General features: G+C 40.5%; 101 protein-coding genes, 2 tRNA genes, 1 other RNA gene and 2 pseudogenes. 27 read left to right on the forward strand and 79 right to left on the reverse strand.

What is annotated here, in order from left to right; translation table 11 throughout:
* Positions 1-96 precede the first annotated feature (96 nt).
* Both I3259_RS00005 and I3259_RS00010 read right to left on the reverse strand, forming a co-directional pair.
* Positions 97-732, reverse strand: coding sequence for a DUF2057 domain-containing protein (locus tag I3259_RS00005; RefSeq protein ID WP_238027746.1), 636 nt, complete (start codon positions 730-732; stop codon positions 97-99).
* A 130-nt stretch (positions 733-862) separates the two neighbouring features.
* Positions 863-1,813 (reverse strand): porin, encoded by a 951-nt coding sequence (locus I3259_RS00010; RefSeq protein ID WP_238027747.1) that lies wholly within the window; start codon positions 1,811-1,813, stop codon positions 863-865.
* 690 nt (positions 1,814-2,503) lie between these two features.
* Between I3259_RS00010 and dinG the strand changes: the two genes are divergently transcribed.
* The 6 genes from dinG (at position 2,504) to I3259_RS00040 (ending at position 8,745) form a co-directional block, all read left to right on the forward strand.
* Positions 2,504-4,582: an ATP-dependent DNA helicase DinG gene (gene dinG, locus I3259_RS00015; protein ID WP_238027748.1), complete on the forward strand. Its 2,079-nt coding sequence runs from the start codon at positions 2,504-2,506 to the stop codon at positions 4,580-4,582.
* A gap of 20 nt (positions 4,583-4,602) precedes the next feature.
* A complete protein-coding gene (locus I3259_RS00020; protein ID WP_238027749.1) occupies positions 4,603-5,376 on the forward strand; it encodes a TSUP family transporter in 774 nt (257 codons plus the stop codon).
* Between the two features lie 26 nt (positions 5,377-5,402).
* Positions 5,403-5,954 carry a primosomal replication protein gene (locus I3259_RS00025; RefSeq protein ID WP_238027750.1) on the forward strand — a complete coding sequence of 184 codons (552 nt, stop codon included), beginning with the start codon at positions 5,403-5,405 and terminating at the stop codon, positions 5,952-5,954.
* Positions 5,955-5,956: 2 nt separating this feature from the next.
* Positions 5,957-6,865, forward strand: coding sequence for a histone deacetylase (locus I3259_RS00030; protein ID WP_238027751.1), 909 nt, complete (start codon positions 5,957-5,959; stop codon positions 6,863-6,865).
* Positions 6,866-6,880: 15 nt separating this feature from the next.
* A complete protein-coding gene (rsmS, locus tag I3259_RS00035; protein ID WP_238027752.1) occupies positions 6,881-7,039 on the forward strand; it encodes a pleiotropic regulatory protein RsmS in 159 nt (52 codons plus the stop codon).
* Between the two features lie 158 nt (positions 7,040-7,197).
* Positions 7,198-8,745 carry an EAL domain-containing protein gene (locus tag I3259_RS00040; RefSeq protein ID WP_238027753.1) on the forward strand — a complete coding sequence of 516 codons (1,548 nt, stop codon included), beginning with the start codon at positions 7,198-7,200 and terminating at the stop codon, positions 8,743-8,745.
* A 94-nt stretch (positions 8,746-8,839) separates the two neighbouring features.
* Here I3259_RS00040 and I3259_RS00045 read toward each other — a convergent pair whose 3' ends face one another.
* From I3259_RS00045 to I3259_RS00055, 3 genes are all read right to left on the reverse strand, one after another.
* Positions 8,840-9,328 (reverse strand): hypothetical protein, encoded by a 489-nt coding sequence (locus tag I3259_RS00045; protein WP_238027754.1) that lies wholly within the window; start codon positions 9,326-9,328, stop codon positions 8,840-8,842.
* A gap of 544 nt (positions 9,329-9,872) precedes the next feature.
* Positions 9,873-9,969, reverse strand: an RNA gene (gene ffs / locus I3259_RS00050) — signal recognition particle sRNA small type.
* A gap of 161 nt (positions 9,970-10,130) precedes the next feature.
* Positions 10,131-10,865, reverse strand: coding sequence for a hypothetical protein (locus I3259_RS00055; RefSeq protein WP_238027755.1), 735 nt, complete (start codon positions 10,863-10,865; stop codon positions 10,131-10,133).
* Between the two features lie 68 nt (positions 10,866-10,933).
* Between I3259_RS00055 and I3259_RS00060 the strand changes: the two genes are divergently transcribed.
* Positions 10,934-11,245: an MGMT family protein gene (locus tag I3259_RS00060; protein WP_238027756.1), complete on the forward strand. Its 312-nt coding sequence runs from the start codon at positions 10,934-10,936 to the stop codon at positions 11,243-11,245.
* Between the two features lie 79 nt (positions 11,246-11,324).
* On the opposite strand, the gene I3259_RS00065 is transcribed toward I3259_RS00060, so the two are convergent.
* Entirely contained in the window at positions 11,325-11,747 is a 423-nt protein-coding gene (locus I3259_RS00065) for a YbaY family lipoprotein (protein WP_238027757.1), read from the reverse strand.
* A gap of 125 nt (positions 11,748-11,872) precedes the next feature.
* Here I3259_RS00065 and tesB point away from each other — a divergent pair, with 125 nt between their 5' ends.
* Complete coding sequence (tesB, locus tag I3259_RS00070) at positions 11,873-12,730, forward strand: acyl-CoA thioesterase II (RefSeq protein ID WP_238027758.1); 858 nt, start codon at positions 11,873-11,875, stop codon at positions 12,728-12,730.
* A 73-nt stretch (positions 12,731-12,803) separates the two neighbouring features.
* Here the strand turns inward: tesB and I3259_RS00075 are convergent, their stop codons facing one another.
* Complete coding sequence (locus tag I3259_RS00075) at positions 12,804-13,265, reverse strand: Lrp/AsnC family transcriptional regulator (RefSeq protein WP_107205535.1); 462 nt, start codon at positions 13,263-13,265, stop codon at positions 12,804-12,806.
* 161 nt (positions 13,266-13,426) lie between these two features.
* Between I3259_RS00075 and I3259_RS00080 the strand changes: the two genes are divergently transcribed.
* Together I3259_RS00080 and queC are read left to right on the forward strand one after the other, a co-directional pair.
* Entirely contained in the window at positions 13,427-14,497 is a 1,071-nt protein-coding gene (locus tag I3259_RS00080) for a PLP-dependent cysteine synthase family protein (RefSeq protein ID WP_238027759.1), read from the forward strand.
* 303 nt (positions 14,498-14,800) lie between these two features.
* A complete protein-coding gene (queC, locus tag I3259_RS00085) occupies positions 14,801-15,496 on the forward strand; it encodes a 7-cyano-7-deazaguanine synthase QueC (protein ID WP_045151047.1) in 696 nt (231 codons plus the stop codon).
* A 91-nt stretch (positions 15,497-15,587) separates the two neighbouring features.
* Here queC and prmB read toward each other — a convergent pair whose 3' ends face one another.
* Complete coding sequence (gene prmB, locus I3259_RS00090) at positions 15,588-16,520, reverse strand: 50S ribosomal protein L3 N(5)-glutamine methyltransferase (protein ID WP_238027760.1); 933 nt, start codon at positions 16,518-16,520, stop codon at positions 15,588-15,590.
* A 53-nt stretch (positions 16,521-16,573) separates the two neighbouring features.
* On the opposite strand from prmB, the gene smrB reads away from it, so the two are divergent.
* Positions 16,574-17,104 (forward strand): endonuclease SmrB, encoded by a 531-nt coding sequence (gene smrB / locus I3259_RS00095; RefSeq protein ID WP_238027761.1) that lies wholly within the window; start codon positions 16,574-16,576, stop codon positions 17,102-17,104.
* Positions 17,105-17,161: 57 nt separating this feature from the next.
* Here smrB and I3259_RS00100 read toward each other — a convergent pair whose 3' ends face one another.
* Positions 17,162-17,524, reverse strand: a complete 363-nt coding sequence (locus I3259_RS00100) for a hypothetical protein (protein WP_238027762.1) — start codon at positions 17,522-17,524, stop codon at positions 17,162-17,164.
* A 33-nt stretch (positions 17,525-17,557) separates the two neighbouring features.
* Positions 17,558-18,028, reverse strand: a complete 471-nt coding sequence (gene sixA / locus I3259_RS00105) for a phosphohistidine phosphatase SixA (protein WP_238027763.1) — start codon at positions 18,026-18,028, stop codon at positions 17,558-17,560.
* 337 nt (positions 18,029-18,365) lie between these two features.
* Here sixA and I3259_RS00110 point away from each other — a divergent pair, with 337 nt between their 5' ends.
* A complete protein-coding gene (locus I3259_RS00110; RefSeq protein ID WP_238027764.1) occupies positions 18,366-21,131 on the forward strand; it encodes an insulinase family protein in 2,766 nt (921 codons plus the stop codon).
* Positions 21,132-21,332: 201 nt separating this feature from the next.
* Entirely contained in the window at positions 21,333-21,614 is a 282-nt protein-coding gene (locus tag I3259_RS00115; RefSeq protein WP_238027765.1) for a hypothetical protein, read from the forward strand.
* A gap of 44 nt (positions 21,615-21,658) precedes the next feature.
* Here I3259_RS00115 and fadJ read toward each other — a convergent pair whose 3' ends face one another.
* Positions 21,659-23,779, reverse strand: a complete 2,121-nt coding sequence (gene fadJ, locus I3259_RS00120; RefSeq protein WP_238027766.1) for a fatty acid oxidation complex subunit alpha FadJ — start codon at positions 23,777-23,779, stop codon at positions 21,659-21,661.
* Complete coding sequence (gene fadI, locus I3259_RS00125) at positions 23,779-25,089, reverse strand: acetyl-CoA C-acyltransferase FadI (protein ID WP_238027767.1); 1,311 nt, start codon at positions 25,087-25,089, stop codon at positions 23,779-23,781. Before fadI ends, fadJ begins: the two co-directional genes overlap by 1 nt.
* A 605-nt stretch (positions 25,090-25,694) precedes the next feature.
* On the opposite strand from fadI, the gene I3259_RS00130 reads away from it, so the two are divergent.
* The 5 genes from I3259_RS00130 (at position 25,695) to I3259_RS00150 (ending at position 31,581) form a co-directional block, all read left to right on the forward strand.
* The gene (locus I3259_RS00130) at positions 25,695-26,258 is read left to right on the forward strand and encodes a sigma-70 family RNA polymerase sigma factor (RefSeq protein WP_238027768.1); all 564 of its coding nucleotides are present in this window, start codon (positions 25,695-25,697) and stop codon (positions 26,256-26,258) included.
* On the forward strand, positions 26,251-26,967 hold the full coding sequence (locus I3259_RS00135; RefSeq protein ID WP_238027769.1) for a DUF3379 family protein: 717 nt from the start codon (positions 26,251-26,253) through the stop codon (positions 26,965-26,967). Before I3259_RS00130 ends, I3259_RS00135 begins: the two co-directional genes overlap by 8 nt.
* Before the next feature lie 265 nt (positions 26,968-27,232).
* The gene (locus I3259_RS00140; RefSeq protein WP_238027770.1) at positions 27,233-28,468 is read left to right on the forward strand and encodes an outer membrane protein transport protein; all 1,236 of its coding nucleotides are present in this window, start codon (positions 27,233-27,235) and stop codon (positions 28,466-28,468) included.
* Between the two features lie 353 nt (positions 28,469-28,821).
* Positions 28,822-30,162 carry an outer membrane protein transport protein gene (locus I3259_RS00145; protein ID WP_238027879.1) on the forward strand — a complete coding sequence of 447 codons (1,341 nt, stop codon included), beginning with the start codon at positions 28,822-28,824 and terminating at the stop codon, positions 30,160-30,162.
* 405 nt (positions 30,163-30,567) lie between these two features.
* On the forward strand, positions 30,568-31,581 hold the full coding sequence (locus tag I3259_RS00150; protein WP_238027771.1) for a trypsin-like serine protease: 1,014 nt from the start codon (positions 30,568-30,570) through the stop codon (positions 31,579-31,581).
* 122 nt (positions 31,582-31,703) lie between these two features.
* Here the strand turns inward: I3259_RS00150 and I3259_RS00155 are convergent, their stop codons facing one another.
* The 10 genes from I3259_RS00155 to ccmA form a co-directional block, all read right to left on the reverse strand.
* Positions 31,704-32,510, reverse strand: a complete 807-nt coding sequence (locus I3259_RS00155; RefSeq protein WP_238027772.1) for an MlaA family lipoprotein — start codon at positions 32,508-32,510, stop codon at positions 31,704-31,706.
* A 68-nt stretch (positions 32,511-32,578) separates the two neighbouring features.
* The gene (ccmI, locus tag I3259_RS00160) at positions 32,579-33,874 is read right to left on the reverse strand and encodes a c-type cytochrome biogenesis protein CcmI (protein ID WP_238027773.1); all 1,296 of its coding nucleotides are present in this window, start codon (positions 33,872-33,874) and stop codon (positions 32,579-32,581) included.
* Positions 33,871-34,386, reverse strand: coding sequence for a cytochrome c-type biogenesis protein (locus I3259_RS00165; RefSeq protein ID WP_238027774.1), 516 nt, complete (start codon positions 34,384-34,386; stop codon positions 33,871-33,873). The genes ccmI and I3259_RS00165 overlap by 4 nt, the downstream gene beginning before the upstream one ends.
* Positions 34,386-34,940, reverse strand: coding sequence for a DsbE family thiol:disulfide interchange protein (locus I3259_RS00170; RefSeq protein ID WP_238027775.1), 555 nt, complete (start codon positions 34,938-34,940; stop codon positions 34,386-34,388). Before I3259_RS00170 ends, I3259_RS00165 begins: the two co-directional genes overlap by 1 nt.
* Positions 34,933-36,915 carry a heme lyase CcmF/NrfE family subunit gene (locus I3259_RS00175; RefSeq protein ID WP_238027776.1) on the reverse strand — a complete coding sequence of 661 codons (1,983 nt, stop codon included), beginning with the start codon at positions 36,913-36,915 and terminating at the stop codon, positions 34,933-34,935. The genes I3259_RS00170 and I3259_RS00175 overlap by 8 nt, the downstream gene beginning before the upstream one ends.
* Complete coding sequence (gene ccmE, locus I3259_RS00180; protein WP_238027777.1) at positions 36,912-37,397, reverse strand: cytochrome c maturation protein CcmE; 486 nt, start codon at positions 37,395-37,397, stop codon at positions 36,912-36,914. Before ccmE ends, I3259_RS00175 begins: the two co-directional genes overlap by 4 nt.
* Positions 37,394-37,600, reverse strand: a complete 207-nt coding sequence (gene ccmD / locus I3259_RS00185; RefSeq protein ID WP_238027778.1) for a heme exporter protein CcmD — start codon at positions 37,598-37,600, stop codon at positions 37,394-37,396. Before ccmD ends, ccmE begins: the two co-directional genes overlap by 4 nt.
* 7 nt (positions 37,601-37,607) lie before the next feature.
* A complete protein-coding gene (locus I3259_RS00190) occupies positions 37,608-38,339 on the reverse strand; it encodes a heme ABC transporter permease (protein ID WP_105060692.1) in 732 nt (243 codons plus the stop codon).
* Positions 38,340-38,492: 153 nt separating this feature from the next.
* Positions 38,493-39,161, reverse strand: a complete 669-nt coding sequence (gene ccmB / locus I3259_RS00195) for a heme exporter protein CcmB (RefSeq protein ID WP_238027779.1) — start codon at positions 39,159-39,161, stop codon at positions 38,493-38,495.
* Positions 39,162-39,166: 5 nt separating this feature from the next.
* Entirely contained in the window at positions 39,167-39,817 is a 651-nt protein-coding gene (gene ccmA, locus I3259_RS00200) for a cytochrome c biogenesis heme-transporting ATPase CcmA (protein ID WP_238027780.1), read from the reverse strand.
* Between the two features lie 115 nt (positions 39,818-39,932).
* Here ccmA and I3259_RS00205 point away from each other — a divergent pair, with 115 nt between their 5' ends.
* On the forward strand, positions 39,933-40,793 hold the full coding sequence (locus I3259_RS00205; RefSeq protein ID WP_238027781.1) for a hypothetical protein: 861 nt from the start codon (positions 39,933-39,935) through the stop codon (positions 40,791-40,793).
* Between the two features lie 3 nt (positions 40,794-40,796).
* Positions 40,797-41,105: an EscU/YscU/HrcU family type III secretion system export apparatus switch protein gene (locus I3259_RS00210; protein WP_238027782.1), complete on the forward strand. Its 309-nt coding sequence runs from the start codon at positions 40,797-40,799 to the stop codon at positions 41,103-41,105.
* Between the two features lie 3 nt (positions 41,106-41,108).
* On the opposite strand, the gene I3259_RS00215 is transcribed toward I3259_RS00210, so the two are convergent.
* From I3259_RS00215 to flgK, 38 genes and pseudogenes are all read right to left on the reverse strand, one after another.
* A complete protein-coding gene (locus I3259_RS00215; protein ID WP_005370338.1) occupies positions 41,109-41,543 on the reverse strand; it encodes a DUF2802 domain-containing protein in 435 nt (144 codons plus the stop codon).
* Positions 41,543-42,037 carry a chemotaxis protein CheW gene (locus I3259_RS00220; RefSeq protein WP_105060696.1) on the reverse strand — a complete coding sequence of 165 codons (495 nt, stop codon included), beginning with the start codon at positions 42,035-42,037 and terminating at the stop codon, positions 41,543-41,545. The genes I3259_RS00215 and I3259_RS00220 overlap by 1 nt, the downstream gene beginning before the upstream one ends.
* 24 nt (positions 42,038-42,061) lie before the next feature.
* Complete coding sequence (locus tag I3259_RS00225; protein ID WP_238027783.1) at positions 42,062-43,012, reverse strand: chemotaxis protein CheW; 951 nt, start codon at positions 43,010-43,012, stop codon at positions 42,062-42,064.
* Positions 43,005-43,781, reverse strand: coding sequence for a ParA family protein (locus I3259_RS00230; RefSeq protein ID WP_105060698.1), 777 nt, complete (start codon positions 43,779-43,781; stop codon positions 43,005-43,007). The genes I3259_RS00225 and I3259_RS00230 overlap by 8 nt, the downstream gene beginning before the upstream one ends.
* A gap of 10 nt (positions 43,782-43,791) precedes the next feature.
* Positions 43,792-44,958: a chemotaxis response regulator protein-glutamate methylesterase gene (locus I3259_RS00235; RefSeq protein WP_238027784.1), complete on the reverse strand. Its 1,167-nt coding sequence runs from the start codon at positions 44,956-44,958 to the stop codon at positions 43,792-43,794.
* A gap of 76 nt (positions 44,959-45,034) precedes the next feature.
* Positions 45,035-47,281 (reverse strand): chemotaxis protein CheA, encoded by a 2,247-nt coding sequence (locus I3259_RS00240; RefSeq protein WP_238027785.1) that lies wholly within the window; start codon positions 47,279-47,281, stop codon positions 45,035-45,037.
* Positions 47,282-47,290: 9 nt separating this feature from the next.
* On the reverse strand, positions 47,291-48,010 hold the full coding sequence (locus I3259_RS00245) for a protein phosphatase CheZ (protein WP_238027786.1): 720 nt from the start codon (positions 48,008-48,010) through the stop codon (positions 47,291-47,293).
* Between the two features lie 48 nt (positions 48,011-48,058).
* Positions 48,059-48,430, reverse strand: coding sequence for a chemotaxis response regulator CheY (gene cheY, locus I3259_RS00250; protein WP_005370326.1), 372 nt, complete (start codon positions 48,428-48,430; stop codon positions 48,059-48,061).
* A 64-nt stretch (positions 48,431-48,494) separates the two neighbouring features.
* Entirely contained in the window at positions 48,495-49,217 is a 723-nt protein-coding gene (locus tag I3259_RS00255; protein WP_346015660.1) for an RNA polymerase sigma factor FliA, read from the reverse strand.
* Positions 49,210-50,100 carry a MinD/ParA family protein gene (locus I3259_RS00260; protein ID WP_238027787.1) on the reverse strand — a complete coding sequence of 297 codons (891 nt, stop codon included), beginning with the start codon at positions 50,098-50,100 and terminating at the stop codon, positions 49,210-49,212. The genes I3259_RS00255 and I3259_RS00260 overlap by 8 nt, the downstream gene beginning before the upstream one ends.
* The gene (gene flhF, locus I3259_RS00265; protein ID WP_238027788.1) at positions 50,093-51,769 is read right to left on the reverse strand and encodes a flagellar biosynthesis protein FlhF; all 1,677 of its coding nucleotides are present in this window, start codon (positions 51,767-51,769) and stop codon (positions 50,093-50,095) included. The genes I3259_RS00260 and flhF overlap by 8 nt, the downstream gene beginning before the upstream one ends.
* An 81-nt stretch (positions 51,770-51,850) precedes the next feature.
* Positions 51,851-53,947, reverse strand: a complete 2,097-nt coding sequence (gene flhA / locus I3259_RS00270) for a flagellar biosynthesis protein FlhA (RefSeq protein ID WP_238027789.1) — start codon at positions 53,945-53,947, stop codon at positions 51,851-51,853.
* Between the two features lie 352 nt (positions 53,948-54,299).
* Positions 54,300-55,430, reverse strand: a complete 1,131-nt coding sequence (flhB, locus tag I3259_RS00275) for a flagellar biosynthesis protein FlhB (RefSeq protein WP_238027790.1) — start codon at positions 55,428-55,430, stop codon at positions 54,300-54,302.
* 23 nt (positions 55,431-55,453) lie between these two features.
* Positions 55,454-56,236: a flagellar biosynthetic protein FliR gene (fliR, locus tag I3259_RS00280; protein WP_238027791.1), complete on the reverse strand. Its 783-nt coding sequence runs from the start codon at positions 56,234-56,236 to the stop codon at positions 55,454-55,456.
* Positions 56,237-56,256: 20 nt separating this feature from the next.
* Complete coding sequence (fliQ, locus tag I3259_RS00285; RefSeq protein WP_005370314.1) at positions 56,257-56,526, reverse strand: flagellar biosynthesis protein FliQ; 270 nt, start codon at positions 56,524-56,526, stop codon at positions 56,257-56,259.
* A 33-nt stretch (positions 56,527-56,559) separates the two neighbouring features.
* Positions 56,560-57,408: a flagellar type III secretion system pore protein FliP gene (gene fliP / locus I3259_RS00290; protein WP_238027792.1), complete on the reverse strand. Its 849-nt coding sequence runs from the start codon at positions 57,406-57,408 to the stop codon at positions 56,560-56,562.
* Positions 57,395-57,844: a flagellar biosynthetic protein FliO gene (gene fliO / locus I3259_RS00295; RefSeq protein ID WP_238027793.1), complete on the reverse strand. Its 450-nt coding sequence runs from the start codon at positions 57,842-57,844 to the stop codon at positions 57,395-57,397. The genes fliP and fliO overlap by 14 nt, the downstream gene beginning before the upstream one ends.
* 8 nt (positions 57,845-57,852) lie before the next feature.
* Complete coding sequence (fliN, locus tag I3259_RS00300) at positions 57,853-58,242, reverse strand: flagellar motor switch protein FliN (RefSeq protein ID WP_238027794.1); 390 nt, start codon at positions 58,240-58,242, stop codon at positions 57,853-57,855.
* A gap of 16 nt (positions 58,243-58,258) precedes the next feature.
* Entirely contained in the window at positions 58,259-59,308 is a 1,050-nt protein-coding gene (gene fliM, locus I3259_RS00305) for a flagellar motor switch protein FliM (RefSeq protein WP_238027795.1), read from the reverse strand.
* Positions 59,309-59,315: 7 nt separating this feature from the next.
* A complete protein-coding gene (gene fliL / locus I3259_RS00310) occupies positions 59,316-59,798 on the reverse strand; it encodes a flagellar basal body-associated protein FliL (protein ID WP_238027796.1) in 483 nt (160 codons plus the stop codon).
* A gap of 53 nt (positions 59,799-59,851) precedes the next feature.
* The gene (locus I3259_RS00315) at positions 59,852-61,282 is read right to left on the reverse strand and encodes a flagellar hook-length control protein FliK (protein WP_238027797.1); all 1,431 of its coding nucleotides are present in this window, start codon (positions 61,280-61,282) and stop codon (positions 59,852-59,854) included.
* Positions 61,283-61,402: 120 nt separating this feature from the next.
* Positions 61,403-61,843 carry a flagellar export protein FliJ gene (fliJ, locus tag I3259_RS00320; protein ID WP_238027798.1) on the reverse strand — a complete coding sequence of 147 codons (441 nt, stop codon included), beginning with the start codon at positions 61,841-61,843 and terminating at the stop codon, positions 61,403-61,405.
* A gap of 31 nt (positions 61,844-61,874) precedes the next feature.
* Positions 61,875-63,197, reverse strand: a complete 1,323-nt coding sequence (gene fliI / locus I3259_RS00325; RefSeq protein ID WP_005370306.1) for a flagellar protein export ATPase FliI — start codon at positions 63,195-63,197, stop codon at positions 61,875-61,877.
* Positions 63,194-63,997 (reverse strand): flagellar assembly protein FliH, encoded by an 804-nt coding sequence (fliH, locus tag I3259_RS00330; protein WP_238027799.1) that lies wholly within the window; start codon positions 63,995-63,997, stop codon positions 63,194-63,196. The genes fliI and fliH overlap by 4 nt, the downstream gene beginning before the upstream one ends.
* 35 nt (positions 63,998-64,032) lie before the next feature.
* Positions 64,033-65,076 carry a flagellar motor switch protein FliG gene (fliG, locus tag I3259_RS00335; protein ID WP_238027800.1) on the reverse strand — a complete coding sequence of 348 codons (1,044 nt, stop codon included), beginning with the start codon at positions 65,074-65,076 and terminating at the stop codon, positions 64,033-64,035.
* Positions 65,069-66,817: a flagellar basal-body MS-ring/collar protein FliF gene (gene fliF / locus I3259_RS00340; RefSeq protein WP_238027801.1), complete on the reverse strand. Its 1,749-nt coding sequence runs from the start codon at positions 66,815-66,817 to the stop codon at positions 65,069-65,071. Before fliF ends, fliG begins: the two co-directional genes overlap by 8 nt.
* A gap of 61 nt (positions 66,818-66,878) precedes the next feature.
* Positions 66,879-67,190, reverse strand: a complete 312-nt coding sequence (fliE, locus tag I3259_RS00345; protein WP_238027802.1) for a flagellar hook-basal body complex protein FliE — start codon at positions 67,188-67,190, stop codon at positions 66,879-66,881.
* Between the two features lie 52 nt (positions 67,191-67,242).
* Positions 67,243-68,622: a sigma-54 dependent transcriptional regulator gene (locus I3259_RS00350; protein ID WP_238027803.1), complete on the reverse strand. Its 1,380-nt coding sequence runs from the start codon at positions 68,620-68,622 to the stop codon at positions 67,243-67,245.
* Positions 68,623-68,659: 37 nt separating this feature from the next.
* Complete coding sequence (locus I3259_RS00355; RefSeq protein WP_238027804.1) at positions 68,660-69,700, reverse strand: ATP-binding protein; 1,041 nt, start codon at positions 69,698-69,700, stop codon at positions 68,660-68,662.
* A gap of 343 nt (positions 69,701-70,043) precedes the next feature.
* Positions 70,044-71,489: a sigma-54 dependent transcriptional regulator gene (locus I3259_RS00360; protein WP_238027805.1), complete on the reverse strand. Its 1,446-nt coding sequence runs from the start codon at positions 71,487-71,489 to the stop codon at positions 70,044-70,046.
* A 274-nt stretch (positions 71,490-71,763) separates the two neighbouring features.
* Complete coding sequence (gene fliS, locus I3259_RS00365; protein WP_238027806.1) at positions 71,764-72,165, reverse strand: flagellar export chaperone FliS; 402 nt, start codon at positions 72,163-72,165, stop codon at positions 71,764-71,766.
* A gap of 52 nt (positions 72,166-72,217) precedes the next feature.
* Positions 72,218-72,517 carry a flagellar biosynthesis protein FliS gene (locus I3259_RS00370; protein WP_238027807.1) on the reverse strand — a complete coding sequence of 100 codons (300 nt, stop codon included), beginning with the start codon at positions 72,515-72,517 and terminating at the stop codon, positions 72,218-72,220.
* 8 nt (positions 72,518-72,525) lie between these two features.
* Entirely contained in the window at positions 72,526-73,968 is a 1,443-nt protein-coding gene (fliD, locus tag I3259_RS00375) for a flagellar filament capping protein FliD (RefSeq protein ID WP_238027808.1), read from the reverse strand.
* Between the two features lie 12 nt (positions 73,969-73,980).
* Entirely contained in the window at positions 73,981-74,412 is a 432-nt protein-coding gene (locus tag I3259_RS00380; RefSeq protein ID WP_238027809.1) for a flagellar protein FlaG, read from the reverse strand.
* 75 nt (positions 74,413-74,487) lie between these two features.
* Positions 74,488-74,787: pseudogene (locus I3259_RS20180) on the reverse strand (flagellin); the annotation flags it as partial.
* A gap of 1,158 nt (positions 74,788-75,945) precedes the next feature.
* Positions 75,946-76,440 (reverse strand): annotated as a pseudogene (locus I3259_RS00390) (flagellin); the annotation flags it as partial.
* A gap of 277 nt (positions 76,441-76,717) precedes the next feature.
* Positions 76,718-77,953, reverse strand: a complete 1,236-nt coding sequence (gene flgL / locus I3259_RS00395) for a flagellar hook-associated protein FlgL (RefSeq protein WP_238027810.1) — start codon at positions 77,951-77,953, stop codon at positions 76,718-76,720.
* Between the two features lie 13 nt (positions 77,954-77,966).
* Positions 77,967-80,303, reverse strand: coding sequence for a flagellar hook-associated protein FlgK (gene flgK / locus I3259_RS00400; RefSeq protein ID WP_238027811.1), 2,337 nt, complete (start codon positions 80,301-80,303; stop codon positions 77,967-77,969).
* A gap of 235 nt (positions 80,304-80,538) precedes the next feature.
* On the opposite strand from flgK, the gene I3259_RS00405 reads away from it, so the two are divergent.
* The gene (locus I3259_RS00405; protein WP_238027812.1) at positions 80,539-80,727 is read left to right on the forward strand and encodes a flagellar hook protein; all 189 of its coding nucleotides are present in this window, start codon (positions 80,539-80,541) and stop codon (positions 80,725-80,727) included.
* A 97-nt stretch (positions 80,728-80,824) separates the two neighbouring features.
* Here I3259_RS00405 and flgJ read toward each other — a convergent pair whose 3' ends face one another.
* From flgJ to I3259_RS00460, 11 genes are all read right to left on the reverse strand, one after another.
* Positions 80,825-81,811, reverse strand: coding sequence for a flagellar assembly peptidoglycan hydrolase FlgJ (gene flgJ, locus I3259_RS00410; protein ID WP_238027813.1), 987 nt, complete (start codon positions 81,809-81,811; stop codon positions 80,825-80,827).
* A 42-nt stretch (positions 81,812-81,853) separates the two neighbouring features.
* Complete coding sequence (locus I3259_RS00415) at positions 81,854-82,945, reverse strand: flagellar basal body P-ring protein FlgI (protein ID WP_238027814.1); 1,092 nt, start codon at positions 82,943-82,945, stop codon at positions 81,854-81,856.
* A 46-nt stretch (positions 82,946-82,991) separates the two neighbouring features.
* On the reverse strand, positions 82,992-83,762 hold the full coding sequence (gene flgH / locus I3259_RS00420; RefSeq protein ID WP_198038456.1) for a flagellar basal body L-ring protein FlgH: 771 nt from the start codon (positions 83,760-83,762) through the stop codon (positions 82,992-82,994).
* Positions 83,763-83,817: 55 nt separating this feature from the next.
* A complete protein-coding gene (gene flgG, locus I3259_RS00425; protein ID WP_238027815.1) occupies positions 83,818-84,606 on the reverse strand; it encodes a flagellar basal-body rod protein FlgG in 789 nt (262 codons plus the stop codon).
* A 16-nt stretch (positions 84,607-84,622) separates the two neighbouring features.
* Complete coding sequence (gene flgF / locus I3259_RS00430; protein ID WP_238027816.1) at positions 84,623-85,372, reverse strand: flagellar basal-body rod protein FlgF; 750 nt, start codon at positions 85,370-85,372, stop codon at positions 84,623-84,625.
* A 175-nt stretch (positions 85,373-85,547) separates the two neighbouring features.
* Positions 85,548-87,008, reverse strand: coding sequence for a flagellar hook protein FlgE (gene flgE / locus I3259_RS00435; RefSeq protein ID WP_238027817.1), 1,461 nt, complete (start codon positions 87,006-87,008; stop codon positions 85,548-85,550).
* A 6-nt stretch (positions 87,009-87,014) separates the two neighbouring features.
* Positions 87,015-87,740: a flagellar hook assembly protein FlgD gene (gene flgD / locus I3259_RS00440; protein WP_006646758.1), complete on the reverse strand. Its 726-nt coding sequence runs from the start codon at positions 87,738-87,740 to the stop codon at positions 87,015-87,017.
* Positions 87,741-87,757: 17 nt separating this feature from the next.
* Positions 87,758-88,174 carry a flagellar basal body rod protein FlgC gene (flgC, locus tag I3259_RS00445; RefSeq protein ID WP_238027818.1) on the reverse strand — a complete coding sequence of 139 codons (417 nt, stop codon included), beginning with the start codon at positions 88,172-88,174 and terminating at the stop codon, positions 87,758-87,760.
* A gap of 2 nt (positions 88,175-88,176) precedes the next feature.
* Entirely contained in the window at positions 88,177-88,572 is a 396-nt protein-coding gene (flgB, locus tag I3259_RS00450; RefSeq protein ID WP_238027819.1) for a flagellar basal body rod protein FlgB, read from the reverse strand.
* Between the two features lie 152 nt (positions 88,573-88,724).
* Entirely contained in the window at positions 88,725-89,552 is an 828-nt protein-coding gene (locus I3259_RS00455) for a protein-glutamate O-methyltransferase (protein ID WP_238027820.1), read from the reverse strand.
* 73 nt (positions 89,553-89,625) lie between these two features.
* Complete coding sequence (locus I3259_RS00460; RefSeq protein WP_238027821.1) at positions 89,626-90,555, reverse strand: chemotaxis protein CheV; 930 nt, start codon at positions 90,553-90,555, stop codon at positions 89,626-89,628.
* 151 nt (positions 90,556-90,706) lie between these two features.
* Here I3259_RS00460 and flgA point away from each other — a divergent pair, with 151 nt between their 5' ends.
* The 3 genes from flgA (at position 90,707) to flgN (ending at position 92,310) form a co-directional block, all read left to right on the forward strand.
* A complete protein-coding gene (flgA, locus tag I3259_RS00465; protein WP_238027822.1) occupies positions 90,707-91,414 on the forward strand; it encodes a flagellar basal body P-ring formation chaperone FlgA in 708 nt (235 codons plus the stop codon).
* Between the two features lie 120 nt (positions 91,415-91,534).
* On the forward strand, positions 91,535-91,846 hold the full coding sequence (flgM, locus tag I3259_RS00470) for a flagellar biosynthesis anti-sigma factor FlgM (RefSeq protein WP_105060722.1): 312 nt from the start codon (positions 91,535-91,537) through the stop codon (positions 91,844-91,846).
* 35 nt (positions 91,847-91,881) lie between these two features.
* The gene (flgN, locus tag I3259_RS00475) at positions 91,882-92,310 is read left to right on the forward strand and encodes a flagellar export chaperone FlgN (protein ID WP_238027823.1); all 429 of its coding nucleotides are present in this window, start codon (positions 91,882-91,884) and stop codon (positions 92,308-92,310) included.
* A 3-nt stretch (positions 92,311-92,313) separates the two neighbouring features.
* On the opposite strand, the gene I3259_RS00480 is transcribed toward flgN, so the two are convergent.
* A complete protein-coding gene (locus tag I3259_RS00480; RefSeq protein ID WP_107294141.1) occupies positions 92,314-92,775 on the reverse strand; it encodes an LPP20 family lipoprotein in 462 nt (153 codons plus the stop codon).
* A 10-nt stretch (positions 92,776-92,785) separates the two neighbouring features.
* A complete protein-coding gene (locus I3259_RS00485; protein WP_238027824.1) occupies positions 92,786-93,421 on the reverse strand; it encodes a FlgO family outer membrane protein in 636 nt (211 codons plus the stop codon).
* Between the two features lie 144 nt (positions 93,422-93,565).
* Here I3259_RS00485 and I3259_RS00490 point away from each other — a divergent pair, with 144 nt between their 5' ends.
* From I3259_RS00490 to I3259_RS00500, 3 genes are all read left to right on the forward strand, one after another.
* A complete protein-coding gene (locus tag I3259_RS00490) occupies positions 93,566-94,702 on the forward strand; it encodes a flagella assembly protein FlgT (RefSeq protein ID WP_238027825.1) in 1,137 nt (378 codons plus the stop codon).
* Positions 94,703-94,748: 46 nt separating this feature from the next.
* Positions 94,749-94,825: transfer RNA gene (locus I3259_RS00495), tRNA-Arg, on the forward strand.
* Positions 94,826-95,193: 368 nt separating this feature from the next.
* A complete protein-coding gene (locus I3259_RS00500) occupies positions 95,194-95,733 on the forward strand; it encodes a hypothetical protein (protein WP_238027826.1) in 540 nt (179 codons plus the stop codon).
* A 103-nt stretch (positions 95,734-95,836) separates the two neighbouring features.
* Here I3259_RS00500 and I3259_RS00505 read toward each other — a convergent pair.
* The 6 genes from I3259_RS00505 to zipA all read right to left on the reverse strand — a co-directional run.
* A tRNA-Ala gene (locus tag I3259_RS00505) sits at positions 95,837-95,912 on the reverse strand.
* 140 nt (positions 95,913-96,052) lie between these two features.
* Positions 96,053-97,477 carry a glutamate--tRNA ligase gene (gltX, locus tag I3259_RS00510; RefSeq protein ID WP_105060729.1) on the reverse strand — a complete coding sequence of 475 codons (1,425 nt, stop codon included), beginning with the start codon at positions 97,475-97,477 and terminating at the stop codon, positions 96,053-96,055.
* Positions 97,478-97,623: 146 nt separating this feature from the next.
* Positions 97,624-97,842, reverse strand: coding sequence for a hypothetical protein (locus I3259_RS00515; RefSeq protein WP_238027827.1), 219 nt, complete (start codon positions 97,840-97,842; stop codon positions 97,624-97,626).
* A 143-nt stretch (positions 97,843-97,985) separates the two neighbouring features.
* On the reverse strand, positions 97,986-99,386 hold the full coding sequence (locus I3259_RS00520; protein ID WP_238027828.1) for an OprD family outer membrane porin: 1,401 nt from the start codon (positions 99,384-99,386) through the stop codon (positions 97,986-97,988).
* A 540-nt stretch (positions 99,387-99,926) separates the two neighbouring features.
* Positions 99,927-101,939, reverse strand: a complete 2,013-nt coding sequence (ligA, locus tag I3259_RS00525) for an NAD-dependent DNA ligase LigA (protein WP_238027829.1) — start codon at positions 101,937-101,939, stop codon at positions 99,927-99,929.
* 144 nt (positions 101,940-102,083) lie between these two features.
* Positions 102,084-102,561: cell division protein ZipA (gene zipA / locus I3259_RS00530; protein WP_238027830.1), on the reverse strand; the 478-nt coding region annotated here is incomplete at its 5' end.

The following is a 102,561-nucleotide window of genomic DNA, read 5'->3' on the forward strand; positions in this document are numbered from 1 at the left end:
GGATATGAGCTAGCTAAGTCTCTTGAACACAATGACTTGTGATCAAGAGACAGGCGAATATCGCTGCCTTTTGCTTTTTATTGAAATAACCAACGCTTAACTAAAGTCGTGCTCGGCCATCCAAATTTTAAATGTTTTTTTCTCTTCCTGTGATGCCTTGCTATACCACAACTTTAATTGTGTTAACGCATCGCCTGTAATTTGAACTTTTCCTGTTTTATCATCAACTTCAACTACGGTTTTCTGTAAATCAACCAGGGTGCCATTTTCAATGATAATGCCATTCTTTTTATTGTATTCAGCTACAAGTGCAGGAATATCACTGTAGGCACCTAAGCCATCACCAATCAATTCAACAGCAGATAATGTTGTGGAGCCTGTCGCAGTTTCAAGTGTCCACTGAGGATCACGTGCAAAGTATGCTTTCGCTTGTGATTCTGTCGTTAAACGTGGCAAGGTGATTTCCGCATCTTGCGAGGTCATATTGACATCAAAAAGATATGGACGCGTTGTATAAATGACTTTCTTTGAGCCTCGCTTTACTTCACCATCAAAACGAACAACTACTTGGTGTTCACCTTCAGATAATTCAACACTTTCAGCATGAGAAAAACGACCTGATTTTACTTCCTTACCATCGACAACCAACAGCTCAAGATTATTACCTACCGATAGTGTTGCCGCATTAACAGCACCAGAAAATAATGCTGCGAACAATAAGATTTTCTTCATTATATATCCCTACTAATACGCCTTAAGCCATGTCGATAATGATCACAAACCATAATCGTTATAGAAACGACTTAATTAAATAATAAAAAAAGCCGCCAAAGCGGCGGCTTCTTAACAGTTAATTCTACAATTAGAACTTAACTTCTAGACCTGCAGTGTAGTTTAGGTCGTAATCGTAAGCGTGGTGGTTAGCTTCTAACCAACCTAGCTCTGCGTAAACTTTAACGTTGCTGTGTAGTTGTTGAGTTACGTTAGCGTATACGTTGTCGAAATCAACTTTAGCATGGTTCGCAGTAAGTAGATCATCAGTGATGTGGTTGTAACCTAGAGCAAACGTTGTTTTATCTAGAGTGTAAGAACCCGCTAGAGAAAGTTGCGTTGCTTTACCTTGAATATTATCAACTTCACCTTGACCATAAGAAGCAGCAAGAACTAGAGAGTTAAGTGCGTATTCTGCTTCTAGGTTCCAAATTTGCTCACCAGCTGCATAATCGATGTAGTAAACACGCGCATCAAGACCAGCCACACGGAAACCTAAACGACCATCAGTGATTGAATTATCTTTAGCTGAGTCATCAAACTTATGAGAAATACCAGCGTAGAACATACCGTTATCGTATGTGTACTTAGCGATATTATCGAAGTTAGTTAAAGCATCTAAAGTATTTTTATTAGCTTGAGATAGACCGATACCAGCTTCGTAGTCCATGCCAATACCAACATCATCAAATACTAAGTACTGACGACCGAAAGTTAATTGACCGAAATCGCCATTAAACCCTGCGTATAGCTCGTAGTTCTTAACACGGCTACCATCTGTATCGCCATCTTCGTTCTCGTACTCAAAGCTAATTTTAGCTAGTGCATTTAATTGTTGAGAAATCGCTACAGAAGTGTCGAATGAAAGATCACCATCATCAAGACGGATATCACCTTTAGAACCTTTATCGTAACCGTGGTGGTATTGAACTTCAGCAGCACCAGATAGGTCTACTTTAACACCGTTTGCGTCGTATAGGTTGATGCCTGCGTTTGCTGAACCTGCTGCAACTACAGCAAGAGCTAAAAGAGTCTTTTTCATGATAAATCCACTGCCTTTCTTATTAATGGAGAACCTTTCCTGGCACTCCTGTTTATATTCTCCTTGTTACACAACAGTTCTAAAACATAAAAAACTAAAATAACAAGGAGTTAGTGTTCGTGGTTCGCATCCTGACAGAAGTTCAATATTTTTGTCAAATTTCATAAAATAAACATAAAAAAACATAAAACGATTTTAATTTTCAATCAGTTACCGTTACAAAACACAAATAACAAACACTCTCAAAAGGCATTTTTTCTTTTATTTAAACCATTAAAAAGTGTAAATAAACAGAATAAAAAACTAAAAAACTAACAATAAAATAGACATTAAAGCCATTTAAACTTTAAAAAACATTATGGATGGACGATCGTTGCCAGTCGTCATTTCTGATATTTAATATTGCAGATATCTATTCGTAATCGTGATCCAAAGCACAATACAACTATTATTTATTTCCGTTTATCACTCCAATCACTCAGATAAATTCCCAACAATCAACTTTCCTGTAATTCCACATTTAATACTTTATTAAGTGGTTATCTTTGTTTCTTAAATATCAGCACATAGATAAACACATCATTTATGCACAGCTCATCACCCTGAATTTTATCTCACTCCACGTTATTCACTTTGAACACTGATACTTCATGCTACAATGCCGTCCCCTGCCATTATGAAATTTCAGCCATGTTACACAGCCAAGTAAAAACCGATATCAAGCAGTGCTATGAGAATTTAGGAAAACAGCTAGATAACTTTATTCCACGTCGCGCACAAAACTATTTGGTGTCAGAAATAGCAAAAACGCTGGCTGGGGAATACCACAAAAAAAATCGAATGTTAGTGGCTGAGGCTGGTACAGGGATCGGTAAATCTTTAGCCTATTTACTTGGTGGTATCCCTTTCGCGTTATTCAATAATAAAAAGCTATTGATCTCGACTGCGACCGTTGCGCTGCAAGAACAGCTAATCAACAAAGATCTCCCGTTGTTTAATCAAATTTTTCCGAAAGAATTCAGTTTTATTCTCGCCAAAGGGCGTCAACGCTATTGCTGTAACCATAAGTTAGAAGCGTGCTGTTCACCTGATGGTGATCCTCAACTCGCTATGTGGGAAGAAAAACCGAAAAAATCTGATCTCGATCTACTAAAGCGAATGCTAAAGGCAACCGAGCAAAAGAAATGGGATGGCGACAGAGACAGTTGGCCGACAACGATTCCCGATCGTGTTTGGATGCAAATCATGGCGGATAAACATAGCTGTCATGCCGGTATGCCTAAACATCGTACATGCCCTTTTGCTAAAGCACGTGAGCACTTAGATAAAGCAGATGTTATTGTGGCAAACCATGCTCTGTTAATGGCAGATATTGAGCTTGGTGGTGGTGTAATTTTACCTGAACCAGAACAAACCATTTATGTGATTGATGAAGCTCACCACCTGCCACAAGTCGCACGCGATTTCTCATCTGCCGCTGCGAGTTTGAAAGGCGCGGCTAGTTGGCTTGAAAAACTCAATCAAAGTGTAAGTAAATACGCAGAGCTCGCTGACTATCAAAAAGCTAATCGCTTTCAGAATGCAATACAAGATAACATCCAGCACTTAATCCCAACATTAAGTCAGATTGCCAACAATATTGATCCCGCTATTTTTAATAAAGATGGCGTGTATCGTTTTGAGCATGGTGAATTACCACAATGGTTAGAAGAAGAAGCGAAAGGCTGTAAAGAAGCCAGTAAAAAGGTCATGCAATCATTGGGTAAGATCCAAGATTTAATCTCCGAGCGTACGAAAGAAAACGAAATTATTCCTCGATTAGGTGAGCAAGCACTTACTGAAGTCGGTTTTTATCTACAACGCGTGGAAAACCTTGAAAAAGTCTGGACACTGATGGCGCAACCAAACAATAAAAAAGGCGCTCCGTTAGCTCGTTGGATAGAAAAAAGTCCTGAACGAGAAAATGACTATATTATTGAAGTTTCACCGCTTGAAGTCGGTTATCGGTTAGATCAGCTACTTTGGAGTCGCGCTGCAGGATCTATTTTAGTTTCAGCAACCTTACGTGCTTTAAACCAATTTAATTTCTTCTGTCGTCAAGCTGGCGTTTCAGAATCCGATGGAACACGCTTTTTAGCGCTCGCATCTCCATTTGATTATCAAAACAATGCCCGTCTAGTGATCCCCTCGTTAAAAATGGAGCCACAAGCAGAAGCATTCACTGACTTATTAATTGAGATATTACCCGAATATCTTGAAGGTGAAACCGCAAGTTTGGTGTTGTTCTCTTCTTATTGGCAAATGAATAAAGTTGCCGATGCGTTACGTCCGCTTGCGAAAAAGAACAAATGGGAATTATTAGTTCAAGGCGAAGAATCGCGTAATGAAACACTAAGAAAACATAAAGAAAACTGTAAGAACGGTAAACCTAGTATCTTATTTGGTACAGGAAGTTTTTCAGAAGGTCTTGATTTACCTGGTGATTTACTAACAAACTTAATTATTACCAAAATTCCGTTTGCAGTACCTACATCACCAGTCGAAGAAGCCCACGCGGAATACATTGAAAGCCGAGGCGGAAATCCCTTCTTACAAATTTCAGTACCAGAAGCCAGTAAAAAGCTGATTCAATCCGTCGGTCGCTTACTGCGAAAAGAAGAAGACTCTGGTAGAGTAGTAATCTTAGACCGTCGAATTATTACCCGTCGATACGGAAAATCATTATTAGACTCTCTGCCTCCTTTTAAACGGGTTATTGAATATAACTAAATGAATAAAAAGAATAATTAATGATTGAGATGATAGAACCGAGTACCTTACTGATACTCGGTATTATTGCCCTCGCAGCTGGCTTTATCGATGCGGTTGCAGGCGGTGGTGGAATGCTCACCGTTCCTGCTTTGCTTTCATTAGGACTACCGCCACATATTGCGCTAGGTACAAATAAACTCGCAGCCAGCTTTGCTTCAGCAACAGCCGCTTGGACCTATTACAAAAAAAACCTATTCTCACCACGTTTTTGGCTTGCTTCCTTTATTGCTACGTTTATTGGTGCGATAACGGGCACCTTAATTATTAATCTGATCAGCAGCGAATGGTTGGAAAAAGGCTTACCTCTGCTTATTTTTGCCGTTGCTATTTATACCATTTGGCATCCGCAGCCAAAAGAAGAGCAATACGTATTACCACCTATTACTCCAATGCTGAAACTTAAGCAATGGCTACAAGGTACAAGTATTGGTTTTTATGATGGCATTGCAGGTCCTGGAACCGGTGCTTTTTGGACGGTATCAAGCATGATTCTATATCGGTTAGACATGCTACGTGCATGTGGCCTTGCTAAAGCAATGAATTTCACCAGTAACATTACTTCATTAGTTACTTTCATTGTTTTAGGGCAAGTCAATTTTGCACTAGGTTTAACGATGGGGATATGTTTAATGCTCGGTGCTTACATTGGCGCTCATTCTGCCATCCGTTTTGGTGCTAAATTTATTCGCCCCGTGTTTGTCACTGTAGTTTTGATCCTTGCAATCAAACTGGCTTGGCAAGCTTGGTTTTAACTTAGCTTGCAATACAAGGTTTCTCTATGATTGATTTATCTCGTCTTATTTCACTGATTGAACAATTAAAGCAACAAGCAGCAGAGGTTGATCGCAAACGTGGTGAATCATTTAAACCACTGTTTGATGAAACGCTTTTTAAAACAAGAAGTAAACTGCTCACACCTTGTGTTAATGAAGTTCACAATGAACTACAACTACTACAACGAGAACAGCAAGCTGGGCGTTTACTACCAGCAAGAACTCAGCACCTTTGCGAACGTATTGTTAGCCAAATTCAAGCCATTCAACGTGAATTAGCCACGCTAAACATTCGTAAGAAAGAACCAAAAAATCAAGCGGCATGGCGCAGACCTATCAATGAGATCTATCAGGATCTTAATCAACATAAAGATTGGGAACGTCGCTTAAAAGCCATGCTACGTGATAAAGAGTTATTAATGACTCGTTGTGCTTCACAGTTTGAGCAACAACAACTACAAAAAGAAATTCTTGCGCTTGAAGGTAGGATAAGTCGCTGCCAAGCCGCCTTAATAAAAATAGAAACTGATATCAGTAACAGAGAGAGAAAAGGCTAATAATGCTGCCTCTGATTTACCATTCACAATATTCAGCTCTGACCTTACCAGAAAAACACCGCTATCCGATTAATAAATATCGGTTGCTATACGAGGCTATTTTTCACTCAGAATTACAACCTAATGTGAGTATTCACCAACCCAGTAAAGCAAGTATCGAAACAATCAAAAGCCTCCATGATACTGATTATGTTGATGCTTTACTTTACAATCGCCTTCCTGCGGCAAAAATGCGACGTATAGGATTTCCTTGGAGTGAAGCATTAATTACTCGAACTCTATTTTCAACGGGGGGAACACAACTCACTGTCGATTTAGCACTTGAGCATGGTATCGCCATTCATTTAAGTGGCGGTTATCATCACGCCCACTATGATTTTGGTAGCGGTTTTTGTTTATTTAATGACTTAGCCATCGCTGCTAAACATGCTTTGTCCTACCCTCATATAGACAAGGTCATGATTATCGATTGTGATGTCCATCATGGTGACGGTACGGCCACCTTACTTGCCAACGAGCCTGACGTTATTACTTTTTCTGTTCATTGTGATAAAAACTTCCCAGCGCGCAAGCCCAATTCAGATTTTGATCTGGCTTTAGAAAGAGAGACGTCAACAAGCGATTACCTTGCAGCGCTACAAGGTGTTTTACCATTAGCACTTGCTCTACATCAACCTGATCTAGTAATTTACGATGCAGGTGTAGATATCCACCAGCACGATGAATTGGGATACTTTAACGTATCAAAAGATGGTTTATATCATCGAGATCACTATATTTTATCGCAATGCCAAACTCAAAATATCCCAGTAGCCGCAGTCATTGGCGGTGGATATAGAAAAAATCATCAAGATTTAGTCGAGCTACACTTACAACTTATCCATGCCGCATTAGCAGTTCATCACGAGTAGTTATAAAGAGAAATTATGTCTGATAACCAAACCACAAATACATTAGAAAATGCACCAGAAGAAATCAAACTTGCCGTCGATTTAATTTATTTACTAGAAAGTAATGAAATAGCCCCTAATATTGTACTTGCAGCATTAGAAATTGTTCGTAAAGATTTTGAGAGTAAAATATAACCGTTTGGATCTTAATGAATTGCTGGATTGATAAAAAATACAAATCATAACAACAAGCATCTTTTATCGACTTTAATTAATATTCCTAATGGGAATAGTATACTATAACGTATTACTCATTTTTAATCGTTATATTAAGGTATTCAGCAAATTTTATTATGTCTTTTACTGTCAAAAAAATGTTTCAATTAGCCCTTTTGGCTCTTTTAATTGCTACTCCAATTACATTTACATACTTAAATGTAAGATGTGATAATTTAAGCAAAGACATTGCACTTGCACTGAATAAAAATTTAAATAAACTAACTTATAACGTTTTACATCTACCAGAAAATCAAACTGATGCGAAAAGCATGAGTGATTTAGTCACACTCGTACTTTCCTCACGCTCACTACGCAGCGTTGCATACTTTCAAAATAACAATTATATCTATTCAGACCGCAATGCCGATCTGCACGGCACTATTTCCCCAAGCCTTATTGAAAGATTAAAAAAAGAAAAATTACCATTACTTTATCGCAAACGAAGCTCATTAAATAAAATCGATGAACTGCATCTTGTGGTTAAGGGCCGCAAGGGGTTTTATCAGTTATTTATCAATGCTCGTTATATGGATGACTGGTTAACAAATGCTGATGAATATTTACGTGGTTATGTTGTAACAGAAAACAATAATATACTGATTAATAATAAAAAAGACTTCCTATTTCATAAGTCCTACCATTCCGCTCAATTTCCTTTTACTGTGATTGTAGGTGCAAAACCCTCTCAAGTATTATTAGGCATTGGCTCATTATCTGCTTTTATTTTTATTTTAAGTATGATCATCATTCTTATTGCTAATTATATTCAAACAAAGAACTTTTCATTTAGAAAAGATATAGATAGAGCAATAAAAAATAATGAATTCATTCCTTATTATCAACCTATCGTCTGTAATAAAACCCATCAAATTATGGGGGCTGAATTATTGTGCCGTTGGTCCTATCGCCATAAACAATTAATTTCGCCTAATCAATTTATTACAAAGGTTGAATCAAATGGCCAAATAAAACCGATTACTTTACAGCTATTAAAGCAACTATCTGTTGATAAGCCACTAATATCTCAAGGTAATAACGACTTTTATGTTTCAATTAACGTCACCTTGTCTATGCTCAGCGATCCTATTTTTGTTAATGACGTTATAGCTTTAATAAAACGTAACTCAACATTACAGAATGGTTTAGTGTTCGAAATGACAGAAAGAGAAAATACAACCAATGCATTTATCAAGTTAGATAAGATCATGCAACGTTTTCGTGACTTAGGCGTTCGTTGGGCACTTGATGATTTCGGTACGGGCTATTCAAGTCTATCAAGTCTAAAAGAACTTAATTTTGATATTATTAAGATAGATAAGCTATTTGTAAATTCAGCTGATACAGATGCTATTACCAGTTCAATACTGAACAACATCGCCTCGCTCGGCAAAGAGCTACAGTGTAAATTAGTCGCTGAAGGTGTTGAAACAGAAACACAACTCAATAAATTAAAATCACTATCTGTCGATTATACACAAGGTTTCTATTTTAGCCCTCCAACAACACAAAATGGCTTTACATCATTCCAAAAAGAACATGACCATAAGCGATTATTAACGAACAAAAAGATCAATCAAAGATACGTTTCTTTAAAGTATCACGGCCCTATCATGGATACGTAAACACTGAGAATTGTTCATATTGACTATTGTTGTAACTCTAAACAATAAAAAAGGGCTGATTATCATCAGCCCTTAGAATATATATTTGTATCAATTAGATACCAGCACGCTTTAACAAGCCAGCCATTAATGCAGAGCTCGATTTAACTTGCTTAGATTTGTTTTTAAACTCTTTTGCCAATGATGTATCTTTAATTTCATTAGCAATATAAATCATAGAGTTATACATATCTTTCGGTGTTTTAACACGATCTTTATCGTTTAAAGGCTTCAACAACGTTACAACGTCTGCACCTTTCATTTTATTTTCAGTCGTGTACGCAAGCATTGACTCTAGTAGCTTATCCATATCTACCATAAATTCAGAGTTTTCAATGCCCTGCTTTTTCATTTCTTTCAGGTTTTTCTTACGTACCTGCTTAATCACAAATGCAGGTTGGTTAATTTTCTTATAACCATAAATACCGGCAATGATTAGTAAAACCACGCCACCTGCTACATAACCCCACACTGAACCTGAAGACTCAGCAACCGGCTGAGCGACAGCAGCAATATTTGCAACAGACTCTGGTACATCAGACATATTTGTAACCTTTTACTTTAGGAATTCGGAATGCGGCGAGACAGTATCACCAACTCGGTAAACAACAATGTGTTTTATGAAAATTCAATTCAAATAGAGTGACCGAGTTCAAATATGGGGCCATTCTGCCGTTTTCACTAACAAAAATAAAGCATTAATCGCACACTTTTTAACCACATTTTGTTAACTAGTTGTCTCACCACAAAAAGTTCGCGCTATTATCTCATGCTATTCGTTATTTGCTATGAATAATTATAGTCAATTACACATTACCTATTATTTTGTGATCCTATTTACACCTAATGTTATATCGGCATAAGATTTATGATTATAGATTGGTCAATTTATCATCAACCCTGCATAGCAAGCCTCTTTCGCTTAATACGCCGTTGTTGAAATAAATAGAAATCGCAAGGAAAGGAGCTAAATACAAAACAGGAATTTATTAATAACTATACAAATAGTATTCAGTACATGATGTATCTAAGGTAATTAATTGAAAGTATTACAGATAGGAAAACAGGAATTGCAGATGGGTGGAAGCCCCCACCAGCCACATCCCGGCACACACATCGCCTGCTGCGGTTGCTCCCTTCCGGGCCTGGCCGAGTTCACAAGTTAGTGTTGCGGGAGGACCAATGGGGGCCTCCATAGATTCTTTGTCTCTTGCGAGAACGGAAAGGATTATCTATTAAGCGCATCGATATTGCAAGCCGTTATATAACAACAATCGTTTAAGTGTGCGTTATTTATCCAAACACTAAGATATTGAAAATAAAACCATCACCTTCATTCTTTTAACTTACTCTTCTTCCTCGGGATCTTCTAATAGTGACTCACCAAGCAAGCCTCCGCCAAGTACAAGTAACCAAGACACTAATATTGGGTTAGCAACATCAAATTGCGGCATGATAACAAGCGTAGCAAAGCCTACAGCTGGTAATACACATGCTAATTTGGGGATCCACTCATCAAGATGTAGTTTATTTAAAGACTGAAGTGCCGCAATAATACCGGTTACACATAAAGACAATAATGCGGCGTGCTCCATACCACCACCCCATAAAGGGATCACCAGAATAATAGGCCACCATGTATTCCCTTCTATTGGTCGCCAACTTCTTGCAGCAAACCAAATAATTGTAATACCAATAATTTGAATGACAGTCGCACCAATTGAACCTGGAAGTTTACCTTCTGCTTGTAATGCCATTAACCCAGCATTCATCGCTAATACAATTGAAATCATCAATGAGCCTAGCTGCCAACATCCCTTCGGTGAGGTGCAAATCATCAAAATGGGTAACATCATAAATAAACTTACAGACAACGCGACAGGCTGTTCAGGCAACACATAACCAAATGCCCCTAACCCGATTAATAATAACCATGCAGCAACCCCACCTTGAGGTAACAACCATAATGCAGGGATAGCAAGCGCAAGAATAGGTAACTCCCCTTGACTGTGCGCTAAGGCATTTACCCCTAATACGGTTAATAATAGAGTGACAGTGATCAGCATTGTTTTATACAACATGGCAACACCTCCTTGCGTTATCCTGTTGTTTAAGAAAAGATAGGATTTTTCCATCTCTAATTATAAATATGGACGATTTTTCTCACCAAATCTATAGCCAAGTGTATCAAATACCTGTTGGTAAAATATCGACTTATGGCGATATTGCTAAATTTTCAGGGTTTCCTGGCTATGCACGGCAAGTCGGCCGCTTACTCGCTAACCTTCCCCAAAATTCAACGTTACCTTGGCATCGTGTTATTAATAGCCAAGGAAAAATTTCATTATGTGATGACGGTAGAGTTCGTCAAATAGAAGCGTTGCGTAATGAAGGCATTTTAGTGACAGAACAAGGACGAGTAAGCCTTAAAGCATATCGTTGGGATGGGTACCCTGAATAACAAAATGCCCGACCATCTTATTTCAATGAAAAGAAATAGAGTAAATCGGGCATTGCTAATCTTGTATAAAACGGTTGGCTTACACTTTCACCAATGGAATATCTAGGTGTGTCGTTTTTAACGGTTCAATACTCAAATCTGCTGTTGATTGATTACTGAATAACACTTCATCATTGATTTCAATCTTAGCAATAACACGATATAAGGTATCTGGCTTTAATTTACTTTTCACATAATTCAACGTGAAAGAAACAGGTGGCTGTTCACCTTCAGCTAAAAATGAATGTTGGCTGATAACTTTACTCGTATCATGATCGGCTTGAGTAGACTGTTCAACCAATGACACAATAATGCGTGCATTATTCGGTAACACCACACGCTCACGATAACTCACAGTGCCACTTAATGTTCCAACATCACTGTCGGTCGGCATGAAGTTAGTACAAGCGGTGATCACAAGCGCTGCAATCAAAACCCCAAACCATGCAAAAGAATTTTTCATATTCTTCTCTATTAATCCCTAATCTATATTGCTATAAAGCTCAAATATAATAAAACCAATCCAATCTCTATTTGAACTTGATTTCCCTAAATCATACTGATAGTAACATAATTAACGGTGTTTAGATGAGTAAAGAACTGAATGAACTTCTCAATCTTCTACAATTAGAACAACTTGAACTTGATCTTTTCAGAGGTCAAAGTGAAAACCTTGGCCTACCGCAAGTATATGGTGGCCAAGTGATTGGTCAGTCATTATCTGCAGCTAAGCAAACGGTAGAAAAAGAACGCTACTTACACTCCTTTCATAGCTACTTTTTACGTCCAGGTAATCCTGAAAAACCTATCATTTATGATGTGGAAAAATTACGTGATGGTAAAAGCTTTAGTACTCGTCGTGTAAAAGCGATCCAAAATGGCGAGCCTATTTTTTTCTTAACGGCTTCTTACCAAGCAAATGAAGAAGGATTTAATCACCAATCAGCAATGCCCAATGTAGCTGGACCTGAAGGTTTTGCGTCTGAAACTCAACTTGTTGATGCCATTGCGCAATATTTACCTCCCAAAATAGTGGAAACCTTTGGTAAAAAACGTCCAGTTGAAGTTCGTCCAGTAACTGTTATTAATCCCTTAAAACCAACAGTTGCAGAGCCTAAACAATATTTATGGATTAAAGCTAATGGCACTATGCCAGAAGATCTGAATATTCATCACTATCTATTGGCTTATGCATCTGATTGGGGCTTTCTTGTAACATCACTGCACCCACATGGCGTAACATTATTTAGTCCGAATATGCAAGTCGCAACAATTGATCATTCAATGTGGTTTCACCGCCCATTCAAAATGGATGAATGGCTGCTTTATGCTATTGATAGCCCTTCAGCAAGTGGTTCTCGCGGTCTTGTTCGTGGTGAGATTTATAACCAAGAAGGTGAACTCGTCGCATCGGCAGTACAAGAAGGATTGATCCGTCAACGATAAACTTATCGGCTGAATGTTAACGCAATCAAGGCAGCCACTAGTAATAAATAGTAGCTGCCTTGATTATATAGCCTTAGACCGGTAATGCCGTTGTGTATTTAAGGGGCTCCATTGCAAATGTCGATGTTACATTCGTTAGCCCCTCAATGCTGTTCACTAATTTCTTATAAAACAGATCAAAAGCCTGCATATCTGCAACTTGTACTTTCATCATGTAATCATAATCACCCGCCATACGGTAGAATTCCATTACCTCTGGGAACTCTTCAACCGTATGAACAAAACCGTTATACCACTCTTTAGAATGATTACTGGTTTTAATCTGCACAAATGCTATAAAAGATAATCCAAGTTTTGCAGCATCTAATAGCGCAACACGTTGACGTAATATGCCGTCTTCTTCTAAACGCTTTAGCCTTTTCCAGCATGGCGTGGTCGTTAAATTAACGGCTTCTGCTAATTCAGATAACGCCAACGTTGCGTCTTGTTGTAACAAACGCAGCAATGTTCTATCTACAGCATCTAAACTTGACATCCCGTACCACCAATAAGCAATTAAATAGAAATATTTTCTAAATTTTATCGTTTTATTGCAAAACAAAGCAAAGACTTTTCCCTGTAACTTGGTAATATACTTGTTAAGCAATCAACATAAAGACAACAACAATAATAAAATCAATACAGTGGAGTCACGCTATGACACAACAACTAAACAATCAATGGGTTAATAACGCCATTCGTAAAATTGATGCCGATTACCAACGCTCAGCAGATACCCACTTAATTAAATTAGAGTTACCTAGCTTAGACGGTATTGATATTTATCTTAAAGATGAAAGCACACATCCGACAGGAAGCTTAAAACACCGTCTTGCTCGTTCGTTATTCCTATATGCTTTATGTAACGGTTGGATTAAAGAAGGTACACCGATCATTGAATCCTCATCAGGTAGTACCGCAGTTTCTGAAGCATATTTTGCACGTTTACTTGGTTTGCCATTTATTGCTGTCGTACCACGTAAAACAGCGTGTAAAAAAATAGAACAAATTAAGTTTTATGGTGGTAGCGCCCATTTTGTTGATTCTCCTGCTGCGATTTATGACGAATCTCGCCGTTTAGCAAAAGAGTTAAATGGTCATTATATGGATCAATTCACCTATGCTGAGCGTGCTACCGACTGGCGTGGTAATAACAATATTGCGAACAGTATTTTTGACCAAATGAAGTTAGAGCGCTTCCCTATCCCAAGTTGGATTGTAATGAGCCCTGGTACTGGTGGTACATCAGCAACAATTGGTCGTTATATTCGTTACCAAATGCAACCAACACAACTGTGTGTTGTTGATCCAGAGAACTCAGTGTTCCACGATTTCTTTACGCATCGAGATAATACGATCACAGGCAACACAGGTAGCCGTATTGAAGGTATTGGTCGCCCTCGAGTTGAACCAAGCTTTATTCCTGATGTGATCAATGAAATGCGTAAGATCCCAGATGCGGCAAGTGTTGCAACTATTCACTGGTTAGAAAAAATTATCGGTCGAAAAGCGGGAGCATCTACAGGTACTAATTTATTTGGTGTATTACAAATTGCCGCAGAAATGAAGCAACGAGGTGAAACAGGCTCAATTGTTACACTACTTTGTGACAGTGGTGAACGTTACCTTGACACCTACTACAATCCAGAATGGATTACAGAAAATATTGGTGATTTATCTACCTATACCAAACAATTAGAACAACTAGAAAAACAGGGACAATGGTAAATCCCTAACTCAATAAATCTTTAATCGAACAACCCCCTGGGGAGGTTAGCCACAGCGCCTCCCCCTCCTTTTTAAACTTTGTGTCTGTGTGCGTTGAACGTTGATAAACCAAGTACTTGCCTTAGCTTGAAATATCTTTAAACGTGATACGCTATTTTTGCCGCACTTTTATGTGCGGCTTTTTTTCGTCGATGCCATCTAAAACTTTGCACAGACCAACAGCTGAGTTAGCATAGATAAACGTTCTAAAGAATGTTTATCTACCGACTGTTTCTCGGTAATTTTTCAAAAAGGATCACTTAAATGTCAAAAGCAGTTGTTGTTTTCAGTGGCGGTCAAGATTCAACTACGTGCCTTATTCAAGCTCTGGCACATTACGATGAAGTTCACTGCATTACTTTTGATTATGGTCAACGCCATAAACTAGAGATTGAAGTGGCTGAAGCTATTGCCAAAGATCTTGGCGTAACAGCGCATAAAGTAATGGATGTCGGTTTATTAAATGAATTAGCGATTAGTTCATTAACGCGTGACAATATTGCTGTTTCTCATGAATTACAAGAAAACGGGTTACCAAATTCCTTTGTTCCTGGTCGTAATATCCTATTTTTAACATTGGCTGGTATTTACGCCTACCAAATTGGTGCGGAAACCGTTATTACTGGTGTATGTGAAACCGACTTTTCTGGCTACCCTGATTGCCGTGATGAATTTGTTAAGTCATTAAACCAATCTTTAGTGCTTGGTATGGATCGTCCATTAACGATTGCAACGCCATTAATGTGGCTCAACAAAGCTGAAACATGGGCATTAGCAGATCAATACCAAAAACTAGACTACGTTCGTGAAAAAACACTGACTTGCTATAACGGTATTATTGGTGACGGTTGTGGTGATTGTCCATCTTGTGATTTGCGTCGAGCAGGACTTAATGATTACTTAGATCACAAAGCCACTGTGATGAACGCTCTGAAAGAAAAGCAAGCGCAGCAAGCATAATAACCACTGAGTGACATATAAAAACGGCATGATGATACTGAGAAAGTAACCACCATGCCGTTTTTCTTAATCGTGTTTAACTGCGCTTTAATTAATCGCGAAAAGCGGCAAAATCATCGGCACAATCAACAAGCTGATCACGTGTTAACATAAACACACCGTGACCACCATTTTCAAACTCTAACCATGTGAATGGAATATGCGGATATTGATCTTCCATGTGGATCATGGAGTTACCCACTTCACAGATCAAGAAGCCGTCATCTTTTAGATAATCAGGTGCATTCGCTAAAATACAACGCACTAAATCTAAACCATCAAACCCTGCCGCAAGACCAAGTTCAGGCTCATGACGGAACTCATCAGGTAGACTATCCATATCTTCTTGATCCACATACGGTGGATTAGACACGATAAAGTCATACTTATCTTTTGGAACATCACGAAGCAAATCAGAACGAAGTGGGATCACTTGTTGCTCTAAACCGTGATCAGCGATATTCTGCTCTGCAACAGCCAGCGCCTCAGGTGAAATATCAACGATATCCACTTCCGCTTCTGGGAACATGTGTGCACACGCAATACCAATACAACCACTACCCGTACATAAATCCATGATACGTGTAGGCTCTTGGCTTAAAAGTGGTTCAAAACGGTTTTCAATCAATTCGCCAATCGGAGAACGTGGAATAAGAACACGCTCATCAACGAAGAATTCCATACCACAGAAATAAGCAATATTAGTGAGGTATGATACAGGTGTGCGATCATCGATACGGCGAATAACGCGCTCAACAATACGCTGACGCTCACTACGAGTTAAACGAGAATCTCGAACTTCAGGTGGAACATCTAACGGTAAATACAATGTAGGAAGAACAAGCTGAACCGCTTCATCCCACGCATTATCGGTACCGTGACCATAAAATAGACCTGCGGCATTGAAACGACTTACCGTCCAACGTAACATGTCTTGCAATGTATGAAGTTCGTTGACAGCTTCGTCGACAAAAATCTTATCCAAAATAGCCTCCGAAAAACGCGACATTACCGCTATATAGTTGTTGGAATTTCATTATGAGTAAAAAAGATCCAAACTTTGATGAAGAGATTGCTCTCTTCAAAGATGCGATAAAAGGCGTAAAAAAGTTTTCGCATGATACCATAATCACGCCACGCAAACAGACTTCAAAAGCTGATAAAGCAAAAGTCATGGGCAAAGAAAGTCAAAACCATGAATTTTATTTCTCAGATGAGTTTGAGCCTCATCTTAATGAAAATGGCCCAGTACAATATGCGCGCGATGGTGTCTCTAAGTATGAAGTAAAAAAATTACGTCGTGGCGTTTATGTACCTGACATTTACTTAGATATGCACGGAATGACACAACAAGAAGCCAAGCGAGAACTCGCCGCTATGATTGCAGCGTGTATTAAAGAAAATGTGTCTTGTGCGTGTGTGATGCACGGTATCGGAAAGCATATTTTGAAACAAAAAGCGCCGATGTGGTTGGCTCAACATCCGGATGTACTCGCTTTTCACCAAGCTCCGCTTGAATTTGGTGGTAATGGCGCATTATTAGTGCTTATCGAAATACCTGAAAGATAAATGAACATCGAGTAAGCAAGATTTATATCGCAATATCACTTACTCGGTTGTTCTATTTTAATAGCTTGGTTTTACTATATGTCCAACCTTCACTACTTTACCGTGATTAAATAGCGTCACTTCTCCCGTGGCGCATATTTTTAAACGTCGTTTAATCACTGTTTCATCGTAAAAGTATTCACAGTCATCATTTCGTGCACTATCAATACGGGCAAAAATACGAATAGGCCCTTCACCAATCGCATTGGAATAATTAGCAAAAGTCAGTGTGCTACCTGTACTCGATACATGCATGCCTTCTTTTCGTCCATCCGACCACTTGATCATTCCATTTGCTGAAATACGTATTGGCTCAGCCGTCGGCGCGCACCCCATTAACAATATCGAAGTAAGAAAAGAAATAAACGAAACTTTCATCATAACTAACACTTACCTATTGTTTTCAAAACCATATTATTGCGGTACGTTTTGCCAAATAAATTCTGCTCGGTCCATTTCAGGATCATAATCAATCGCAGCAATGGCTGAAGTGCTAAACATTGGGGGCTGTATACCGGCCACCAACTCTGAAGTTAAATATCCCACAAGAGGCAAATGTGAAACCAACAGCACCGATTGTGGTTTCTCAACCCCGATCATTGCTTTTACATACTCGACTACCGTTGCAGCATCGCCATAAGGGGTGATCTCATCACTCACTTGAACATTTGCAACACCCGATAATACGCTTTCCATACATTGCCATGTTTGTTGTGCGCGTAAATACGTACTCACTAGCACAGTATCTAATGGTTGATCTAGTTGCTGGGCTAGCATTTCCGCCATCTGTTTTGATTGGCGTGAACCGCGCTCTGTTAACGGGCGCTCTGCATCACTTGCAGCAAAATTTTCAGCTTCACCGTGACGCATAATATAAATTCGCATAAGTTTCCGTTTCTCTTCGTTAAACAGGTCGTTCAATCAGTCATAATCATGAGGCTATTTTATTACTATTTGACATGCTAATGCATTTTTTTCAACGTATCTCTTTTCATGCTAGCAACTCCCTTTCATATCGCATACTCCTTACGCAAATTTGATAACGAATCCGTGACAAGGTTAGCCAACCTGAACAATTCATTTCTTAAAACAGGATTAAGCCTTGACGTTAGGTTTTCATATCACATTCATAACTCAGTAAATAAAGTTAACTATCAGTTTGCCAGTCTGTGTATTGGAGGTCATAATTGATCCAATTCTCCTTTAAAAATAGGCTCTTCCTGTGCATATAAGCCCAAATGATCACAAGCAGTATCGCTATCTTACTTTAGCGAATGAGCTACGCGTATTGCTCGTTCATGATGCTGAAGCGCCTCGCTCTGCTGCTGCCTTATCCGTCGAAATTGGTCATTTTGACGATCCTGTTGATCGTCAAGGTATGGCGCACTTTCTCGAACATATGCTGTTTTTAGGTACTGAAAAATATCCACGTGTTGGAGAATTTCAAACCTTTATCAATCGTAGTGGCGGCAGTAACAATGCATGGACAGGAACAGAAAACACAACATTTTTCTTTGAAGTCAGCCCCCATGCTTTTAAAGAAGGATTAGATCGTTTTGGGCAGTTTTTCACTGCACCATTATTTAATGAAGAAGCCGTTGATAAAGAAAGACAAGCCGTTGATTCTGAATATAAATTAAAAATAAAAGATGATGTTCGTCGCCTTTATCAAGTACAAAAAGAAACCATTAATCAAGAGCACCCTTTTGCTAAATTTTCAGTCGGTGATCTTACGACACTAGACGATCGTGATGGCAAATCCGTACGTGATGATTTATTAGCTTTTTATCATCAACATTACTCTGCGGATGTGATGGGCTTAGTCTTATTAGGCCCCCAGTCATTAGATGAATTAGAACAATTCACGAATGACTTTTTTAGCCATATTCCAAAAACAGATGTGGTAAAAACACCGCTTACTACGGCGTTTGTGACCGAAAAAGAACAACAACAATTTATTCAAATTGAACCAATAAAAGAGCTACGAAAGTTAACGCTGTCATTTTCGCTACCATGTGTTGATGAATTTTATACCGCTAAACCTTTATCTTATATTGCCCATTTACTAGGCAATGAAGGTCAAGGTAGTTTGATGTCAGTTCTCAAAAAACGAGGCTTTATTAATACGTTAACCGCCGGTGGTGGTGTTAGCGGCAGTAACTTCAGAGAATTTACCGTAGGTTTGAATTTAACACCGAAAGGTCAAGATCACATTGACGAGATAGTCACTAGCGTTTTTCAGTGTCTTAAACTCATTAAGCTACATGGCTTAGCTCAATGGCGACAACAAGAGAAGAAAGCAGTTCTTGAAATGGCTTTCCGATATCAAGAAAAAAGCCGTCCATTAGATACTGTCAGTTATTTGGTTTTAAATCTGTTGCATTATAAACCGGAAGATATCATCTACGGTGATTATATGATGGAGCAATACGATCAAACGCTAATTGAGCAGATCTTAGATTATCTTGAGCCGACCAATATGCGTTTAACACTGGTCGCTCAAGGTGGTCATTATGATCGTACCGCGCAATGGTATGACACGCCTTACTCAGTAACACCGTTTACTACAAAGCAAAAAGCATTATGGCAAAATATCGAACTGGATCCTGAGTTAACATTACCAGAACGCAATATTTATCTTTGCGATAACTTTGAGCCTTTACCGCTTGAAGCCGGTTCTGAATTAGCTCCCCAGTTAATTCAAGATCTACCGGGGTTTCGTTTATGGCACAAACAAGAACATGATTTCCGTGTTCCTAAAGGGGTAGTTTATGTTGCCATTGATAGCCCGCATGCAGTGAGTTCACCACGTAATATTGTGAAAACTCGCCTATGTGTTGAAATGCTCTTAGAAGCCATTAATGAGAACGCTTATCCCGCTGAAATAGCGGGCATGTCTTATAATCTTTATGCTCATCAAGGGGGAGTAACGCTTCAACTATCAGGCTTTAGTGAAAAACAGCCTTTACTTATGAAACTGATACTTGAACGCTTTGCTGGACGCACGTTTGATAAAGATCGTTTTACCAATATTAAAGCACAAATGTTACGTAATTGGCGAAATGCAGCTGAAGATAAACCCATTTCACAATTGTTTAATCAGCTAACAGGATTACTGCAACCCAATAATCCGCCCTACCCTGTCATGATCGAAGCGTTAGAATCAATTGAGTTAAATGAGCTACCGAGCTTTGTTGATGAAATGTTTGCAGAGCTTCATATTGATACCTTTGTGTATGGTAATTGGCTAAAAAAAGATGCGTTAGCACTCGCTGAAATGTTAAAAGATGCATTTCGAGTGACTGACCAACTTTATGGTGAATCACAACGCCCGCTGGTACATTTAGACAATGCAGGCACATTAACGTATGAGTTAGATTGTAATCATGAAGATTCTGCAATCTTAATGTATTACCAATCTCAGGAAACCACACCAGAGCAAATTGCAATTTATACGTTAGCTAATCATTTAATGTCGACCACGTTCTTCCATGAACTACGAACGAAACAACAACTGGGTTATATGGTAGGAACAGCCAACCTCCCATTAAATCGTCACCCTGGATTGATTTTATATATTCAATCACCGGTTGCTGATCCAAGTTATTTATTAGAAGCCATTGATGATTTCACCAATGCTTTTGCTCTCGTGTTACTAGAATTGAATGAAGCGCAATGGCAAGACAGTAAACAAGGGTTAATTGCACAAATTTCAGAGCCAGATACTAATTTACGATCTCGTGCTCAACGCTTTTGGGTAAGCATCGGTAATAAAGATGAAACTTTCCAACAACGTCAACGTGTTGTTGATGCGCTTAAACAATTAGATCGTGTTGATATGATCAAATTTATTGTTGATACCATAAAGCCAAGAACCGCAAATAGGTTGGTCATGTACTATAAAGGCAACGCACATAGTGATTCCGAACCTTTAGAAATAGGTCAACCTATTGAATCAGTAGAAGAATTTCAACGCCAAGCTTATTAATAGTAAAGCCACCAAGGCTGTATAAAAATTAAGATCGTTGCCTAAATAACAAGCCGTATTTACAAATAAATGTTAAATATGGCTTTTTTCGCCAATTTTCATTAGCTATTTATTATATTTTCCCGCCATACTCATAATAAGATTAAACAACAATATAAAGCTATGCATTTGATTGCTATGCGTTTATTAAGAGCATTTACCGTGAAAAAATATTGTCCTCATTGCCAAACGGCAATTGACACTCCAGCAATGTCTGCCTATGACGAACATTTCAATTGTCCGCACTGCGGTACAGCATTAATGCATGATGAAAAAGATATTTTTATTTACGCTATGGTATTTATTGTTGCGATCAGTGTACCGCTTATTTTACTTTTTAATGTAAACAGCTTTATTGCCATTGCTATTGCTTTAATCAGCTACCGTATACTTCGTCCTCGTCTTTTTGAACCACGATTTCGCATTAAACATTTTGTTGAATAAAAAACCGATGGCCTAAGCACATCGGTTTTTATGATCTTTCTTTGCTAATAAAAGGTTTTTTCTTCTTTAGCCATATCAAGTAATCGCTCACACGGTTTAAAACGATCACCATACCTATCTGTGTACTCATTAAGCATATCAACAATACGTGTGATGCCGATATGATCCATATAACGGAATGGACCACCTAAAAACGGTGGAAAACCGATACCAAAGATAGCACCGATATCACCATCTCTTGCCGAACGGATAACCCCCTCATCTAAACATCGAGCAGCTTCATTCAGCATCATCAAGCTACAACGGACTGCTATTTCAGTTTCAGATTCTTTAATCTTTGGTTCCAGCTCAAGCAGCTTATAAACCGACTTATCGACTTCTTTTTTCTTGGTATTATAACGATAAAAACCTTTACCGCTTTTACGTCCCTTGCGATCATCCTTCAGCAATAAATCAAACACATCTGGCGCTTCAAACCGCTCACCGAGTTCAGCGAGTAAAATAGGGCTTATCTTAGCTCCGATATCAACACCAACTTCATCCAGTAGTGTAATTGGCCCAACAGGGAAGCCAAAGTTAAGTAAAGCAGTATCAATGTGTTCAATCGGCTCACCGCTCAGTAGTACGCGTGCCGCTTCATTCATGTAGGGAGCTAATATACGATTAACGTAGAAGCCTGCTTTATCGCCGACCACTATCGGAGTTTTGCCTTGTTTTTTCGCCAAGGCTACAACCGTTGCAATCGTCTCTTCTGACGTTGCACTCCCCGTTTCCGTGCCTTGATGTGGAATAACTTCAACCAATGGCATTTTTTCAACAGGGCTAAAATAGTGAAGGCCTACAACATTTTCTGGTCGCTCTGCTGACTGAGCAATTTGGTTGATCGGCAATGAGGATGTATTAGTGGCAAATATTGTGGTGGATTTAGCGTGCTCTTCAACATCTTTTACCATTTGATGTTTGAGTGCTAAATCTTCAAATACGGCTTCAATCACTACATCAGCCTGATTAAAACCAGTAAAATCAGTCCCGCCAGTGATAGTTAACATTTGTTTTTGTAATGTGGCTTTCGAGATAATTTTACGCTTACGCTTTTTATCAAGTAGCTTGAAATTATACGCTAACGCATTCTGGATACCATCATTACTGATATCTTTGATCCGTACCGGATAACCCGCTTTCGTTGCTGTAACATGGCTAATACCACCGCCCATTAAACCGCCACCCAATACAGCGACTCGTTCAACAGTTAATGGCTCAGCCTCTGAACCCGTTTCTTTTTTCATTGCTGTTGTGGCAAAAAAGATACTACGAAGCGCGGCGGATTCCGGTGACATCACCAATTCACCAAATACTTTAGCCTCTTGTTCTAACCCTTTTTCCATCCCATGCTGTAAGCCATATTTCACAACTTCTAAAATGGCATCAACAGCAGGATAATTACCACGTGTTTTCTCATGTGCTTTTTTAGCCGCTTGATCAAACACAACAGAGCGACCTAATGGATTTCCGCCCAATGCCCAGTTTTGCATGGATGATTTACGGCTAGGTTTTGGCAATAATGCCACTTGCTCAGCAACATTTAATAAAATACTTTCAGGGACAACTTGATCGATCACCCCTAACTTCACCGCTTTTTTCGCACGTAATTGTTTACCCGATAAAATCATATCAAGCGCATTAGCCACGCCAATCAAACGAGGTAAACGCTGTGTACCTCCAGAGCCAGGGAGTAACCCCAACTGTACTTCTGGTAAACCTAATCGCGTTTTATCATCATCACTACAAACTCGGCTATGACAAGCAAGAGCAAGCTCTAAGCCGCCCCCTAAACATGGGCCGTGAATTGCAGCTACAACATGAAAAGGCAGTTGCTCTAACTGTGAAAATAATAACTGTCCTTTTTCGGCTAATGCTTGCGCCTCTAGTGCTGTTTCACAGGCGGCTAACATGCGAATATCAGCACCAGCAACAAAATTATCAGGCTTACCTGAATAGACAACAAGCCCTTTAACATCAGAACGTGTGTTAAGCTCCGCAAGTACAGCAGTAATTTGTTCTGAAAACTCAGCTTGTAAGGTGTTCATTTTCTCGTTTGGCACATCTATTTTCAGCCAAGCAACACCATTATCACTGTACGATAAACTAAATGCAGATTGTGTCATTATTCAGCCTCCAAAATCATTGCCGCACCTAAACCACCAGCTGCACACGCAGTATTTAATGCAAAACCACCACCGCGACGTTTTAACTCACGCAAAGTTTGAGTAATCATACGTGCGCCTGTTGCTGCAAATGGATGCCCATACGCCAATGAGCCACCTAACACATTGAATTTATCCATATCCACTTCACCAATCGCATCAATACGGCCTAACTTCTCACGCGCAAACTTGGTAGAAGCAAACATTTTTAAATTTGCTAATGTTTGGGCAGCAAAAGCTTCATGCATATCAATCAAGGTAAGATCGGATAAATTTAAACCTGCACGTTCCAGTGCAACAGGTGTCGCATAAGAAGGTCCCATCAGCATATCGCTTTCAACCCCTATGGCGGAAAACGCGTAGGAACGAATATACCCTAATGGTGTTAGTCCTAATTCCTTAGCTCGTCCTTCTCGCATCATCAGTATTGCGGCTGCGCCATCCGTTAATGGCGTCGCATTGGCCGCTGTGACTGAACCATATTTACGATCAAAGGCTGGTCGTAATTTGGCATAAGATTCAAGGGTAGATTCTTCACGGATATTGTTATCTTTATCTATCCACTGACGATAAGGTTGTGGGAATGCCGTCATGACTTCATCGCGTATCAAACCATCTCGCCATGCTTGTGCCGCTAATGTATGTGAACGGTGAGCCAGTGCATCTTGATCTTCACGGCTAATACCATGTGTTTTTGCCATCTGCTCTGCGGTTTGTCCCATGCTCAATCCTGTTGAATATTCAGCAACGGCAGGCGGCACAGGCATTAAATCTTTCATACTAAGCGAACTCAATAACTTCAGGCGTTTAGACATGGTCTTCGCCTTGCTGAGTGCAAGTAAAGTGGCAGCCATTTTTTTACTTACGCCAATAGGTAACACCGATGATGAATCAGCACCACCAGCAATACCAATATCGATAGTGCCTGAAATAATACTTTCGGCTACATTCGCTGCGGCTTGAAAACTCGTGGCACAGGCACGGGTAACACTGTAAGCGTCAGTGTGAATATTCATACCAGTACCGAGGACGATCTCACGAGCGATATTTGGCGCTTCTGGCATTTGTACCACTTGCCCAAACACCACTTGATCAATGAGCATCGGATCAAAATCAAGCGTTTGTAGCATATCATTGACAACCAACTTTCCGAGATCCAAAGCAGGAACACCATCGAAAGCGGTAGCTTGACGAGCGAATGGAGTACGTAAACCGCTAACAACGGCAATACGTTCCCCTTGACGAGTCGTAAGATTTTGGAGACGTGTCATCGCAACTCCTTTTGATAATTTGGCTTACATTAAGCCGTTCGGCACACCGTGCACTAGAGGTCAGACCTCACAATTGTAATCCAAATGTTATCAAATTCAATCAGGTGTTTAAATTTAGCGGGACAATTGTCGAAGATTGTGATCTATCCTCTCAGTTTTAAAACGATATTAAATGATAAAATGCAGATAATTAGAGAGACAGTAGGAAAAGATATAACACTAGAGAAAAATAATGAAAAATAGGCAAAAAAAAACCACACCTAATAAGGTATGGTCATAATTCACGCGGAAAGCAATCTGCGTAACGAATAAGTCAATCAACATAAAGCTAATTGCAAATCAGGAAAACCTGATAGGAGAAAGTAAAGTCAGCCTTCAAAAGGAAGTTGTCATCTTGCTCAACAGATAGCACTACAATAGCCGGTTTTGCAACCCACCATCTCGCTATCAGATGACGCAGTCACTATAACGCGCTGCTGGAATCAAATTTTGAACCAGATCAATTTTAGTGCGAATTCACGGCTTAATTATAAAAAAGAAACGTAAACACCTTATGGATCTCTCTATTCATAAGGCTTTTAGTAAGGATAACGGCGGGTATTGCCATGCTCAAAAATTTTTTTGGTAAGAAAAAACATGATCCCTCGGTCTCTTTAGATATGGACAAACAAAGAAGATACGAAGCCCTTGTTAGGGCTTGGCATCGGGATCTCTACCGTTATGCATATTGGTTGTGCCACGATCAGCATATTGCTGAAGACCTGGTACAAGAGACATGCTTACGCGCATGGCGCTCCCTTGATAGCCTACAAGATGATAAAGCCGCTAAAGCATGGTTAATCACCATACTTAGGCGTGAAAACGCACGTCGGTTTGAAAAAAAGCAATTTGATCTGGTTGATATTGATGATCACGCCATCGCAGACTCAACACCAAGTGTTGAAATGAATACAGAGCAACATATGCTCCAACGTTTAATCATGAAGTTAGCACCGGAGTATAGAGAACCACTCATTTTACAAGTCATGGCTGGCTTTAATGGTGATGAAATTGCCGAGATCCTTGAACTAAACCGAAATACGGTGATGACTCGTTTATTTCGAGCCCGTAATCAATTAAAAGAGCAACTTGAAAATAAAGAGTCAAAAAGGGGGAATCAGAATGGATGAACTAGAATTTAGACGGAGATTATTAGCTGATCCACATGATAATGATCCCAAAGTGACGGCATGTAAACATCAATCTATCGCGAATAAAAAATTTGCCGATGAATTACAACAGCTTGATATGCAATTAGAGCAAGCAATGAAAGTCGATGTACCCGATGATCTAGCTGATAAGATTTTATTTCATCAAGCAGGAGAAGAAACAAGCAAGAAAGGAGTCCAGAGCTATTGGTCTTATGGCCTCGCAGCCTCTGTTGCTTTTGCTATTGGTTTGTTTTTTGGGCAAATGAATTTTTTACCGAACCAACAACTGCCAATCAATAGTCTTGCTAATGTCGCGCTTGAACATGTTTCTTATGAAGCACAATTTGTCGATAACATTGATGAAAAAGCAACGTTGCAACAAGTAAATGCCAAACTGCAATCTTTTGGAACGGAAATGAAAGATTTACCTGGGCACATTTATTATGTGAACTATTGTGGCTTTGATGGAAAACGCTCATTACATATGGTGATGGATTCACCGCAAGGTAAAGTCACGGTATTTGTCGTTCCAGCTCCAAGTCATACCATTTCTAACTCAACAGACAATAACAATGAAAGTTTAGTCGTACCGATCAGAGAGGCAAGTTTGATTATTGTTGGCGATAAGGGTCAAAACTTAATGCCCGTTGCGAGTAAAATCAAAAACGACCTCAGTTGGGAAATCTAATTTTCCTACCAATTTTTTAGCCCTTCTTATAACGGCAACAAACACTATGTTGCCGTTTTTTCATGTCTGACATTTGTCGTTAAAACAACCTCAAATAACGATATTTGATACCAAAATCACTATAAATTTCGTTAAAACGTATTTTTACTTAGACATAACACTGGTCAGATTTGATCAAGTCAGTACACCCCCTACAATCGTCGCAAATTAGCCAATATAGGCTAATAAAAAACAATAATATATATAATTAGGAATTATTCTAAGCATGAATAAGAAGCAAATTTTTACACGCTCAGTGATTACTGCTGCTATCGCCTTAGCTTCATCACAATCTATGGCAGCGGGCTTTCAACTAAATGCACAATCTGCAACAGGTCTTGGACGCGCATTTGCAGGTGACGGTGTTATTGCAGACAATGCATCAACAATGGCAAAAAACGCTGCCTCAATGACACTATTTGATGCGCCAGCGCTGTCTCTAGGTGTTATCGCTATTGATACTGACGTTAAAGTAAAAGATACAACATACAATGGTTCTCAGATCCCTGATGATCAAATTGGTGGTACTAGTTACGCGCCAAACATCTACTACATTCAGCCTATCAACGATAAATTCGCTGTAGGTGCATCACTTTACTCAAACTTCGGTACTAAAACTGAATTTAGTGATAACTACGCTGCAAATGCATTTGGTGGTTTAACTGATGTAAAAAGTGTGAACTTAGGTTTAAGTGCTGCTTACCGCATTAACCAGCAACTAAGCATTGGTGGTGGTTTAGACGTAATTTACGGCAGTGGTAAACTAAATCGCTATATACCTGCAGGAAAAATTCCAACACCTAATGGGACGATCAATACACCAAAAATTGATTTACTTGATGTTGATGCCGATGGTGTAGCGCTTGGCTTTAACCTAGGTACTATCTACGAGCTCGATCAAAACAACCGTTTTGGCTTATCTTACCGCTATAGCCCAACATTAGAAGCTAAAGGTGATATGCACTATGCGGGCAACAACCTTAGCGATCAGAAGCTAAAAATGCCATTACCAGATATGGCAGAATTTTCTGGTTTCAATAAGCTAAATGATAAATTTGCGGTTCACTACAGCATTCAATGGATACGCTGGAGCGAGTTTGACGTTCTAGAAACAACCGGTGGCGTTAAATTAAATGATTACCAATGGCAAGATGGATGGCACTACTCTATCGGTGGTACTTACTACCTAAACGATCAGTGGACACTTCGTGCGGGTTACATGCATGACACCAGCGCCCAGAATTCAAAAACGTCTATTTCTGTACCTGATTCCGATCGTAACTGGTTATCTGGCGGCTTTAGCTACCACCTAGACAGCAAGTCTACCATCGACTTTGGCTTAACTTACCTTATTGGTAAAGATGTTAAAGCAGATGAAACCAATCCGCTCGGTATGTCGGTTGACGCAACCACTCGTGCAAATGCATGGTTGTACGGCCTACAATACAGCCGTTCATTCTAATTTCAGAGTACACTTGTACTCATTAGACTAAAAAAGGAGCATCATTGCTCCTTTTTTTACGACCGCCTCTTTCCCAAATCCCGCTTTATCTTTCATATATCCTTCTTTTCCCTCTTACTTTTGATTAAAAAACGCACATAAGTTATGTTATTTTCGTACATGTGTACGCTGAAAACAGGTCTAACCAGACATGATTGAGCAATAAGTAACGGATAAAATATTACTAATACAGAATTTACAATATTTCATTTTGATAATTTAAAAAATGACTGCTTAAAGATAACCTTACTCGTAGAGAAGAGTATTATTCGCGACTTAGTTTCAGCGAACAATTAGCTATTAATATAAAAATGATGAATAAAAATAAAATTACATTATCTTTAACTGCCGCAGTAGCATTAGGCATAAGCACTAACGCCCTAGCAGCTGGTTTCCAATTAGCAGAATATTCCGCAACAGGCCTTGGCCGTGCATTTGCGGGCGAAGCAGCAATGGCTGACAATGCTAGTGCGCAGTTCCGTAACCCAGCAATGTTGACTTACCTTAAAGGTACGCAAATCTCAACAGGTGCCATTTACGTTGATCCTAATGTGGATGTTAAAGGAAACCTTCAAGTTAATGGTCGAACTATTGACCAAACTGAAGCGCGTAATATTGCTCACAGTGCCGTTATTCCAAACTTCTACATTTCTCGTCAGTTAAACAACAACGCCACTTTAGGTTTGGCATTCGGTACTAACTTCGGCATGCGTACCGATCTTGGTACTGACTTCACAGCGTCCATTTTCGGTAACCAAGCTGAAGTCCACACCGTTGAAATCAACCCTAATATTGGTTACAAAATTAATGACCAATTTAGCGTAGGTGCTGGTGTACGTTACATTATGGCAAAAGGTCACTTTGGTGCTGCACTGCCAAGCACCCTACCAACGATGGTCTCAGGAATGCTGTTACCAAAGCAGAAATATATTTATGAACAAGGCTTAGCGGGTAAAAACCTTAAATATATGGAAGGTGAAGATAATGCATGGGGCTGGCAAGCTGGTGCTGCATGGCAAATTAACCCAACCAACCGCATTGGCGTAAGTTATCGCTCTGCGGTAGATTTAAACCTCAGTGGTCATGCAAGTGGAATTGCTTTTGGTGGGAATACACTACCAGGAAGCTTGCCTCTTGAACTACCAGCGTCAGCAGAAATTGCTAGCTTCCACCAGTTAAATGACCAGTGGTCAGTTCACGCAAGCATTAACTGGACAGATTGGAGTAGCTTTAAAAAGTTAGAAGCTAATATCCCAAGTATGGGTGGTAATGTAGAAATCAAACCTCAAAATTGGAAAGATAACTACCGTTTCGCTATTGGTACTACTTACCAAGCAACAGAAAAGCTGGCACTACGTTCTGGTATTGCATACGACATGGCTGCGGTAGATGAAGCACATCGTACTCAAACCATTCCAGAAACGGATCGTACTTGGCTAAGCCTTGGTGCTGGTTACCAGTGGTCTAAGAACTTAACATTAGATGCCGGCCTTACCTACGTTTATGCGAAGAAAGCACACCTAAATGAAACAGATAAAAATATTAATGCGCTGGCAAGCATGCTAACTCATCCCAAAGAAACTAAAGTATCATTTGCAGGAACAACGTCAGGCGATGTATGGCTAGCGGGTGTTCAAGCAAGCTACCGTTTCTAAGTAAATAAAATTATTTTATGAAAAACGCCTCTAACATCAGAGGCGTTTTTGTCTTTGTTTATATTGATAAAAGTTCATTTCACCCACCACTCTAGACCATAAAACTATTTTTTGTTCAAAAAATAAGCTAGATCTAGCATTAAGTATCGTTTATTATTCATGAAACGTTGATACTGAAACGTTCATAGTTAGAACTTTGATAATGATTCAAATACTGCAGAAGCGACATTATGGTCATCTAATCACTGCATATTTAGTTATCACTATCCTTCAGTAAATCACTCACAATATAACTACGAAAATGATTTCCGATTTATCGGCAACTTTTTACGCCCCTATATTTCAAGAAAATAAACGCTTAATTATGAGTAAATATTTTCTTGCGCTATTTATTGAATGGAACATATGAAACAACGAAATTACTTATTAATACTTGCAGCTCTATTAACTAATAATGCTTTTGCCATCGAGAATGGACAAGAAGTCTCCTCTAACCAACATCAAACTATTATTTACAGTACAAATAATGAATGTACGGGTAGTCTTATTGCAGGAAAGTGGGTATTAACAGCGCAACATTGCACAACTAATAATTCTAATGCAATAACAACCTTTGATGGCCAACATGTATCAGTAAAAACACAGAACAATTATAAAGATAGTCCCTATTACAATGGACAAAATATCGATATCGCCTTGTGGGAATTAAATAATACCGCTAATTTTAATAAAATAACGCCAATATCAATTCAACCTGTCATATCAGGTGTAAAAGCAAATATATATGGTTTTGGTAAAACAGGAAGTCAGTTAAACAAAGCGCCTTTAATTATAACATCTCAATCTAATAATGAATCAACCGTAATTAAAGCACATATTCTTAAATATGATGGCGTATTAGTTGGAGGCGATTCCGGTTCTCCTTATATAGACTCAGACAACCAATTATTTGCCGTACACCAAGGTATAGATGGTGACTTATACAGTGCAACACCTATTAATATTGCTAAAGACTTCATTTTAAATACAATTAATGGTTGGAGTTACCCAACACAGTTAACGAATGTGAAAGGTAAGCAAACTGTAACGGTGCAAAGTCTGCATGAAAATAACGTAGTAGATCAAGCTTACACCGATGGCGACGTGAATATTGATACAAGTCTATCCACTTGTCTTACAGGTAATATAAGTCCATTTCAAACTTGTACTTATATTATAAATAGCAATGGTTATGAAGGCTCATTAGTATTATCACCAACAGAAAAAGTAAGTATAAATTTAGGTAAAAAAGACGATAGCACGGGGAAAGATAATATTAGTCCTAATACAAACAATGGTTCAGGTGGTGGTGCTTTAAATATAACGATTATACTATCATTATTATTATTTGCTTTTTCACGACGTCAATTTACTCGATAAGTTATTTATCTAAATCAGACAAGATTTAATAGTTATATCTACTGTCTATTACTTATCTAGTTAAAAATTTACCACATATAAAAAGACCTCCTAACTGGAGGTCTTTTTAAAATCAACTAATCTTACTCGTCATCAATTTCATCAAGATAACTATCATCAAAATTATCTGTTTGTTGCTCTTGATCAACCTTACCGTCACTGGCGATAAAGTCTTTGTATTGAATATAAGCATCTCGTGTAAATACATATGGATCTGGCGAGTTCTCAAGCATTGCTTCTTGTTGTACTAAAGCAGCGCGATCTTCCATTCCTTCAAATAACCACTTACCTAATCCTTCCCAGAAATTCAGTAAGCCAAGCATTGGATACAATTCATCTGCAGCATCACCAAAACCTCGGAACGTTACTGGGCCATAAATAGGTAACATCAAATACGGACCATTTGGTACGCCGTAATAACCTAGCGTGTCACCAAATCGACGATCTGCAGGTTTATTTATGTCAGCCGCTGATGCAATATCAATTAAACCACCCAAACCAAAAACTGTGTTGATCCAAAAACGATTAAAATGGGTGACGGCAGCTTTACCATTTAGCGATAGCAAGCTATTAACCATGCTCGCTGGCTCATCTAAATTTGATAAAAAATTCATAATGCCTTTTCGAACAGGAGTTGGCGTATAATCTACATAGGCTAATGAAACTGGTCGAGCAACATATGGATCTAAATAGTTATAGTTAAGATCCCACATGGCACGGTTAAATCCTTCTAAAGGATCATAAACACCATTATTATCACTATTACTGTCAGCATCGATATGATCAGTAATATTGTTAGAGGCAATTTGCTTTGACGGTTCATCTGGTGTTTGCGCACAACCTACTAACCCCAGCGAAAGCCAAATTATAAGCAGTAAAATTCTATTCAAAACACTTATCCAATAAAAAGCAGGCGGGACAATGATATCCAGCCTGCTCTATTTGTTCCAGTATTGAATTAATATTGTTTATTAATTAATACTTTTGTATCACCACCAAGCATCACTTTCTGGCTTTCACCATACCAGTCACCTTGTTTAGTCATAACATTGCCATCACTATCAATACGAGCACGAACAATCATTTCAGATAATGACGATAGCTTACGCTGTGGCATCATGCTGTCTTTATCCGTTAACGTAATAGTTAAGGGGAAAGGCGTTGTAAGTGGTAATTTAACAGCAGCAATTGGCATTGGTGCACCATCTGAGCTATGAACAGAGATGATAATATCACCCTGTTTTGGCAACACAACATCTGGCGCTAATGAAACCGTCGCGACTACTTGTTGTTTTGCTTGTTCAGCACTGACTTTTGGCGCTGTCTCTGCTGTCACTGCCGCAGTAGCCGCCCCATTAACTATCGCTTTCGCTTTATCATCAGCATTTAAACGGGCTTGTGCACGTTCAATACTACGATCAAGCATAGGTGCACGAGAATCATCTGGCCCAATAAGCTTTTTCATCATTGTCCAGTAAGCAATCGCTTGTTCAAACTTGTTTTGCTCAAACGCATCGAAAGCTAACAGTGATAATGCTTGTACATTAGCATGATCTTTCTTAATCACATTACGTAATAACTGGCGAGCCATATCACTTGCGCCCGGCTTACCACTTAGCATTAATGACTGTGCATAGCCTAACTGAATATCCCCATCAACTGGGTTTAGGTCATAGGCTTTTTTCATTGCCATTTCAGCGGTTTCACCATCACGGTTGGCCATTGCGATACGACCTAACAATAACCATCCCATAGGATCATCACCGTCATCGTGCAATTTAGTACGTAATGCTAAAGTCAGATCAGACATATCTTGATCAGACAATGGTTCATTGGCAGCGTTATCACCCAGTAAGCGTTGAGAAAGTTGAGGCAGGCGATTTACCGCATCATGCCACGCTTCTACTTTCTGAATACCGCCCACAGAGGCGTACATACCATAGCTCACACCAACAATTAAGATAATGCCCGGTAGTAACATCGCTGGGCTAACATGAGTCGATTTTTTCACTTCACTTTCAGGTAAGTCATCTAATAATGACTGTTGAAGCTCTGAAACTAATTCTTGGCGATTCTCAACCAAGCCTTCTTCTGATTCATGTTCCAGCTCATGGATACGATCTTTAAAGAATGCTTTGTTTAATTCATCTCGGCTTGCTACATCATCGTACTCTTTGCCATACAACATAGGTACAGCAAAAAATGCTATCGCAATAAGCACTAAGACAGCAGTTATAATCCAAAACAGCGTCATTTGTTTACCTTTGATTGAGTATCAACACTTTCAGCATCTTGCTGTTCCATCTCTGCAAGCAGTGCTTTTAATCGTTTAGCTTCTTCCTCATCTAATTGAGCCTGCTCAGTTTTCTCACCGTTTTTACGCGTACGATAAACCAGAACAGTAAAGCCAATAACGATAAACAGAATAGGACCAACCCATAAAATTGCAGTCGAAGCTGTCATCGGTGGATTGTACGTAACAAAGTTGCCGTAACGCGCAATCATGTAATCAATAATTTGCTGACTGGTTTTGCCTTCTTTAAGAAGCTCAAATGTTTTCTGGCGCATATCTTGCGCTAAGGTTGCATTTGAATCAGCAATATTATTGTTTTGACACTTAGGACAACGTAATGTCGCCGTTAACTCTTGGAACTGCTTTTCTTGTTCCGCATTTTTAAAGTCATAAACATCAATCGATGCAAATGCAGGTAACGCTGCGGTTAGCGCGATCGTTGCAGCTATAACAAGGGCAAATAAACGTTTCATTAACCTTTTGCCTCCGCTTTTAGCTTGTTATACAACGGTTCAAGCGTTTCCTTCCAATTTTCAGGGTTTACATCACCCACATGGCGGTAACGAATAATACCGTTAGCGTCAATAAGGAATGTTTCTGGCGCGCCATAGACGCCTAAATCCATGCCCAACATGCCGTTGCCATCATAAAGCGTATGTAAGTAAGGATTACCCAATTCAGTTAACCAACCTATCGCTTTATCACGCTGATCTTTATAGTTCAGACCAATGATCTTAACGCCTTGTTTCGCTAACGTATTTAGGTATTGGTGCTCTGCATAACATGTCGGACACCATGTCGCCCACACGTTAAGCAATAATGGTTCACCTTTGAAAATCGTTTGTTGGTACTCTTTCCCTGGCTGAAACAGATCTTCTAACTTAAACGTTGGAACCGGTTTGCCAACCAATACTGATTCTAACTTTGTTGGATCATCACCATCAGCATTGCGGGTTAACTGCACCATAAACATAATAACCAGTGCAATAAACAGGACTAACGGAATAAATAGGAATTTTTTATTCATGGGTTAATTTTGTCTCCGACGATTTATTACTCACGGTTGCAGGTTTACGGAAACGGTAACGTTTGTCACTGATCGCTAATGCACCACCTAACGCCATTAACAATGCACCCGCCCACATCCAGTTCACAAATGGTTTGTAGTAAATACGAACAGCCCATGCACCATCACCAAGCTTCTCACCCATAGCAACATATAAGTCACGAGTGATACCACTATCAATTGCCGCTTCTGTCATCATAGAGCCAGCAACACTGTAGAAACGTTTTTCAGCATGTAATGTTGTTACGTTTATACCACGACGGCTAATATTGAAATCAGCAATATAACCATCATAGTTAGGACCATCAGCATCACGTAAACCGGCAAAGTGGAAGTCATAACCTTTTACATTGACAGATTGACCCGGCGCTAAGCGTAAGTCACGTTCAATATCATAGTTAGAGACTAAAGTGATACCAATGATAGATATCGCTAAACCAATATGACCTAACACCATCGCCCAATGGCTGCGACCTAATTTACCTAAGCCTGTCACAAAAGTATGACGGTGTGTCGCACGCTCGAATAACTCAAAACCATGCATCACAATGATCCAAACAGCCATCATCATTCCTAACACCGCAAGCGGTTCAACCACACTTGCCGTAAAGTAAATAACAAAGTATGAGAATGGAATCGTGATCAGTGCTGAAATAATCATTGGCTTGCGAACATGTTTGAAATTATCGCGCTTCCAACGAACAAGAGGACCAAAGCCCATAATAAAGGCAAACGGGATCATCAACCATGTAAATAGCATGTTGAAGAAAGGCACACCGATAGAAACAGAGCCTAGACCAATTTGCTTATGCACTAATGGTAATAATGTACCAATAAGGACAACCATTAAGCCTGCAACAAGTAAAATGTTGTTTGCTAGTAATAGGTTTTCACGTGAGAACAAGCTGTAGTTACCACGAGAACGGATTTGACCACCACGTAATGCATACAGTAGTAAAGAACCACCGATAACCACCACAAGGAAGCCAAGAATAAACATACCGCGAGCAGGATCTGACGCAAAGGCGTGTACAGAAACCAATACGCCAGAACGCACTAAGAACGTACCTAATAGGCTTAATGAGAATGCAGAGATCGCAAGCAGTACTGTCCACGCTTTAAATGTGCCACGCTTTTCTGTTACTGATAGCGAATGCATTAACGCTGTACCTGCAAGCCACGGCATGAATGATGCGTTTTCTACTGGATCCCAGAACCACCAGCCACCCCAGCCAAGTTCGTAGTAAGCCCACCATGAACCTAGTGCAATACCTACGGTTAGAAATGACCATGCAGCAATTGTCCATGGACGAGACCAACGTGCCCAAGCCGTATCTAAACGACCAGTCATTAATGATGCAATAGCAAAAGAGAATGCAACTGAGAAGCCAACGTAGCCCATGTAAAGCATTGGCGGGTGAATAATTAGACCCGGATCTTGCAATAATGGGTTTAGATCACGACCTTCGACAGGGAATACCGGTAGCGTACGTAAAAATGGGTTAGAAGTAATGATAATAAACAGTAAGAAACCCACTGCGATCATACCCATTACAGATAAGACACGAGAAACAGATTCTAGTGGCATATCACGGCTAAAACGTGCAACAGCAGCAGCCCAACCGGCTTGGATAAGAACCCAAAGCAGTAATGAACCTTCGTGTGCACCCCATACCGCTGTAATACGGTAATACCACGGCAATAAGCTTGTCGAGTTACTGGCTACATACGCAACAGTAAAATCATTGTTATAAAATGACCAACATAAAATAACAAAAGATAATGATAAGAAAGCAAAAATACCGTATGCCAATGGTCGTGCCATACGCATCATTGCTTGGTTACCAACTGCAGCACCATATAGCGGATAAATACTGGCTAGTACCGATAAGGCAAGAGCAGTAATAAGGGCAAAATGGCCTATTTCAGGGATCATTGAGCACTACCTTGTAGTTGTTCTTCAGTATATTGAAGTTTTGAGTGATTTTTCTTCATCGCATCAGCGACTTCAGGCGGCATGTAATTTTCGTCATGCTTAGCAAGCACTTCATGCGCTTTTATTGTCGTAGGGCCAACTAAGACACCTTGCGCAACAATACCCTGCCCTTCACGAAAGAGATCAGGCAAAATACCATCATAAGTTACGGTAACTGAAGGACCTACATCAGCCACTTTAAAGCTAACTTCTAAAGATTCAGGATCACGCTTCACCGAACCTTTCACCACCATGCCACCAATACGTAAACGCTGACCAACTTCTGGCTTGGTGCCATCAGGCTTACCATTGACAAGTTCTGTTGGTGTATAGAATAAATCCATATTTTGATTTAACGCATAAAGCACTAAACCAACCGTAGCACCAAGGCCTAAAACAAGCGCTAACACTAAAGCGAGACGCTTCTTACGTCTTGGGGTCATAGCGTATTCTCCATCTTTTTCGCATCTTTAATACGTTGTTCACGTGCGATTTTATTTTTAATATCACCTAATACGCGACGATGGGTTGCCATACTAGAAAAGAGGATCCATAACATCGCGATAAATGAGATACCAAACGAACTCCATACATAAGCAGCGTAGCCACCCATTGCAAAAAAGTCGCTCATAGAATCAAAATGCATACCAACCTCACTTCACTAGCTCACGCACCCAAGGGCGGTGACTTTCGCGGATAAGAATTTCATTACGTAAGCGGATCATGGTCACCGCACCGAAGAAACAAGCAAAACCGACAATACCAATCAGCAACGGCCACAGCATATCTGTTGACATAGAAGGCTTAGCAAATTTAGTAATAGTTGCACCTTGGTGAAGGGTATTCCACCACTCAACAGAGAAGTGAATGATCGGAATATTGATCACCCCTACAATGGCTAAAATACCTGCCGCTTTAGCTGCCGTTTTTTGATCATCAAAGGCGTTATACAATGCAATAACACCAAGATATAAAAATAGAAGAATGAGTTCAGATGTTAAACGTGCATCCCATACCCACCATGTACCCCACATTGGTTTGCCCCAAATAGCACCAGTGATCAATGCAATAAAGGTAAACACCGCGCCAATCGGCGCCATCGCAGCAGCAGCCATATCTGATAATCGAATTTGCCACACTAAACCTATGAACGCAGCAATAGCCATTGATACGTAAGCACCCATGGACCAAATTGCAGCTGGAACATGCAAGTAAATAATTCTAAAGCTATCACCTTGTTGATAATCTGTTGGTGCAAACATTAAGCCCCAAATAGAACTCACAACAATGGCTATTAAGCTAATAATGGAAAACCAAGGAAGTAACTTACCGCATAAGCGATAGGTATTCTCGGCTTTAGCGTAGGGATGTAACCACTTCCACATAATGCTCTCTACTCGTTATATAGTTATAAATACGTCATTAAAGCCAAGTTCAGTCACAAAATAATAGGATTTAGTGACATCACTTAACCTTACAAATCTCTACCTGTTGGGTAAATACACAAAATAGGAGGTAACTCCGCTCCCATTATTGATTTAGTTCACACTGATCCTCAGTGAGGCTGCCACAGCAAACGGTGCTAACGTTAAAGACGCCACCAACATTGCGGCCATTAATGCTAATTGACCGTTATACGCCATCCCTAGGCCTGCCGCTTCTATTGCAGAGGTCGCGAATATAAGCACAGGTATATATAACGGTAATATGAGCAAGCTCAACAAAACGCCACCTTTTCGTAATCCAACCGTTAAAGCAACACCAATTGCCCCTAAAAAGCTTAATGTTGGCGTACCTACAAGCAAGGTAAGTACAACTGCAACCCATGTATCCCAGTTCAGCGATAATAAAATCGCCAATAAGGGGCTGATTAAAATTAGCGGTAAGCCTGTCAATAACCAGTGTGCAACCATTTTAGCAAAAGCAGATACAGCCAATGGTGCTGGCATTAATAACATTTGCTCAAGCGAACCATCAGCATAATCATCACGGAATAAACGCTCCATTGATAATAACGCCGCTAACAATGCTGCAACCCAAATGATCCCCGGGGCAATACGCGCCAACAATTTAGGCTCAGGACCGATACTTAATGGAAATAAAGTGATCACAATAATAAAGAACCACAATGGATTCATGACATCTGCACGTCGACGAAAAGCAATTAACAATTCACGACGAATAATTTGAATAATAGAATTAAACACCGCGATCACTGCCCTAACTTAATTTTTCGTAAGTGATTACTATCGGTAAACATATCTTGGTGAGTGGTTAATAACACCATCCCACCACGTTCTACATGAGATAAAAACAAGTTTTCAAGTACCTTAACGCCTTGCTTATCAATCGCCGTTAATGGCTCATCAAGCACCCATAATTTATGATTACTTAACCATAAACGCGCTAATGCAACACGGCGTTGTTGACCGGCAGATAGTTGTCCAGCGGGTACATCTTCACGACCAGCTAACCCTACATGTGCCAATGCTTTCCATAATGCGTCCTTACCCGTAACTTGTGGTGAACCCTTGAGATCTGAGCCTTGATTGCATTTATGCATTGCTTGAAAAAAAGCCAAGTTCTCAAAGGCGGTAAGTTCACGTTTTACACCAGTTTGATGACCAAGAAACAACAACTCTTGATGGTAATCTTCTCGAGCAGCCTGAATATCTTCTTGATTCCAAAAAACCTGTCCACTATCGGCACGGCCTAACCCTGCAATAATACGTAACAGTGTGGTTTTACCTGCGCCATTATGGCCTTCTATTTGAACCAACTCGCCACTTGATATAGTGAAACTGAGTTCATCAAACAATAAACGTTCGTCACGAACGCAGCTTAAGTCTGCTACAGACAACATATAAATGATGTATCCTAGGTGTCACAAATCAGTCCGCATGATACCACAATGGCTAATAATTTAGCTAAGCTACGGACATATTCATCGTTAACTAACGTAAGTAAATGTGAAATAAATGCGCATCAATTCAACGCCACCTCACTCCCCTAGCGCAGCAAAAGCTGCCCAAATTGAGAAACCGCCATCAGGTAATATAAAGAGCCAAGCGCCACTATTTACGAGCACTGGAGGAAAAGACCAGAATCTTGTTTCCCAATTGCCGCAATTATTGTTATCCATAAACAGCTTGCAACGTTTAGTTACACTTTTATCTAACCCGTTAAACTCTGGTACAGCTAAATTAGCCGTATCACCTTCTAACAGCCTTAATACTATTTTCCAACAACTCTTTGCACCTCAGAATCAAGCCAGCTTAATTGCTTGGTTACAACAAGGTGGAGAACGAAAACCTTTAGCCCTGTTATTACAGCAACTATCTCAGCCACAAAGCCAATTAAACCAATGGCTAAAAGCATTAACCCCTGAACAACAACAAGATATTCCTGCTCTGTTAAGGCTTGCTGCAGAGCAGCGAGGGCCTGAAACACAACGGGCACAAGATACCAATAGCATCTATCTACAATGGCCGATAAATAACAATCAATCTATTGATATTAAAATAAAAAATGAGTACGAAGATTCAAACTCAAATGCTGACAAGAATATCAACTCCTGTTGGACGGTCAAATTGGCATTACCTATTGGTGTAATAGATATACTAAATATTACAGCTCAATGGAAAAACAGCACATTAACAACGTTATTCGAAACGGTTAATCCATTATTATTAGATAAAATAGAGATGTCCTCTCCACTACTTTTTTCTCGTATGGCACAGTTAGGTATAAACTGCGAAGCCCCTAAATTTCTACAAGCCTCAGCGAAAGCTCCAGATGACTATCCAGCGCCTTCTAGCGGCTTATTAATTAAAGTGTGAGTTATGACTGCAGATAAAAAAACAGCCACACATGCTATTGCACTTAAATATGATGGTGAAAAAGCGCCTTATATTACAGCCAAAGGCCACCAGCAATTGGCTGAACATATTATTGAACAAGTAAAACAACAAGGTGGCTTAATTCATCAAGATCCCATACTGGCACAATATCTAAATAGCTTCGATGTCGGCGATGAAATCCCACAAGAGTTATATTTGATTATTGCTGAACTGATTGCCTTTTCATGGTACTTAAACGGAAAAACCCCTCCGGGATGGGAAGGGCTTGAAGATATTGATGTATCAGTATAATTATTAGCGGCGACGGTGTTTTTGCATTGTCTGCTGTAAACGAAGGAGTAATTCAGCTTCTGCTTTAGGTAAATCACATTCATTCATCAATTCATGAACATCAGCGCCCAACTCCACCATTTTACTGGCACGACTATATAAACGTCCTTCGGGATCGTTCATCATGATCTCTGTTTGACGATCTTCAACCACTTCTAACTGATGTGACATATCAGCCAGTTTGTGGCTCATACCCATTGTCCCTGCACGCAATTCATTGAACTCTTTATTCAAGCGTTCATTTTGCAAACGCGCATTTTTCAATACAGTTTCAATGGCGGCAAATTTTGTTTCTAAACTCCGTCGCGCTTTACGCTCGCGAAGCAATAACACAGTAAAGATTATAACCGCCAATACACTGATAACAGTAGGTATCCACTGTAGCAGAACAGTATTCATTACAAGTACGCCATCTCATCCCACTCTTCATCAGATAGCAGCTTATTAAGATCAACTAAAATAAGTAATTGCCCTTCGCGGTTGCTTACACCTTGAATAAACTTAGCGCTCTCTTCGGTACCGACGCTTGGCGTACTATCAATCTCAGAACTACGTAAATAAACCACTTCAGCAACACTATCAACAAGAATACCAATCACTTGTTTTTCTGCTTCAATAATCACAATGCGCGTATTATCAGAAATCTCACCTGGAACTAATCCAAAGCGCGAACGTGTATCGATAACAGTAACAACATTGCCGCGAAGATTAATAATACCGAGCACATAATCGGGTGCACCTGGAACCGGCGCGATTTCTGAATAGCGCAAAACCTCACGGACTTGCATAACATTAATACCGTAAGTTTCATCTTCTAGCTGAAATGTCACCCATTGCAGAACCTGATCATTCGCTCCGTCTTTTTGGATCTCAGCGATATTTACCTGTGACATGCTATTCCCTCTTAAGGTCCTGTATTACTCAATACTATTTACATCCAATCCATTATTTAGCATTGCGATCAACGCATTAACATGGATAAGTGCACACATTTTATCTTTTACCATGCCAGCAAGCCAAGGGCGTTTTCCAGCCTTCTCTCGCCAGCGAATATCATTTCCATTCAGCACCTTGGTGCCATGCAGTTTATCGCTAGCCAGCCCCCATTGGCTATCGCCAAGCATCACAATATAACGATAATTCTCTCGATACTCATCACTAATTAGCTTCTCTGGCATCACCCAACGGGCGGTATCAACTACATCTAACTTTTGCTCGCGTGTTGACTGTAAACCTAAATACCAATGTGGACGGCCTAATAAACGGTTTAGCTCACCAAGTTGATGAATACCTCCCAATTCCGTGAGTGCAACTGCAAATGTCACACCATTAACTTCAAAAAATAGCGCTTGAAACGCCTGCTCCATCCCATGATGTGTCCACTGGTCTGGTGGAATTAACCCTGCATCTTCAGCAATTGTAGCGGTTTCAATAACCTCTGTTTCAACGGTATCTTCCGCTATATTTTCAGCACTAGCACACGTAGTCTCTACTTCTTTAATAGAAGTTAGTTGCTCTGGTATTACTTGTTCTGTTTCTGAAACAATTTGTTGTGGATTTGCAGTTTGTACGACATTTTCTTGAATATCATCAACATAATTTTCATCAACTTTACTCAATAGACGTTCAATATCTTGTCGATTTGACGGCTCTGCATAATCAACAGCAACATTAGGCTGTGGCTTTAATACATTTAACTTAGGTTGAGTTAACGTCGGTGCTACTTCAACATTTTCAATACTTAGTTTATCGACGTCTAAAACAGGATCTTGAATCTCCGCAGATACAGCAACTTCATTTGATTCTTCTAATAAATCAAAAAAATAATCATCTAAAGCTTGATCACTTGAAAGTGGCTTACTATGCATGATTGTCTAACCGTTCTACATATTTTAATAACGTTTTGTAAGCAAACACACCACGACAATTTCTGGCATATAATGATGGTGGCATATGTTTGATACTAGCATCACGGAACTTTGTATCAATAGGTACCGCTGACGCCCAAACTTGTTCAGGGAAACGAACCTTGAGTTCTTGCAATGTTTGGAGTGATGCCCGTGTTCGTTTATCGTACATGGTTGGAACAATCGTAACATTAAAACCAGACGGCTTAGAACGCTGCATAATTTGTAACGTTCTCATCATTCTTTCCAAGCCTTTCATAGCTAAAAACTCTGTTTGTACAGGTATAAGAATGCGATCGCTCGCCGCTAATGCATTGACCATCATCACCCCCAAAATGGGTGGGCAATCTATCAGTACGTAATCATAATCATCAACCAAGCTGTGTAGCGCTTTTTTTAACACTAACCCCATACCACTGCGATTTCCCATCACACGATCAAGTGTTGCCAGTGACATATGGGCAGGAATAATATCAATATTATTAAATGCAGTTTTAAGAATAAGTGGTTTTACACTGGCTTTATTCACTACGGGTAATTGAAACAAATCAAATAAACTCGCGGGTACTTGCTCTGAATCAAAATTTAAATACGTTGTTAACGATGCATGTGGATCGGTATCGACTAATAAAACACGCTTATTTTGCTCACTCAGCAATCCTGCTAATGTAATCGTGGTTGTGGTTTTCCCCACCCCACCTTTTTGATTAGCAATACTCCAAACAATCACCCCTTGATCCTCACTGTAAACCTAATTCGATTAATATACATTCAGCAATACGATCTAAAGGTAAGTCATGGCTTGATATGCCCGCTTTAGCAACAGCTTGAGGCATACCGTATACCACACAACTGTCTTCATCTTGCGCCCAAATAGTTGAACCACTATTTTTTAGCATTCTTGCACCATCTCGACCATCAGCGCCCATACCGGTTAATACCATAGATAGGACTTTATCTTGAAAAACTTTAGCCGCAGAACCAAATGTTACATCAACGCATGGTTTATAATTCATGCGCTCACCGCTATCAATAATACGTAACCTTGATGCGCCAGGTCGACCATCAAGCATCATTTGTTTACCACCTGGAGCGAGATACGCCATACCGGGTTTCAACATATCTCCATTTTCCGCTTCTTTAACTCCAATTTTGCACAGCTGATCTAATCGTGCCGCAAAAGCTGCGGTAAATGTCGCAGGCATGTGTTGAATAAGCACTATTGGATATGGAAAGTTAGCGGGGAGTTGAGTCAATATTTTTTGTAATGCGACAGGGCCACCAGTGGACGTACCAATTGCGACAATCTGGTATTTCTTTCCTGACGCTTTAAAACGTAATGCAGGTTTTACAACAGATGTACGGACACTTCTTGAAGATGAAACAGGTGAAGGTTCAGCCTGCAAGCGTGACGTTAGCGTTGGTTTCGTCGTCGATGTATGAGTACTTGTTAATGGCGATGATGGAGTAGATGTTGAACGCGTAGTAGCGCTTCGGCGCATAAAAATACGTTTACGTGCAAGCTCTGCAACACGTTTTTGAAGCAGTTCCACGGCTTCATCACGATTACGCGCAATATCTTCAAATTTCTTTGGCAAGAAATCTAACGCACCAGCATCAAGGGCGTCAAGCGTCGCCTTTGCACCATCATGAGTTAACGAAGAGAACATTAAGATCGGAGTTGGTGAAACTTTCATGATCTCGCGAACGGCTGTAATACCATCCATTACGGGCATTTCGATGTCCATTGTGATCACATCAGGTTGCAGTTTTTGGGTTAACTCTACCGCTTCTTTGCCATTAACGGCATTGCCAACAACTTCCAACCGACTATCAGCATTAATTATTTCACTTACTCTTCGACGGAAAAAACTTGAGTCATCAACTACTAATACTTTAACTGCCATGTTACTTTCATCCCGTTGAAACGCTTAAACAAAGGGGGTCATCGCCCCCCTCTTTTATTATTATTTGTCGTGCTAATTAATGACCAGCGTAGTGTTTTAATAAACTTGGCACATCAAGAATTAATGCAATATGACCATCACTGGTAATTGTTGCACCTGCCATACCAGGCGTACCTTGAAGTAAGCTATCTAGTGGTTTTATCACGACTTCTTCTTGACCGATTAAGGTATCAACCACAAAACCAATACGCTGATGACCAATTTGAACAATAACGACATGACCATGCCCACGATCTTTATTCGTACCGACTGTCATATTTGACAACCAATCTTGTAGATAAAACAGTGGGATCGCTTTATCACGAACAATAATTGTTAACTGCCCATCAACTGTATTGGTTTTATTCAAATCAAGATGGAATATTTCATTCACACTCGCCAGCGGTAGTGCAAAGGGTTGTTCGCCAACACCCACCATTAATGTAGGTAAAATAGCTAATGTTAACGGTACTTTAATATCAATTCGGGTGCCTTTTCCTAACACCGAGTCAATGTGAATTGAGCCATTTAGCTGATTAATCCCTGTTTTTACAACATCCATTCCGACACCACGACCAGAGATATCAGAGATTTCTTTTTTGGTCGAGAAGCCAGGCGCAAAAATGAGATTATACGCTTCATTGTCAGTGATACGAGAAGCGGCATCAGCATCCATCACACCGCGTTCAACGGCAATGCTGCGGAGCTTTTCTGCATCCATACCGCCACCATCATCTTCGATGGTAAGTAAAATATGATCACCTTCTTGTGATGCTGACAATAATACTGTTCCTGTGCGAGGCTTACCTACCTGTTCACGAACTTCAGGCATTTCAATACCATGATCTACAGAGTTTCGTACTAAGTGGACCAGAGGATCAGCAAGAGCTTCCACTAAGTTTTTATCTAAATCTGTTTCCTCACCACGCATTTCCAGTACGATATCTTTCTTTAAGCTACGCGCTAAATCACGTACAACACGAGGAAAACGACCGAATACTTTCTTGATTGGCTGCATGCGGGTTTTCATCACAGCGCCTTGAAGATCTGCCGTTACAACATCAAGATTTGATACTGCTTTCGACATTTCTTCATCATTGGTGTTTAAACCAAGGCTAACTAAACGATTTCGTACTAAAACCAATTCACCGACCATATTCATAATGGTATCAAGCGTTGAGGTATCAACACGAACAGTCGCATCTGCTTGTGGTTTTGACTTCTCTTTGACCGCAGCAGGTTTACCTGAGCGCTCTGCTGGCGGTTGATGTACCGCAGATGCGGGAGGCGGAGTAACTATCACTGTTGACTGAGCCGTAGGAACAGGTACTTCAATCTCAGTTAAATCATTAGCTGTAGATTGCGCAGCAGTCGCTTGTTCTTCTAGAGAAGGGCTTTTACCTGCACCATGTAATTCATCAAGTAGACGTTCAAATTCATCATCTGTCATCAAATCATCACTACCACCAGCACCAGTATCTTCTGGTACGGTAGACGATGATGGTGTTACTGGCGATGCTGTTGACGATGATAGTGTTGCAACACCCGACGAAGGCGTATCACTATTCCCCGGCCCTTTACCAGAACCGTGTAATTCGTCTAACAAACGTTCGAATTCATCATCAGTAATATCACCGCTATCAAAATTTAATTGTGCTTCTACATTATTTTGCGCAGTTGGTTCTGGTGTCGTTGCCTTGGATGGGCTTTGACCGGCACCATGAAGTTCATCAAGTAAGCGATCAAACTCATCTTGGGTCATGTCATCAACACTGTCGCCAGCAGTAACATTATCATTGTTTGACGTGATCACAGGCTCTGACGTCACTTCTTCAATAATATCAACCGGTGGCGCTTCAACCGGCGTAGAAATTGGGGCTAGCTCGTCTGCGGTTGCTGGCTGGCTATAATAATGCAAAGCATCTAATAAACGCTGCTCGGCACGATCAAGAGGCTGATGCTCTTTAACTTGTTCAAACATCACATTGATACAGTCAAGCGCTTCTAAAATAACATCCATCAACTCAGATGTTACGCTACGCTTTCCTGTTCGCAGCAAGTCAAACACGTTTTCAGCACCATGACATGCATCAACCAGTTCAGTTAAAGAAAGAAACCCTGCGCCACCTTTTACTGTGTGGAAACCACGAAAAATCGCATTTAATAGCTCAGAATCATCGGGGCTTCGTTCAAGCTCGACCAATTGTTCAGAAAGCAATTCAAGAATTTCGCCGGCTTCTATTAAAAAGTCCTGCAGGATATCTTCGTCTAAATCAAAGCTCATAAATTTCCCCTAAAATCCAAGACTCGAAAGTAAATCATCAACATCATCTTGTGATTCAACAACATCATTTCGTTGTTCTGGATTAATGATTGGCCCTTCAGGCTTTAAGGCGTCTTTTTTATCATCAATCACAGTATTCGCGTCTTGCTCCATGCCAAAAGCTTTTAGAATTTCAACTAACCTATCTTCAACTTCATGAACTAACTCAATGACTCGTCGAATGATTTGTCCTGTAAGATCTTGGTAGTCCTGAGCCATAAGGATGTCAGTAAGATGGGTACGCAGTGTGCTACTATCACCTTCAACTTGAACAAGTAATAAATCAATATCGTGACACAATGCTTTAAATTCAGTAAGGCCAATCTTACCTGCCATTAAGCGCTGCCACTGAGGATGCACTTGCAATAACGTTTCATGCAGTTTATCAGCAATAGGTAACGTGCTTTCAACCGCATCCATTGTTTTATTTGCGGCTTGCTCCGTTTTATCGATAACATAAAGCAATCGTTCGCGAGCATCAGGAATATCAGTTTTCGCCAAATCGTTAACCCGAGGATCAAGACGAAAATTAATTAAAGAATCATGCAACTGGCGAGTAATTTTACCCACCTCTGCAAACATTGGTTCATGGCTATCGGCAACTAATGTTTGTACAAGCGAATTGGCTTCAGCTTGTTGTCCATTTTCTAGCAAGCTGACAAGCTGTTTTGCCTGTTCAAGTGAAATCATGCTTCTTTATCGTCCTTATGCACTACTGATGATTATTGTTAGCAATCGTTACTGCAAACGTTCGAAAATTTTATCCAATTTTTCTTTCAACGTTGCAGCGGTAAAGGGTTTAACAATATAGCCATTAACACCTGCTTGCGCCGCTTCAATGATCTGCTCACGCTTTGCTTCAGCAGTAATCATCAATACAGGCAAATGCTTCAGTTGATCATCAGAACGAATATGGCGAAGTAAATCAATCCCTTGCATACCAGGCATATTCCAATCCGTCACGACGAAATCGAAATCACCCTTTTTAAGCATTGGTAAAGCTGTTAATCCATCATCCGCTTCTAAAGTGTTGTTAAAACCTAAATCACGAAGCAGGTTTTTAACAATACGGCGCATTGTTGAGAAATCATCAACAATGAGAATTTTCATGTTTTTATTCAAGTTTGCCTCCACTGAGAGCCAGCGTTCTTCTAGTTCTAAAAATAAATAATTATTAAGCAGTCCATGCTGTTAATTTTGCGCGTAATCGTTGCATTGCTTGGCTGTGTATCTGACAAATTCGTGATTCACTAACACCGATCACCGCACCAATTTCTTTTAAATTAAGTTCTTCATCGTAGTAAAGTGATAACACTAACGCCTCTCGTTCAGGTAGGGTCTTTATCGCTTCAGCCAGTGACGCACGAAAATTATCATCAACAACACCTTGAAGGGGGGTGTTTTCGCCAATACTTTCTTCGTTCGCGACGGTATCTTCTGCCACCCCAAGATCACTAATACCGACTAAGCGTCCACAATTAACATCATTTAATGCTTGATGATACTGTTCTAACGGCATATCGAGATATTGCGCAATTTCTTGGTCATTAGGATCGCGTCCTAATTCATTTTCAAGGTGAGATATGGCTTCACTTATCTTTCGGCTATTTTTATATACCGAACGAGGAACCCAATCACCACGACGAATATCATCAAGCATGGCCCCACGAATACGAATACCAGCAAACGTTTCAAAGCTTGCGCCTTTCGTAGGATCGTAATTTTGTTGCGCTTCAAGCAAGCCAATCATGCCTGCTTGAATTAAATCTTCCACTAATACACTTGGAGGTAAACGCACCATTAGGTGATGAGCAATACGTTTAACTAACGATGAGTAACGTTCGATAAATGCTTGTGGGCTCTGTTGGTATTGACCGTAAGCCATCGCTTTATTCACTATATGGTACCTCCATGGCCTGAGAGCGTTTTATTAACAAACGTTCAACAAAAAACTCAAGATGTCCGCCAGGATTATGAGGAATAGGCCATGTCATCGCTTTAGTTGATAATGAATTTAGCGCCAGTGCTGCAGGGCTACGAGGGAACGCCTCTACCACTATTTTCTGACGTTTAACGGCTTGTCTAACATTATCATCAAGGGGAATACAAGCCACGAGCTCTAGATTAGCATCTAAGAATCGCTCAGTAACGCGCGTCAATTTAGTAAACAGATCGCGCCCTTCACGGTAACTACGTACCATATTGGCTACAATTTTAAAGCGTTGAACATCATATTCACGGCTTAAAATTTTAATCAATGCGTAAGCATCAGTAATTGATGTCGGTTCATCACATACCACAACGACGACATCTTGTGCTGCACGAGCAAAACTCAGCACCATGTCTGAAATACCTGCGGCGGTATCTACCAAGAGAAAATCGAGATCGTCTTGTAAATTACCAAATGCTCGAATTAACCCCGCATGCTGTGCTGGTGTTAACTCTGCCATATTTTGGGTACCCGAGGCAGCAGGAATAATTTTCAAACCATATGGGCCTTCGATAATGATATCTTCAAGCTCACAGATCCCCGCTAAAACATGAGATAAATTACGTCCAGCGCGAAGCCCTAGCATCACATCAACGTTCGCAAGACCAAGATCAGCATCCAATACCATAACGCGCTTACCTTGACGTGCCATCGACATCGCCATGTTTAGCGTAACATTGGTTTTACCGACACCACCTTTCCCCCCAGTAACTGTAATCACTTTGGTTGAGGTTAACTGAGTCATTCGACGTAAACCGCTTGCTTGATCGTACATTCTGCTCTCAATCATAATAATCTGCCGCCTTATTATCTGAACTATCACTAGACCAGAAATGTGATTGTTGGCTTATCTCTAACTCCAATAATTCATTCGCGCGTGACACTAGGTAGTTCCCCGACGCTATTTTGATATCTTCTGGTACACGCTGACCATCCGCTAAATAAGCGATAGGTAATGCATTTTGAATCGCCACGCAGATGATCTCTCCTAAACTTAATGACTCATCAAGCTTTGTTAATACGCAACCAGAAAGCGGAATACGGCGAAAATGTTCAATCGTTTCCTGCAACACTCGACGCTGTGATGTCGCTGGCATCACTAAGTAGCTACGAATATGCGCTCCGCTGTTTTTCATTAATGTGTCTAGCTGTTCAGATAATCGAATATCACGCTGCCCCATCCCTGCAGTATCAAGTAATACCAATCGACGATGTCGCAACTGATGTAAGATATCGGCAAGTTCTTCAGCATCTTTAGCAACTCTTACCGGACAACCCATAATTCGACCATAAGTCGCTAATTGCTCATGGGCGCCAATACGATATGTGTCTGTCGTTACTAGAGCAATTTGATCAGGACCAAATTCCATTGCCGCTCGTGCTGCCAACTTGGCTATAGTCGTGGTTTTACCTACACCTGTTGGGCCTAATAAAGCCACCACACCGCCAGTATCTAAAATACAATCGTCGGTGGTAATAATTTGATCCGACAACAAATCAAGTAATGCAGGCCATGCTTCATTGGGTTGAATATCTTCAGGAATATAACACGCTAATTGATCGGCTAATTGCTCTGATAGTCCCATTTTTTCAAGGCGTTTAATCATCATGGCGCGCATTGGTTCACGGCGTTCAACTTCTTGCCACATTAAGCCTGATAGCTGGTGTTCTAATAAGCGACGTATCGAGATCATTTCAGATCGCACTTGATCCAGCTCATCTTTACTCGGTTGTGCTTTAGACTCGTAACGAGAAGGATCTAATCGTGGTTTTTGCGGTGACTGTTCACGTCCATTCATACTATGATCATGGTTATCAAATAACCCACGACCGACTGATAGATCGCGTTCATATTGCTTTGATGATGGACGACGGTAATCCCCGATATCTAAATCATGCTTATTCGTTTCAGGCTGACGACGCTGAAATAATGGCGATGTTGATGGTGAACGGTTATCACGTGATGAAGGAGTATCAGCATAATGTTGGTCAGAATAACGAGAGTAACCGTCTGCCTTTCGTTGCGATGCTCGTTCATTTTGTGAACTGTAGGCTGGCTTATGGTCACTTCGAAATGCATTCGCTTCTGAATATAAGCTGTGACTATCCCCTTGCTCGCGCAATTTAGATTGGCGATCAAGTAATGCACTAAGAGAGTCAACCTCATTAGGTTGCTCATTGTGCTCTTGGGTTGAGGCATAGTTTTGTAACACACTAGCAAATTTCTGCACCGTGGATTGGTTCAACTGTACCTTGTCATCAGCAAGTTTACGTCTTGCTTGACTTAACCCTTGAGAAACTTCGTCACGAGAACGGTGCTGAGTATTTGGCGCAGCAGGAGGCGTTGTATCAACATCCACGGCAGCCACAATCTCAACACCACCAGAAACTTTCTTATTCGACATAATGACGGCATCAGGCCCAAGCTCTTCTTTGACTTCGCTAAGTGCCGTTCTCATATCCTTGGCAAAAAATCGTTTAATTTTCAAAATATCGTCCTATCTCAGAAAGGGCTTAGGCCGCATCTACAACCACTAACATTAATTACCTACCGCGTTCACAATTCGAATTTGTTTTTCATCAGGCACTTCCTGATATGACAATACCCGTAAACTTGGGATCGTATTTTTAACAAATTTAGCTAATGTTGAACGCAACACACCTGAGGTCAACAATACCGCAGGCTCACCTTTCAATTCTTGTTGTTGAGTCGCTTCTGTTAATGAACGTTGTAAGCGCTCCGCTAATCCAGGCTCAATACCTGAAGATTCGCCACCAGCAGATTGCATGGTTTGATGCAATATTTGTTCCAATTCAGGAACTAAGGTAATCACTGGCAGCTCAACTTCTATTCCATTGATTTCTTGACAAATTAATCGTTTCAGACCAATACGAACAGCAGCGGTTAATATGTCAGGATCTTGACTCTTACTGGAGTACTCCGACAAAGTTTGGACAATAGTTCGAATATCACGCAGTGGAATAGCTTCATTTAATAAGTTCTGCATCACTTTCACCACAACCCCAAGAGGTAATTGATCAGGAACAAAACCATCAACCAATTTAGGTGTCGTTTGACCTAACATTTCTAATAGGTTTTGTACCTCTTCATGACCTAGTAGCTGCGATGCATGATTTGTCAGTAATTGGCTTAAATGGGTCGCCAATACTGTTGCTGAATCAACAACGGTATAACCTAATGCTTGTGCATGTTCACGCTGTGAGTCTTGTACCCATACCGCTTCAAGACCAAAGGCTGGATCGGTAGTCATTTCACCATCAATAGAACCGAAAACTTGGCCTGGATTAATAGCAAGATCCATTTTTGGGTGAATATTTGCTTCACCGCAAGCAACCCCCATTAAACTAATGCGGTAACTGTTCGGAGGGAGTTCTAAATTATCGCGAATATGAACCGGTGGGATAAGGAAACCAAAGTCTTGCGATAACTTTTTACGAACACCTTTCACGCGCTCTAACAACTCACCACCTTGATCTTTATCGACCATTGAAATTAAACGGTAACCCACTTCTAAACCAATGGTATCAACAGGCTGTACATCATCCCATGATAGCTCTTTAAGCGGTTGAGTCGTTGCTAGCTCTGTCGGTGGTGCTTGTTTCTCAACAAGTGCTTCTTCTTTCTCTTTCTTTATTCGCCAATAAGCAGCACCACCAATAATGGCAGCAAGCAGTAAGAAAGGAATATGGGGCATACCTGGAACAATACCCATAACAAATAAAATCACACCGGTGATGATCAGAGCTTGAGGATTGTTAAACATCTGAAAATACATTTGCTGCCCCATATCCTCGTCAGTATTTTGACGAGTTACCATCATTGCAGCGCCGATGGATAAAAGTAACGATGGAATTTGAGCAACAAGACCATCACCAATGGTCAATAAACTGTAAATTTCGAGTGCTTGACCAAATGTCAGGCCATGCTGACCCATACCAATGATTAAACCACCAATGATATTGATAAAGAGGATCAAGATACCGGCAATGGCATCACCTTTAACAAACTTAGAGGCACCATCCATAGAACCATAGAAGTCGGCTTCTTTTGTCACTTCAAAACGACGAGTACGGGCTTGTTCTTGATCGATAAGTCCAGCATTTAAGTCGGCATCAATCGCCATCTGCTTACCCGGTAAGGCATCAAGGGTAAAGCGAGCACTAACTTCTGAGATACGACCCGCACCTTTGGTTACTACCATAAAGTTAATGATCATCAAAATAAGGAAGACCACTAAACCCACGGCATAGTTGCCACCAATAACAACCGATCCAAATGCATCAATAACTTGTCCAGCGGCATCAGGTCCTTCATGGCCGTGCAATAAAACAACACGTGTAGAAGCAACGTTTAGTGCTAAACGTAATAGCGTGGCAATAAGTAGTACGGTAGGAAAAGCAGCAAAGTCAAGCGGACGACGGGTATACACAGTAACCAATAACACCACCAATGAAAGAGCGATATTAAAGGTAAACGTCATATCCAATAGCAACGGTGGCATTGGTAAAATGATCATCGCTAACGTTGCCAATACCATAATAGGCGCACCTATTGAGGGCATAGACTTAATACTGGCTAGCGGTAATCTATCTGCAAAGGGAATTGAAAGCTTCATTCTGTCTAGTGATCTATTCTTTTATTATTGGTATCAATGTTCGTTTTATAAACAAAAGAAGATAATTAAATAGTCCGTTATTTAATAAAGACGATGAACCATGAATGCATAAAATAAGATAAAGCAATTATCATGCCTTACATATAAGTCATTTTTTTGACAGCTCGAAAAGATTACCAAATTAATAACCGAAAGATAAAAACAAACGCTATATTTGTGACTTTCTGTCTAATATAAATATTTAATTAAATATAGATTTTAATAACAGGAAAATTCTAAAATGGTATGTTCTGGTTAATATACAAATGACTCTGTATACGTAATAACATACTTAATTATTATTCCAGTCATTTTAATGGCGTAATTCTTCAGGTATATCCATCACAGCTTTTGATAATGTTGGTTTTTTGCCTTTACCTTTGCGATATTCTTTTAACTGAAATACGTAGGCTAATATTTGAGCAACAGCAACAAATAAACCATCTGGAATTTGCTGTTCTAATTCGGTCGTATAATAAATAGCACGTGCTAATGGCGCGGCAGGTACAATATCAATATCATGTTTATTGGCTATTTCCCTGATTTTAAGTGCTAAATGGTCTCCCCCTTTCGCAATCACGACGGGTGCAGAGTCCAACTTAGGATCATAACGAAGTGCGACAGAGAAGTGCTCTGGGTTAGTAATTACCACGTCGGCTTGCGGTACATCTGCCATCATACGTCGCTGAGCCATTTCACGTTGTAACATTCGGATACGCCCTTTCACTTCAGGCTTACCTTCCGAGTCTTTGTATTCATCTTTAATTTCTTGCTTGGTCATTTTTAATTGTTGATTAAAATTCCAAATTTGAAATGGCACATCAATGGCAACCACAATGAGTAGTGAGCAACAAATTAAAAGAACAAAGTTTAATAATATATCTAAGGCATGGAAGTAATTGGCAGGGAAAACTTCAGTACTGAGTTGAAAAAAGTCCTCTAAACTTGAGAAAATTAAATAGCAAGCAATACTTCCCACCAGCCCAACTTTCAAAATCGACTTAATTAATTCCACCCAACTTTGCATACCAAACATCCGCTTTATTCCACTGAGCGGATTCATTTTTGATAACTTAGGCATGGCTGCTTGAGTGGAAAAGCGAACACCACCTACACCAGCAGCCCCAATAAAAGCGGCAACAAACAAAAATATGAGGACTAAAAATAAAGGCGCTAGAATATAGACAATTGAATCTAAAATAATAACGAATAAACGATCAAGATCGAATATATCGTCGCGCGTTAAGCTAAACATTGCCGTCATAATATGACTCAGAGCTTTACTTAACCCTTCACCAAACCACATTAACCCAACAGCACCAGACACTAATACCGCAACAGACGCTAATTCTCTTGAGCGCGGAACTTGACCTTTCTCTCGCGCCTGCTCAAGCCGTCTGGGCGTGGCGTCTTCGGTACGTTCTTGACCATCAGAATCAGACATACTGATTTACTCCCAGCCTTAACTTAACAATCAATTCGGATCAAACTACACACTTGATCTAAGCCAACTTGCCATATCGCTTCATATTGCGGCACGATGCCGAGTACAATAAACCAGCTAATAGCAAGACCGAGTAACAACGCAAATGAGAAACCTAACGAGAAAATATTTAGCTGTGGTGCTGCTCGAGTCATTACGCCAAACGACAAATTCACCGTTAGCAAAGCAATCACCCCCGCTAACGCCATATTCACGCCCGCTTTAAACATATGACCAAACCAACCTGCAAGCTGATAATAATCTTTTGGCTGCAGCATAGCCTCACCTATCGGCAAGGTTTTAAAGCTCACTACAACAGCATTTAACATTTCTAAATGCCCATCTGTTGCTAAGAACAATAAAATGGCCAAAAACATATAAAACTGTCCCAATACGGGCGTATTTTGACCATTCGCAGGATCAACCATTGAAGCGAAACCTAAGCTCGATTGCATACCTAATATTTGACCAAGTAGGACAAATATTTGAGTAATAAACTGTGTTACTAATCCCATTGCTACACCAATGATTAATTGCTGAGTAGTAACAATAAACCCAGCTAAAGAAAGTAACTCAATATCTTGTGGGACTTTAGGTAAAACAGGCAAGACCGCAAATGTAATCGCTAAAGCTAAATATAAGCGAATTTTAGGTGAAACAAAGCGCGCCCCAAAAAACGTCATCGCCATCATCATTGATGAGATACGTGTAAAAGGCCAAAAATAATTCGCTATCCAATCAAGTAAAAGGTTTGCGGTGTAATGCATAATCGACGGCTGCTCGTTTGCTAGTAAAGCAACTGTGGAATTTGATCAATAATCCGATAGAAATAATCCATCAGCATTTGCGTCATCATATGACCAAAGAACATCAGCGCGAGTAACGTCACCACTAAACGGGGTAAGAAACTCAATGTTTGTTCATTGATTGAGGTTGCCGCTTGAAATACAGCCACAACTAAACCAATTAACAGTCCTGGAATAACAATCGCGCACACCATGATAAGTACCATGTATAACGCTTCTTGAAATATCTCAACAAAAGCTTCTGGCGTCATAAAAGCATCCTTTCTATCCGATGTTTATTCACATTAGGTGCCAAAACTACCTGCCAGTGTGGATAAGATCAGGTTCCAGCCATCAACTAAAACAAACAACATTAATTTAAACGGTAACGATACAATCATAGGTGAAAGCATCATCATACCCATCGCCATTAAGATCGATGCAACAACCAAATCAATAATCAAAAATGGTAAAAACAGCATAAAGCCGATTTGAAACGCCGTTTTAAGCTCTGAAGTAATAAACGCCGGGATCAATACCGTTAACGGCACCGTCTGCGGATCATCAGCCGTTGAGCCAGACATATTCACAAACGTTTCTAAATCTTTTACACGGGTTTGTTTAAGCATAAATTGGCGCATCGGATCTTCAGCTTTTGCCAATGCTTCTTTCGCCGTGATTTGCTCATTAATATAAGGCTGTACGGCATCTGCATTGATCTTATCAATCACTGGAGACATCACAAAAAACGTTAAGAACAGTGCTATGCCGATAATCACTTGGTTAGAAGGTGTTTGCTGTAAACCCATGGCTTGACGCAGGATCGACATTACCACCACGATGCGGGTGAAAGAGGTCATTAAAATAACCATTGCAGGCAAAAAGCCTAACGCGGTCATTAACGCTAAAATTTGTAGAGTGACAGAATAATCTTCACTACCATCAGGGTTTACTGTCACCGATAATGCCGGTATTCCCCCACCATTACGGGCTGCTTGTAAATGACCTGATGTCGTTTCTGTACTCATTGCTGTCGCCGTCGCACTATTAGCCACGTTCGCTTCAACCGCATGCGCTATATTGATTGACGATAACAGCACAGAGATAGCAAGAAAAACCATCCAACTGACAAGGGTGAATTTATTTTTTAACATTATTTTTCATTAGCTTGCTAAGCTGAGAAGCAAAATCTCTGCTTGGCGATTCGTCCATGTTTAAAGGCTTATCCAATTTACTCAGCAAAGAAATATTATGTTGAGTAATACCCACCAACATTTGCTCTTCACCCACTTGCAATAGCACGACTCTTTCTCGTTGCCCGACAGCCAGCTGTGTAATTACTTTTAAACCCGAATCATTACCACTGATCCCAGCCACTCGCATACGTTTTAATAACCAAGCTAAGAAAACAATAATCGCAATCACAAGCAGTAAAGAAGCCAGAGTGGTTGCAATATTTAAGTCAGGCGCTTGCCTTAATGGCGGCGGTGCTTTTTCAATCGTTTTCTCAACCGCTGTTTGTGCGAAACAGGACAGCGTGAAAAATAATAGCGATAATGCTGTAACTATCTGGCCTACAATCCTTTTCATGACCAGCCTTAACGTAACTTTTTAATACGCTCAGTTTGGCTGATCACATCAGTCAAACGAATACCAAATTTGTCATTGACCACAACTACTTCACCATGTGCAATAAGGGTTCCATTGACCATCACATCTAATGATTCACCCGCAATACGATCAAGCTCAACCACTGAACCTTGGTTTAATTGCAGTAGGTTACGAATACTAATTTGCGTACGTCCAACTTCCATCGAAATGGTAACCGGAATATCCATAATAGTATCAAGCTTACGACGTTCATCATCGGTGATCGGTACCGTTTCATCGGTCAGCTCTTCTAGTGGTGCAGGTTGCACATCATCTGCTTGCTCTGCTAATGCTGCAGCCCAATCATCTGCCATTTGTTGATCATTATTATCTGACATTGTTATCGTCCTTTTCTTATTCGTTACTATCGCTATTTATATTGAGTAATGCCGTGCCTAGCTCATCACGGTCAAGAAACGCCAAATCAGTCTTAACCATATCGGGACGTTGGAGTTTCTCACTAATTTTCAATGCTACATTGTCACCAGAGCGCCCCATTTTTGCGTGGTACGTTGGTAAATCTTCAACAAAAATGGTTGCTTGCTCAGGCATATCAATAGGGATCACATCACCAACTTGTAGTTCCATCAAATCACGTAACGATAAATCCACATCCAGTAATTTGGCGCGAAGATTAACGGGCACATCCATGATTTCATCACGCAATGCTTTACTCCAACGCACGTCAGTGTCCATCTTGTCACTTTGTACACCCGCATCGAGTAATTCACGGATTGGTTCAACCATTGAATATGGCATGACGACATGAAAATCACCGCCGCCACCATCAACTTCAATATGAAATGAACTCACCACTATCACTTCTGTTGGACTCACAATATTAGCCATGGTCGGGTTCACTTCTGAGTCTAAATATTCAAACTCAACCCCCATCACCGGAGACCATGCTTCACGGTAATCTTCAAACACAAGCTTAAGCAGCATTTGTACAATGCGGCGTTCAGTTGGGGTAAATTCACGACCTTCAATTTTGGCGTGGAAACGACCATCGCCACCAAAAAAGTTTTCTACCAGAATAAAGACGAGACGCGCTTCCATTGTTATAAGCGCGGTGCCTTTTAATGGGCGAAAGCGCACCATGTTTAAACTTGTGGGTACATACAGCGTATTTTGGTACTCACCAAATTTAATCATCTGCACGCCATTGATAGACACTTCCGCTGTTTTACGCAGCATATTAAACAGGCTGATACGCATGTGCCGCGCAAAACGCTCATTGATGAGTTCAAGCGTCGGCATCCGACCACGAACAATGCGGTCTTGTGATGAAAAATCAAAGGTAGCAACATCGTTCGTTACATCGCTATCATGAAGTTCATCTTCTGGTTCATCGACACCATGAAGTAGCGCATCAATTTCATCTTGGGTTAATAAATCACTCACCGTAAACCTACTGCATTACAAAACCAGTAAAAAGAACCCGCTCAACTGCAGGTGTTCCAGCCACTTTAACCATTGTTGCTTTCACTGCTTCAAGCGCTTGTTGGCGTAACTGATCACGCCCATTCGGACTACGTAATTGCTCAACGGTTGCAACCCCAAATGCTTGAAGAAGTGTGCTTTCAATTAACGGGGTGTGCTGTTTCGCCAAGGCTTCATTTTTATCGCCACGAACCATTAATTGCACTTTAATTTGCACCACTCTGTCTCGTGTGTCACCCGTAACATTGAAAGTAAAAGGTTGAGGTAACACAACATAGTAAGCTGACATTACAGGTGCTGCTGAGGCTGTATTTTCTTGTACCGTTGCAGCCACTTGTGGCGACTCTTTTGCGTCATCACCATTTAGCAACCAAAAGCCAATGCCTGCCGCCAATATTACAATGACGGCTACTGCACTTATTAACATCAGCTTTTTCTTGCCCATCGCCATTTTTATTCCTTTCTATCTTTATTTTCATTAATTAAATTATTAGCAATTGTTAATTACGCATAGTAATCAACCCGATCTTTATTTTTTGTTACAAACATCTCGATCGTATCAAGGTGTTTATCTGAATTCGTCTCATTCGTGCCAGCAAAAGATCCATCATTGGCAGTGTCTGATGATTGATCTCCTGAGTGCTGTTGTGAAAACTGCTGAGCAAATTGATTTGAACTATCTTGCTGTACAGAGCCTTGCGCTAACTGCAAGCCTTGTTGCTGCATCATCTCACGTAGCCTTGGCATTGCTTGTTCAACCATATCGCGAGTTTGGCTGTTATTAACCGTAAATTGCACTGAAGCTTGATCTTGGTTCAAGGCTAATTTTATTTGAATTTTACCGAGTTCTGGCGGATCTAATCGGATATCAATTTGTTTTAAATTCTTTGCCATCATCATGTTAATACGCTCAGACACTTGTTCTCCCGCCTGATCTTTTGTCAGCAATAATGGCGACTGAACCTGCGTATTCGCATGTTGTAAGTCCATTTTCATCGCATTGGCTTGCTGGTTACCCATGAGTGCCGATAATGGTTGTGAAGAGATACTGTCTTGCTCTTTTTCTTGACCATCAACCAGTGTCTTTCTAACCGATTCCATCATTCCATTGGTTGCGATCAATTCAGAATTTTTTTCACCAGAAAGAAACGCATTCACCACACTATTTTCAGCTTTTACGCCAGATAACGTTGATTTTAATTCTGGATCGGTTGTGGACTGGGAAAGCAGTTCCGCCTCATCGCTTGTTTCCGCTTTCACTCCAGCGGTTGCAGCATGCCAGCCCATTTTTAGCTCACTCGGCTTCACATCCGCTTGCCGTACTTTCTCTTTTTCAGTTAGCTCATTTTTCTTGATTGAAGCGATTTCAGAGCTATCTAATACAAATTTGTCACCTGAGAGTTCCGCTTTCACATCTAAAGACTCATCAGATGATGTCATTTGCTCTGACTGTGGCGGCAAAGCTTTGCCCCCTTCTGGAGATTGTTGACTAAACTGCTGATTTGATTGATTCAAACGTTGAAGAAAATCTGCGCCTTCAAACATCACTTTTTCGACATCATCAATACTTTCGACGTCGTCAACATTATCAACACTGGCGATATCCTCACTATCAGCAACAGATACAACTTCATCTGTCACAACCTCACCTGAAACAGCGTCATCAGAGACTAATTCAGCGTTATATTCGCTATTGATAACTAAATCATCAGAGCTAATGATCGCTTCTTCTCCAGTTTCAACATCTGTCGATTTTTTTGTTTTTTGTTCTATTTTTAAATCGCTTACCGATGTTTTCTCTGTTGATGCGGCTTGTAACTGAGAATCAAACGAAGCATCTTTATCACCTTCGTTTTTTTCTACTGTTTTAGTATTTGAAGATCCCGCAGGTGTGGCTTTTACGTGCGGTGTTGATAAGGGATTTAATAGATTCATAGCCAATTCAAACCTAATACTGGGCGCGTAGAAAATAAAACGTAACCATTTGATCTTCCGACGACAAAAAGAGATAAGTAGGAGTAATGCAAAAACTAAACCAGTTACTCATCAATAAGGTTATTGTTGTAACCTTCGCGCAAACTGCAACGTAACAAATTCATCCATCATTTTTTGCTCTTGCTTATCAAGCCACTGTTTATGCTCGCGTTCGCGTTTTTCCACCAGCCATTCAACCGAACGTCTTTTTTGCTGCATTTCTTGCCAATGCTGCGAGCACTTTTGAATTTGTTCTTCAAAATACCCCCCCGCTTGCTTTTGCTTTTCTAAGGTTTGATCCAGTTGCGTTAAGAACTTCTGTAAATGGCTGTACTGACTCGCAGTTAGTCCTTGTTGACCTCTAACGGATAACTGATTGAGATAATCCAAGCGATACTGTTCAATCTGCGCTAACTGTTGTAAGTAATTTTGTTGCTCAATACGGGCTTGGTTTAACGCTAAACTTGCTTGATGTTCTTGCTCTTTCGCTTGCTCGATGATTAATCCTAGCGCGTTAGACATACTTAATTTCCTTATCCATGATCACCTGCAATTAACCACCTAATGTTGAGCGCAACATATTGACGCACATCTCATAGGGCACAGACTCTTTCATCTCTTGTTGCAGATAGGCGTCTAATTTCGGTTTAAAACTAAAAGCTTGATCTATCGTGTTATCGGTACCAGGTTTATAAGCACCAATGGAGACTAAATCTTGATTTTTACGGCATATAGAAAGGATTTGACGTACCGCTTTAGACATCAACATATGCTCTTCGCTCACAATCGCAGGCATAACACGACTCACCGAGCGTTCAACATCGATCGCAGGATAATGCCCAGCGTCTGCCATTTCACGAGATAACACAATGTGACCATCTAAAATCGCACGAGAGGCATCTGCAATAGGATCTTGCAAGTCATCACCTTCACTAAGAACGGTAAAGAAAGCAGTTATAGAGCCTTGATTTTCATTACCATTACCCGCGCGTTCCACCAGCGCAGGTAACTTTGCAAATACCGAAGGTGGATAACCTTTGGTTGCTGGCGGCTCACCAACAGACAAGGCGATTTCACGTTGTGCTTGTGCAAAACGGGTCAGAGAATCCATCAGGAGTAATACATCAAAGCCCTGATCGCGGAAATACTCAGCAATCGTCAATGATGTTTGACAACCTTTTAAGCGCATTAATGGTGAAGCATCAGCAGGTGCCGCCACCACCACAGATCGCGCACGGCCTTCAGGCCCTAAGCTTTCTTCAATAAACTCTTTAACTTCACGACCACGCTCACCAATAAGGCCGACCACAACAATCTGGGCACTGGTGCCACGAGTCATCATGCCTAAAGTCACAGACTTACCAACACCCGAGCCTGCAAATAGACCAATACGCTGGCCTTTACCTACCGTCAAACAGCCATTGATCGCTTTAATACCCACATCAAGCGGCTCTTTGATTGGTTTACGGGCGAGAGGATTGATAGGAGTGGCATTAAATGAAGCCCGATGCTCGGTAAAAATAGGCCCTAAGCCATCGAGCGGATTACCAACCCCATCAATAACCCGACCTAATAATTCTGGGCCAACGGGGAGACCACTATTGTGCAGAATAGGCGTGACTTTAGCGCCAGGCATCACCCCAAGCAGTTGCTCACTTGGCATGAGAAACAAGGTTTCACCTGAAAAGCCAACGACTTCAGCTTCAAGTTCACCATTTAATGTTTCTACTTTACATAAGCTACCAACAGGAGCGCGGCAACCGATTGCTTCAAGTGTTAAACCAACAACTCGCACTAACCGTCCAGAAGCAACAGGCTTACATCCCGTCCCTTCCGTTTTATATTGACTTAACCGTTCAGCTAATGAGGCTGTCATTTAGATTGATCTCGAAGGCTGCTGTTAACCGCTTCAAAGCTGGTTAAAGAGTGACGAATACGATCTTCGATAAAGTAATCAACCGAAGTGTCATGGCTACTCAATTGCAGATCACCTCGATTTAAACTCGGCTCAGCGATAAGTTTCCATTTACGCTCTAACAAATCATCGTCACTAAAATTTTGTTTTACTAAGGCTACATCTTCAGGGTGCAGATTCATCGTAATATCACGATTGGCAACCGGTAACGTCGCCACCACTTCACGAATCGTATTTAAAATCACTTGTGGGTTCGTTTTCACTTCCACTCGGATCAACTCTTTCGCTAAACCTAAAGCAAGTTGCATCACCTGCTCTTCAACGTCACGATCAACTTGTGCTATTGGCGCTAATAACTTTTCAGCCACTGACGCTAAATGATTCACTTGTTCTGTTATTTGTTGTTGAGCTTGCTCTAGCCCCTGTTGTAACCCTTGCTCTTTACCTTCGGCAAGACCAGATTCAAGCCCTTCAGCGTGACCGGTTTTAAACCCATCGCTGTGTCCTGCTTGTCGTCCTTGCTCTATCCCTTCGTCATACGCCGATTGCTGCATCGCTTCTAAATCAGCAGCCGTTAATGGTGGAGGCCCCGCTTCTTCTTCAGGCTCGAATTCTTCAATAACAGGACGAGGCTGGTAATTAAAAGCATTGTCATTGTGATCAGGACGCTCTTCTGAATAATCAGGGTATGCCCAACGTTCTAATTCTTGCGCTTGATGATCTGAAACTCGATAAAAGCCACGACGACGTTCATCACTCATGACAACCACCTGCTAGTTCAACAATTGGGATAATTTTATAGGTACTCATCTGCACCGCCACCGCCGCCACCAAGCATAATTTCACCTGTATCAGAAAGACGACGAGCAATGGTTAGAATTTCTTTTTGCGCCGCTTCTACATCAGCAACACGAATCGGCCCCATCGCTTCTAACTCTTCACGTAGCATTTCGGAAGCACGCTTGGACATATTAGCGAAGAACTTATCACGCAGCATATCATCAGCACCTTTTAGTGCTTTTTGTAAGAGATCTTGTGGCACATCACGGAGCAAGGTTTGAATACCGCGATCATCGACTTCTGTTAAGTTATCAAATACGAACATTAAGTCTTGGATCTGAGTAGCTGTATCTTCATCCGTTTCACGGATCTGATCCATCAACAAGCCTTCAACATTATTATCGAGGTAGTTCATGATCTCAGCCGCAGCTTTCAAGCCACCAATTTTAGCCGCTTGTGCACCCGCTTGACCGGCAAATTGTTTCTCCATGATATCGTTCAATTCATGCAGTGCCGCTGGCTGTACTTCTTCTAAGTTCGCAATACGCATCATCAGATCTAAACGTACACGCTCAGGAAATTGCGCTAATATTTCAGCAGATTGTTCCGGCTCTAAGTACGATAAAACAATGGTTTGGATCTGCGGGTGCTCATTGAGAATAATGCTTGCCACTTGACGTGGATCCATCCACTTCAGTGAATCTAAACCACGAGAACCACTGCCCATCAGGATTTGATCAACAAGGTTATTCGCTTTGTCTTCACCTAACGCAGCAACTAATGTGTTACGTACGAAATCTTCGCTGCCCATACCAATGCTGGTGTATTTTTGAATATCTTCGAGAAACAATCGGTGTACACCGGAGACTTTCTCTTGGCTAAGATCTGTCATACTCGCCATCGCACCCCCCACACGCTGTACCTGCTTAGGTTCAAGGTGACGAATAATGCTCGCGGCATCTTGCTCACTCAGGCTAAGTAATAAAATCGCCGCTTTTTCTGTTCCACTTAACGTATTTGGATCAAATTTATTTTCACTTACTGCAACATCATTAGCCATCTTCATTCACCCAACTTTTAACCACTTGCGCTGCGAGATCAGGTTCATTATCCACCAATGCTCGGACGGCTTTCAGTAAGTCTTCATCTTTATGTAAATTTGGTAAATCTAAGCTACTTGAGCTCAATTCAAACCCTTCACCTGTATCCAACTCTGCGCCAATCAGCCCAACTGAATCTGCTGAGTTTGTCAGGATCGGCATACCATTTTCGTCTAATGGCGTACCATCTGGTGATTGATTTGGATATAGCAACTTACGCATTGCTGGGCGTACTAACACCATAATCACCACAATAATAACAAGAGCCGCTGCAATCCAACGTACCCAGCTACTAAAGTTTGGATTTTCCCAAATAGGAAGATCGGCGGCTAATTCTGATTCTGGTAACGCAAAAGGTACAGAAAGGACTTCTAGTAAATCTCCCCGAACTTCTGAAAAACCAATGCCCCCCATCAACAAACGGCGAATTTTGGCAATTTCCGCTTCAGAAACAGGTACTCGAGTGACATCCCCCGTTTTAGGATCTGTGATGGTTTTATAATCCACCGCAACAGATACCGTTTGACGATCAATCACCCCCGTTTGTGAACGCTTATGACTAATCGTGGTATCTAATTCATAGTTACGAGTAGATTCTCTATGTACAGAACCATCACTTCCGTTCGTACCCGACTGCATGTCTTTCACATTCTGAGGAATAGCCGATTCAACCGGTGGCTGATTACTTAATGCGCCAGGAATACCTGCGACTTGATTACCACCATTAATATCTTCGAGCGTAAATTCACTGCGTGTTGCTGCCGTTGATGGATCGTAACGTTTACGGGTTTCTTCTAACGCCGAGAAATCCATTGCAACATCAACTTGCGATGTATAATTACCCAGCCCTAAAACAGGCATTAAGATAGCATCAATTTTTTCGCGTAATGCTTGTTCCTGTTTACGCTCTAATTCGTACTCTTTACGTTTCGCTGTTGTACTAGGATCTTCAGTACCAGAGCTCAATAATCGACCATGTTGATCAGTGACAGTCACTCGTGTTGGACGAAGCCCAGGTACCGCTGTTGCAACCATATCAACAATGGAATCGACTTCTTGTTGTCCTAATGAACCACCAGAAGATAAGGTTAAAAAGACTGTTGCGGTCGCTTCTTGGTTATGACGAACAAACACACTTTGTTTTGGTGTCGCCAATAAAACCTGCGCTTTGCGCACTTGGCTAATTTGTTCGATGGCACGGGCTAATTGACGTTCACGACTGAGCTTTAAACGCTCACTTTCCATTCGTTGTGATACGCCAAACCCCATGTCTTGCAATAAAATATCATCGCCTTCTACTGTCTGGGCATTTAATCCCGTACGGGTTAAATCTAACTTAATCGCGCTGTATTCATCTGCTGGAACACGGATCGTATTGCCATCTAATTGATATTCAATTTTCTTTTGATCAAAGTGATCGAGGATTGGAATTAATTCTTCGGTTTCATAAGTGCCTAATGGGCGCATCTCAGGCTCTTTGATCCACATTGTTACCAACACAATCAGCGCCACACAAATCGCCACCGATAGCACCAGAATAACTTGGCGTAATAAATCCAAGTTACCCAAAATACTATCAGTCGAAGAGGCTTTCTTCTCTGAAATATCAGCACCTTGATCTGCGCCCATATCATCATGTAATACAGGAGCAGAACCGCCGCCCGATACCGCTAATGGTTGATTAATGTTTTCTTCTGCCACGACTTTTACCCATAAACTGCAAGAATAACGGTGTTACTTTCCATACTTTAAAAAGTCAGGCTTATACCGGCATATTCATTAATTCTTTGTACGCTTGTACCATTTTATTTCGAACTTGTACGGTTGCTTCAAACGCAACACTAGACTTATTTCTTGCGATCATGACATCCGCTAACGAAACGCTACGGTCACCTTGATCAAAGCGCGTTGCTAACTCACTAGATTGCCCTTGCAGTTGATTCACTGATTGCAATGCATCAGTTAAAAGGTTGCCAAAATCAGAGCTCACTTGCTGAGCTGTTGCTGGAGTAGATGTATTTTGAGCATCCAGTCTCATTGCTTGCATTTCTGTTTGTAATCCGTTTACTTTCATTCCGTGATTCTCTCTATCAATGTTTTGCTGATAACATCTGCTTGTCCGCTAATTACGCAGGAATTTCAATGCCAGCATCACGCATTTTCGCTAATTTATAACGTAAAGTTCGAGGACTGATCCCTAATTGCTCTGCTACATCTTTACGACTTCCTTCACAGGCAATTAAAGTATCTAAAATAATACTAAATTCTTGTTCACGTAACTCGCCCCCAAGCCCTTCACCTGTTGCCGCCGATTTAGGGCGAACAGCGACAACACTAGAATCAGGCTCTGGCATACTTTCAGGTATATCCGTATTAAGCCAATCAAAATGTTCTAATAAAATATCGTGCGGCTGAATATGATGGTTATCGCAAAGAATTAACGCTCGTTGAATCACATTATCTAATTCTCGAACATTTCCAGGCCACGGATATTGTAACAATTTATCTTGTGCGCCCTGACTTATAGTTGGTACCACATTTCCTTGTTTGATACTGTGCCGCTCTGCAAATAACATAGCTAATGGCAGAATATCACCCTTACGTTCAGCTAAAGCAGGCCAAGCAATTGGGAATACATTAAGTCGGTAGTATAAATCTTCACGAAAATGCCCTTCTGCAACATAAGTTTTAAGTTCACGGTTACTGGTTGCGAGAATACGTACATCTAACTTTATGCTTTTGCGACCGCCTAGACGTTCTACTTCACGCTCTTGCAATACACGCAATAATTTTGCCTGTAGGCTCAAATCCATTTCACTGATTTCATCAAGCAATAAAGTACCACCCTGTGCTTGCTCAAATTTTCCAGGACAGGCTTGGATCGCTCCTGTAAATGCACCTTTTTCATAACCAAATAAGGTTGCTTCAAGCATATTTTCCGGAATAGCCGCACAATTAATGGCAATAAAAGGCCCATCTTTACGTTCTGAATTATCGTGAATATGACGAGATAGTACTTCTTTACCAGAGCCACTTGGCCCTAGCACCATCACACTGGCATCTGTTTTTGCGACCTTATCAGCAAGGGCTAGCAACTTGATACTTTTCGGATCAGCAACCACTGTTTTACTGCTTTGTTTTTTTATCGGCGCATAACGCCCGACCATATTTAGCAGCACTTCAGGTGCAAAAGGTTTCGCCATATAGTCAATCGCACCTTCACGCATCGCCGCGACTGCATCTTCAATATTGGCGTAAGCTGTCATTAAGAGTACGGGAATTTTCGGCCAATTTAATTTAATGCTGCGAAGTAATGCTAATCCATCCATCCCTGCCATTTGTACATCAGAGACAACGATATCAACGGTTTCCGACTTCATGATCACTAAAGCATGCTCAGCGCTTTCCGCTTCAATCCATTGATAGCCAGCTAACGCTAACGTATCAACCAATGCTTCACGTAATCCTTCATCATCTTCGACTACTAGGACTCTCGTTTGATTCATCTCTTCTCTCCATGAGTATGCACTGGCACGTTAATGCTCACGATGCAGCTAACTGTGATTGCATATTCTGTTGTGAGGCCATTGGAAGGGTTAAAGTAAAGCATGTCCCTTTACCTAGCTCTGATGTTAAAGACAACTTGCCACGATGCGCGAGTGCCACCATTTGAACCACGGCTAATCCCAAACCTGTACCTTGTTTCCGAGTGGTAAAGAAAGGCTCTAACACTTTGCTTTGGATCTCTGTCGCAATACCGGGGCCATTATCGGTTACTGATAACAAAATTTCGTCACCTACGGCATAACAAGACACTGCAACAGTACAGCCTTTACCTGACATTTGGATAGCGTTTGTAATTAGATTACTGATAGCACTTGCCAGTGCATTTTCATTGCCTAAAATAGCCAAGGATTCATCATCGCAGTCAATACTAAAATCAACATTTTGGCTCATCACCAAAGCTTCAACCATGTTTTCCATGCTGTTAAGTAAGCTTTCTAATGAAAAACAATTAACCACTTTATTATCACCCCCTTTGGCAAAAAGCAGCATATCGTTGACTTGTTTTTCAAGATCTTGCAGACGATCAACAAGTTTACCTTGAAAGCGTTCACGGGTTGTTGCTGGCAAGTTAGGTGCCGATAAATTAGCCGCATACAGCATCGCACTTGATAATGGCGTTCTGACTTGATGCGCCAAGGACGCCACCATTTTCCCTAAGGATGACAGTCGCTGCATTTCACTTAATCGTGATTGTAATTGGCGCGTTTCTGTCATGTCAGTAATTACAATCAATTGTCCTGCTGCAGAAGCTGAAATGGCTAATTTCACTTTGCGTCCTGAACGTAGTGAAATTTCGTGTCCATCATCTTCCTGAGGCTGAAAACAACGCTGGATAACATCTACCCAACGTTCGCCTTCAAGAGGTTCGCCCAACAAACGTAATGCTTCATTATTGGTTTCACAAATAAGGCCTTTTGGATCGAGTAAAATGACCCCAACAGGCATCACTTCCAGCACTTGTTGATAACGTTCAACTTGTTGTTCTAAAGTCCCTATCACAACCGCTTTATCATCCATGCATGAAACCTAATAACAAAAAAATTCAATGTAATTTATAAAAAAGCAATTTACATGCCATATATTATTCTTTTAAATCATGTAATTACAATTAAATCATCATAAAGAAATATGTCAAAAAAATGACAATCAATTAGAGTTTTATCGAATTAGCTAAAAAGATACAGATTAGCGGCATATTTTTGAGAGGTTGTTGCTAAAAATAAATTAAAAGAAAAGTATATTATTACCAGTTAAGTTAAAAGTGATGAATTAGCAGACAAACTATTTAGGTGACAAAGAGAAATAAAAAAGCCGATGTCAAATTAATGGCATCGGCTTTATATGAATTAATGACGCTTTATTAGCTTTCTTTGTTTAAGCCATATTTACGCATTTTTTCAACTAAGGTCGTTCGGCGCATACCCAACATATCGGCAGCTCTTGCTACAACCCCCGTTTGAGCATCTAACGCTTGCTTGATCATATCGACTTCAAGATCAGCTAACATTTCTTTTAAATTTAGCCCTTCAGGTGGAAGCTCACTGCTCGCTACCGTTTGTTCATCTTCATATGAAGAGAACATACTTGCTAATGCTTCTTGCTCTAGCTCTTCAACACTTGGCAATGTGCTTTCTGGCGTAAAATCAGGAAGCTGACCATAACGATACTTAATCGGTAAATGGTTAATATCTACCATTTCACCTGGGTACAAAATACATAAACGCTCAACAAGGTTTGCAAGCTCACGTACGTTACCCGGCCAGTTATGCTCCATTAATGAGTTAATCGCACGCGGTGTAAAGTGAATGCGTTTAGCACCTTCAGCTTCCATACGTGTAAGTAATTCTTGCAATAATAAAGGCAGATCTTCAATACGCTCGCGCAGTGCTGGCATATCAATTGGGAACACATTAAGACGGTAGTACAGATCTTCACGAAATAAATTTTCATGGATCATTTTGTCTAAATCGCGATGTGTTGCCGCAATAATACGCACATTAGTTTTAATGGTTTGACTACCACCAACACGTTCAAAGCAACGCTCTTGAAGAACACGAAGTAGCTTAACCTGCATAGACATCGGCATATCACCGATTTCATCAAGAAATAATGTGCCACCTTCGGCTAATTCAAAACGGCCTTTACGTGCAGAAATTGCACCGGTAAATGCCCCTTTTTCATGACCAAATAATTCACTTTCCAGTAAATCTGGCGGAATAGCACCACAGTTAACAGGCACAAACGGACCTTTACCACGCGCAGAGTGATAATGAACGTTACGTGCCACAACTTCTTTACCTGTACCAGATTCACCTAAAATCAGCACACTTGCATCACAAGCAGCAACTTGTTCCATGAGATGACGGATTTGACTGATTGCAGCGCTACTACCTACCATGCTACGGAATAAGGTATTTTTACGCCCTAGCTGAGGAACTTGGTAAGCACGTTTACCCATATATTCTTGGCAATGACGGAAAGCATCAACGAGCTGGTTGTAATGCAAAGGTAACTCTAGATCGCCAACATAGTTCGCTAAACCAGAAAGATGAGCGCGATGATTTCCAAGCGATACAACAGGAATTTGGGCATGAATTTTTAGTGTATCTACGATATGAGATAAATTTTTATTTACTTCAATGTTACCCAGTAAACATGCGCCCCATGACTGCTGCCATAATGAAGCATCAATATCCTGTGACGAGATAATTTCACACTGCTCACCAACAAACCCCAGAATTACACTGAGATCATGACGTTGCTGTTGATCGTCTTCAATAACGAGTGTCTTTGCTAAACCTTGCATAGAATGGATATAGCCTGCCTTCATAAAATGATGTAATTATTGGCTTATTTAATAGAAATGCGAACCACTGCCAATATTATTGATGTCTATTGTAATTAAACCATAGGAGAAGGCAATATTTGATAGCAGAAAGGTGTGATACCAATACAAGGATATATAAAATAATAGGACGAATATTGCGCATTTACAGCTATTCATCCTATATTTGAAGAGTTATTACCATTTTTTATAGTGTTATCCTGCTTATATGCATTTTAACACTTACGTTTATTAATTAACTCGCTTCACTTAAATGATGATACTCAGTTGGGATTTGATCCCACGCTGATTTGATCTCACGTAGCATACCAATCACATCATCAATTGGCTTAGTTTGATTTTCAGCGTTTGCGCGGGTAATTTCGCTTGCCATAAACTCATAAAGTGAATCAAGGTTCTTAGCAATATCACCGCCATCTTCCATTGATAAGCAGTCACGCAAGCTTAATACGATATCTAATGCTTTGCTTAAGCGCTCACATTTCACCGCAACATTGCCTTGCTCCATTGCTGCTTTACCTTGAATTAAACGCTCAATCGCACCTGCATACAGCATTTGAATAACACGGTGAGGAGAAGCACTGGCTAATTGTGCGTTTACTGAAACTTTTTTATATGCCTGAAGAGAGCCACGCATGATGTAATCCCTTATTTAATAAGTGAAATCAAAATCAACAAAACTAAGAAGGCTACAAACCGTTTTGTTGAATATTGCTGTACAGTGATAACGATTGTTTGCTCTTTTTAGAACGGACTAATCGCTCACCAATAATATCTTTGTGTTTTTGAATTAAACTTTTTAATGCTTTTGTACGTGCCACTACATCATCAAAAACGGGGCGAGTTAAGTTAGGTTGGCCTAAGATCTGCTCGACCTCTTGATGACGTAATGACACTAAATTTTCTAACTGCTGCGGAAAGTCATCGTTATATTCATCAGCAGTTAATAGTTGCTCTATTTGCTGCTCTAGTTGCGTTAACTGTTCCATATTTATCCTTAATCAAATGACACCAATAAACTCAACATACTATTAAGCTGATTATTCATTTGGCCTATCGCTTCATCCATCGCTAAAAACTGTTTGTAAGTGCGATCTTCATAAGCTTTCATACGTTTATCAAGTTGCATCATGTCATCATCTAATGACTTCTGACGCTCTTTTAATGTGTCTTCTTTTACCGATAAAGCACCGTCGGTTTTATCGGTAAAAGTGTCTAATAACTTATCGGCTTTGGCTAAAAATCCCGTGTCTTCTTGGCCGAAAAACTGCCCAATAACATTAAAATTTTCACTAATAATGTCATCTAGTTTATCGCTATCATCTTCCAGCTCTAACGTGCCATCACGTTGCACGGAAATACCAAAATCAGATAACTGATACAATTTGCCGTTTACTTCAATCGGCTCGTTCATCAAGCCGCGCATTTGGCTAAGTACTGAACGGGTTAAACTGTCACCATTCAGTGCACCAGCGCGGTTTGGATCATCTGGCTCACGATCAGGATCAAACCCTGTTAGCTTATCAGTCGTTGAAATTAAACCGTTGTAGGCATCAACAAAAGATTTTAGTGAGTCTTTGGTACTCTTTTCATTATTTTCGATGGTAATTTTTACAGATTTCACATCGACATCATCAGTTTCAGGGTTTTCTGAACCTGACGTTCCAGTCAGCTTTTTCAAATCTAACGTCACACCTTCAATCACATCTTTAAAGGTGTTATTACTGCTGGTCACGGTAGTAAAGTTATCAATCTTAATGCGTGCATCTTGCGCTTCTTGCATTTGATCAACTTTACTGTCTGTCATCCCTTCTTTATAAGCCAGTGATGCCAATTGCCCTGTCATACCAGACGTATCAATTTCAATTTTATTTTCAACACCCGTATCTTTAGATGAGAAAACGATTTTAGAGCCGCCCTCTTCACCAGTGTTGATCACCGTCGCCGTTAAGCCTGGGTTATCTTCTGCATTGTTAATCGCATCCACAATCGACGACAAGTCATCGTTGTCTTCAGTAATGTTTAAGGTCATCGACTTATCACCAACCTTAATTACCATTTCACCACTACCGAGTGAGGCTTCAGGATCGCCGCTAAATAACTCTTGCCCCATTAATTTATGAGACTGCGCCATTTGCTCTACGTTAATGGTATAAGTACCATTTTTCGCTTTCGCATCGGCTTTTACAGAAACATAATCACTATTGTCAGACGTCGCTTTTTGGCTAGAGAAAGCATCGTCTTTACCAAACTTCTCCAACATAGATTGGATACTGCTTACTGATGACTTAACCTGCCCGTAAGCACTAAGCGAGACATTAACCTTTTTTTGCTGATCCATAATCCGATCAAACTTAGGTTTTTTTTCAGCCGCTACTAGTTGTTGCGTCATCCCCGCGACATCTAAGCCCGATGCCATACCCGCAGCACTTAACCCCATCGTAAATACCTCTTAGACTATTTTGCTCAGCGAGCTCAGTGCATGCTTGGCTAAATTTTTGTTTAACTCTAGCAATTCCTGTGCCGGAACTTGACGAATAACTTCACCACTGGCTTTATCTACAATAGTGGCAATTTGCTCACCGGTTTCTTCATCTTGGTAGAAGCGTAAGCTGCGGTTAAATTGTTGTAAAACCATCTCGATCTGCTTAATTCTCTCTTGATCGGAACGGCTATCTTGCAAAGATGAATTAAGGGGATCGTCAACGTCTGTTCGGTTAACAGCATTTACGTGTTCTGTGGGTGGCAAATCATTGCCAAGCGATGTTTGAGACTCTGAAGCGGCGTTTAACGGGGTTGCTTGAGTGGTCGATTTTCCACTGTTCTCTTTTACTAATGAGTGAGAAAGTGTGTTTTGAGGTATTGAAGTAGGATTGATCGCCATAGTCATTTTCCTTTAGCGATATAGCCAAAATACAATAATGCCCCGTTAAAGCTAACGGGGCATCAATAAGACAGATTAACCTAGTAGGCTAAGTGCAGCCTGTGGGATCTGCTTAGCTTGGGCAAGAATTGACGTACCTGCTTGCTGTAGGATCTGACCTTTGGTCATGTTGATGGTTTCAGAGGCGAAATCGACATCTTTGATACGGCTGTTAGACGCATTTACGTTTTCGTTAATGTTAGCCAAGTTGCTCATAGTGTGATTCATACGGTTTTGGAAGGCACCAATTTCCGCACGCTTCTCATCAATTTGCTCCATAGCCGCATCAAGCACGTCAATCGCGTTTTGTGCACCTTCTGCTGTTGATAGATCTAGGCTTGCTACAGATTCAGTTGTTGTTGCAGTACCGATAGTTAATGCCGATGTTTCATCAGTATCATCAAATTTCTTAGTTGAGTACTCAATCGACTCAATATCTGTATCTAACTTCATCGCAGAGAAATCAACAGTAAAGGACTTCTCTCCTTCAATACCACCTGCTGTCTTAGTGTCACCACTCGTTGTACCATCACCAGCTAAAGCTACAGTACCGGTACCATCAGCCGTTTCAATTGTAGCTGTTGTACCAGCATCAGTACCTTTTAGTTCAGCTGAAACTTTAACTTCACTACCATCGTTAGATGTGATCTCAAAAGCGCCACCAGCTGTTGCTGTTACAGTAATATTACTATCAGCAGCATTGAATACAGTGTCTAATTTATCTTGTAGATCCTGCTGTGTAGCAAAGTCTGTACTATCAAAAGAAATTGATTGATCACCGATAGTAAAATCAATGGTTTCACCAGGAACCGCTTCTGTACCACCTGTTGCGGTAGCTGTCGCTTGAGTAGTACCTACAGTTGTTGCAGCTCCGCCATCAACAGCAATGCTTGCTGTGGCACCAGTACCAGTACCATCATCTTTTTGGTGGTTAATGGTTACATCTTTACCATCAGCTCGAGTAAGGCTAAATCCATCTGTCCCTACCGCTGCTAATGTTACATTTGTTAAACCCGCATTCGTTGCTGCAGTTTGTAATGCTGTATCCAATTCACCGTTCGTCTGAGAACCCGTAAGAATTGTGCTATTTAAGGTGATAGTCTTCATATCAGAACCATCACCATCAGCACTATTATCAATCTCAAACGTAATAGTTGCATCAGTATCAGCAGCTAAGCCAGTAACTGCTGCCGATGTTGCTGTTACAGCAGTACCCGCTTTTGCAGCTAACCCTGAAACAGATGTTGTACCAGCTGTAGCAGGTGTTGTAGTTTCATCAACACCAATATTACTGACCCCATCAATATTATTCAGTTTATTTTTAAGATCATCAGCCGTCATATCTTTGGTGATAGCGACATCATGCGAAGTACCATCAATATCTAATGAAAACTCACCATTACCTGTAGATGTGCCACCTTTTACTTCAACCGCAGCAGGGCCAGCATCCAGATTTTTGTAATCACGACCAATTGCATGAGCAGACACATCCATTAAGCCAAGGCTTTGCGTTTCATTTGAGTTTGCGCCTATTTGGAAAGATGTTTTACCGTCCTTATCACCAAACGAACCATCAAGAAGGTTCTGACCACCGAAGCTTGTGGTATCAGCGATACGGTTCATTTCGCTTTGCAATTCACCCATTTCTTTCTGCATTGCTTCACGGTCTTTATCAGAGTTTGAACCGTTCGCAGACTGTAGCGCAAGCTCACGCATACGCTCCATGATTGTGGTTGATTCTTGCATTGCACCTTCAGCAGTCTGTGCCATTGAAACACCGTCGTTGGCGTTACGCATTGCTACGTTCAAACCGTTAGTTTGGTTTGTTAGACGGTTAGAGATTTGAAGACCTGCTGCATCATCTTTCGCAGAGTTAATACGAAGACCAGATGATAATTTTTGCATGCTGTCGGCAACGCTACTGCTAGCACTGTTTAGGTTACGCTGGGCAGTCATTGCTGTTACGTTGGTATTAATTGTAATAGCCATAAGGTGACACTCCTTGGTATGATCTTTCCCAGACGTGTTGCCGGGTTAAAAGAGGTTTTTCTAACTTGTGCTAAGGTTAACGGCACGTTTTTTCGAAGCTTTAGATTTTTTTTAAAAAAACTTCAATTAAAAGCAAAAAAAACACAAAACCATTAATTATCAATAAATTAAAAACACTCAACATTAATAACCTACCCCTTTAACCACGTTATTTAGATCACAAAAAAAACGGCAAATAATTGCCGTTTTCAATATTACGCATGTTATTAACAATCATTTATAAATAGTTAAATAACGATAATTGCTTAGTTTTGCTGAACGCCGATTGTGATGCTTGCAATGCCATCATTTGTTGGTTCATTTCCATTATCGCTTTACTGTAATCCAAATCTTCTAAACCACTTTGTGCGCTATTTAAGGTCAGTTCAAAATCGAGATGCTGTTCTTGCTGTCTTTCCACTTGCTGCATGATAGTGCCCACTTCTGAACGGCGCTGACTAACGTGCAAGAAGCTACTATCAATATCATCAATGACCCGCTGTAACGTCGCTTCAGCCGCCGCTGACGAGGTTGGTTTTTCAGCGTTATCTATCGCATCTTGTAATGAATCAAAAATATTGATTTTCTGCGCAGGGTTAAGGGTTAATTTATCGCCGACTTCAACATCATCAAGGGTAATCGACACGCTACTACCATCCGCTGCCGTATACTGGATCCCTTTTTCTGGATCGTAATCCTGACCTGCAACCACTTCTTTTCCATCAAGGCTTAATTTGTATTGCATGACTGTTTTTTCACTGCCATCAGGCTGCGTAACTACCGCCTCACTAAAAGCAATGTCGATCGGTTGAGCTTTAGTAAAATCAGAGGTTGTTGCACTGAGTACATGTAATTTTGACCCACTACTTAAATCACTAAAGTCGGGGCGAAAATCGCCATACGGATTAGGTATTGATGTAAAGAGTTGATCACCCGGTAAACTGGTTTTCACTTCAACTGACTTATCTATTTGGGCATAGCGCGATTGACTATCACCTTGATAATTCATTTTACCGTCAGTGCCTTTTACAAACGGTTGGGTATCCATTTGATTACCCGCAAACACATAGTTTCCTGATTCGTCACGGCTATTGGCGAGCTCTAACAAACCATCACGCAAACTGGTTAATTCATCTTTAAAAGCTGTGCGATCATTTGATGCCATCGCACCGTTGATCATCCGAAGTACTTTTTGCTTGGTAGCATCAAGGTTATCTTCCACGCCAGCAATGGAGCTTTCCATTACCCCTAAGCGATTATTCGCCATGGTGATGGAGCTTTTATATTGATCTATTTGAGTTAACTGTTGGCGATAGTTTTGAATCGTCACCGAAGACACGGGATCATCACCTGCGGTTTCAACCCGTTTACCTGTCGATAATTGGTTATTGCTCTCGTTTACTTCACCTTGCTTACGCATTAGGTTTGAGGTCAAACTTTGATACTGACTGGCAGTAGAAACACGATTAATCATTATTTACTCCTACTTATACTGCGCGCATTAAGGTATCAAAGGTTTCTTTTGCTACCGACATGATGCGTGATGATGCCATGTATGACTGTTGAAACTTCATCAAGTTTGCCGCTTCTTCGTCAAGGTTAACCCCTGATAGATTAGAAACGCGTTCAGAAGCGGCATCAAAATCCAATTGATTCACTTCAGCCGTTTTTTCCGCATTACTTTTCATCATGCCGATGTCGGTTGCCAAGCCTTCGAATAAATCAATCACACTTGATTTACCCTCGTTCATGGTTTTTTCGTGCTGAATTTGCTGCATCGCTAAAAAGTTGTTGTTGCCGCCTACCGCACTGCTTCTCCCTAAACTCACTGTAAAGTTATCGCCGGCCTGACCATTATCGGTGAGTGAGAATGTCGGGGTTGCTTGACCTGCAAAGGTAATTTCTTTATTAGCATTCGTTAGTGGGTAAGCTAACGCTTGAACAGGATTACCGCTGCCATCATCAAGATCAACTAAGGTATTCGTTTGGGTGTTTTTAACTGTTAATTTATCCGACGTAGTAATATTTAGCGTAAAAGAATCACCAACCGCAGCTCCTGCTCCAAGCGTTGCGACACTCACTTGGCTACCATCACTGGCAACCATAGTTAATGTATTGCCTGTTGTTGTTAATGGGTAATCAAGCTCAGTTACAGGCATTCCCGTTGCATCAATTAAATTAATCGGATTACTTGCAGCATCAACCATGCTGATTTTATCTCCAGTGGCATTTAAACTAAGGGTATATACGCCTTGGGCAGCTTCCGCCGCTGCACCTTTGATCGCATCAAATTGTGCAGCACCAGTATTGCCTGTGCCATCTGTTGCTGTTAAATCTGCACTATTGATAATATCTATTTGATAATTACCCGCGACAGCATCTGGTGTGTTATCTGTGACGGTAGTTAATGCCGCTGTTCCCGCATTGTTTGGGTTAGCCTCTATCAGTGCGGTTTGACGGTGCCCTGCTAAGCCACGAGGATCTGACATCTCCACGCTAATGTTTGCCGCACCGCGACGCATAGGTTGAATAACGACGGTTTCGCTTTGCCCTGTAGCTGGAGGATTACCCATAACTGTGTTCATGGTTAACGTTAAACCATCGACTTTCACTTCTACGGGTAATGTATCTGTTGAAGAAATAAGTGCGCTACCATCAGGCTTTTTCATTTCATTGCCAGCTGGATCAAACAATGTAAAGCTGTAATCAGTTCCATCAAACTCTGTGGTTAATTCATAATCACCAGTTTTCAGCGCATTTACATCATCGATTTTTACATCAATGTCTGTTTGACTACCTAACGGCTTTAATACTCGCTCTTTGACTAAAGTAGGGCTATTAACATCACTAAATAAAGCGCTGCCTATTGCACCTGTTAAATCTGTACCAGATTGCTGTAAATCATTTATTTGCTTTGAGAAGCCAATCGCCATCCGCCCCATTTCATCAAGGCTTTTATCTATTACATCATCACGAATAGATAGCATGGCACCTAACCCACCACCAATATCATCACTTTTAATTGGCTTAGCTTGGTTACCATTGATTAAGGCTATTTGTTTATCTTCTAAATCAGGATCGCCATTGACCATTTTTAATTGTGACGATTCGACGCCAGAGACCAAGGTATCACCACTACCAATAATGACTTTGTCTGCAAGGCTGCCTTTATCCGCCAGTACTGTCACTTTGGTATATTTGGCTAGTTCATTGATTAGGCCACGCTGTTTATCCAGCAAGTCATGGTTTTGATCGCCATCAGGCATTTCTTGCAAACTGGTATTGATAGCGGCAATTTCTTGCCCTAATGCGTTTACACGATCAAGTGTCACACCCAATTGCTCATTCACATCACGGCGAATATTGGTCAACATTTCATGGGAGCTATTAAAACTTTTTGCCGCTTGATCGGCATGGTCTAACACGGTTTGACGAGAGCCAAGATCGTTAGGGTGATCTGACAATGAGCGTACCGAGTTATAAAAATCATTCATGCTATTAACCGTGTTAACAGCACTTTTTGAGGTGAAGTCATCCAACATCATCATATGTTGTTGACGAACATCTGAAGCTTCAAGCTGGGTGGTAGAGAGCGTTAATTCACGAGCTGCAAACTGATCGTAAGCACGATTAACGCTATCAATATACGCACCACTGCCGTAATAGTTACCGCCGCTCCATTGTGCATCGGCCGCTTTTTGATCGACAACCTGACGGCTATAACCTGCGGTATGTACGTTACTAATATTATGGCTGGTTACATCAAGTTGCTTTTGCGATGTACGCAAACCACTGATACCAAGCTGCATTAAATCCGACGCCATATTTATTCCCTAACTCATTAACAACGTGATGTTTTTATATCAATCTTAATGACGCTTATTCATATAAAGCGCACATTACGATAGCTTCTTTGCAAAAATCGAACCAATTAAAAATAATAACGGCATTTTTAATTAAACGATTATTTTTGAGTATTTAATGATGGTAATAAATCGCTATTTGTTTATAATTTAAAAGCTCAACCCAAATTAAAATAAAATATAAAGGATAAGTATTATGAACTTATTAGTATCAGGATTAATTGGTTACGCATTAAAAGAAGTTGTTGTACCACTAGTGAGTGATCATTTTGACGACAAAAAAACAGAAGAAAAGCAAGTGCATGAAAAGGAAGTGGAAAATGCTTTATTTGAAAGTAACGATCTAATTAAAATGGTATCGAATATTATTGATATTGTTGTATAACCTTATATTTCAGACACTAAAAAACTCCCATCAAATATTATTAGATAGAATATAAATATTTTATTTTAATTCGCTTTTATTTATATATCCCTTCTTTTTACATTAATGTTTTCACCTTTTTCATTACTGCTAATACTTTATTACTGTAATTAGGATCGGTGGCATATCCTGCTTTATGTATTTCACGAATAAATTGATTCGGCTCACCACTGTGTTTTAACGCGGTTGAATAACGTGGGTTCTGTTGTAAGAACTTCACAAAATCTTGAAAACTATCTTGATAAGAACCATAAGATCGAAACGCCGCATTTTCTTGTACAGCAACACCGTTATGATATTCCAATGTTCGCGTGGCAACCTTTTGACCACTCCAACGTGGATCGGCTTTGATATTAAATAGGTTGTTACTTGTTCCTGCCGCATTTTTGATCACTTTTTTACCCCAGCCTGTTTCTAACGCCGCTTGCGCTATCAACATTGCGGGATCGGTTCCCAAAGCGCGTGCCGCTTTAGTCGCATACGGTGCCATATGATCAACAAACGCTTCTGGCGTTTCAAAACGATCAGGTTCAGGTTGTCGTAATGGCGGCTGAACATCGGCAGTGTGTAATCGTTGCTTATATTTTTCTAATACCTGTTGTGCCGCGACACTGTTTTGATCTTCTCGTTGCGGTAGTTTTAATGGCTGGGATTTATTATCGATTGGGCGAATCTGCAATGGATCTGTATTGTCTTTTTTCGGGAATAAATCTGTTGTTGGTGTATGCGGCTTTTGCTCGTTACCTTCGCCACCCAATTGCTTTACAATCATATCAGCTAAGCCCAAACTTCCTGTGGTACTTAGCTGAGATGACATTTGCTCATCATGCATTTGCTGATAAAACTTGCTGTTATTGCTGCTCATTAAATCAGATTCAAACGCTTCGTTCGCTTCGCGCATTGACTTAAATAACATCTGAGTAAAAATAGACTCAAACTGATTAGCCGCCTGACGCAATGATCCCTTTGAATCTTCGCCAATACCCGCACGTAGACGGTCTAGGTTACTAATATCATGGACAAAACCGGGATCAATTTGCTTCATATTACAATCCTTGTTAATTACTTTTTACTTAAACCATCAGGGTTAAATGATGATTAACTGCCCTTCAATGGCACCCGCTTGTTTTAGCGCTTGCAAAATTGCCATTAGATCTGATGGCGCGGCGCCCACTTGATTCACCGCTCGAACAAGCTCATCTAACGACACGCCCGGCTCAAACTTAAACATGCGTGCATCAGATTGTTGTACGTTGATATTACTGTTCTCAACCACGGTCGTTTCACCACCAGCAAAGGCGTTGGGTTGACTCACCTGTGGGTTTTCTTTAATGGATACTGTCATACCACCATGGGTGATTGCCGCAGGTTTTAACTTCACATGCTGGCCAATAACAATGGTACCAGTGCGTGAGTTAACGATAATTTTGGCTGAGCCTTCTGCCGGATCAAACTCTAAGTTTTCAACTGTTGATAGGAACGCAACTCGCTGGCTAACATCCCGTGGTGCTCGCACTTTTATTGATGTTGCATCGACAGCTGATGCCATTTGAGGCCCTAAAAACTGATTAATAGAATCAGCCATACGTTGTGCAGTGGTAAAATCTGAATCATGCAGGTTAAAGGTTAAGTAATCACCGCGTCCAAATGGGTTTGGTACTTCTTGTTCAACCATTGCACCGTTAGAGATTCGACCTACCGTTGGCGTATTACCGATAACTTTAGAGCCATCTGCCCCTTCTGCACTAAAGCCACCAACGACCAATGTACCTTGAGCTATTGCATAAACCTTGCCATCTAAACCTTTTAAGAAAGTTTGCAATAACGTACCACCTCGTAAACTCTTGGCAGAACCAATAGAAGATACCGTAACATCAATGCTTTGACCTTGTTTGGTAAAAGGAGGCAAAGTGGCATTAACCGCAACAGCGGCAACGTTTTTGATCTTTGGCTTTGTACCTACCGGCAATTGAATGCCGAAATTTTGCAGCATGGCATTAAAGCTTTGATCAGTGAAAGGTGTTGTCTCGCCAGTACCGGGCAAACCAACGACTAAACCATAACCGACAAGTTGGTTACTACGAACTCCTGCAACGGAAGCAACATCTTTAATACGTGCCGCATCCACAGTGCCAGATAATAAAATTAATCCTGTAATAATAAGTGCGCGAAAATTCAATGGATTCTCCTGTCCCTAACGCTATGTTTTGACAAAAATTGGCTGATTAGAAAGCAACGTTAAAGAAACGTGATAACCAATTTTGCTCTTGAATATCTTGGCGATCACCGGTACCTGAGTATTGGATCCGCGCATTAGAAATACGTGTTGATGCAATGGTGTTATCTTGGCTAATATCATCAGGTCTAATATGTCCGCTAACCCGAATATATTCTTCCCCAGTGTTAAGCATTAGCCATTTTTCACCACGTACAACCAAGTTACCGTTATTTAAAACCTCAACCACTTCAACCGAAATAGAACCTTTAATACTGTTACTTTGATCGGCAGAAGTAGAGCCTGCAAATGTGTTGTTGTTCGACATACCATAAGACAAGCTGTAATCACGAATGGTGACGGGTTTCCCCCCTAGCTCTATTGGCTTCATATTTAAATCGGTAGATTTATCTAAATCTGAGCTTGCACTCTTTTTCGCTGCGGTTTTTTCTTCTAATAAAATTGTGACGATATCACCAATACCACGAGGCTTAGTGTCGTCATACAGATCTTGTACTTGTGATTGATTAAACAAAGAGCCTGTTGCTGTTGCGTAATGCTCAGGTTTATCTTGTGGACGAACAGGATTCCAAGCGGGATCGCCCGCTTCTGGATCTTCGCGTTTACGGATCCGATCAATAAGCCCTTTCGACTCTTTCTCTTTACCTTCTACCGCATCAACATTGGTGGTGGCTTTTTCAATATCACTGCCAGCAACATCAGGTGGTGTAGATACACAGCCTGTTAATGCCAAACTTAATAGAAGTAATGATCTTTTCATCCACTGACGATTCATTTTATTTACCTGAGCGCAATTCATTCATTACCACCAATCATTACAATTGCTGGTTAACGTAACTCAACATCTGATCAACAGTTGAAATCACTTTCGAGTTCATCTCATAAACACGTTGTGCTTCAATCATATTCACAAGCTCTTCCGTCACGTTTACGTTGGACGTTTCAAGCATAGATTGGCGAATAGAGCCGTATCCTTCCAAGCCCGGTGTCCCTTCTTGAGGATCGCCGCTAGCGCCTGTTGGTAAGAATAAGTTCTGACCAATAGGCTCCATACCACCTGGGTTAATAAAGTCGACGGTGGTAATTTGCCCCAAGACTTGGTTTTCTTGCTCACCACGAATACGGGCAGAAACTTCACCATCAGTACCAACAGTAATGCCTACCGCATCTTCAGGTACCACAATCTCAGGCTGTACAGGATAGCCACTGCCGCTAGTCACTAATTGACCTTCTGCATTAATCGTAAACTGACCATTACGGGTATAACCTATGTTGCCATCAGGTAATAGCACTTGGAAAAAGCCATCACCTTCGATCATCATATCCATAGCGTTATTAGTGGTTTGAGTATTACCTTGGGTAAAGACTTTTTGTGTCGCAACCACTTTTGAACCTGCTCCCAACATTAAACCTGTTGGTAATGTTGTATCTTGGGTTGACTGACCGCCAGGTTGATTAATATTTTGATAAAAGAGATCTTCAAAAACCGCGCGACCTTTTTTAAAACCAACGGTGGAGGCGTTAGCCAAGTTGTTAGAAATAGTCGAGATATTTGTCTGCTGCGCGTCAAGACCGGTTTTACTTACCCATAGTGCTGGATGCATTGTTCTGTCCTTTTAATTAGCCAATACGCATAAGAGAAGAAGAGGCTTTATCCATTTCTTCTGCGGTTTTCATCAGTTTTATTTGCATTTCAAAGTGGCGCTGAAGATCAATCATGCTGGTCATTTCAGAAACCGCATTCACGTTACTGCCTTCAAGCATACCTTTCGCCAGTGTTACACTGGCATCTGCATCAAGCGGAACACGCTCGCCGATGGATTTAAATAAACCATCAGTATCTTTAAACAACGCTTGGTTATCAGGTTTAACCAATTTAATACGATCAACAACTGCGATAGCATCAGGCGGCGCACCTTGTGGTAAAACCGACACCGTACCGTCTTTACCAATTTCAATTTTACTGATCGGAAGAGGGATAAAAATAGGACTGTCGTTTTGACCTAACACCAACTGACCATTACTGTTTTGTAACATGCCTGTTTGATCAATTTTTAAATGCCCTGCACGGGTGTAAGCTTCTTGGCCTTTTACATCCATCACCGCAAGCCAACCATCACCTTGAACAGCAACATCTAAATCCCGCCCTGTATTGATCACTGAGCCCTGCGCAAAATCATTACCCGGGCGTTCAGCCATTGAAAATACTCGGCTAGGTAGACCTTCACCATAGGCTTGCATGCTACGCGCCTGTTGTAAGTCGGCACGAAAGCCTGTTGTACTGACATTCGCCAAGTTATTGGCATGTACTTGCATACCATACATATCTTGTTTTGCGCCACTCATGGCAAGATACAGAGCACGATCCATTTTTTTGACACTCCTATTATCTAACAGCATCAATAAAGCAAAAACTAAGCCAATTATATTTATTGTTTAATAACAGTGTATTGAGAGAAAAAGAGAAGGAAGATAATACTGGAGGGAAAAAAATTGCCGCTTCAACGAAAGTGTAAAACGGCAATAGGACTGAAAAGGATAAACCTTAACGAATTTGTAGAATATTCTGTTGTAGCTGGTTATTCACATCTAGTGCACGAGAGCTAGCTTGGAAGTTACGTTGCGCAGTGATCAAATCCACCAGCTCTTGGGTCATATCGATATTTGATTGTTCAAGCGTTCCACTTTTGACAGAGCCAAATGAGCCTTGAGATGCATCACCCCAAATCGCCTGACCTGATTCTTGGGTGGTATTCCAAAGCGTACCACCTAACTGTGCTAACCCTTGCTCATTAGAAACGCGCGCTAAGGCAACACGTCCTACAACGATATCTTTACCATTTGAATAAGACGCCAAAATATTGCCTTCAGGATCGATATCAACTTTAGACAAATAACCTGTTGTAGCGCCATCAACGTCTTGGAATTTACGCACTTCAAACGCTGAAGCATATTGAGTGGGATCATCATAATCCATGGTTAATGCTTGCGTACCATCCGCACCACCGACATCAATACCAGACTCAGCAAATGTTTGCATTTGAATTTTCGTCGGAGACCCTGGAACCGCAGGAACACCAGGAACTGCAGGTATTTCTGGTGTTCCTGTTTCAGGATCTGCTGGTATCGCAGGTGTACCAGGAATAGCATCTTTACCTTTAAGTAACTGTCCATTCTCATCAAACCGCATCACATACCCCATATGAGGTTCACCCGCAGCATTCGCTTTACCTACTGCGTCATAACCTGCAGGCAAGGACCCAGCTTGAACATCCAATGCCACCTCGTCACCATTATTATTCGTGACTGTTTGGAATACTTCCCATGTGTTGGCATTTTTTGGAGTAGGCTCTGTAGCATTAGGATCATATTTAGCCACATAGTAAGTCGTCATTTTATATGGCTTACCTAATGAGTCATAAATCGTCGATGAGGTTGATTTACTAAATGAATCTGAGTCTTTAAAATCAAACGGACTATTTTTAGGCGTTGTTTCTTTATTGGGTAAATTCAATGATACTTTTATTGTGCCTGACTTGGTTGGCTGACCAAACACGTCATCAATTTTCATTGATTTTGCTTCATAAGACGCCACGGTATTTGAATCTTTATTAACGGGATAACCCAGTAAGAACTTACCTTCAGAATTCACTAACTCATTTTCATTATTTAAATGAAATGCACCATTACGGGTAAGGTTATTATTCGCAGGTTCATTTTTATTATCTGCCACAGCAAAAAAACCCGAACCAGATACACGTAAATCTAACGGGTTATTGGTGTAAATACTGGAACCTTCGTGGAACTGCTGAGCAACGGTTGAGGTTTGTACGCCCCCACCCGTTGTGGTTTTGGCATTAGAGAAAATCGAATTAGAATAGACATCACCAAATTCAGCACGTGATTCTTTAAAACCAAAGGTGTTAGCATTGGCTATGTTATTACTGGTGGTATTTAGATCTTTTTGAGCTGCACCTAAACCGCTCAACGCAATGTTCATACTCATATTCGATTATCCTTTTTGTGTTGCTTTGCCAATTTGTAGAACATCAGCCAATTGAACTGGCTTATCGAAGCCAGCAAGATTTAACATCACCTGACCGTCGTTATTCCCTAATAAAACGCTATTCACGTTTGCGTGTGTAAGCACTTCAAAATTCTGGCTTTCGCCTTTTACATTGCCTGACACAGAAAACTTATACATTCCTTGCGGCATAATGTTGCCATCATCATCTTTACCATCCCATGTAAAGGGATGTTCACCGGCTGATTTAGCACCAAGGCTCATGGTTTTGACCAATTCACCTTGTTCATTTTCAACTCGCAACATAGCGTTATCAACGCTTTGCGTTAAACGCGTCATGCCAGACATTTCGCCTTCACTACTGCGCATTGCGGTTGAATTAGGAATAAGTACATCTTGTCCAACAAGAGAAGAAGCTTGTAGTGCTTGATTTGATGTCATTGCACTATTTAATGAGCCAAACTGCTCATTCATTTTGTTAATGCCATCAACGGTGGCGAATGATGCCATTTGCGCGATCATTTGATCATTACTTACAGGTTTAAACGGATCTTGCTGTGCTAATTGTTTGGTTAGCAATGATAAGAAATCATCTTGCTTCAGCTGATTTTTTCCTGTGACTTCTTGCTCTTGTTCAACTTTCTTATCTTGCATGCTTTTTAGCTGGTCAAGGTAAGAAAGATTGCTGTTTCCTGCACCATTAATTGTGCTCATAATGACAACTCCTTACCTTATTTACCCATCTGCAAGGTTTTCATTAGCATCTGCTTACTCGCATCAGCTACCTGAACATTATTTTGATATGAGCGAGATGCCGAAATCATATTCGCCATCTCTTCCATCACATTAACGTTGGGCTTATAAATAAAGCCTTCAGCATTTGCCATCGGATGCTCAGGATTGTATTCAGCGGATAACGGCTTATCACTTTCAACAATCCCTTTAACTTGCACAGGTACGCTACTATTTTGATGATAAGACGCAGAGTCTAATGCAGCGGCAAAAATAGGATGACGAGCTTTATAGGTTTCTTCTGCTGAGCTACTGACACTGTTGGCGTTAGCAAGGTTACTTGATGTGGTATTTAAACGTACAGATTCAGCACTCATTGCCGATCCCGTTACATTAAAAACATTAAATAAACTCATTCTTATTCCCCTTTCAATGCCTTGCTCAGGTTCTTAAATTTCGAACCTAAAAAATCCAGCGATGCTTGATATTCAATACTATTTTGCATAAACAAGTTTTGCTCTAGTTGTGCATCCACCGTGTTGCCATCCCCTGTATCCGGCTGTGTTGGCACGCGATATTTTTGCTCGCCACTGACTTGTGTAGAGGCATTAATGTGCCGCCCATTTGTTCGGCTTAGGCCAATATCTGCCCCAGATGTTGCCGCTTTAAGCGCACTACTGAAGTCTACATCTTTTGCTTTATAGCCCGGAGTATTGGCATTGGAGATATTACTCGCAAGGGTTTCTGCACGTTTTTCACGTACACCAACAGTATGCTGATGAACCCCTAATGCTTTATCGAACGAAATGGACATATATTGCCTCCACAATTACTTAGCAGTAATAAAGCAAAGACAGTGCCAATTTTAAGAATTGAGAAATTAAGAAGATGGTTGGTTACTAGAGAGGATAATAATTAACTAAAAAGCGCTACACGCAATATTAACAAGCGGTAGCGCTTCTTCAATTAACGGAGTTTATAAATGATGCCTGGATTACAACGGATCATTTCAAATTTTTCCGTTAACCCTGTTAGCGACTCTGATGCCCCTAAGAACAAATAGCCGCCAGGGTTTAAGCTTGCCGCTAATTGATTTAATACTTTCGATTTCATTTCTGGTGAGAAATAAATCAAGACATTACGACAGAAAATAATGTCAAATTTCCCCAATAATGCATAACTATCTTTAAGGTTTTGCGGCCTAAAATTAACCATTTGTTTAACTTGATTGTTAACTCGCATACGACCATCACCATTGTCTTCAAAAAACATACGGCGACGTTCCGGCGATAGCCCTCGGCTTAAAGCAAGATTGTCATACACACCCGCTCGGCATGTTTCCAGCATCGTCTGTGAGATATCGGTTGCTGTAATTTGAATAGATGGCAGTAAACCAGGGCGCTTAGCTTGGGTTTCTAAAACACTCATCGCCATCGAATACGGTTCTTGACCTGATGAACTCGCTGCAGACCAAATCTTTATTGGTTTTTTATTTGCTGCAAGTTCTGGCAAAATTTTGTCAGATAAAACGGTAAAAGGATAACCGTCACGAAACCACAATGTTTCATTGGTTGTCATTGCATCAACGGCGGCAATACGTAGTTCACGATTACGACCTGATAATACATTCTGCAACAAGTCTGAAAGCGACGATAAAGAAAAACGATTCACTAACGGGCTTAAACGACTGCGTACTAAATATTGCTTGCTATCGCCTAATACGATGCCACATTGTGACTCAAGAAAACGGCAAAATTCACGATATTCTTGGTCATTTACAGTTACTGCTGTCATTTACAACTCTTCTTTGTCAGTACGTTTCGGCATTAAATGCTCAATAATTTATAATAATTTTTAGCGGCTATACCTATTCAATTACTTTCTCAGGCATTGCCCCTTTAACCGCTCGACCTAATTCATCTGGATTAAATTTAGGAATAAAGGCATTCGCACCTACACGCTCAACCATGGCTTGGTTAAATACGCCACTTAATGATGTGTGCAAAATAACGTGTAAGTCTTTTAATTTAGGATCATTTCTTATTTCAGCCGTTAATGTATATCCATCCATTTCAGGCATTTCAATATCAGAAATAATTAATGCAAGTTGCTCATAAATAGAGCCTTGTGATGCCATTTCACGCAACTTAGTAATGGCTTCTTTACCATCTTTAACTAATACACATTCACAACCAATCGCTTCTATCGCTCGTTGTACCTGCTTACGTGCCACTGTTGAATCATCAGCAACAAGAACGCGACGCACTGCAGGGCCATTTTCAACCAACTCTTCAAGCACTGTTCCTGTGATATTGGTATTAACTGGCGAGATTTCATCGAGAATTTTTTCAACATCTAAAATTTCAACTAATTCACCGTCTATTTCTGTCACCGCCGTCAGATAGTTACTTCGACCAGCACCTTGAGGAGGCGGAAGAATCGATTCCCAATTCATATTAATAATGCGTTCAACAGAAGACACAAGGAAACCTTGAATAGAGCGATTAAATTCCGAAATGATAATAAAGCAATTGGTTAAATCGGTGATTGGACGTCCGCCGGTCGCTAAGCTCATATCAATAACAGAAATGGTTTGCCCTCGAATATGAGCAACACCTTTAATCAATGGATGTAAATTCGGCATTGATGTTAATTGGGGACATTGCAGAACTTCTTTAACTTTAAAAACGTTAATGCCATAACGCTGACGTCGATTAAGACGAAATGTCAGCAGCTCTAATCGGTTTTGCCCAACTAATTGTGTCCGCTGATTAACTGAATCTAAAATACCTGTCATTGGATAAACTCCCTGTAGTGTTATAAATCCGCGCTCGCGAACACACGTTATCCACTCACGATCACATCTGATAAATAATCAAGATATTAGAATATCTACCTATAAGTACGAATGTTATAGTAATTCTAACCATGACCAAAGAGCATTTACCGTGACAAGCCACAGAGATCAAAAACTCTTGCCAATTTTTATCGGCTTTTTGCTATTTTTCTTTAGTACAAATATCTTCGCTTCCGATTATAACGTGCTAGATTCCGTGGAAAAATCTGCTGAAAACCTAATAAAACAGCAAGTTACCTTACCAGAAAAAGGGGAATTAAAAGTTACAGCAGCAGAGCTTGATAACCGTCTTCGCTTTTCTACTTGTTCGGCACCACTTGAAGCCACTCTACCCGGTAAACAAAACTTAAGTGGTAATGTTACTGTGCTTGTTAAATGCCCTACCGAAAACTGGCAGCTTTATGTCCCTGTAAGCGTGCAATTAACACTACCTAAAGTTGTTGCTAGTGTTGCTCTTGGTCGAGGCATGGTTATTACTCGAGATAAACTTTCCGTTCAAATGGTTGAAAGTCGTTTCCAACGAGGCAATAGCTTTGAAGATCCTAATGAAATCATAGGATCAAAAGTTAAACGCTCAGTAAAATTAGGAGAAATGATCCAAGCCCGTGATATTTGTTTAGTATGCCGTAACGACACTGTCATTATCCGTGCCGGAACAGGCGGACTAAATATAGTAACAGAAGGTAAAGCGCTGTCTGACGGGGCTATCGGTGAAGAGATCCGAGTTCAGAATAGAACATCAAGACGCATGATTGATGCTATTATTACCGCAGTTGGTGAAGTAACCGTAAAGTATTAGTCAGAAAAGTTGATTTCGCATGACGATAAATAAATCATTTTATCTGCATAATATTTACTAAAGTCTGTTCACACTTTGCCGATAGCTAAGTATCACCGTTAATTATCAAGGTAAAACATTATGGCAAGTATTGATCACCTACGTGGCGGACAACCTGTAAATACCACACGTGTTGGCCAACAAAAAACCACCACAACGGAAGAGCAAACTACCACGTCAAACATTGCTAAAGAGCAACATGACGAAGTATCTTTAAGCTCTCAAGGTAAAGCTGTGGGACAAATTCATCAACAATTAGCAACAGAGCCAAGCTTTGATGCTGGAAAAGTGGCAGAGATCAAACAAGCAATTGCAAATGGCTCATATACTATTGATGCCGATAAACTTGCATCAAATATGTTAAAGTTCGAAGACGAGCTTAATGGGCTTTAAGATAACACCTGCATACTAGAATTGAGATCAGCGTAATGAAACAGACACTTGGTCAACTGCTTGAAATTCAACAAACCACCTTATTGTCTTTAATCGATCTTCTCAAACAAGAAAGAGTAGCAATAACTCGCCGCAAGGCGTTAGAAATAGAACAAATTGCCAAAGAGAAGTTAGATCTGATCTACAAAGTCCAGCAACATGATTATTTATTATCTTCCCATGAAGAGCGCGACCAGTTAACGCAGATCGACGAATACCAAACACAAGTGAAGACGATTCAAGATCTAGTGGAAGAATGCCAACAGTATAATGATATCAATGGCGAAGTATTACAGCGCGCTCACCTCAGCTTTCATAAGCTAAATAATTTATTCCAGCAAAGTCGTGGGCGGCACCAAATGACCTACAATTGTGATGGAATCGCACAAAATGTTCGTTCATTAGGTACCAACCTAAAAGCGTAATCGTTAAAACATGACTTCTTGTTTATTCGGTACATGAAACACTTCACCGTGTTGCTTCATTCGTTCCATCAAACCAATGTTTAACTCCATTTCAGTGACATAACTGTCACCGACAGGATAACTACGAATAACTTTTGCTCCACGAATAACACCATCTACTGCGCCATCTGTACTTTCATACCCTAATTGCTGATCATCAAGCGATGTTGTGGCACTAATACGTAATCCATAGATTTGCTCTGATAATTCGCGGTAAGCATCTAACTTAGAAGCGCGCATTGCACGAATACTTTTTTCTTCTTTTGTTCGCCCTTTTTGCTCACTAATTGAAGCATACCCTACCGCTTGGATCACATCTTTACTTTGGGTTAAATCAGGACCTGGAACCGTTGCACTGCCTGATGTTGTATTAGTACAACCTGACAGTAATAACATCGCAGCAGCTAAAGCCACATAATATTTCATTGTTACTTCCTTACGGCTTTAAAATTACATTATTATCAGGACGGTTACGCACATCTGTACGCATAATGACCCCATTTCGTAACTGAATCTTATTCATAAAATCCAAATCTCGACCAATACGCTCTGCCGGAAGAAAACCCTGTGCTGTAGCAATAACCACATTTGAGCGCATACCGATAATTCGAGCATTAATGAGCACACCACCACTTTGACGCAGCATTGTGCCTGTTAGCACGTAATCAACAGGTTGCTGTGACGCTAATTCTTTCCAGTTGCGACTAATACTAAAATCGCCATTACGCGTCACTTTAATTACCCCTGTTGACTTATAGTCAACCACTGTAAAACCACGTTGCTGCATTTGGTACATGAAGTTTTCACTCACTACATTACCTAGCCAGTTAGTTTCCGTCATATCTTGTAAATCAACAAACGAGGTAACAGCTAATGGCGTACTCGCCGTTAAATATTGGTTCGACGTTACCAATTGATTCGCTAATCCTTCAATAAAATAATCAACGGTATGTCTTGGCGTGTCTGATAAAGAGTAAGCGCCTGATGAGTATTTCTCTTTACCGTTATAAACCGGAGGTGCGGCACAAGCAGTCATCGCTAACGACAACACAATTACAATCCACTTATTCATTACTTACCCGCCCTCAAATATTGTTTTCTTTATATCGTACGAACATTTAAATTCTTTAATACAAGAGCCTAATTGGGAACACTCTTTGCATTCAATTTTTCATCGAACTATTAAAAAGCAAAAAACATACCTAAATGGGCTTTTATGAATAAAAAATTTTTACGCAGCTTAAGTGCACTTTGTTTGTTTTTTTCATGCTATAGCTCAGCCCAGTGGGTTGAAGTAACAGGTGAAGCGGTTATTTTAGAAAGTGAAGAAACAGCACGTGTTAATGCGCTCGAAGATGCGGTATATCAAGCAATGAAGCATGCTGGCGGTGAAATCGCAACACTTACGTCATTAAAACCTTATTTCGCAGAGCCTAAGCAGCAATATCGATTTAGTGGCAATGAGATCCGCAATGTAACAGTTCTTGAACAAAAAAAAGCAGGCGGCAAAATGTATGTCACCAGCCGTATCGATATTTATCCATCGGAAAAAAGTTGCCACAAGACCCAGTATAAAAAAGGCGTTCTATTAGGAAGCTTTTCAATTACAGAGCCACAACAAGCAGCAATGGGCAGCGTGTATAAAATAGGCACTGATTTCGCTTCAATACTCGGTAAACAAATCCAAAAACGTTCACAAAGCTTTATTGTTACCGGAAAAACTACCGTCCCTTTTAGTGCAACCCAAGCATCCGCAATGACAATGCTAGCTGAAGATCACGATGCGCAATATTTAATTGGCGGTGAAATAACAGATTTAACCGCCACTCTTGATGAGAAATCGAGAAAAAAAGATCAAGTCAATCGCCAGTTTGCGGTTTCATTGGAAATAATGGACGGTAAAACAGGTGAGATAATCTACCAAAATAGCTACCGTGAAATTGGGTTATGGCCGTTTTCTCGCTCAAGCCATGTAGATACCAAATCAGCACGTTTTTGGGTTTCACCTTATGGACAGAGCATTCAACGGATCAGCCAAAATATGATGCTCGATATTGAAAGTGCACTCTCTTGCCGAGCCAGCCTCCCTGAAATCATCAACATCCATAATAATGTTGCACAAATGAACGTTGGTCGTGTTCATGGCGTAAAGCAAGGTGATAAATTAAAGCTTTGGCATAGTGCAGGGTTTATTGATCAGAAAGGTATACCACGGAATCGTATGGTTGATACAAAAATTAGCTTAACCGTTGATCGTGTTTATGAAAAGTCAGCAGAACTTATTGTCAATCAACCAGAATTAGCAGCAAGCATTCAACCTGGTGATTTACTAACCAAGCAGACGCGACGTTAAGAGTATTCCCTTATATTTTTAAAAATATACCGTATAATACCTAAATGCTTCCTTAGCTCAGATGGATAGAGCGTCCCCCTCCTAAGGGGAAGGCCGCTGGTTCGACTCCAGCAGGGAGCGCCATATTTATCGAAGGCTTAGCAGTTTTTAATTGCTAAGCCTTTTTTGTTTCAGATAAATCATGTGTAGCTATAGGTGTAGTTAGCTATACGATATTGGATTTTTTATTTATAGCTTCATGTTCACATCAATGGATACTGCTATAAATTAGTTGCTTCATCTCACCAATAATCATTACTTTATTAAAAAATGAATCTATCGCTATACATTTAAAACTCCATATTTACTGTTTAAAATCAATCTTATTATTTTAATTTACTCTCTATTTGAAACATAACGTTACAATATTTGAACGTTGTTTTTTATTATTTTCGGTTTATACTGCCTGCAATTCATAACTACCATGTTATGCGCTTGTTTAGGATATTATTATGAAAATGAAATTAGCATCTCTTATTGTATCTGCCGCTCTTCTTGCTCCAGCAGCAGCTATGGCTAACACACCGGTTCAGCTTTCAGTTCCTGGCGTAAACCTACCATCAGGTAACGTTACAGGTGTTCGCCTAAATGCTCTATATGGGCATACCGCTTCTGTAACAGGTGTAAACTTCTCATTATTAGGTCTTTCAGATATTGATACATTCAAAGGTCTAAACTTTGGCCTAGCATTTGGTGTGAACCGTACTCGTTCTATGATGACAGGTCTTGAGTTTGGCCTTGCAAACTGGAATGACGGTAATGCTAAAGGTGCTGATTTTGGTGCCGTTAACTATACTGCAGGCAACTTTACAGGTGCACAGTTCGGTACGTTTAACTACGCAGGATCATTAAATGGTCTACAGTTTGGCTTAGTAAACGCAACCGATCATATTAATAAAGGTATTCAGATCGGCCTAATTAACTACGATAAGTCTGGTACTTTCGTTAGTAAGAGCCTACCTGTATTCCCTATTGTAAATGCGCGATTCTAAGATTTCGCTTTAACAATAAAGAGCCTCGCTATAATGCGGGGCTTTCTTTTAAGTGGCAAATTTTAGATATAAAAAAACCTCGCATAAAGCGAGGTTTAAAATTTGGTGGAGCTAAGCGGGATCGAACCGCTGACCTCTTCGCTGCCAGCGAAGCGCTCTCCCAGCTGAGCTATAGCCCCAAAACAGAATCAAGATAAAACGCTTTTAATTTTCAGTCAATAACGAAATATAGAAGAGTTTCATTCTGTGATAAGCTACGCTTTTTTGATATTAAAAGAATAGAAAACAGGTTGTGATCTACTCTTCTTAAAATCGCTGATTATGCGTTTGCTTCACGCTCTGCAATAAATGCTAATGCCATTTTGATACGAGCTACAACACGCTCTTTACCAATAAGCTGCATAACAGCATCAACAGAAGGTGACTGACCTTGACCTGTAACAGCTACACGTAAAGGCATACCCACTTTACCCATACCTAGCTCAAGTTCTTCACACACTTGTGCAATAACGGCATGAAGGTTTTCTGTTGTCCACTCATCAAGTGCTTCAACTTTAGCAAGTGCAAGCGCTAATGCTTCTTTGGCAACAGGACGTAAGTGTTTTTTCGCCGCGCCAGCTTCAAACTCACTAAAGTCTTGGTAGAAGTAACGAGATTGTTCAGCAAGTTCGATCAATGTATTACAACGCTCACCCACTAGCGTGATCACATCTGTAATAGCAGGACCATTTTCAATAGAAATTTCTTTCTGATCTAAGTGCCATTGTAGGTACTTAGCAACATATTCAGGCTCAGCTGTTTTGATGTAATGGTTGTTTAGCCATAATAGTTTGTCAGTATTAAATGCAGATGCTGACTTACTTACTGACTCTAGGCTAAATAGATCAATCATCTCTTGTAGTGAGAAAATCTCTTGATCGCCATGAGACCAACCTAGACGAACTAAGTAGTTCAGTAGTGCTTGTGGCAGGTAACCATCATCACGGTATTGCATTACACCTACAGCGCCATGACGCTTAGATAATTTCGCGCCATCATCACCTAGAATCATTGCACAGTGTGCAAACTCAGGTACTGGTGCACCTAGTGCTTTATAGATATTAATTTGACGAGGCGTATTGTTAATGTGGTCTTCACCGCGAACAACTTGAGTAATACCCATATCCCAGTCATCGATAACCACACAGAAATTGTACGTTGGGCTACCATCTGTACGACGAATGATAAGATCATCAAGCTCACTGTTCGCAATTTCGATGTGACCACGGATTTTATCATCAAAAACTACCGTCCCTTCTTTAGGGTTACGGAAGCGAATACAGAATGGTGAATCTTCTGTCGCAGCGGCATTAGCTGCAACAATTTTAGGGTGGTTTGCATCGTAGCGAGGTTTAATGCCTGCCGCCATTTGCTCTTCACGAATTTCGTCAAGAAGCTCTTTCGGACAGTAACACTTGTACGCTTTGTCTTCTGCTAGTAGTTGATCAACCACTTCGTTATAACGATCAAAACGCTTAGTTTGGTAGTAAGGACCTTCATCCCAGTTAAGCTCTAACCACTCCATACCTTCCATAATCGCGTCAATAGCTTCTTGAGTTGAACGCTCTAGATCCGTATCTTCAATACGAAGTACAAACTCGCCGCCCATATGTTTAGCGTATAACCATGAGTAAAGTGCAGTACGAGCACCGCCTACGTGCAAAAAGCCAGTTGGACTTGGTGCAAAACGAGTTTTAACCGTCATTGGAATTACCTTATGAATGAAGGACTACACAGTAAGTACTACTGTGTCTTATCTAATGAGGAGTATTTTAGCACTGTGGGGTAAATCTACAATATTTGAGGAGTAATGAAGAGAAAATCCGTTTTTCTCTTAAATAAGAAACAACTTTAAAAAATAACTTTACCACCAATATGTTCACAATAGTAACGAGGTACATATTTTGATTGCATGTGACCTGAATTATCACTAACAACACATCTATAAATATTCATTGCTGGTGCGCCGCCTCCATTTCCCATTGCTCCTCCTGCACAACTTTCGGCAGTAGCAAGGCTAGAAAAAGCAGATAAAATCAGACCAATAATAAACATGGATATTTTTTTCATTACATTCGCTCCATAGTAAACAACATATGTAACAAATATAAATATAGTGCTTTTTTTGTTATCACTCACTCTAGTTGATAAAGTTCTTAAAAAAAAGAAAGCCAGTACTTTTCAGCACTGGCTTTTATTCGAAACTATTTTTCTTATTTAATACCGAATGGCATTGTTAAGATAAGTTTAAAGTCTGTTTCGTCATTGAATCCGTTAGAGTATGCACCCCAGTCACCAGCATTTGTGTCATTGTAGTACTGAGTGTAGTACATGCTGATATTTGCATCTTTAAGAGCACCTGTCTGAATTGCGTAGTTAGTAAATACACTAAATGCGTATTCTTTCAATTCATCAATACCAGCTTGCTCAGATTTAGCACCGAAACCATATGCAGCACTAATACCAGCATTTAAGCCTGTTGCACCGATATCAGCGAAGTCACGAGACATCGAACCAAATAGTGCTAACTCACCATCATGGTTGTAATCAGAACGGTTATTCCACCAAATATCATACGCACCATTTGAGCCGCCATATTGCTCTGTTAAACGGTATGCGAAGTTACCGACAGTATTTCGTTTCTCCGTTGAGTCAGCCATTGTGTACGTAGTTTCTGCACGGAACGAGTATGGGCCTGATGCAAAGCTAGATAGGAATGCTAATTGGAATGCAGTGTCATCATATTGGTTCTTATCATCAATCATGTAAACTTGAGGAGACCAGTATAAACCACCTTCAGTAGTACCTTTAACTTTAATATGAGCATTCTTACGATCGCCATCAGTTAAACCACCAAATGCGGCATCAATAGATACACCATTAGCTAATGTATAACGTGCACCAACAGAGTAAATTTCACCTACATCTTTACCTGCACCACCCCAGAATGAGCCGTCATTAAACTTATATGTATCCTTAAACCATGGAGCTTTGTACTCATCTGCGAATACAGCACCTAATGCTAAGTCACCAAAGTTCAAGCCAACTTCACCACCACGGTAAGTACCAGGAGCAAATGACCAGTTAACACCAAGAGTACTTGGAACTGATGGCTGGAAATAACCTAATTTAGCGTTTACATTCTCACCAAACTTAAATTTCAAATTAGCTGTTGAATATGAAACACCATTATCAGTTTTGTAGCTATCACATGATGTAGCTCCATAAGGAGAGTCACAGTCAAAGAAATTCATCTCGTGTTCGAATGAACCACCAGTATCCTCGCCAGCCCACATATCAAATGTAGAGTAAACAACTAAATCTAAACCTACAGTATTTGCAATATAACCAGAATTGAAACCTAGGTTTGCAAATACTGAACCATGATCTAAGTTAGTTACTTTAGAAGTATCATTACCTTGATCGTCTTTACCAGCACGGTCACGAGCACGCATGAAGTAGTTAACATTACCGCTGATTTTTGATTCACTAAAGAATGCAATTTCATTATCAATGATATCTTGAGGAACATCTTGCTGTGCCATTGCTGGCATTGCTACTGCGCCTAACATTGCTGCTGTTAAAGCAGAAACTTTAAAAAACTTTGATTCCATGGAATAAACTCCTAAAAGATATAAGCTGTTTACCTGTAACCTGAATGGTTGGCCGCCGAAGGCTACAAGTAAATCTCCCATATGTTAGCCGAATCAATTCGACCAATTCATATTTTTTCGTTCGAAATTGAACTTTATGTAACTTCGCTATTAAGACTACTTTCGCAGCGCAAAACATCAATAAGAACTTACTTTCTTGTGTTAAAAATTTGATTCAGTGCAAACTTTCCGGCCTATAGTGATCTAGCTCAAATGTTTTCAAACGCTCATCACTAAAAAAAATAACCATTTAAAAACAATACGATATGGTGTTACCAGTGTGTATGTGTGACCCTGATCGTATTTTGATATTTCATTAACATAAGCTAATTTTTTTGATTAACAGATTATTTACATTATTATTTTTAAACGCAGAACAACACCGATTAACTACATTGATCACACAGCTCTATACACTGTTTCATTTAATTCATAAAAAATCCGCCCAAAAAATGAGCGACTTTTTTTGTAACAAGATTTATCAAACCTATAAAAAAGATCTTAAGCCATCAGATCGACGAGCTTTTGTTCGTACCAGATCTCAATACCTAGCTCTTGCGCTTTCGCTAATTTAGAACCAGCCGCTTCACCAGCGACTAATAAATCAGTTTTCTTCGAAACACTGCCAGTGACTTTTGCACCTAATTTTTGTAATGCTGCTTTAGCATCAGAGCGCGTTAATTGAGATAAAGATCCTGTTAGTACGACCACTTTTCCATCAAGCGGTAATTCGACATCATCGCCAAGTTTTTCAATTTCAGGCCAATGTATCCCAGCTTCTTGTAACTCGTTTACAACAGCCATGTTGTGATCTTCTCTAAAGAAGTTAAAGATATGTGCCGCAACAATACCGCCGACATCCGGCACTGCAATTAACTGATCTTTCGTTGCTTGGCTAATTGCTTCTAATGTATCAAAGTAATTCGCTAGATTAGCGGCAGTAGCTTCACCTACTTCACGAATACCTAATGAATAAATAAAACGAGGTAATGTTGTCAGTTTTGAAGCATTCAACGCATCAACCAGTTTTTGAGCTGATTTAGGTCCCATGCGCTCAAGTACCGTCACCTCTCCTGCACTGAATTTAAACAAATCAGCAGGTGTTGTTACCATTTCACGATCAACCAGTTGCTCTATCACTTTTTCGCCACAACCATCAACGTCTAGTGCTTTACGTGATACGAAGTGCTTTAAGGCTTCTTTTCGCTGGGCTTGGCAGAAGAGTCCACCAGTACAACGAGCTACAGCTTCGCCTTCAATACGCTCAACCTTTGACTGACAAACAGGGCACTCTGTTGGAAATACAATCGCTTGTGCATTTTCAGGACGTAGAGATTCAACTACTGAGGCGATTTGTGGGATCACATCACCAGCGCGGCGGATAATAACAGTATCGCCAATCATTACGCCTAAACGTGCCACTTCATCAGCATTATGTAGCGTCGCATTACTGACTGTTACGCCGCCCACAAAAACAGGTTCAAGCTTAGCAACGGGTGTTATTGCACCTGTACGTCCAACCTGAAACTCTACATTGTTTAGGATTGTCATCTCTTCTTGGGCTGGGAATTTATAAGCAATTGCCCAACGAGGTGCTCTAGCAACAAAGCCAAGCTGTTGCTGTGTATCAACATCATCAACCTTAATCACCACACCATCAATTTCATAGCCTAGTGATTGGCGTTTTTCACCGATGCTTTGATGGTAAGCAATAACCTCTTCAATACTGTCAACTTTTCGAATTTCTGGGCACATTGGAAGTCCCCATGCTTTTAACTGACACAGGCGTTCATATTGCGTATCAGCAAGTTCACGTCCATCGACAACACCAACCGCATAAGCATAAAAACTTAATGGTCGTGTGGCAGTAATTTTAGGGTCAAGCTGACGCAAGCTACCAGCTGCTGCATTCCGTGGGTTAGCAAAAGCCTTATCACCTTTTTTAAGTGCCTTAGCATTTAACTCATCAAAGCCTTTTTTAGGCATGAAGACTTCACCGCGAACTTCTAATCGCTCAGGCCAATCGTCGCCTTGAAGCTTTAAGGGAATCGCACGAATAGTACGTACATTATGAGTAATGTTTTCACCTGTTGCGCCATCACCACGGGTTGCTGCTTGTACTAACACTCCCTTTTCATACATTAGGCTCACAGCAAGACCGTCTAATTTAGGCTCACAGCAGTAACTGAATGCGGCTCCTGAACGCAAGCGATCTTGTAAACGTTTTTGAAATGCACGTAAATCATCATCATTAAACGCATTGTCTAACGAAAGCATCGCGATCTCATGTTTAACTTGAGTAAACCCCTCTAACGCAGCACCACCAACTCGTTGGCTTGGCGAATCAACAGTTATCCATTCTGGATGCTCAGCTTCGATCTTTAGTAGTTGCTGCATCATTCGATCATATTCAGCATCAGGGATCTCTGGATTATCTTCAACGTAATAACGATGACCGTGGTAATCGAGTTGCTGTCGTAACGTTAATAGTTGTTGCTGAAGGTCAATACTCATTTTTTTCTACCTGACATATCTTGATAGTTTCTGCCAAAACAACAGTCTATCGATAACAAAATAATTAAGACTATTGCCTAAATTTAAATAAAAAACAGGCCCCTTAAAGGAGCCTGCTCATTAATGTCTTCATCTTTTTAAAGATTAAGCATTATTATATTTCACTGATTTTTCTCGATATTGCGTAATACGATTTGGCGTGATCATTATACGATCTTGATCGAGAACATCTGCATTCAACTCATCAGCTATTTGCTGTGCTGTTTGTAGCATTAAGTTAAAGTTACTTGCTGCTTTACCGTAACAAGGCAACATTAGGAAAAAGCCAATACCTGGTGTTTCAAAATGCTGATAGTTAGTTTCAGGGAAAGAGCCTGGGTTTAATAAGTTAGTTACGGAGAAAATAACAGGCTCTGTACCTGCTAAATCAGCGTGACGATGGAATACTGAATTCTCACCAAAAATTAAACCATGTCGCTCTAAACATGCAAACAGTGACGGCCCACGTAAAATCTTACCGCTGCGCGCATGGACACATAGCGAGATATAAGTTGGTGGTAATGGCTCTGGCTCTGGCTCTGGCTCTGGCTCTGGCTCTGGCTCTGGCTCTGGCTCTGGCTCT

Source organism: Photobacterium sp. Ph5 (assembly GCF_022129445.1).
Lineage (GTDB): Bacteria > Pseudomonadota > Gammaproteobacteria > Enterobacterales > Vibrionaceae > Photobacterium.

What these genes read in the sequence shown, in the direction of transcription:
- ligA (WP_238027829.1), bottom strand. Translation starts at nt 101,939, where the DNA reads ATGAGTATTGACCTTCAGCAACAACTATTAACGTTACGACAGCAACTC.
- I3259_RS00355 (WP_238027804.1), bottom strand. Translation starts at nt 69,700, where the DNA reads ATGGATGATAAAGCGGTTGTGATAGGGACTTTAGAACAACAAGTTGAA.
- I3259_RS00210 (WP_238027782.1), top strand. Translation starts at nt 40,797, where the DNA reads ATGACTGCAGATAAAAAAACAGCCACACATGCTATTGCACTTAAATAT.
- fliL (WP_238027796.1), bottom strand. Translation starts at nt 59,798, where the DNA reads ATGGCGATGGGCAAGAAAAAGCTGATGTTAATAAGTGCAGTAGCCGTC.
- fliH (WP_238027799.1), bottom strand. Translation starts at nt 63,997, where the DNA reads ATGAGTGATGAACGTCGTCGTGGCTTTTATCGAGTTTCAGATCATCAA.
- I3259_RS00020 (WP_238027749.1), top strand. Translation starts at nt 4,603, where the DNA reads ATGATTGAGATGATAGAACCGAGTACCTTACTGATACTCGGTATTATT.
- I3259_RS00045 (WP_238027754.1), bottom strand. Translation starts at nt 9,328, where the DNA reads ATGTCTGATGTACCAGAGTCTGTTGCAAATATTGCTGCTGTCGCTCAG.
- I3259_RS00370 (WP_238027807.1), bottom strand. Translation starts at nt 72,517, where the DNA reads ATGGAACAGTTAACGCAACTAGAGCAGCAAATAGAGCAACTATTAACT.
- fliQ (WP_005370314.1), bottom strand. Translation starts at nt 56,526, where the DNA reads ATGACGCCAGAAGCTTTTGTTGAGATATTTCAAGAAGCGTTATACATG.
- I3259_RS00040 (WP_238027753.1), top strand. Translation starts at nt 7,198, where the DNA reads ATGTCTTTTACTGTCAAAAAAATGTTTCAATTAGCCCTTTTGGCTCTT.
- tesB (WP_238027758.1), top strand. Translation starts at nt 11,873, where the DNA reads ATGAGTAAAGAACTGAATGAACTTCTCAATCTTCTACAATTAGAACAA.
- fliJ (WP_238027798.1), bottom strand. Translation starts at nt 61,843, where the DNA reads ATGTCTAACGCGCTAGGATTAATCATCGAGCAAGCGAAAGAGCAAGAA.
- I3259_RS00030 (WP_238027751.1), top strand. Translation starts at nt 5,957, where the DNA reads ATGCTGCCTCTGATTTACCATTCACAATATTCAGCTCTGACCTTACCA.
- flgD (WP_006646758.1), bottom strand. Translation starts at nt 87,740, where the DNA reads ATGAGCACAATTAATGGTGCAGGAAACAGCAATCTTTCTTACCTTGAC.
- flhA (WP_238027789.1), bottom strand. Translation starts at nt 53,947, where the DNA reads ATGAAGCTTTCAATTCCCTTTGCAGATAGATTACCGCTAGCCAGTATT.
- I3259_RS00380 (WP_238027809.1), bottom strand. Translation starts at nt 74,412, where the DNA reads ATGGCGATCAATCCTACTTCAATACCTCAAAACACACTTTCTCACTCA.
- fadJ (WP_238027766.1), bottom strand. Translation starts at nt 23,779, where the DNA reads ATGACACAATCTGCATTTAGTTTATCGTACAGTGATAATGGTGTTGCT.
- fadI (WP_238027767.1), bottom strand. Translation starts at nt 25,089, where the DNA reads ATGACACGTCTCCAAAATCTTACGACTCGTCAAGGGGAACGTATTGCC.
- I3259_RS00485 (WP_238027824.1), bottom strand. Translation starts at nt 93,421, where the DNA reads ATGAATAAGTGGATTGTAATTGTGTTGTCGTTAGCGATGACTGCTTGT.
- fliG (WP_238027800.1), bottom strand. Translation starts at nt 65,076, where the DNA reads ATGGCTAATGATGTTGCAGTAAGTGAAAATAAATTTGATCCAAATACG.
- I3259_RS00245 (WP_238027786.1), bottom strand. Translation starts at nt 48,010, where the DNA reads ATGATTTCACTTGAACAGGCAAAACAGCTTGTCAGCTTGCTAGAAAAT.
- I3259_RS00480 (WP_107294141.1), bottom strand. Translation starts at nt 92,775, where the DNA reads ATGAAATATTATGTGGCTTTAGCTGCTGCGATGTTATTACTGTCAGGT.
- flgE (WP_238027817.1), bottom strand. Translation starts at nt 87,008, where the DNA reads ATGAGTATGAACATTGCGTTGAGCGGTTTAGGTGCAGCTCAAAAAGAT.
- gltX (WP_105060729.1), bottom strand. Translation starts at nt 97,477, where the DNA reads ATGACGGTTAAAACTCGTTTTGCACCAAGTCCAACTGGCTTTTTGCAC.
- I3259_RS00075 (WP_107205535.1), bottom strand. Translation starts at nt 13,265, where the DNA reads ATGTCAAGTTTAGATGCTGTAGATAGAACATTGCTGCGTTTGTTACAA.
- I3259_RS00235 (WP_238027784.1), bottom strand. Translation starts at nt 44,958, where the DNA reads ATGGCAGTTAAAGTATTAGTAGTTGATGACTCAAGTTTTTTCCGTCGA.
- flgN (WP_238027823.1), top strand. Translation starts at nt 91,882, where the DNA reads ATGAAACAGACACTTGGTCAACTGCTTGAAATTCAACAAACCACCTTA.
- fliI (WP_005370306.1), bottom strand. Translation starts at nt 63,197, where the DNA reads ATGACAGCCTCATTAGCTGAACGGTTAAGTCAATATAAAACGGAAGGG.
- ccmD (WP_238027778.1), bottom strand. Translation starts at nt 37,600, where the DNA reads ATGCATTTTGATTCTATGAGCGACTTTTTTGCAATGGGTGGCTACGCT.
- I3259_RS00145 (WP_238027879.1), top strand. Translation starts at nt 28,822, where the DNA reads ATGAATAAAAATAAAATTACATTATCTTTAACTGCCGCAGTAGCATTA.
- ccmA (WP_238027780.1), bottom strand. Translation starts at nt 39,817, where the DNA reads ATGTTGTCTGTAGCAGACTTAAGCTGCGTTCGTGACGAACGTTTATTG.
- I3259_RS00520 (WP_238027828.1), bottom strand. Translation starts at nt 99,386, where the DNA reads ATGGAATCAAAGTTTTTTAAAGTTTCTGCTTTAACAGCAGCAATGTTA.
- I3259_RS00190 (WP_105060692.1), bottom strand. Translation starts at nt 38,339, where the DNA reads ATGTGGAAGTGGTTACATCCCTACGCTAAAGCCGAGAATACCTATCGC.
- flgK (WP_238027811.1), bottom strand. Translation starts at nt 80,303, where the DNA reads ATGGCGTCGGATTTAATGCAGCTTGGTATCAGTGGTTTGCGTACATCG.
- flgG (WP_238027815.1), bottom strand. Translation starts at nt 84,606, where the DNA reads ATGCATCCAGCACTATGGGTAAGTAAAACCGGTCTTGACGCGCAGCAG.
- flgF (WP_238027816.1), bottom strand. Translation starts at nt 85,372, where the DNA reads ATGGATCGTGCTCTGTATCTTGCCATGAGTGGCGCAAAACAAGATATG.
- flgH (WP_198038456.1), bottom strand. Translation starts at nt 83,762, where the DNA reads ATGAAAAGATCATTACTTCTATTAAGTTTGGCATTAACAGGCTGTGTA.
- I3259_RS00225 (WP_238027783.1), bottom strand. Translation starts at nt 43,012, where the DNA reads ATGCATAGTAAGCCACTTTCAAGTGATCAAGCTTTAGATGATTATTTT.
- fliS (WP_238027806.1), bottom strand. Translation starts at nt 72,165, where the DNA reads ATGCGTGGCTCTCTTCAGGCATATAAAAAAGTTTCAGTAAACGCACAA.
- I3259_RS00150 (WP_238027771.1), top strand. Translation starts at nt 30,568, where the DNA reads ATGAAACAACGAAATTACTTATTAATACTTGCAGCTCTATTAACTAAT.
- I3259_RS00060 (WP_238027756.1), top strand. Translation starts at nt 10,934, where the DNA reads ATGGACGATTTTTCTCACCAAATCTATAGCCAAGTGTATCAAATACCT.
- I3259_RS00405 (WP_238027812.1), top strand. Translation starts at nt 80,539, where the DNA reads ATGAACTTATTAGTATCAGGATTAATTGGTTACGCATTAAAAGAAGTT.
- I3259_RS00170 (WP_238027775.1), bottom strand. Translation starts at nt 34,940, where the DNA reads ATGAATAAAAAATTCCTATTTATTCCGTTAGTCCTGTTTATTGCACTG.
- fliP (WP_238027792.1), bottom strand. Translation starts at nt 57,408, where the DNA reads ATGTTAAAAAATAAATTCACCCTTGTCAGTTGGATGGTTTTTCTTGCT.
- flgL (WP_238027810.1), bottom strand. Translation starts at nt 77,953, where the DNA reads ATGATTAATCGTGTTTCTACTGCCAGTCAGTATCAAAGTTTGACCTCA.
- fliO (WP_238027793.1), bottom strand. Translation starts at nt 57,844, where the DNA reads ATGAAAAGGATTGTAGGCCAGATAGTTACAGCATTATCGCTATTATTT.
- I3259_RS00175 (WP_238027776.1), bottom strand. Translation starts at nt 36,915, where the DNA reads ATGATCCCTGAAATAGGCCATTTTGCCCTTATTACTGCTCTTGCCTTA.
- rsmS (WP_238027752.1), top strand. Translation starts at nt 6,881, where the DNA reads ATGTCTGATAACCAAACCACAAATACATTAGAAAATGCACCAGAAGAA.
- I3259_RS00220 (WP_105060696.1), bottom strand. Translation starts at nt 42,037, where the DNA reads ATGTCACAGGTAAATATCGCTGAGATCCAAAAAGACGGAGCGAATGAT.
- I3259_RS00490 (WP_238027825.1), top strand. Translation starts at nt 93,566, where the DNA reads ATGAATAAAAAATTTTTACGCAGCTTAAGTGCACTTTGTTTGTTTTTT.
- I3259_RS00460 (WP_238027821.1), bottom strand. Translation starts at nt 90,555, where the DNA reads ATGACAGGTATTTTAGATTCAGTTAATCAGCGGACACAATTAGTTGGG.
- flgM (WP_105060722.1), top strand. Translation starts at nt 91,535, where the DNA reads ATGGCAAGTATTGATCACCTACGTGGCGGACAACCTGTAAATACCACA.
- I3259_RS00080 (WP_238027759.1), top strand. Translation starts at nt 13,427, where the DNA reads ATGACACAACAACTAAACAATCAATGGGTTAATAACGCCATTCGTAAA.
- I3259_RS00215 (WP_005370338.1), bottom strand. Translation starts at nt 41,543, where the DNA reads ATGAATACTGTTCTGCTACAGTGGATACCTACTGTTATCAGTGTATTG.
- I3259_RS00205 (WP_238027781.1), top strand. Translation starts at nt 39,933, where the DNA reads ATGCGCATCAATTCAACGCCACCTCACTCCCCTAGCGCAGCAAAAGCT.
- sixA (WP_238027763.1), bottom strand. Translation starts at nt 18,028, where the DNA reads ATGCGAATTTATATTATGCGTCACGGTGAAGCTGAAAATTTTGCTGCA.
- I3259_RS00515 (WP_238027827.1), bottom strand. Translation starts at nt 97,842, where the DNA reads ATGAAAAAAATATCCATGTTTATTATTGGTCTGATTTTATCTGCTTTT.
- cheY (WP_005370326.1), bottom strand. Translation starts at nt 48,430, where the DNA reads ATGAAAATTCTCATTGTTGATGATTTCTCAACAATGCGCCGTATTGTT.
- I3259_RS00455 (WP_238027820.1), bottom strand. Translation starts at nt 89,552, where the DNA reads ATGACAGCAGTAACTGTAAATGACCAAGAATATCGTGAATTTTGCCGT.
- I3259_RS00240 (WP_238027785.1), bottom strand. Translation starts at nt 47,281, where the DNA reads ATGAGCTTTGATTTAGACGAAGATATCCTGCAGGACTTTTTAATAGAA.
- dinG (WP_238027748.1), top strand. Translation starts at nt 2,504, where the DNA reads ATGTTACACAGCCAAGTAAAAACCGATATCAAGCAGTGCTATGAGAAT.
- I3259_RS00500 (WP_238027826.1), top strand. Translation starts at nt 95,194, where the DNA reads ATGAAAATGAAATTAGCATCTCTTATTGTATCTGCCGCTCTTCTTGCT.
- I3259_RS00130 (WP_238027768.1), top strand. Translation starts at nt 25,695, where the DNA reads ATGCTCAAAAATTTTTTTGGTAAGAAAAAACATGATCCCTCGGTCTCT.
- I3259_RS00315 (WP_238027797.1), bottom strand. Translation starts at nt 61,282, where the DNA reads ATGAATCTATTAAATCCCTTATCAACACCGCACGTAAAAGCCACACCT.
- I3259_RS00100 (WP_238027762.1), bottom strand. Translation starts at nt 17,524, where the DNA reads ATGATGAAAGTTTCGTTTATTTCTTTTCTTACTTCGATATTGTTAATG.
- I3259_RS00350 (WP_238027803.1), bottom strand. Translation starts at nt 68,622, where the DNA reads ATGAATCAAACGAGAGTCCTAGTAGTCGAAGATGATGAAGGATTACGT.
- I3259_RS00005 (WP_238027746.1), bottom strand. Translation starts at nt 732, where the DNA reads ATGAAGAAAATCTTATTGTTCGCAGCATTATTTTCTGGTGCTGTTAAT.
- I3259_RS00025 (WP_238027750.1), top strand. Translation starts at nt 5,403, where the DNA reads ATGATTGATTTATCTCGTCTTATTTCACTGATTGAACAATTAAAGCAA.
- fliR (WP_238027791.1), bottom strand. Translation starts at nt 56,236, where the DNA reads ATGCATTACACCGCAAACCTTTTACTTGATTGGATAGCGAATTATTTT.
- ccmE (WP_238027777.1), bottom strand. Translation starts at nt 37,397, where the DNA reads ATGACCCCAAGACGTAAGAAGCGTCTCGCTTTAGTGTTAGCGCTTGTT.
- I3259_RS00135 (WP_238027769.1), top strand. Translation starts at nt 26,251, where the DNA reads ATGGATGAACTAGAATTTAGACGGAGATTATTAGCTGATCCACATGAT.
- I3259_RS00140 (WP_238027770.1), top strand. Translation starts at nt 27,233, where the DNA reads ATGAATAAGAAGCAAATTTTTACACGCTCAGTGATTACTGCTGCTATC.
- flhF (WP_238027788.1), bottom strand. Translation starts at nt 51,769, where the DNA reads ATGAGAACGGCACTTAGCGAAGTCAAAGAAGAGCTTGGGCCTGATGCC.
- flgB (WP_238027819.1), bottom strand. Translation starts at nt 88,572, where the DNA reads ATGTCCATTTCGTTCGATAAAGCATTAGGGGTTCATCAGCATACTGTT.
- I3259_RS00360 (WP_238027805.1), bottom strand. Translation starts at nt 71,489, where the DNA reads ATGCAAGGTTTAGCAAAGACACTCGTTATTGAAGACGATCAACAGCAA.
- fliN (WP_238027794.1), bottom strand. Translation starts at nt 58,242, where the DNA reads ATGTCAGATAATAATGATCAACAAATGGCAGATGATTGGGCTGCAGCA.
- ccmI (WP_238027773.1), bottom strand. Translation starts at nt 33,874, where the DNA reads ATGACGCTGTTTTGGATTATAACTGCTGTCTTAGTGCTTATTGCGATA.
- I3259_RS00260 (WP_238027787.1), bottom strand. Translation starts at nt 50,100, where the DNA reads ATGATTGAGAGCAGAATGTACGATCAAGCAAGCGGTTTACGTCGAATG.
- flgC (WP_238027818.1), bottom strand. Translation starts at nt 88,174, where the DNA reads ATGAGTTTATTTAATGTTTTTAATGTAACGGGATCGGCAATGAGTGCT.
- I3259_RS00010 (WP_238027747.1), bottom strand. Translation starts at nt 1,813, where the DNA reads ATGAAAAAGACTCTTTTAGCTCTTGCTGTAGTTGCAGCAGGTTCAGCA.
- smrB (WP_238027761.1), top strand. Translation starts at nt 16,574, where the DNA reads ATGAGTAAAAAAGATCCAAACTTTGATGAAGAGATTGCTCTCTTCAAA.
- I3259_RS00065 (WP_238027757.1), bottom strand. Translation starts at nt 11,747, where the DNA reads ATGAAAAATTCTTTTGCATGGTTTGGGGTTTTGATTGCAGCGCTTGTG.
- I3259_RS00165 (WP_238027774.1), bottom strand. Translation starts at nt 34,386, where the DNA reads ATGAAACGTTTATTTGCCCTTGTTATAGCTGCAACGATCGCGCTAACC.
- queC (WP_045151047.1), top strand. Translation starts at nt 14,801, where the DNA reads ATGTCAAAAGCAGTTGTTGTTTTCAGTGGCGGTCAAGATTCAACTACG.
- fliD (WP_238027808.1), bottom strand. Translation starts at nt 73,968, where the DNA reads ATGGGGTTAAGTGCTGCGGGTATGGCATCGGGCTTAGATGTCGCGGGG.
- flgJ (WP_238027813.1), bottom strand. Translation starts at nt 81,811, where the DNA reads ATGAAGCAAATTGATCCCGGTTTTGTCCATGATATTAGTAACCTAGAC.
- I3259_RS00055 (WP_238027755.1), bottom strand. Translation starts at nt 10,865, where the DNA reads ATGTTGTATAAAACAATGCTGATCACTGTCACTCTATTATTAACCGTA.
- flhB (WP_238027790.1), bottom strand. Translation starts at nt 55,430, where the DNA reads ATGTCTGATTCTGATGGTCAAGAACGTACCGAAGACGCCACGCCCAGA.
- fliE (WP_238027802.1), bottom strand. Translation starts at nt 67,190, where the DNA reads ATGAAAGTAAACGGATTACAAACAGAAATGCAAGCAATGAGACTGGAT.